Below are 115,343 nucleotides of genomic sequence, written 5' to 3' on the forward strand. Positions count from 1 at the left end.
CATGTTTTCCAAGCAAAACAAAAGGGAGATACTTCAAAGAGCCAGAAGATGAGAATCGCAGCTGCTTTCAGCGTGATAGGGACCGTATCATTCACTCTAATGCGTTTAGAAAATTGGAGTACAAAACACAAGTTTTTATCAATTATGAGCACGACTACTATCGCACTCGGCTTACTCATAGCCTTGAAGTTGCACAAATTGCAAGGTCCATTGCGCGTAGACTTGGCTTAAATGAGGATATCACTGAATGCATAGCGCTCGCACATGATCTTGGTCATCCTCCATTTGGTCATGCAGGTGAAGATGCTCTAAAGAAATCAGTTCAAGATTTGAATCTTGATAACGAGAAGTATGAGTTTGATCATAATGTTCAAGCTATAAGGATTTTAACTTACCTCGAACAAAAACATGCTGATTTTGATGGTATGAATCTAAGTTGGGAGGTGATTGAAGGAGTTGCAAAACATAACGGTCCCTTGCTTGGTCAAAACGCGGAGTCTTCTACAAGTAATCAGCTGTTATTAGAATACAACAAAAAATATGATCTAAAACTTGAAGAATTTTCAAGCATTGAAGCGCAAGTTGCTTCAATTGCCGATGATATTGCTTACAGTGTTCACGATCTTGATGATGCACTCAGGGCGAATTTAGTAACCATCGAAGATTTGCTGAATGTTTCTTTAATTGAAAAAATGTTTAAAGACATAAGGAGCAGATATTCAGAATTGCCTCAGAGCAAACTCATACATGAATCACTGAGTGGAACTATAGGAACTATGATAAGTGATGTTGTTTCTCAGACTGAAAGAAATATTGAAGATCACAAAATAAAAAGCGTAGAAGACGTAAGAAGTCTAAATAAAATGCTAGTCACATTTTCACCAGAAGTTGCGAATGCTACAAAAGAAATGAAAAGATTCAACATGGAGAAAATATACAGAAGCTATAAACTGAGTAGAACGATGAACAAAGCAAAACGCATAATACAGGAACTCTTTCAATGTTTTTATGAAAACCCAGGATTACTTCCCACAGAGTGGAGCAAACTCGCTTGTGAATCTCAGCGTTCAGTAATAATATGTGACTATATCTCAGGTATGACAGATAGATTTGCTATACACGAGCACAGAAGAATTTTTGATACCTCATACGAAATGACTTCTTTCTAATGACTGATGATCATTTCATGTCAATTGCATTAAGGCTTGCAGAAAAAAATCTTGGAAATGTTGCACCAAATCCTGCTGTCGGGTGTGTTATTGTAAAAGATGGTACAATTGTTAGTGAGGGATATACAGGGATTGGTGGGCGTCCGCATGCGGAGGTAGTCGCTTTGCAAAACGCTAAAGATTCAACTCATGGCGCAACTATATATATCACTCTTGAGCCATGTTGTCATCACAGAGTCACGGGGCCTTGCACTGCAAAAATCATAAAAGCTGGCATAAAAAGAGTAGTAATTGCAACTATTGACCCAGATAGTAGAGTTTCAGGTGGAGGCATTAAAGCTCTGAAAGAAGCAGGAATTGAAGTTGAGCAAGGTATTATGCAAAAAGAAGCAGAAGAACTGAATGTCGGTTTTTTCACCACTAAAGAATTACATAGACCATTTATAGCTTGCAAAATCGCAACAACTCTTGACGGAAAAATCGCAACATTTACAGGCGATAGCAAATGGATAACAAGTGAAAATACGAGAAACTGGGTGCATGAGCTCAGAACAAAATATGATGCAATTATGATTGGCAGCAATACTCTTATTAATGATGATCCACTCTTAACTTGCAGATTACCAGGACTCGGAAGTAGATCGCCAATAAGGCTAATTATAGATAGTCAAGAGAGATTAAAGGAAGAGCATAACATTGCAAAGACTGCAGACAAAGTAATAACTTGGGTCATCACAAATAAAGAAGTAAAAGAAAAAAGAAAAAATATTAACCACTTGAAAGTCAATTCAAACGATGCAGGCAAAGCCTGCCTAAAGGACATGGCATCAAAACTTGTTTCAGAAATTGGTATAACAAGATTATTAGTTGAAGGTGGAGGAGTGTTAATCACAGAACTATTAAAGTGTAATTTAATCAACAGGTTGATAATATGCCGCAGTGGTAAAATTTTAGGCAATGATGCCACTCCTTTTGTAGGAGATTTAGGGATTCAATTCATTAACAACTGTTATCAGTTTAAAAAAACAAAGATAATAGAGTTTAGTGAGGATATAGTTGAGGTTTGGGATAGGTCGTCATAATCCTTACATACTCAAACAGTAAAAAAAAGGTATCCGTTCAGCGGAGCGGTAAAATAAAAAGTAGACAAGGAGTGCTAAAAACATAATATCACAAGTAGTATGTGTGGTAAATATGTCTAATCTACTAGCTAGTCTTCTCAAGCTCTGTGAAAGCTTTAAAATAGAGATAGAGCAACTAAAAGCAGAGATAAAGAGGTTAGAGATAGAAAACGAAAATTTTAGATCTGAGAATAAGGCGCTAAGAATCGAAAATGCTGAATTGAAAGAAAGACTAGGTCTGAATTCACAAAATTCATCGATACCGAGCTCAAAAGAGTTATACAAGCTAAAGAAGAAAAAGAAAAAAAGTGACAGGAAAATAGGGGCACAGATTGGGCATGAAGGAAAGTATCGCCCTAAAATGGAAGCAGATGAAGTGGTGAAAATAGAGTTCTTGCGAGTGCGGAGGAGAAATTGCGATATCGAAAGAGCCATACATTCATCAAAAAGTTGATTTGCCAGAAATTAAGCCTTATGTTGTGGAATACCAATGGCCGCTGTTGCAAGTGTGGAAAAAGAAAAAGTAGCAGGCTACCAGAAGGTGTTACTGCGGATACATTTGGTCCAAAAGTTAAGTCAACAATTGCGGCGCTGAGCGGATTTTACAAGAACTCGAAAAGAGAAGTAGCAAATATTATAAAAAATATTTTCAACCTGGACATCAGTGTTGGTAGCGTGTCAAATAGCGAGGCTAGAGTTGCAGAAAAATGCCAAGAAGCATATGAGCAAATCGAGCAAGAAGTAAGTAAAAGTGAAGTTCTGCATATCGATGAAACGAGCCATTATAACAAAGGTAAACTTGGTTGGTGCTGGATGTTTGCCAGTAATACAGCAAGTTTTATAAAATTGACAGAGTCAAGAGGAATGAAGGTTTTACAAAATAGTAAGTTCTGCAATCGCAATAGCTTACGACAGGTACGCAGCATACAACTACTTTGCCGATAAGAACAGGCAAATCTGTTGGGCACATTTATCAAGAGATTTTGAAAGATTAGCACATAGTTGAAGTTAAAGTTCTGGGCTGTTATAGCTCTTTTCATAGAAGTCCGGATGTGATAAGGATAGATAATGATAAGGAGGTTGAATGCCAGCAGCATATAGTTATGATTTAAGAAAAAAAGCAATGGAGGCGCTAGACGAAGGAGAAAGCAGAGAAGCAGTGGCAGCAAGATTTAAGATTGGACGAACTACTTTATGGGAGTGGCAGCACTGTAGGCTTGACCATAAATTATGTTAAGATAGAAAATGACTATTTTAGATAGAGCTTGATGTAATGCAGTGCGATACAAAATAACGGTAGAATATAATGGTAGTAATTTCTCTGGTTGGCAAAAACAGCAACACTCTGCTAACTCAATCCAGGAGAAGATAGAAAATGCTATATTTAATTTTAGTGGTGAGAAAGTTATAGCTCTTTCGATAAAAGTCCGGATGTGATAGGATAAGGATAGATGATGATAAGGAGGTTGAATGCCAGCAGCATATAGTTATGATTTAAGAAAAAAAGCAATGGAAGCGCTAGACGAAGGAGAAAGCAGAGAAACAGTGGCAGCAAGATTTAAGATTGGACGAACTACTTTATGGGAGTGGCAGCAAAGAAGAAAAGAAACAGGAGACTTTCAATCAAAAAAACTTGGAAATGGGGGTTACAATCACAAAATTACCGACTGGGATACCTTTGCCAAATTTGCCAGAGAACACGGAGGAAAGACTCTATCGGAAATGGCTAAACTTTGGAACAACGTTAGTATCCAAACGATCTATCGAGCCCTTAAAAAAATTGGATTTACGCGCAAAAAAAGACATATGGATACAAGGAAAGAAACGAAGAAAAACGTGCTGAATTTTTGAAAATTATAGCGACAAAAGAACCTAAAAACTTAGTGTATATAGATGAGTCTGGCATTGATAACACCGAAGACTACCCCTACGGATATTGCCAGAAAGGACGGCGGTTTTATGCCTTAAAATCTGGAAAGAAAACTCAACGAATCAGTATGGTTGCAGCCTTAAGTGGAAGAAAGATAGTTGTTCCGTTAACCTTTGAAGGCCACTGTAATATGGATGTTTTTAATGGATGGTTTGAGCAATTTTTGACACCGATCTTGGAACCTGGACAGACTGTCATTCTTGACAATGCTACTTTTCATAAGTCTGATAAGATTATCGAGCTTGCTAAAGGGGTTGGTGCAGAAATTTTGTATCTGCCGCCTTATTCTCCAGATTTCAACAAAATTGAGCATCATTGGTTTGCTATAAAAAACAGAGCCAGGAAAAACATTCCTCTATTCGAATCCTTTCTTCGTGCTGTTGATTCTGCCTTCCTATGACCTGTTTGGACTATTATGAGAAATGCTATACTTAAGAAACGTAGCCACTGAATTATTTGCACTAAAAAAGGCCTTGCTAAAAAATGAGATAGATGTTTTTAGATTTACCAGACGTGCCAGAAAATTGCGAAAACGTACAAGGTATTACTTGAAGCCGTTTACCTGAAGCAATTGGAGCTTCTCGAGTTGCAAAAAATATTTTGAAATCTGAAAGAATAATGTGGAATTTTTTAGATGACCCAGAAAACATTCCGCTGACAAACAAACATGCTGAACAGCAGATACGGCATTATGTCGTTTATCGCAAAAATTCATATTTTACCCAATCGAAGCGGGGAAATGCATTCCTTGAACGGATAATTTCATTATACTTGACATGGAAACAAAGGGGTCTCAATCCTTTCCAAAACCTCTTATCTATCATCTCTCACACCGCTTAGCTGAACGGATACAACCCAAGAAAGGTTTTTCTACGTCATACCGCCGCGGTATCTCAGCATAGATTCCGCTAACGAGTAGCGGAATGACGAATTTGTTGTTTTTCAAATTGTAGGTAAACCTAAGCCACTTTAGCTATATAGGGTCACAACAATGGATTTTTAAGATCGTTTACTGCCTTCTTAATATCTTCAGCCTTGAATATCGCCGATCCCGCAACTAAAATATCTGCACCTGCTTTTATTATATCAGCTGCGTTAAAAAAGTTAATTCCACCATCCACTGAAATTTGTGTTTTAAGATTACGCTCCTGTATCATTTTTTTTATAGTAGATATCTTGTTCAACTGTGAATGAATAAATTCCTGCCCTCCAAAGCCAGGGTTGACTGTCATAATCAGCACAATATCTAGCTCATGTATTATATATTCAAGCACACTTGGGGAAGTTGAAGGAACAATTGAGACTCCAGTTTGAATCGGTTTTTTTGCATCGTTTACATTTTTGTATGACTTTATCTTTCTTATCAACCTCTCAAGGTGTATCTCTGCTTCTGCATGTACAGTGATAATATCAGCACCAGCATTTATAAAGCTTTCAATGTGGTTACCAGGAGATTTGACCATTAAATGCACATCAAAAGGAAGATTGCTATATTTACGTATTGCAGAAACAACGCTAGGACCAATTGTAATATTTGGAACGAAATTCCCATCCATAACGTCTATGTGTATGTAATCCACACCTAAATCGCTAATTTTTCTTACTTCTTCCCCTAATTTTGCAAAATCTGCTGAAAGTATAGAAGGTGCAATTTTAATACTCATGAGCTGCCTTTTTTGCTAAAAAATAACTTATTTTCAAAACTCTGTCACCCTAAGCACCATCTGAGTAGCTAGAGACCGATATCGGTATGCCTATTTAACTAGATCTTAAATTAGATAAAAAAAGGTAGTCTTGATAAAACTTATTTACAGCAAGTTTTTTTACATTTGGACTTTCTGTTTGTTCTTTTTTGTACCCTAATTTATAGCTTATTGAATCCTTGTATAAACTGATCGTTTTGTATGCTTTGTTCATCTCTCTAGGAAAGATGCCGTTAGCAATTACGACGCATAACCCTGTAGCTGTTGCAAAAGCTAGAGTGGTAAATGCTAGATTTTGTAAAAAATTCCTTCCACTAACTTTTTTTTCCTGTATATTAGCAGAGTGCGATTTGTTTGACACTTCTTCTAGATATTCATGCCATATGTGATTGCAGTTCGTACATTTTACCTTTCTTCCAGACGCGCCAATTTGCTTAGGAGATACTAAGTAAGTTTTAGTACAACTATTACATTGTATTTTCATAGCACTTACATATAAAGTAGTAACAAGCTCAAGTGATACAGAGCTACAAATTTAATATCAATATATATATAACAAATGGAAGGTTTGCAACTAAAAAAAACACAGAGTGAGATAGAAAATATTTGGAAAAATAGAGAAAAATTTAATGACTGTAATCTAAAGAAAACAGCAAGAATAGCAATTAAAGAGGTAATTGAGCTCCTTGATAGTGGCAAAATTAGAGTAGCAGAAAAGCTATCAAGTGGAGAATGGGTAGTACATAAGTGGATAAAGCAAGCAATATTATTACATTTTCTCACTGAAGAAAGCAAAATAATAGACAATACCAATTGCTGGTTTGATAAGATCGGTAACAAGTTTAGTGAATGGAATGAGGAGAAATTTCGCCGGTTAAAAATTAGAGCAGTTCCTGGGTGTTTTGTTCGCCGATCTGCTTATATAGGTACAAATGTTGTTCTAATGCCAAGTTTTATCAACGTTGGTGCATATGTTGATTCAGGAACAATGATAGATACCTGGTCAACGATTGGTAGCTGTGCGCAAATAGGAAAAAACTGTCATATTTCCGGTGGAGTGGGAATAGGTGGAGTTCTTGAGCCTATTCAAGCTTCACCTGTCATTATAGAAGATAATTGCTTTATTGGAGCACGTAGCGAAGTGGCCGAGGGTGTGGTAGTGAGAGAAGGATCAGTCCTTGGCATAGGCGTGTTTATTGGGGCATCAACAAAGATTATTGATAGAGAAACTAGCAAGGTATTTTACGGCGAAGTGCCACCTTATTCTGTAGTGGTACCAGGGTCTATTCCATCTAAAAATAATATTTCAACCTATTGTGCAGTCATAGTAAAAAAAGTGGATGAAAAGACGAGATCGAAAATCTCTATAAATGAAATATTGAGGGATTAAACTATCTTACTCCTTGTCGTCACTTTTTTTATCATTATTACTAACCACAGTAATGGCATACGCGCATAACTCTGAGAAAGAGACTCCATTTTCTTGAGATAGTTTATATAATTTTTGTAGACTTTCTTTTACTTTATTAGGAATATTCCCTCCACGTTCTTTTACAAGCCAGGAATCTTGATGATGAATTGGATGAGCATCACTTTTTGGATTTCCTATGTATATTGCAAAAGGTGAACTTTGTCCTTTGAAGTCACATTGTACAGTAAATTTTTTTATAGATTCAGCCATCTAAAGACCTCTACTTTTCTTTTTGGTCGATTTTATAGCAGGTGGAAGAGGTGGTTTCTTTATAAAATCTTGTCTATTGACAACACTTTCTCTACCTTCCAAAGCTCGGCGAACATCAGCTCTGCTTAATTGCGACTCTTTTGCTACCTTCATTCCATGCTTTGCCATAATATTAGCACATGCTAGTACTTTTTTTACCAATTCTAGATCACCATTTAGCATTTGAACTAGCACTTGAAACACTTCCGCTAAAGTTAGCCCATCAGCATTTATAACCTTGTTTTCTATAAAATTGACAGCTTCTTCAAATTTGTATTCAATACTATCATCTTGAGGTATAAGGGCAACATAATCGGTGTTTTTGTCGTCCATAACTGAAGCACTATTACTCACAAACTTAAGTTTATACTATATATATAAATACTCTACTATTTTATATTATGGCACGCTATAGTTAAACATTTATTAATAACATGCTCACTTATATACACGAATTAATTGACAAAAGTCAAGGATCAATATCCATCAGTGATTTCATGAATGCCGTTTTGTACCATGAAAAATACGGCTATTATACAAGTAAATTACCGCTTGGTAAGGATGGTGATTTTACTACCGCACCTGAGATCAGCCAATTATTTGGTGAAGTAATTGCAGTTTGGATAATGCATACATGGGAAAAATTAGGAAAGCCATCAAAATTTTCTCTAGTTGAACTTGGGCCAGGCAAAGGAACACTCATTCACGATATAATAAGAGTCACTAAAAAGTACAGCAGCTTTTTTAATTCAATGTTGATCCACTTAGTTGAAATAAGCCCTACTTTACGGAAGATACAAAAGGAAAAATTAAAAAGCTTAGATGTTAATTGGCACAAAAATATTGACAACCTACCAGAACAACCAACCATTTTTTTAGCAAATGAGTTCTTTGACGCTCTTCCGATAGATCAGTTTGTATATCATGATGAGGGGTGGTATGAAAATATGGTGACAAAACAAGATGATGGCAGTCTCTTGGTGTCATGCCAGTGCGTGACACTGGAATCCAGAAAAAAAGAATCATGGATTCCAGTGTCAGCTACTCAGATGACAAATGGAAAATTTTTTAATGGTGCAGTGGTGGAAATATGTTCAGTTGGGGTTGAAATATTAAAAAAACTTGAGAAGAAGATATATAATAATAAAGGAGCTGCTTTGATTGTAGATTACGGTTATGTATACCCCGCATATAAGAGCACTTTGCAATCGATAAAACAACATAAGTATGCTAATTTTCTTGAGAATGTTGGTAATAGTGATATTACCGCACTTGTAAACTTTCAAGCATTAAAAGATTCATTAAAACACGTAGATTGCGAGATTTTAACTCAAAGAGAATTTTTATATCTTTTTGGCATAAAAGAAAGAACCCTGGCTTTAATGAAAAGCGCAAGTGATGAACAAAAGAATAGGATCTTTAGTGAATTCTTAAGGTTGACTGAAAATATGGGCACTCTTTTTAAAGCAATGCTATTGATATAGCTAACCCAAGAAAGGTTTCCCTACATCATACCGCCGCAGCGCTAACGAGTAGCGGAATGACGAATTTGTTGTTTTTCAAATTGTAAGTAAACCTAAGCCACTTTAGCTATAGCATAGCTAAAGTAATTTATGTTATTGGGTAAGTTAAAAATATGATATAAATAAGATAGGAGGGAGCTACTCACTATAGGAATAGAGTTGTGCACGACCCACAACTGTACGAACATTTGTTTGCGAAGAAATGTTATAGCTGGTTTTGCCTCAAACACAAAGATGTCATACGAGTAGCTGACTACTTGGATCCAGCCTTTCCATCCAAGACGGCAGTGCCCAGACACTGGAATAACAGCAGTCCTACGTCATACCGCGATTCATTCGCGGTATCTCTAGATCCCGCTAATACCAATTCCCGCTATACAAAGAACAGATAGAGAATAATGGGAAAAAAAGTCATACTAAAGTAAGTGAAATAGCGAGGTATGAATGGCATTAAGGTCAAAACTATTAGACGAAAGAGTTGTAAATTTAGCGAAAGAAATGTTAAAAAAGGTAAGAAATAACGCATATGTTTCAAAAAAGTTACAAGCGGTGATAGCAGGAAAAGAAAGTAGTATAAGCGCTGTGGCAAGAATATGTAAAATTTCAAGGACTGCTTTGACTGAATGGATAAAGCATCTAAAATTTGGTAGAGTAGAAAAATTATTTGCCCCGTTTCAGCGGCGAAGAAAAAGCAAATTAAACAAAAATCAACGTGAGCAAATTGAAATATGGGTAGAAAGAAATCCAAATATTACTATTAAGGAAGTACAAATAAAAATCTCAGAGGAATTTGGCCTAAACATCAGCAAATCAACAGTGCACCGTGAGATACAAAGGATGAAATTTTCTTACATAACACCGAGGCCAATGCACCATAAACAAGATAAAAACAAGCAAGAAGAGTTTAAAAGATACTTCAATAAAATAGTCAATTTCCACCCTAAAAGGGAGGTGTTTTTTTTGATGAATCACGATTTGGGACTCATTCAAAAATCGGACACGGATGGTTTAAAAAAGGGGTCAGAACGCAGGTTAAAATGAAAATTGGTAGACAGAATTTCTATATCTACAGTGCGGTAAATCCAAGAAGTGGTAGGAAAATTAGCCTACTTGCTCCATATGTAAACACTGATTGTATGAATATATTTCTGGAGCAGATGTCGAAAGATTTAGGCACGAAAGAAGCCTTTCTTGTAATGGATTGTGCAAGTTGGCATAGATCAAAAAGTTTGAAAATTCAGGAAAACATTACCATCATATACTTGCCTCCTTATTCACCGGAACTGAATCCTGTTGAAAGGTTGTGGCAATATATCAAATACAATACTTTACGCAATAGTATCTACGATACTATTGGTTTACTTGAAGATGTTTTGTGTAATTTTATTGTCAATATTTCCAGCACTACTATTAAACGAGTTTGTAATGTTTCTTATTTGTTCGGTCAGTAATGGATTTTGGTATAACAAGCAGCGGGATGACGGTTGTCTCCTAGCTGTCATCCCAGTACTGGTAGACTCAAATCACAATGCTCGTATAGCTGCAACCCTGGAGGTACTGTTTCTCACCCACTGGAGATATTGCACGGTACTATCTACTTGATCATCGTGTCGAGTTTCAGGAAACATTAAAATCTCATACTCAAAATCGTTCAGCCATACTGCTTGATGTGGCAGAAAAACCTTGCCAGACTCTATAATCGGAACAATTTGATGAAATCGAGTGAGCTTACCATCATGTGGCACTATTTCAATAATCGGTAAATCACTGTTTGTCTTTAGCTCTTGCACCAATTGTTGACCACTTGTTTTTGCTTCGATTAAAATTGCGTGTGGCGTCCATCTTGCAGCTAGTGACAAAACCTGTTCTTTAAGCTTTGGATACTCAAGCTTTGCGCGATATACGTCGAGTAAATAGAATTTATTATCTATTTTTGCCCAGGTGGTGCAGACACTAAAGTTGCTCATGTTACTTGTTGAAACCGCAGTATCCCAACTTTGTGTTATATGCGAGAGATTATCAGGAAATTTTTTATAGCGTTTCAACCACTCTGGTTTAATTATACCACTTGAAAGCGGCAGAGGGTTTTGTTGATATTGAGCAGCAAAAGCGTAACTCCCAAGTTCAGCTTTTATAGCTCTTTCGATAAAAGTCCGGATGTGATAGGATAAGGATAGATGATGATAAGGAGGTTGAATGCCAGCAGCATATAGTTATGATTTAAGAAAAAAAGCAATGGAAGCGCTAGACGAAGGAGAAAGCAGAGAAACAGTGGCAGCAAGATTTAAGATTGGACGAACTACTTTATGGGAGTGGCAGCAAAGAAGAAAAGAAACAGGAGACTTTCAATCAAAAAAACTTGGAAATGGGGGTTACAATCACAAAATTACCGACTGGGATACCTTTGCCAAATTTGCCAGAGAACACGGAGGAAAGACTCTATCGGAAATGGCTAAACTTTGGAACAACGTTAGTATCCAAACGATCTATCGAGCCCTTAAAAAAATTGGATTTACGCGCAAAAAAAGACATATGGATACAAGGAAAGAAACGAAGAAAAACGTGCTGAATTTTTGAAAATTATAGCGACAAAAGAACCTAAAAACTTAGTGTATATAGATGAGTCTGGCATTGATAACACCGAAGACTACCCCTACGGATATTGCCAGAAAGGACAGCGGTTTTATGCCTTAAAATCTGGAAAGAAAACTCAACGAATCAGTATGGTTGCAGCCTTAAGTGGAAGAAAGATAGTTGTTCCGTTAACCTTTGAAGGCCACTGTAATATGGATGTTTTTAATGGATGGTTTGAGCAATTTTTGACACCGATCTTGGAACCTGGACAGACTGTCATTCTTGACAATGCTACTTTTCATAAGTCTGATAAGATTATCGAGCTTGCTAAAGGGGTTGGTGCAGAAATTTTGTATCTGCCGCCTTATTCTCCAGATTTCAACAAAATTGAGCATCATTGGTTTGCTATAAAAAACAGAGCCAGGAAAAACATTCCTCTATTCGAATCCTTTCTTCGTGCTGTTGATTCTGCCTTCCTATGACCTGTTTGGACTATTATGAGAAATGCTATATTATCTCAACTTCTTCTTTTCCTCCATCGAGGGGATATAACAACTGACCTTCTTCTCTTGAATATAATATCCTTACAGGTGACGCTGGTTTATTATATAATCGCCTGGTCGCACAGTGCTGAGCTACTCGGATGATAGGAACGGGAGGTATTGGCTTTTTGATTGAATAAATAACCTGCTTATTTTCAGAAATCATTGGCAAACAAATATGATGCCATATGTTTTTTGGCTTGGAGAGAAGGTGTCCAGTTAAGTCCTCCTGGTGTAGCCTGTGCATTACAAGAACGATGACTCCTTTTTTTCTATCGTTCAGCCTGGTTACTAAAGTCTGATCAAACCAGTTTGTGGCACGCTTTCTAAGCGTTTCACTCAAAGCTTGAGCAGAACTGAGCGGATCGTCCACAATGATAAAATCACCACCTTCACCAGTTAGTGTTCCACCAACTGATGTTGCGATTCTGTATCCTCTCTGCACTGTTTGAAATTTATATTTGGTATTCTGGTCTTTGGATAGTTCTATCTCTGGAAATAGCGCTCTATACCAACTAGACTGCATCACGCACCTGGTGTCGAGCGAGTGCTTTTCGCTGAGCCGCTGAGAATAACTTGCAACTATTATTCTCGCAGTTGGTTGGTTTCCCAGTATCCATGCGGGCCACGCAACGCTTATGCACATGGACTTCATCGAGCGCGGAGGCATATTGAATATTATTCGTTTCACTTCACCAGCGCTCGCTGCTTCCAGCCTGTCTGCTATGACTTTTATATACTGATAATCGTTATACTCACACCCCGGCACTACCGTTTGAAAGCACAGTTCAATGAATTTTAGAAAGTTCATGATATAATGTTGAAACCAACGCGTGACGCTGGGATGACAAAAAAAGGAGCACTGGAATGACACCCTACTTAACCGTCATACCGCGATTCATTCGCGGTATCTCTTAACATAGATCCCGCTAACACGTAGCGGGATGACGGTTGTTGTTTAGCTATAAATATTAAGAAATTTACCAAATGAAAAAAAAGGCAAAAGAAACCCTGGGGTTATTATCCGCTTTAAAATATTGGCGTTTTTTATGTTTTAAACGCTTGACAAGCGAGATTCAGCCGCTTTTAATTGCAACTAACCTACGCTGCAAATGTTTAAGAAATTTACTAAGCAGAAAAAAAGACAAAGAATCCCCGAGTTAGCTAGTCTTTTACTATCTCTGTCGAGTATTGGCATTTTTTGATGTCTTGTAACGCTTTATAAGCGCGTTCAGCTTATTTAGATAAAAATCTAGATGTAGATGAAGTTTTGTAAAGACATACAGTATCTATATACTGCAAAAAATTGAACATAAGACGCCGATACATTAAGTAATCCTTACCTTTTAATCTGCAGATTGGCGAAAGCAAATACAATAGCTTCACTATCATGATAAGGGCGCTGGCGAAGGGTGTCAAGTAAGTTTTTTCGTTTCTATTCCCAATAAAAGTTTGTTATATGGTTATGCAAGAAGTTTAATACTCATAGTTTCAAGCATATACTGAAATATTTCATTAGCTATAGCAACATCTTGGCGTGGGGCTTTGCCGTGTTCTATAAACACAGAGATTGCATAGCGCGGGTTATGGTAAGGGCCATAGGCGATAAATAACTTATGACTTTCGCCCTTAGAGTTTATTTCTGGTGTACCGGTTTTGCCAGCAATTTGTATACCGCTTAGCCCTTTCTTATAGGTTCCAGTTTTAGAATTCACCACATCAAACATAGCTTTTCGAACTATGCTAAGATGCTCACAATCCACATCAATATCGGGAAAATCTTGTATCGTTTCATTCATCTTAATGCGGGGAATTACCTCTTTTCCTGTTGCAATCCTCGCTGCAAGAACTGCAAGCTGTAGTGGTGTTGTAAGCATATACCCTTGTCCTATAACTAAGTTGATAGTGTCACCTAAATACCACTGCGAATATAGCTTTCGTGTACGCCAATCTCTATCTGGCAACAACCCTGGAGCTTCTTCTTTAAACGTTCCAATCAGTGGCCCACTTCCAATACCAAATTTTCTGGCCATTTCTACCAGAGAGTCTACACTTATTTTTTTCCCTATATTATAAAAGTAAGTGTTGCATGATAATGCCATTGCCTCATTTAAAGATACATACCCATGGACTTTGCTTTTCAGACAACGAAATTTCCGCTCACCTATTTTCATATAGCCCTTGCACGAGAATTTCTCTTCTGGTGTTATTATCCCGTCTTTTAAACCCGCAAGCGCAACTATTACTTTAAATATTGAACCAGGTGGAATTTGATATGATAACGCACGATTCACGAGCGGCAATGAAGGAGCATTCAAGCTCTCCCAAGTCTCATTTGATAGCCTGCTAGCAAAAAGATTATTATCGTAAGAAGGTGAATTATATAATGCTAAAATTTCTCCATTATTTACATCAATTACCACTGCGGAGCCTTGGTGATATTTAAATACCTCTGCGGTTTTCTCTTGCAGATTAATATCAATTGTCAGTTGTACATCTTGTCCGTCTTGTTGTGGTATGCTTGATAATTCTTTTATGACGCGTTTTTTAGAATTTATTTCCTGCTCAGATTTTCCTGACTTGCCTTTCAATATATGATCATATGTATATTCAATACCGCTGATTCCTACTTCGCTTATGCCTTGCTGTCTTTTTGTATATCCGATTACATGAGAACACATTGAACCAAACGGGTAATAACGTTTATAAAGAGCAGTTATTTTTTCTGACGATTTTGCTATTTTAGACTCGACTTCTGATAATGTCTGCAAATCAACTTCCTTACAAGAACCATCAAACAAAACAACATACGAAATTTTGTTTACCGCAAGTTCAATGCTATTCCTATCTAAAATTTTGCCCCGCTTAGGCATAATAGTAGCAACTCTTATTCTATTACTATTAGATAGTGCTTCGTACTTTTGTCTGTTTCGTATTTGTAAATTATATAACCTGCAACTAAAAACCGCAGAAATGGTAAGCTGAATACCACCTAATATGAATGCTCTGCGGTTAAAGACTTTGTTTTTTGTCCACATAACATTCCTTCAAAACGCACTTTTTTCCCCTCTTTTATTGTTACACTTCTGGCTTTTACCGTATTACAAACCCTTTTTTCCCACTCACTTAAGGTCACAAACTTATAACCTGATTTTTTTAGTATTTTAATAATATGAGGTAAAGCTTCAATTGTGTTTGACCTGTTATTGTGATCATGAAACAGTATAACTGCTCCATTATGTACATTACTTAAAACTCTTTCAACTAAAGTTTCTGGCTTATCACCTTGCCAATCTAGCGAATCAACTGTCCATAATATTGAATACATATTTAATTGATCAGTATTTTCAATCAGATTATCGTCATAACATCCATATGGCAGACGAAACCATTTTACATCTTGTTTTATTGCATTTTTAATTGCTGTATTTGTCTTTTCCAATTCTTGCAATTGTTCCTCACTTGAAAGTGATGTCAACTTCCTATGCGACCAAGAGTGATTGCCTAACTCATGACCTGATTCATGAATTTTCTTTACTATTTCAGACGTTTTTTCATTTATACGTTCACCAAGCACAAAAAATGTTGCTTTTGCTTCATAGCTTTCCAGAACATTAATAATATCGTTTATTCTATTGTTGGAAGGTCCATCATCAAACGTAAGCGCAACAAACTTATCGTCGTTATTCAATAATTTTTTTATATTACTTAAATTTCTATATGATAGATCTAGATTACAACTGAGCCCACAGTATGGTAAATTAAAATTACAATCACTACAAAAAGCCGTACTTGAATATAGTAAGAAAAAAGTGATTATCCTTATAAACATTTGTAATCAGCAAAGTGATAGAATACTACACTTTTTTGCTAAGTTAAGCCATCTTTAATTGCTGTAGCCTTTACTTCATCGCTTCTTTAATATATTGTATTAACAATTTTATATAATATATTATGATTGCAAATATAAATACCGTTGCGCTTCAGGGAATTAGCACAGTAAATGTCAATGCACAAATTCATATGGCAAATGGTATTCCAGCTTTTAAAGCAACAAGGACAACATTGCAAATTTAGAGTTCAAAAGGGTTATTCCTCGAGAACTACTGCGTCAGAAAGCTGGCGCTGAATTTGTATATAATGTTGATCTTGGAGGTTTTTATGAATAATAGTGAGAGAAAAGAGAAATTAGAAACTCGTATTCTATCAAGTAGAGGTAGGTCTTTACTTGACCATGAGCTACTGGAACGTAATCTATCCGCGTGTACAGAAGGAAGAGAAGTCGCCAAAAGGCTAATGGAGCTTTTTAGTAGTTTAGGAAGGGTAATTAATGCTGATTTTCATGAGCTAAAAAATGTTACAGGAATGAACGATGGAGCAATAGCAAGTATCTTTTGCCTGAAAGAGATTTTCGATAGGATATTGAAAGGTAAGTTAAAAAAGCTGTCGATTCTTGATAATAGAGAAGAGCTATTAAAATACTTTAAAGCAGCAATAGGGCAGTCACGAAAGGAAAGCTTACGAGTGGTATACTTAGATCGAAGTGGTCATTTAATATATGAGTATATTCAAGATTGTGGAACTATAGACAGAGTACCTCTATATGTGAGGGAAATAATAAAACAGGGATTACTGATTGACGCAGCATCTGTTGCAATTTCACATAATCATCCAAGTGGAGATATAGAACCGTCAAAGGAGGATGAGGATAACACACTTACATTAGCTGCAACCTGTGAAAATGTAGGAATGAAATTGATAGATCATATAATTGTAACACAGAAGAGCCACTTTAGTTTTTATGACAGTGGTTTATTGTAACCTATAGACCGGAGGGAGAGTTCTCTAGCTCTCCTTCTTTTTTTTCTACTTCATAAATTACAAAATTCAATGTAAGCTTGAACAGCTAAAATTAGTAATGAAAGGTGGAATTAGGCAAAAAAATAAAGGAACTTAGGTTATACTGTGGTTTGACACAAACTGAATTAGGAAAAAGAATAGGCGTTTCATATAGACAGATACAAAGGTACGAAAATGGTTCAAATTGCATTTTAGCCAGTAGGCTATATGACTTAGCAAAAGCCCTATCAATTGATGTTGCTGATTTCTTTACTGGTATGCATACTGACTCACATGAAGCTTATGATGAAGAAATACTAAAACTAGTCAAAGGATATAACGAAATTAAGAGCAAAAGGTTACGTAGTGTAGTTTATATATTGGTAAAATCTTTTTCTCAAAGTATATTATCTGATACGTAAAATGACCATACAACATCCTATCGATAAGCAAATAGGTGAAAAAATAAGGAAAAGAAGGCTAATGTGTGGTTTTAGCCAAAGGGACTTAGGAAAAAAGCTTGGAATTTCATTTCAGCATATACAAGGATATGAAACTGGAGAGGTAAGGCTTATAGTTGATAGGCTGTACAATTTGGCAGAAGCTTTGTCCGTTGATATGTCATATTTTTTTACCAAAGCCTCTGAAGACTTGCATGATAATGCCTTCCGTAGCGATGTGGGCAGCAAAGAAATATCAAGATTAGTAAGAGAATATAGAAAAATTAAAGATGAAATATTGTGTAATATAGTTCATTCAGTAATAAAAGCGCTTGCCAATAAGTAATAATAAGTAATAATGCCTAAATGTATTTCCAACTCACCTTTACAAGAAAATTATTGGTTAAAGTAAATTATTTATGGTAAACTTGATTGAATGTTAAAAACTACTTTACTTCGCAATAGCTAAGGCTATGTAAAAACATAGCCTCCGATCAAGAACGCCCTACGGATGTCGTTTTGTTGTCTTTTAATTTATTCACCCAAGAAAAAGTCTCACTACTTTTAGAATTTTGGTCTCCCCACCTTTCACATCTAGTAAAGCTGCCTTTTTCTACTGTTTCTTTAACAGACATTCCACCAAATAAACAACCCTTTCCTACGATTTCTCCTATTTCTTGCAACTCGTTCCACATTTCTTCATCTTCTACCTCAATTTGTACTTGATGATAGTCTGCTGTGTCATGATATACCATTAAATTTAGCTCTCCTAGGCTAGTATAAAATGTGACTGCAAAAGCACTGTTATCCGATATATCCACGTAGTCTCTTTCACCGCCTTTCCCAGTTTTGACTTCAACTTCACCATCACCTATTTTTATAATATTGCCACCAAGGTTTAAGTCTCCTTTACTTAAGCCCAAATTTTTTGCACCTTCTACAACTTTGGCAACATCAACTATGCAGCTATGTGAAAATTCCATATAGAAGGTCTTATTATCGATTTCTACATTTTCAACAGTTCCTTCTATAGTAGCGTTCTCTCCAACTTCCCTGAGTTTTGTGAGCCTACTATATATTTGTGGCTCAATTTCTTTTTGCACCTTTTGATGAATTTCAGTTATTTTCTTATCAACTTGTACATTAAAATCTGCTCCATTTAATGCTAACTTCCTGATTATATCCTCTTGTTTATTCCCTTTGAATTCATCACGATACATCTTAAACATTGTAACGTTAGCGAAGCCAAAGCCATCTTCATTGGCAGCATTTATTCTTATTCCTAAGTCCAAAGCTTCATCGATAACTTTACTTAACTCGTTTATATTTTTAGCTGCAATAGCTTTTTCCAGGAATTCATTTAGTTTCATATTTTCATACTCACTTAGTCTTGTCCTGCATAAAGCTGATCGAAATGGATTGAGCTCCTCAGGATATGTTAAGACAGGTAATTTACTAATCTTTTTATTCGCTGTTGGAGCAGCTTTTATAAAATTAGGTAATAACCCTTCTTTTGCTATTCGCTCTACCGCTTTTAACATTTTACTAGGCAATTTTTTACCATTTATTTTTTTCATTGTAACCCTCACTTAATTTCATTACTATTCGATCATATCGTGATAAATATTATTTAATTGTTAATATTGTACGACTTATTAATTTACTGTATATTATAATAACAAGTTTTACGGGCATTTACACTAGAAAAACACATCTTGTAAAAATTATTTCAATTTCAATCAAAGTTGGGTATTGTGATTGTAAAACTGAAAGAAATGGATCTCTTGTCTTACTCCACTGAAAAGTTGAAGAAGCATTGTCAGCTACTTGATAATGAAGAAAAAATAATTCTATATGAGCAGCTGCTAGACAAAGCTAAAAACATACTTGAAAATTCAAGAGATAATGTTTCTGAACTGAAAAAGATCAGTAAAGCTGCTGTAGCAATAGAGGAAACTACCGATAAAGAGTTGTTAGAAAAGTTTAATGATGATCACCCGCTAAGAGAAATAGACATTTTAATCTATTGTTCTAAAGGAAACACTGAATATCTATTCAGCATAGATAACTCATCAGAGCTTTATGATTTAAAAGAAGATAAGGGAAAAGCTCTTTATAATGCAGTTAAGTCAAATGATGTTGAACTCGTAAAAAAGCTACTAATGATCCTTTTACCTAAAGAAGTAGGTAATTTTGACCTAGAATACTTGGAAGAATTGGAAATATTGCTGTCAGGAATTCACAAAGAATTACAATTATCACAAGATATGAAAAATTATCTTGAGAAGACGATAAAGTTCTATAGTTTTTTATGTAGTAATTTTAGCTTATTAGTTGCAAATCCTACTGATGTAAAAGCTATGATCAATCTATTTGCTACTCAACCAAATATTGATTACCAAATAGATAAGCTTCTGCTTTCTTTTATTGTGAGAGATGTTGAGGAAAAAAAGCTAAATTCTGAAATCAAACACATGATAGAGCTTCTTGAGCAGCATGAAAGATTTGCTGAGCTCGAATATAAGGTTAGAAGATTAAGATCAGAGTTTGCATGTGGCAAAAGCAGATACTCGGCTGAAGTAATACGAAATAGCATTGCAGAACGAGAAAAAGAGATGAGGGAAATTGAGAAAAAATACGTAAGGCCAAACGATTTAATTAGCGAGAGGCAGAAATTATTAAAGCAATTACTTTGCTAGCTTTTTTTCCACTTCATAAAATTTGTTGTAAATTTGAATAAGAGGTGAAAAGTGCAATTAGGTAAAAAAATAAAACAACTTAGGTTAGATCGTGCTTTGACACAGACCGAATTGGGAAAGAGAATAGGTGTTTCGTATAGACAGATACAAAAGTACGAAAATGGTTCAAATTGTGTTTTGGCCAGTAGATTATATGATTTAGCAAAAGCACTATCGATAGATGTTGCTAACTTTTTTACTGATATGCACACTGACTCACATGAAGCTTATGATGAAGAAATACTAAAGTTAGTCAAAGGATATAACGAAATTAAGAGCAAAAGGTTACGTAGTGCAGTTTATATATTGGTAAAATCTTTTTCTCAAAGTGACAATACATAGTTAATATTACCTGATACGTAAAATGACTATACAACATCCTATCGATAAACAAATAGGGGAAAGAATAAGGAAAAGAAGGCTAATGTGTGGTTTTAGTCAAAGAGACTTAGGAAAAAAGCTTGAAATTTCATTTCAGCATGTACAAGGATATGAAAGCGGAGAGATTAGGCTTGTAGTTGATAGGTTATATAAATTAGCAGAAGTACTATCGGTTGATATGTCGTATTTTTTTACCAAAGCCTCTGAAGACTTACATGATAAGGCCTTCCATAGCGATGTAGGCAGCGAAGAAATATCAAAGCTAGTGAGGGAATATAGAAAAATTGAGGATGAAACTCTGCGTGACATTGTTCATTTAGTGATTAAGGCTCTTGCTAATACAGGCTTTAAAGCATAAATTCTCTCCTTGAGTCGTTGAAGAAAACTTAAACTTTCATTTTCTTCATCATTTTGCTTTTCTTTCACTTTGATGCGTGTAGTTATACCCTACACAAAGTATAATGTTTTAAAAATCAAAACCTGCACCATAAAATATTGAGATTTAGAATATTATAGCTCTTTCGATAAAAGTCCGGATGTGATAGGATAAGGATAGATGATGATAAGGAGGTTGAATGCCAGCAGCATATAGTTATGATTTAAGAAAAAAAGCAATGGAAGCGCTAGACGAAGGAGAAAGCAGAGAAACAGTGGCAGCAAGATTTAAGATTGGACGAACTACTTTATGGGAGTGGCAGCAAAGAAGAAAAGAAACAGGAGACTTTCAATCAAAAAAACTTGGAAATGGGGGTTACAATCACAAAATTACCGACTGGGATACCTTTGCCAAATTTGCCAGAGAACACGGAGGAAAGACTCTATCGGAAATGGCTAAACTTTGGAACAACGTTAGTATCCAAACGATCTATCGAGCCCTTAAAAAAATTGGATTTACGCGCAAAAAAAGACATATGGATACAAGGAAAGAAACGAAGAAAAACGTGCTGAATTTTTGAAAATTATAGCGACAAAAGAACCTAAAAACTTAGTGTATATAGATGAGTCTGGCATTGATAACACCGAAGACTACCCCTACGGATATTGCCAGAAAGGACGGCGGTTTTATGCCTTAAAATCTGGAAAGAAAACTCAACGAATCAGTATGGTTGCAGCCTTAAGTGGAAGAAAGATAGTTGTTCCGTTAACCTTTGAAGGCCACTGTAATATGGATGTTTTTAATGGATGGTTTGAGCAATTTTTGACACCGATCTTGGAACCTGGACAGACTGTCATTCTTGACAATGCTACTTTTCATAAGTCTGATAAGATTATCGAGCTTGCTAAAGGGGTTGGTGCAGAAATTTTGTATCTGCCGCCTTATTCTCCAGATTTCAACAAAATTGAGCATCATTGGTTTGCTATAAAAAACAGAGCCAGGAAAAACATTCCTCTATTCGAATCCTTTCTTCGTGCTGTTGATTCTGCCTTCCTATGACCTGTTTGGACTATTATGAGAAATGCTATAAATGCAGGAAATGTTGATTGGTCATTACCTGGCAAAGAACCAGCTCCTGGAAGTAGTTATCAAATCACTTACCGCTGTCGCACTCATGTAAGCCCTGAAGATATAAGTGAAGAGGGATGTAAAGTAAGAGGTGCCGTTGATAACAGCTTGGTTCTGATTGATTACACCTGGAAAATGCCCCGCTTTGATTTAATTACTATAGATGCAAAAGGCGCAATAAGAAGGATAAAAGGCATAGCTCACCCTTGGCGACCATCGATGCCTAAAGCACCTTCTGGACAACTTTTGCTCTGCTACATTCATCAGACGTGGAAAAAAGGTGAAGGGGTAAAAATAGTGAATAATGCTATTCATGCTGTACCGATGAATGAGCTTGAAGCAATGAAAAAAGGAATAAATGATCTTTATGCACTTGTTGCACAGGAGCGTTTACGCAATGATGCAAATTCAAGAGAACCTACTACCAAAAAAGGAGTATTTGTTGATTCATTCTTTGATGATGATATGCGTGATCAAGGAATTTCGCAGTCTGCAGCGATAGTAAACAAGGAATTAATTTTACCTATAGATGTGGAAATTATTGATGTTGAAAGAGGTAAAGAACCTCATTTGTTACCGTATGAACTTGAGCCGGTACTAGAACAGCTCTTACAGACTAAAGGAGAAAGAATTAATCCGTATCAAGCTTTTGATCCAGTTCCGGCACAAATTACTCTCAATAAAAATATAGACCACTGGACGGAGGTTACCACGAATTGGAAAAGTCCAATAACCAGAGCATTTAATGTTAAAGAAACAACAGAGCTGATGTCAAGTACTTCATATGAAGCTGAATTTATGAGAGAAGCAGTACAGAATTTTGAAATTGAAGGTTTTGAGCCAGGTGAAAGGCTTAAGGAGGTAAAGTTTGATGGTGTTGTCATTCAGCCTACTGCATAAGAGGTAAAAAAATATGCTCACAACTAACAACCAGGGAAAATTAAAGGGAAAGATAAAAATCCCAGCAAATATTCCAGCAGGTACTAAATTAGTACAGTTTTACGGGGATAAAGGAAGCTATGGAGAAGCAACGTATACTGGTAAAAAGACAATTACCATAGAGGAAAGAAGAAGAGTTATCGCAGCAAGAAGAGTTGATCCTTTAGCGCAAACATTTACTCTAAATGAAAGTAGGCACATAGGAGGCGTGGAGCTATGGTTTGTAAATAAAGGCAAAAAACGTGTTGTTGTGCAGATTAGAGAAACAGCAGTGGGAATGCCCTCGCAGACTGTCATTGCTGAAAGTTATATTGAGCCGAAAGATATAAAAGTAGATGGCACAGCAACACGTATAGAATGGCCACCAGTGTTTTGCCATGCAGGACAAGAGTATGCAATAGTACTGCTTACTGATGATCCTTGTACTGAAATAAAGGTAGCAGAGCTTGGCAAATATGATGCAGTAAATAGCCGTTGGGTAACAAGTCAGCCATATCAAGTAGGAGTATTACTTTCATCTAGCAATGCAAGCACCTGGACTCCACATCAAAATTTAGATTTAACGTTTCGACTACTAGCTGCAAAATTTAGCGAAAATTCTCACGTTATTGATCTTGGCAAAGTTACAGCAACCAATACTTCAGATTTAATTGTTTTGACAAACGTCGAAAAAGTAGCATTTGATACCAATGTAGAATTTATCTTAATAGATGAAGAGGGAAAAGAAAATTTTCTATCTGATAACTTGCCGCTCGCGCTGCGTGAAAGACTATCTGGAGAGTTAACAGTAAAGGCAAATTTAAAAGGGTCAAAAGAAAGAAGTCCTGTTCTCTATCCTGGGTTACAGCTAGTTCTAGGTAATCTTTCAGAGTCTGGAGATTATGTTACAAGAAGCATTACAGCAGGAGCTAACACTAAAATTACCATAACGTATGATGCGCTAATACCTGGCACTGCAGATGTAAAAGCATATGTAGAACAAAGCGCCAAAGGATGGCAATTAGTAAATTTAACATCAGGAAAACCAATAGGGGAAAATTGGGTAGAGAGAACTCATGTGCTATCAAACTTTAACGCCAATGAGACAAGGATAAAATTGGTTTTAAGTGGAACAGTTGTCTATCGGCCAAAAGTCAAAAATCTACGAATCATTGTCGCGTAGCAGAATGTCAGATGATAAAACAAGCAGAGGATATCCTTTGCCACACCCAGAGAATATTGCAGTGGAAGATGTAGTACGTATTCGCAAAGCGATAGAAAAAATAGATGAAGATATGAGTGAGAGAGAAAATGAACTTAAGAGTAATTTTGAGCGGTTTAACTTTGAAACTTTTTTAAATTTTTGGGAATGAAAGAAGCAATAGAAGTATTACACCAAAGGATAAAGGATTTAGCAGTAAGTAGCACACCTGATCAACTGGCGTATCTTGCAAAATCACTGGAATTGATAGCAGATAAAAAAGCTATTTCTGACATTGTGCAAATGACTGAAGTAAAAGGAATAATTGATGCACTACAAAAAAGACTTAAGGATTTAGCAGCAAATAGTACACCAGATCAGCTTGCATATCTTGCTAAAGCATTGGAATCAATAGTCGACAAAAGTGCGGTTTCTGAAATTGTGCAGATGACTGATGGTAAGCTAAAAGAACTTCTTGATAGTGCAAAAAAACACCTAAATGATATAAACAGCAATAAAACAAACTCAATATCAGCAATAACTGCAGTAAAAACAGAGTCTGTTAATGAAATCAACAAGCTTAGGGATAATTCCTTAAATACTTTAAAAGCATCATCAGATTCACATATATCGCTACTTGATACGAGAAAGAATGCCAATATTGCAGCAATAAATAGCATTAGTAATAGTCATAAAGATGGTCTTAAAGGTTTAGTAGAAGATTTTCGTGCTGTTACCACTGGCTCATCAATTATTAGGGAAATAGAAACTCGTGATAACCAATTAAAAACATCCCTTATAAACGAGATAAAAACTAGAGATGATGAGCTGAAAGTGTCGCTTACACAAGAAATAAGAAAGCGCAATATGGTTGAACCAGGGTCATTACCTTTCTTATTTGGTGTACTTGGAAGAAAAAATAATTACTTTGGCCACGGAACTTTTACAACAGAGCTTGGAAGGTGGAGTAGTGATATAACAAAAACCGACTATATGTTGCAATTACTAGCAGGTAGCCATACATACGATACAGATTACGTTAGTTTTTATCGGCCAAGACAACTAAGTTTTATAGAGGGAAGTAAAGGAACATTTATTTACGGAGAGTTATGCACAAAAAGTTTTTCTGGTAGTTATGATGAGATATACTATTACCCATATGCTGCACTTGGAGTAGTATTTATAAAAAATACAACGAATGTGAACATAAATAAAACAATAGAATTTGTTGGATCATCATACTCTAGTACGGAGTATGGGGGTGCAGGACTATTTGTGGGGACACCAGATAATACCAATTCTAATAAATCAAGAATTTCAAGAATAATATGGAAAAATGTTTACCAATACACGAGTTCTGATAGCAAGTTAGCTGGATCTGGTAATGTGGAAATTCCAGCAGGAAAAACAGTTGCAACATTACTTTACACATCATCTTACCTATGTTCCAGAACACAAGTCAGTCAAGGTATGCTTGCATCAAATTATGTATACAACTATGGTCAATTTATCCAGTGGGGGATTTATAACATACGTAGCAATTTTCTCACCACAGGGCTTGAGGTAGATGTGGAAAGGACGCTCAGGGCTTGGCAATGTCCAGGGTTAGAACGAACTGATCAAATATGGCAATGAGGAGGAATTTGTGACTATTTATATACGTTTTGAAAACCACAAGCAGATTGAAACAACAACACTTGAAAACAAGCCAACTGGAAATGATTGGTATGAAGCACCAAAGAATTTTGACTGGCAAAAAAGTTATTGTTTAACAGAAGGAGGAGAAATTGCTCAGTGTACTAGAGAAGATATACAAAAGGAGTTGCTGGATAATGCGAAGCTTTGTGCATTTGATAGTATGCGTTTTTATTATGATAGCTATATTAACCAATATGCAGGGAATTCTCACCAAAAAGCTAAATCTTATGAGATTCAAGCAGAAGCCGCAAAAAACATTCTAGCAGCACCAGAATCTATAAATAAAAAAGATGCAGCAATTATAGAGCCTTTAGCAAGAGTGAGAGGAATTTCAGTAGTAGAGATGGCAAAAATAATTCAAGAGAAGGCAAAAAAAGCAGTAAAAGAAATAATGAAATGTGAAGAATTGGAAGACATCGCCAAGAAGAAAATTAAAGAAGTCAAAAGTGAAGAAGAGCTACAGACTTTGCTCGATGATTTCAGGAAAAAAATGCAAGAAAGTTAAAAAGGGAAGAAATGCCAGAAGAATTTTTACACGGAGTAAAGGTTATTGAGGTAACCTCAGGAGCAAGATCAGTACGTACAGCTAAATCATCAGTGATAGGTGTAATTGGTACTGCCCCTGAAGCTGATGAGCAAAAATTTCCACTCAATAGTCCAGTATTAATAGCAGGAAGCTTAAAGGAAGCAGCAAAGCTTGGGAAAAGTGGAACACTACCTTCTGCAATAAACGGAATATTTTCCCAAATTGGTGCAACAGTAGTAGTTATTCGAGTTGAAGAAAGTGAAGCTATTCAAAATATAATTGGTGGAGTGGATGAAGAGACTGGAAAATATCAGGGAATTCAAGCATTCCTCAGCAGTGAAAGCATAATACATGTTGCCCCAAGAATACTAATTGCACCTCAGTTTACTCATCAATTGCCTGAATCTGAAAATCCTAAAAACCCAGTAGTAGCAGCTTTGATAGGAGTAGCAGAAAAGCTAAGGGCAATAATAGTTGCAGATGGACCAAATACCAATGATGAAGAAGCCATAAAATGGAGAAAAAGTGTAGGTAGCTCAAGAATTTACGTTGTTGACCCATGGGTTAAGGTGTTTATTGAAGGAAAAGAAGAAATTTTCCCGTCTAGCCCATTTGTAGCAGGTTTAATAGCCAAAGTAGATAGTGAGCAAGGATTTTGGCATTCGCCTTCAAATAAAGAAATAAACGGTATTGTTGGAACAAGCAGGCCTATTGATTTTACGCTCGGTAATACAAATTGTAGAGCAAACCATTTAAATGAAAATGAAGTAACAACGATAATTCATCAAAATGGCTATAGGCTTTGGGGAAATAGAACATGTTCAAATGACTCAAAATGGGCTTTTCTGTCAGTGAGAAGGACTGCAGATTTAATCAACGATAGTCTACTTCGAGCTCATTTATGGGCAGTTGATCGCAATATCACCAAAACTTATATAGATGATGTGATTGAGGGGGTGAATTCTTATTTGGCCAATTTAAAAGCGCAAGGAGCTATTATCAGTGGAAAATGTTATGCAACACCAGAACTCAATACACCGGCAAATATTGCAAACGGGAAAGTGTATTTTGACTTTGAGTTTACACCACCATATCCAGCAGAACAGATTACTTTCAGGTCACACCTTGTGAGTGGCGCAGTATTGTAAAAGGAGAAAGAGAGATGTTACCAAAGATCTTAAAGAATTTTACTGCCTTTGTTGATGGTCGAGGCTATGCAGGGCGTATCGATGAAATTAGCTTGCCAAAACTTACCATAAAAACAGAAGAATACAGAGCTGGTGGTATGGATGTTCCAATAAATATTGACATGGGAATGGAGAAACTTGAAGCAGAGCTCACTTTTGCTGAATATGACTCTGAGCTCTTTAGACTTTTCGGATTGATAAACAATAATGCAGTCTCTCTTACTTTAAGAGGAGGTTTGCAGGGAAGTAGTGATGCCGAATCAGTAGTAATTAACTTAAGAGGGCTCTTTAAAGAACTTGATTTTGGTAGCTGGAAGGCTGCTGAAAAAGCAATACTAAAATGCACTGTAGCTGCCAACTATTATAAGCTTACCATTGATGGCAGAGAATTGATTGAAATTGATGCTGAGAATATGATTCGCAAGATCGATGGTGTTGATCAAATGACTTCTATGCGAGCAGCTTTAGGTATTTAAATAAGGAGATAAAACAATGCAAACAATTAAGTTAACTGAACCAATAAAAATCGATGGAATTTTAATTTCAGAGCTAACTCTACGCCGTCCAAAAGTTCGAGATCGTTTAGCTATTGAACGTATGGGTAATAGCGATGCAGAGAAAGAAGTAGCACTGATTGCAAATCTTGCAAGTATTTCAAGAGAAGCAGTAGAAGAGCTTGATTTGGCAGACTACAGTAAGATTCAAGAAGTGTTACAAGGTTTTTTGTCTCAGCAGAAGAATTGAGGCTGAGCATATTATCACTTAGCTCAATGGTTGGTGGTGGAATCAATCAGTGGCTTGATATGGATATTGAAGAATTTATTACTTGGTTTGAAAGTAGCGGAAAATTATACAAATGAAGGCAATTTCTATAGTAATTGGAGCAACACTGCAAAGCAGTTTTAATAGTACGATAGCAGGTAGCACGAAGCAGCTTTCCCGTATTGGTAGTACGATAAAACAACTTGAATCATCAAGTAAATCAGTATCCAAGTTTAAACAATTAAGCCACGATGCTCTGCTTGCTAGGCGTTCTTGGAATGAACTAGAAATAAAGACAAAATCTCTTGCTCAGCAGATAAAAAACGCAGAAGAACCAAGTAAGAGTCTGCAAAATGAGTTTACAAGGTCTAAAACTGCAGCACTGAAAGCTAAAACAGCTTATTTACAAAAAAGAAGTGCTCTCCACCATTTACGCACGGAGTTCAGTAAAAGTGGTAGAGATATAAAATCTCTTACTGGAGATCAAGCTAAACTTGGCTCTTCTATTGAAAAGCTTAAAAATAACTATACAGCTTTAAATTCCGTAATGCAAAAACGTAAGGGAGTTTTAGCGCAAAGAGCAAATTTTAGAGCTCAAATCATGGATAGCGTGGCACTTGGCCTCACCCTTGCAGCACCACTTAAGGCTGCAATTAGTTTTGAGAGTGCCATGGCTGATGTAAAGAAAGTTGTAAAGTTTGAAGATACAGATGTAAATGGCTTAACAAAGCTTGGGGAAACATTAAAGGAAATGTCGCGTACAATTCCGCTATCTGCGGCAGAACTTGCGCAAATTACTGCAAGTGGTGGTCAACTTGGTATTAAAGCTAAAGATCTTACGACTTTTACAGACACTGTGGCCAAAATGGCAACTGCATTTGATATGTCAGCAGAAGAAGCAGGAGACGCTATTGCTAAACTTTCTAATATTTATCAAATTGAAATTGGTGAAATGAAAGGTATTGGTGATGCAATAAACCATATCTCTGATAACACTGCAGCAAAAGCTAAAGACATTGTTCCTGCATTAAACAGAATCGGTGGTACAGCAAGGCAATTTGGCTTAACTGCAGTAGAAGCGGGAGCTTTAGCAAGTAGCTTCATTAGTCTTGGTAAGACCCCCGAAAAAGCAGGTACAGCAATTAATGCGATGCTCAGTAAGTTGCAAACAGCAAGTAAGCAAGGTGGCAATTTTCAAAAAGCTTTTCAGCAGCTAAAAATAAATGCCAAGGAATTTGAAAAAGCAATTGGCAAGAATGCACAAGGCACATTAGTTAAGTTTTTAGAAATAATTGCAAAACTAGATAAGCAAGAACGTTCTAGTGTTCTTTTTGATCTCTTTGGCCTTGAATATCAAGATGATATAGCACTACTCATTGGTAGTCTTGATGAGTACAAAAAATCTTTACGATTAATAAACGAGGAATATAAGGGCTCAATGCAAAGGGAGTTTGAAAACAGAGCAAATACTACAGCAAATAACCTTCAGTTACTTAAAAACTCAATAGCAGAAGTGGGAATGAATCTTGGTTCTGTATTATTACCACCTTTAAATTTTACTGTTAATCTTCTAAAGTCAGCAACTACACAAGTAGCACTTTATGCCAAGGAGTATAGAGTACTGACTACAGTAGTCATAAGTACGATTGCAGCGTTGATTAGCATTAAAATAGCAGCCATATCTCTTGGATATGCTTGGACTTTTGTAAAAGGTTCCTTATTGGCTCTTTTATCTACTTGGAAAGTGTTTGGATCTGTTATTACTTTGGTAAAAATAGGTCTTTATTCTACTTCTGCAGTTTTTCCAGCAATAATTGCTGGATTTAAAGCATTGACAATTGCCGTAATGAGCAACCCTATGGGGCTAATTATTGGTGGTCTTGCTGTTGCTGCAACTTTGATAATTACCAAATGGCAAGCAGTAAAGAACTTTTTTGTTACTATCTGGGAATCAGTGAAAATTGTATGGAAGTCTTTTTCTGATTGGGTAGGAAAATTTTGGAATAATATTATTCAGCCCTTTAGAACAATCAGTAATCTGTGGAATAAAAGAAATGAGTCTAAACTAGAAGTTAAGTCTGTAAATAACGTTATAAGTGATTCTCTTAAGTACCCCATTGCGGCACACAGTAAAGCTATAGAGAATAAAACTCAAAATAATCACTTCAGTATTAATATTCATTCAACCCCTGGGCAAGATACACGTAGCATTGCTGATGAAGTAATGGAGCGAATTAGAGAGCAATTTAGTGGCGCACTTTACGATATAAATTAAATTATGTTATCTCTTGGTCCATATAGATTTTCATTAATTGAGCAAGGCTTTACACGCAGAAGTGAATATCGCTGGCCTGCACTTGAGCGTATTGGGGAAAAGCCATTGCTTCAAAGTATTGGTCCTGGAGAGGACATTGTTGAGCTTGCAGGAGTAATCTATTCAGGAGGGCTGAAGCAAATAAATAATATGCGAAATTCATCGAAACCTCTTTTACTTATTGATGGCCAAGGTAACATTTTAGGCCATTTTGTTATTGTGAAAATAGAAGAAACGCAGAAATATTTTTTTCCAAATGGTGAACCAAGAAAGATTGAGTTTCATTTAAGTTTAAAACATTATAGCAATTTATCATCACAAAATAACACTACTGACTTTACTGCAGCTGACAATGATGTACTACAAAACTAAGGAAAATGATATGTTAGATTTAATCTGCTGGAACTACTATGGATTCAGCTCAGAAGCAGTTGAGATTGTGTTAAGAGCTAATCCTGGACTTGCAGAGTATAAAAGTCTTCCTGCAGGATTAATCATTAAACTTCCTGTTATTCAAAAAGAGACACAAAAGCAAGTAGTAAAACTATGGGATTAAAATGACACCAGACTTTAGTATTTCAGTAGAGGGCATTTCCATCACTGAATTGGTGAAAAGTCGATTGGTATCAATGCATATTACTGATGAAGCAGAAGTAATAAGTGATACTGCTGTAATTCATCTTGATGACCGTGATTCATTATTTGAGATTCCTAGAACTGGGGCAAAGCTAAATATTTTACTTGGGTATAAGGAAACTGGCATTGTGCCAATGGGAGATTATATAGTAAATGAAATTACGCTACAAGGCCCGCCACAATCACTAAAGATTAAAAGTCATGCAGCGGATCTAAAAGAGTCATTAAAGGAACAAGTGTTTAATGAGTGGCATCAAATCACCTTAAATGATTTGGTAAAAAAGATTGCAGACAAACATGGCTATCAAGCTAAAGTTGCTGCAGAGTTTGTAAATATCATGATATCACATATTGATCAAACTGCAGAGAGCGATATGCATTTTTTAACCAGGCTTGCTCAAATTTATGGAGCAATAGCAAAACCTGCAGGAGGATATTTACTGTTTGTTTCAAAAGGAAAAGCAAAATCAGTTACCGGAAAAACTTTAAGCACTATTACTTTAACACCTAGAGATATTACAAATTGGAAAGTAAAATTTAATGAGCGTAATCAATATGGCTCGGTTATTGCTTACTGGTATGATTATGAAAAAGCAGAGACAATAACGGAAAAAGTAGGTGATCAAGAACCAAGCTATATTTTGCGAGATATTTATGCAAGTAGTGATTTGGCACAAAGTGCAGCATCTGCGAAGTTGAATCAGCTGATGAGTAATGCAGCAACACTCAATGTCACAATGCCAGGAAATCCTGAATTATTTGCTGAAGCAAAGATTAATCTTTCTGGATTTCGCAAAGGAGTTTATGGTAAATGGATAATAAATAGGGCTGAGCATGTAATTGATAACCTTGGCTATCGTACTATTGTTACGGGAATAATTGATAGTTGGAAAGTAAATTGATAATTTCCTCATAGATATCTTCTTTATTATTGTTTAATTCCTCTACAGCAAGATCTAAAGGAGTTTTTTTATCTTTGTTTTTAGCAGAAGGATTTGCTCCATTTTTCAGTAGAAATTTAGCAATTTCCAGATGTCCTTTTCGTGCAGCATAGTGCAGAGCTGTCCAGCTAAAAGCATCAGTAGTATTTACATCAATGTCTTCTTCAATTAGAAATTTTACGACTTCTAAACAGCCTCCGCTTGTAGCATAGTGTAATGATGTTGCACCAAAATGATGAGTAGCATTGATATCTACTACATTTTTTATTAAGGATCTTACAGTATCTAAATTACATTTTTCAGCCGCAGTAGATAATGTTTCCAGATCATTGCCACTTGCCTTACTTTTTATTGGCACATCTTTTGATAATTGGTCTGTACTAAAGTGCTGATACAGAACAATAACGCATATTATTGGTATTATTGAACTTGTTAACAATTTCCAAAAAAGGCTAGATTTCATGTTGATTATATTATTTACATCGCTTGTTTAGTGCAACTAATTAACTTTATTTTAGAAAGGATTTTTTGGACGTATTTTTGATGAATCTTGTATATGTATATATACAACTTTTCCTTTAAAAAAGATGACAAACACAGGAAAGATCCCTGTAGCAGTAATTGCTACTATGGTGATACAAACAATAGCATTGATCTGGTGGCTAGCTAAGCTCGACTTAAGAGTTCATATGCATGATAAATTTATAGAGCAAAATCAAAGGACTACAGAAATCATCTATCGTCTTGAAGAAAGGGTCAAAAACCTTGCTGAAGAAGTTAACGAGCTTGAGCAGAGACAAAAATAACTATAACAAATGACAAAGTACATTTTATCTGTAGATGGAGGAGGAATTAGAGGAATAATTCCTGCCATTATTCTAGCAGAAATTGAATCTAGGACAAAAAAGCCAATTTCCCAGATCTTTGACTTAATGGCAGGAACCTCAACCGGTGGAATTGTTGTTGCTGGACTTTGTAAAAGCAATAAACTTCAATACTCTGCCAATGATTTGGTTGAACTTTACCAAGAGTATGGACCATATATCTTTCAAGCATCACTTTGGAGAAAATCAATCGCTTCTTGGCTGAGTGGTTCTCAGTACTCATATAAAAATATGGAATTTATTCTCAACAAATACTTCGGCGAAAGCACTATGGCCGATGTTGCGAGTAATCTACTGCTCACCAGTTATGACATTCACAATAGTTGTGAATTTTTCTTCAAAAGTTGGAAAGAAGAAAACATTAAGTTAAAAGATGCACTCAGAGCTACAACAGCTGCTCCAACGTACTTCACACCAAAACGTCTAAAAATTAGCCAAACAGAGAGAGTGTTGATAGATGGCGGAGTGTTTGCCAATAATCCAGCGGCTTGTGCATATGCAAGTGGTAAAAGGTTATTTCCAAATGATGAGATTATACTGCTATCAATAGGCACTGGTGGAACAAATAGAAGTATAAAGTATGCTAACTCAAGGAGATTTGGCAAAATAGGGTGGATCAAGCCACTACTGAATGTGATGTTTGCTTCTGGATTGGATTGCGTTGATTATCAACTAGAACAAGTAATAGATGATAAATACATAAGAATACAATCGCAATTGAAAGTAGCATCGACTGAGATGGACAATATTACACTCAAAAATATCAAATTTCTTCAGCAAGAGGCAAGTAAAATGATAGAGGATAACCAGAAAGTGATAGACAAATTCTGCAAGCAAAATCCAAAACTATAACTGAGCTAGAAAAACGAAATAAGCGAGTTTCTAATATCTACTTTAATAAATTTACTAAAATATTTTTTTAATATTATATATTGAATACAGAAGCACAAGAATTTCATTCAGCAACGCAGATAATTAATTATGTAATCACCTTTGTTGATATTTTAATATATTGTATAGAAATCAGTAAACTAATGTTGCTTTTAATTCAGGTTAAGTTTTGGAAGCGTGATTTTCAAGTTCCTCAATAGATAAATCTGTTATTTTAGAAATAGCATCAACAGAAATGTCCAACATACGTAGATTATTTGCAACCTTTATTGACTCTGCTTTGTAAATCGGGAATGTTGCTACCAAATGTTGACATTAAACTTTATGATATGAGGTATCTTTGATGTTTTTACGCTACTAAATTCATGATATCCATCTCTTGGCGATTTAAGCCTATTTTTAGAGTATTTATAAAAAGACGATAAGACCCCTTCTACATCTAAAGCCTAAAATGCAATTCTCAGATGATCTCTGACAGACGTTTTTTTCATCAACACATTCAAAACAATAAAAAGATTGAATATTTCTTCACAATTGTGTATAATTATTAATGCTTTGGTGCACGTAACGATTATTCTTTAAAAAGAATATTGGCTACTGAGAAGAATGAAGACATCTTCATCAGAAAAAAAAGGGGCAAAAACAGAGAAAATTGATGTAACTACTTAAGGAAGGTGTCTCTATTGCAGATGAGACACCTAATCTATCCATGATCAAATAAAAAAGTTATAAGCATACAGGTTGGATTACAGTATCTTTTTTAAGAAGAAGATTTATCTTGCTTAAAAACTTGTAGATACTATATTTTACATAAATTCTTCATGCGAGGCCTTTATGTTTACTAATAGAATATCTAATAATCTGGATCAGCTGCAATTTTTTGTAGAGTTTTTAAATGAAAATTATGAAACTCAGAAACATCTTAGTCTTACGCCGCTACATTTAGCAGCAGGAAATGGTCAGTTGGATTTAGTCAACACTTTATTAGGAGAGGGTTTAGATATTAACTCAGAGATTAAGTACGATGCCTTTACGCCACTGTATTTTTCAATTGCAAAAAATCGCTTAGAGATGGTTAACTTTCTTATTGCTCATGGAGCAGATGTAAACCATAAGACCATTCTAGGCTTTACACCTTTAAGTTTTGCATCCCAGCAAGGATATTTAGATATAGTCAACACCTTGATTGCAAATGGAGCAGATCTTAGTACTAAAACAGATAAACTTAATACACCTTTACACCTAGCAGCAGAGAATGGTCATCTAGATATAGTAAATGTTTTTATTGAAAAGGGATTAGATGTTAATGCTGTAAATAATGATCGAGCAAGACCTTTGCATTCTGCAGTACAAAATGGTAACCTCGAAGTAGTTAAAGCTCTTATTTCACAAGGGTCTAATATTAACGCTGGATCTTCAGGCATAGGTAATCATAAAGTTGATGCAAACATTACACCCTTACATCTGGGAACACAAACTGGTAGGTTAGATATAGTTAAAGTTCTGCTTGAAGCGGGAGCAAACGTTAATGCAAAAACAGATGATAAGATTACACCTCTACATTTAGCGTCTCAAAATGGCTTTTTAGAGTTAGTAGACATTTTACTAAAAGCAAAATCTAATGTTAATGCTAAGGATTATGAGAATCTTACACCTCTACATTTAGCAGCAGAACGTAATCACTTTGGAGTAGTTAAGTCTCTTCTTCTCGTAAGGGGAATTGATGTTAATGCTAAGGACCACGATAATTCCACAGCTTTACATATAGGATCTCAGAATGGTCACTTAGAAGTAGTGAAGCTACTAATAGAGAAAAAAGCCAATGTTAATGCTAAAAAAAACGAAGGTTTTACACCTTTGCATCTAGCAATTCAGCAAAGTCATTTCGAGGTGAGTGATTTTTTAATTAAAAATGGAGCAAACATTAAAACCGTGGATGATCAGAATTGGACTCCTTTACATAATGCAGCATATAATGGTTTTTCTTTAAAAATAGTAGAGAGCTTAATTGCAAAAGGAGCAAATATAAATGCAAAGATGGATGATGGTAGAAGAGCTCTACATTTGGCAGCAGAACATAATCACTTGGAAATAATGAATTTCTTGATTGAAAATGGAGCAGATATTAATGCTCTAGATAACAGAAGTTGGACTCCTCTACATTGTGCAGCATATGATGGTAGTTTAGAAGTTGCTAAATCTTTGCTTGATAAAGGAGCAGACATTAATGCTAAAACAGTTAAAAGTACTACACCTCTACACTTTGCAGTAGACCATGATCACTTAGAGGTGGTTGAATTGCTCTTAGAAAAGGAAGCAGATATTAATGCTTTAGATCACACAAATTGGACTCCTTTACATTTTGCAGCAGAAAAAGGTTATGATCAGATAGCAACCGTTCTATTGAAACATGGTGCTGATGTAAATGTAAAAGAAAATCAAAATAAAGGCACAGCCCTACATCTTGCAGCTCAATATGGTCATCCTAAGGTAGTTAAAACTCTTATTATAAATGGAGCGGATGTTAATGCAAAAATGGATAAAAATGCTACGCCTTTACACTTAGGGGCACAAATTGGTAATTTAGATATAGTTAGGTCTCTACTTATGAGCGGAGCATACTTTAATGCTAGAGCTGAAGGAGGTAGATATGTTTTACCATTACACTTTGCAGAAAGAAGAGGAAACCCAGAAGTTATAAAATTACTAAAATTGACTGAGAAGTTATTTAAGGCTATAGAAGATAATAATTATTTAGGAATTGAGAGTTCCATTAGAGATGGAGCAATCATTGATTCGAAAAACGTGGATGGAAGAACGCCATTACATTATGCTGTTAATAATGGGCACATAAAAGTTGTAAATATCTTGCTAGCAAATGGAGCTGATGCTACTAAAGTTACTAACAAAGGTAATACACCATTACACACTGCTGCTTCCAAAGGTCATAAAGAAATTATTGAAGCTTTGTTACAACGTGTAAGCCACAATAAATTGAGTGATTTTATTAATGCTAAAACAATAGTTAAAGGCACTACATCGTTGCATGTTGCTACTGAAAATAGCTTTTTCGAAGCTGTAAAATCTTTGTTGAAACATGGTGCAATTTATAACATCAAGAATAAAGAAGGTAAAGCACCACTTGATCTTTCTCGAGACCAAAATATTACTAACCTATTGAAATTACTAGAAGAGCTGTTTGAGAATGCAAAAAATGGTAATGTTGAAATTATCAGTAAGCTGAAAGCAATAAAACCTGATGAGCGCGTAGCTGTAACAAATGCTCGTAATGATCAAGACAAGTCATTAGTCCAGGTTGCAGTAATCAATAAACACTCAAACCTTGCAAGTAGATTATTAGAAATATTAAAAAGTCCAGATCAGAGTTTACAAGATGTCAGCGTAGAAAATAGAGTAAAGAGTTTAAAGTTATAGCTCTCTTAAATGAAACTCTAATGAGGGTGCCAAGATCTAGAAAATATACAAAAATTTTGTTACAAAATAGTGAAATTTAGGAGGATTTTAAAAATATGCTAAATAATAATATTAACAAAGAATTAGAAAAAGCAGTCTATGAACGAAACTTAGAAAAAGTTAAAGCTCTTTTGTCTGCAGGTGCTAATGCTAACCTTAGAGTAGAAAGGAATAGAGATACGTTACTTCATACTACTAGTAGTGTAGAAATTACTAAAGAGCTTTTGTTAGGTGGTGCCGAAGTCAATTCAAGAAACATGTATAGTGAAACTCCACTACATTCTGCTATAACACTGGGGAAGGAATTAGAATTAGTTAGAGAACTTCTGAAACATGGTGCTGATGTAAATGCAACAAACCGTAAAGGCAATACTGCACTGAACCATGCTGTAAAAAAAAGTGGTAAAAATCTGGAAGTAGTTAAAGAACTATTAGAATATGGAGCTGATATTAATATAAGAAATCGTGAACGACGGCTTTATGATAATTGTTCCACATCTTTAGATAACGCTGTAAGTGATCTAGCATGCGCTAAATTGTTGATTAAATTTACTTTAGTAAGGAACTTCAATAAGGATTACGGAAAAATTATTGACTTATCTCCTTATAAAGGATGCAGTAATTACAGTAAATTATCAAGTTATCTAGATGACTGTGTTTGTGAAATTCTTCAAATGAAAACAGATGAAATAAAAGATAGCCTTCCACTATATGAATTTGTTACAAATAACTTCAACATACATGTACTATATAATAATCAATTATCTGTAAGACTAGCAAAAATTGATTATTCCATACGCTATCCTATATATCATGATATCATATTAGATAAGGTAAAACCTTTTTTAGAAAGAGCAGATTTGTTAAATAAGTTAAGTAAGATACAATTTTATACTAAATTAGATGTGGCAGATCAAGATGCCAAAGAAAAGAAAATTATTCTGGACCATGATTCTACATATAATATAACTGAATATCTATCTAATGATAACTTGTTAAACTTTATAGTAGCGTTTGATGATTCCAATAAACGTACTTTTCAATCTTTAAGTTCCTTAAATAATCTCGTAGAGCCTGGTACAAGACTTTATGAAACTTCTATAAGTAATGATACCAAACGTGCAAGATTAGAATAAATACATTTTTTGTCAGTACTAGAGTTTTTTATGAACAACAATTAGTCGTATGGTTCCAGAGAGGTGATACATAAGAGATTGCTATAATGCCAAAACACTAAACTTAGTGCTTTTTTATGTAAGTTGATCATCATTTCTCTTTGTTGTTTTCAAACGGGTTATTATTAGTAGGTGTTACATACTGTAATTGCTATTGAATGATGGAGAGACATACTCCATTATTTTAGCACGAAGTAACAAATTCAATAGAATTAGTTCTTCAAAAGTAATTTAAACTTTTACAGTAGGAGTAGTCTCATGAAATATTATAGCGGGTTAGATATCTCATTAAAAGAAACTTTTATAAGTATTGTTGATGAGAAAGGAAAAATTGTTAAAGAAGAAGTTGTTACAAGTGAAAGCAGTGTGATAGCTAAGTTTCTGCTTAGTCAAAGCAAAGAATACGAATCCATAGGGATAGAAAGTGGACAACTGTCAATATCAATGTGCAAAGGGTTGAGGGGCTTTGGATTGCCAGTAATTTGTGTAGATGCAAGGCATATGGCAGCAGCATTATCTGCAAGGATCAATAAGAACGATAAAAATGACGCAAGGGGTATAGCTCAAATGATGAGAGCTGGATTATATAAAGAAGTATTAGTAAAATCAGATGAGTCTTGTCAAATTAAAATAGCACTTGGAAGCAGAAGACAGTTAAAACGCAGCAGAGAGCAAATTGCTGGGACAATAAGAGGGTTATTAAAAATACATGGGATAAAAGTTAGTCAAAGTTCTAGTTCTGTAAGCTTCTCTTTAAAAGTGCAAGAAATAATCAACAACCTAGATGAGATTAGCAAAAACTCAATTGAATTATTGGTAAATAGCTTAGAAGCAATAGAAGAATCAATGAGAAAGCTTAACAAAATAATTTTAGAGCAAGGCAAAAAAGATGAGGATTGTAAATTATTAACTACTGTTCCAGGAGTTGGTATTATAGTAGCAATGACATACAAAGCTGCAATAGATAATCCATATAGGTTTGAAACATCTTATGCAGTTGGAGCCTATTTAGGGTTAAGCCCAAGACAGTATGCTTCTGGTGAGATTGATAGGCATGGAAGTATATCAAAATGGGACCAGTAGAATGTAGGAATATGTTGTACGAAGCTGCGCAAGTCTTACTGACAATATGTAAAAGGACATTTAAATTGAGAAGCTGGGGGTTAAAGCTTCTAAAAAAGAAGGGTACGAAGAAAGCAATTATTGCTGTAGCACGAAAGTTGTCTGTAATTATGCATAGAATGTTGGTAAGCAAAACAGAGTTTTGTTGTAAATAAATGCAAGAAAGTATATAATTTTATGTGGAGTAAAGATAGCAATGCCGATGGAAGGGATAAGCAAGATTTTTGGTTGAAGCATAGACTTCGTGTGTTACATTTTGCCGTCCGCTTCCGCCTAACAAGTATAGTGCGGCTTGGCTAAAATTAAACTAGCCATATCAGACCGCGGAGAGAACCATGGAAGCAAGCTGTTTTAACTTATGTAAAATCATTAAGATTATGGAGGGAAAGAATGATACCTTAGTTTTTATAAGCTTAATGAATATGTGGATAAATACTTTAAGTGTGTGTGGACGTATTTATCCACATATTCATTAGCTGTATCAATTTAAAGATAGAATATCAGTATTGTAACTGTCAGCCTTTGACTGAATAGGATGAAGTAACGGTATCCGATTTGGGATGGTTAATAAAAATATTTTATATTTTAGAGTATAGAAAGATGTTGCCAAAAATTTTAAAGAACTTTAACATATTTGTTGATGGTAGAGGTTATGCTGGGAAAATCGATGAAATAACTCTGCCGAAGCTCACTATCAAAACAGAAGAATACCGTGCAGGGGGTATGGACATACCAATTAGCATTGATATGGGCATGGAAAAGCTTGAAGCTGATTTTACTTTTGCAGAGTATGATTCAGAGCTATTTAGGCTTTTCGGTTTGATAGATGGGAATTCAGTAGCTTTGACACTCAGAGGTGGAATGCAAGGGAGTGGTAGTAACGATATTGAAGCTGTAGTAATCAATCTCAGGGGAATATTCAGAGAATTTGATTTTGGTAGCTGGAAACCTGCTGAGAAAGCAACCCTTAAATGCACAGTTGCAGCTCACTATTATAAACTCACCATATCTGGTTATGAGCTTATTGAAATCGATGCTGAGAATATGATTCGTAAAATTAACGGTGTTGATCAAATGGCCTTACTGCAGACAGTTTTAGGTATTTAAGTTTTTATTTCTTATAGAAGGAAACTCATGCAAGCAATAACACTACACAGCCTAATCACAGAAGTCTTGAATGAAAAATTGTATTAGAGTTGAATTTTACATCAAAAAATATTTTCAATGATATAAAAAATTATTATTGACTTTCATGCAATTAGAGAACTAAAAATTTAAACAACCAACACATTTCCCACACCCAAAATCAAATGTTGTGAAGGCTTTTCGTCCTGAAATTGCAGGATTAGTAGATATTCTCTCAAAAATATTTTATTAACAAAAGATGCTATTTTAAATTTTGCCATATTAAGTAAACTTTGCTATTCTAATACTGGTGTAAATATATCTCAGAGAGGGTTTATGCATGTACCTAAACAACAAACCAGTTTTTATCAAGAAGATAAACAGTTTTTATCACGTTCTTACACATCAAAAGAGGAGTTTATTAGAGAATATAAAAAGCTCTACCGCAGAAAAGCAAAAGCTGAAGAACTTTATCTCCTGGTTTTAACTGAACTCGAAGAGGCAATATCAGATGGTAATGTCGACAGCTTAAAAAAATTAAGCAATTTTATTGATTACATAAGTGATGCAGAAGATCAAGTAACTTTGAGAGACTATTATGATAATGCTAACAATCCTGTTAAGAGTACTAACTTAGTTATCTTAGCTTGTAAACACAATAAGGTAAAGATTTTAGAATACCTACTTGGCAATAATAGTAAAATTCTCAGTAATTTATCTGTTGGCATCAGAGAAACTACTATATTACCAGATGATGAGGATGAAACATGCCATAATGCGTTTTATTATGCTATACGTTCAGGTAATGTTGAACTTCTTGATACACTCATTAATAAATGGCCAGGCAATTATTTTGCTGTTCATTTCAGGGAATTAGATGAAATTCTTTCACGAGCTTATGAGGAATTAAAACTAAAGAACGTATTCTTGTCAGAAGAGATAGAAATTTTTGTTGAAAATAAGTTGATAAACCTCCGTTTTTTCTCTAGTGCTTCTGGACAAGATCAGAATGTGAAGAGTTATCTTAATAACATAAGAGAGCGGATTGAGTTAGTACTTCAAAATATTAGCCTGTTAAAGGCAGAGTATTCAAACACAGAAAAAGTAGATGAAAAGTTTTTATTCATAACAAAATTTATTGCACAAAATATTCATATATTAAAGCGGCAGTTGAAATCAACCTACGATAGACTACCTTGGGAAGAAATGGAATTTTGTTTGATTAGTTTTGTTTCTTCTCACATAAAACGACAGGAAATGAATCTATTCTATAATGCCACATTGAATAAAAGTAAAATACTAGACCACTTGGAAAATTTTGCAAAGAAACTTAAAGAAGAAAAAGATATTATAGAAGGTGTAGACATTGGTAAATTTGCTGATCTCCCGAAGTTAAAACGTGAGAGGGTTGTTGCAGAGATCGTTAGCAATTATCCTCAATTTGGAGAGTTGTATAGCGATTATCAACAAATTAGGGATATTCATTCTTTAGAGAAAATAAGTGATTATATAAAGTTGGCATTATCAGCTAATCCTAAAGAAAGGGAAGGACAGTTAATTATTACGAGGGTTTTACAGGTTATTGGTGAATATTTAAAAAACACTCTAGAATCTCCCAAGTTATCTAGCACTACAAGCGAGCTTCTTCTACTATCATTACCAAAGAACACAAGAGAAGTCATTATAGATTTACGTAATTCACTATCACATGCTTACTCGCTCTCTAAAAGAACAGAGATTGAGGAAAATACAGATGTTAACTTTTTTATTGGTGTTCAAAATGATACTAAAAGAATCGATAATGTAATTACTGATATTCTTTACAATAACAAGATTAAAATAGTCATAATGTTGCTAAAGAAAATTACCAGTAGTGAAAACTTAGACGAGATAAAAGAAGTTGCTGGAATATTTAGTAACGTTGAATTAGATGAAATGATTACAGAGAGTTTTAAAGTGATGGAACATGATAAGCTTGAAAAACTCATAAAAGAATTAAGCAATAATATAACTGAAAAGACGAATTATGAAAAGGAGCTGTTTAATAAAATTGATAACATAATCAATTTTGCAAAAACTAAATCAAAAAATATCAGAACTGATTATGTTACGGCGTTTATATCATTAAAGAGCTTAGATGTTGGTTTGAATGACAATAAGATTGACCATAATGGTATTAGAGGAATAAAATTCTTTGCTAATAAAACACTAGAGAATATTCCTTCCCAAATAGAGTCTCACAATCTTAAAGAAATAGCCGAACTATCAATGAAAATTTCTCATAGTGTTAGGTCAAGAATACAGGATGACAACCTTGATAAAGTAAATAGATTAACTTGTGAGATTTTTTACATTGCTGAACTTGGAACAGGTGACCTTAAATGGATTGAGGAATTAAGAAACAAGTTGAATGAGAAAGGTTCGTTTATTCCTATACATAAACAAAGGAAGGCTTACAACATAACAGAAGAAAAATACAATAACCAGCTTGAACTGAAGTTATCTGAACTGAAAAGTATTTTGAGGAATAACGCATTAAGTGGCAAGTTAACTGAAAAGCTTCCTTCCTACAAGAGGAATAAAAAGTTGCAAGCAGTAGTAGAAATGCTTGTTCTGGATATAATGTCAATTTTAGGTAGATCAGAGAAGCATCTAGAAAACAATCTACTTTTTTTAGATGATAACACTCCTTTATTAACTGGAAAATGTTTGCGTAATCATTTAGCACACGATAATACCTTAGTTGATGTATTGTTATCTGATCCCTCAATAGCAGTTATCTTGAACGCTAAAAAACTTATTTCAGAAAATGTAATAAAAAGTAAGAAGAAAATTGGCAAGTCAGTAAGAGATGATCCTTCCAAGCTGAAAGATAAATACGATCAAAACCTTATCACTATTACTAATCAGGAAAAAATGTTTGCTGCGTTGGAAGAAGGAAATCTTGAAGACTTAAAGAGTTATCTCAAAAAAGGAGCAGACATCAATTCTAGAAGTATTAACTCATGGACTACATTACATTTTGCTGCTAAGGGACCTAGTCTTGAAATTATAAAATTTGTTCTTAATCAAAATTTAGACGTTAATGTTAAAGATATTAATGGTCAAAGCCCACTACATATTGCTGCTGCATATGGAAGGAAAAATATTGTGGAATTTTTTATAGGAAAAACAGGTGTATATGTTGATGATCTAGATAATAGTGGCAAAACATCACTACATATTGCAGCTAAAAATGGTCACAAAGATGCTGTTGAAATTCTACTAAAAAATAATGCTAATACTAATACCAAAGATATAGCTGGTTTTTCACCTTTACACTATGCAATAAAAAACAATCATATTGATGTTGCTAAGATTATGCTGGAAAAAGAAGCGAATGTTGACATCAACGAAACTATGGGTGGCTTTACTTCACTACATATAGCTGCAGAAAGTGGTTATCTAGGGCTAGTTAATTTTTTACTGAAAAATGAGGCAAATGTTAATGCAAGAAACGATAAGGAGGGAATACCATTACATACAGCAGCACTAAATGGCCACCTAGAAGTAGTGAATGCTTTAATTCTCAAAGGAGCCGATGTTAACTCCAGAGTTATAGATGGTTGTACACCATTACACTATGCAATAGAAAACGGTCATGAAAAGATAGCTAATATTTTATTGAAGCATGGAGCTAATGTTAATGTTGTTGACAAAACCTATAATAACACACCTTTGCACTACGCAGCAAAAGATGGACATGAGAAAATTGTTAAGGCTTTACTGACAAATAAGGCAAATGCTAGTATTGCCACTGTGGAAGGTATAACCCCACTACATTTTGCAGTGCAGAGTGGCCACTTGAAGATAGTTGTTGCTCTTCTCGAGCATGGGGTTAACATTCGCGCTAAAGATAAAAATAATGCTACGCCATTACACTATGCAGCAGAGAGTGGTCATAAGGCAATTGCTGAGCTTTTAATAAAAAATGGAGTAGAAGTCAATGATAAAGCCAATAATAATCTAACACCATTACATGTAGCTGCTCTGAAAGGTCACAAAGATATTATTGAACTCCTAATAAGAAATAAAGCTGAAGTTAGAGCTCAAGACATTAAGGGTAGTACACCATTACATGCAGCTGCAATGAATGGTAGCAAAGATATTATTGATCTTCTAATAAAAAATAAAGCTGAAGTTGATGCTAGAACTAATGATGGCATGACGCCATTGCATGTAGCTGCTCTAAGTGGACATAAAGGCGCTATTGCTTTTCTAATCAAAAGTAAAGCTGAAGTCAATACTAGTGCTAATTATGGTCTTACACCTTTACATGCAGCTATTGTAGGGGGTCACAAAGATATTGTGAACCTTTTAATAAAAAATGAAGCCAAAGTTAATATGGAAGGTATTGCAGGTAGTACACCATTACATGTAGCTGTGGAGGAAGGTTATAAAGAAATCGTTGGAATTTTGGTAGCAAATAGAGCCAATGTTAATGTTAAGAGTAACAACCTAACACCATTGCTTTCTGCTATTAAACATAATCATAAGGAAATCGTTGAAGTTCTTGTAGAAAATGGAGCTAGTGTTAATGCAGAAGGTGGTGAACCTTTATCATTAGCAGTGCTCGCTGGTTATAGGGATATTGTAGAGATTTTGCTAAAAAACAAGGCCCGTACTAATATGAAAGGTCCTGAAGATGCTACACTATTACATTTGGCTGCTAAAAGAGGCCACAAGGAAATAGTAAATGCTCTGATAGCAAGGGGAGCCAATGTTGATGCTATGACTATTAATAGTACAACACCATTATATCTTGCGGCACAAGAAGGCCATGAAGAAGTTGCTGAAATTTTGATAGCAAACAAGGCTAACGTTAACTTTGTAAATGTTGAAGGTGCTCCACTACATATAGCTGCAGGACACGGCCATGTTAATGTTATTGAAGTCCTATTAAGTAATGGAGCAAAAGTTAATGTTAAGGACAATAAGAGCAGAACACCTTTAGAATTAGCAGTTGCACATGGTCATTTGCAAGTGGTTAAAATGTTACTGCAGTATAAAAAAGTAGATATGAATGCTAAAGGCAATGATGATTGGACTATACTGCACATTGCTTCACAGGAAAGTAACTTGGAAATGGTAAAATGTCTAGTAGATGAAGGGTCTAATATTAATGCTAAAAATGCCTCTGGATCAAAGCCTATACACATTGCAGCTAGAGAAGGTTATAAAGATACCGTAGAGTTTTTCCTTAGCAAGGGGTTGAGTATTAATGAGCTTGGTACAGCTAACCAGACATTACTACACTATGCTGCAATGAAAGGTCGGTTAGAAGTTGTAAAGTATTTGATAGCACAAGGTGCTGACGTTAATGCTAAAGATACTAATGGCTTAACCCCTATGCATATTGCTGCTAATTTTGGTTATAAAGACGTTATTGAAGTTTTATTAAAAAATGGTGCAGTTTATAACGCTGTTGACAAGCTTTGTAGAAGACCATTAGAAATGACTAACGATAAAGACGTTATCAATCTATTAGCATCAACTGAGAAATTATTTGAGGCTGTAAAACGTAATAGCTCTTCAGAGGTTGAGAATTACATTCAAGCAGGAGCGTTTGTTAATGCCAAAAATGCTGATAGTGTAACACCATTATATTATGCTGCATGGAAGGGCTATGATGGAGTTGTCAATATTCTATTACAAAATAAAGCTAATCCTAATGTGGTTGGTAACAAGGGGTTTACTCCTCTGCATTATGCTGCTAAGTTCTCTCACTTAAAAGTTGTAAAGGCCCTATTATCTAATGGTGCAGTATACAATGCTGTCTCTGACAGTGGGAAAACACCATCAGATTTTACTGTGGATAAAAGTATAACTAGCTTATTTAAACTAGTCAGTGAATCATTTAAAAAGGTTAAAGATGGTAATCCTCAAGTTATTAATGACCTAAATAAGATAAAGGATATTGATACAGTAAAAGCAGTGATGAGTGCTCGTAATAGAGAGAACAAAACGTTAGTAGTTGCTGCAATACATAGTAACTTTTCAAAAGTCGAGCAGTTGAAGCAGATATCGCAAAGTGACGTATCCGCTCAGATTGATACAGCTTTAGTGCTCTTGAATCAAGGCAATTACCAAAAACCCTTAAGTATTTTCAGAAGCGCATTTGAAAGAAGAAAAGAAATACTAGGACCAGACAATCCTGGTACTTTAGATATTCAGACATATATAGCCAAAGTGCTATATAAGCAAGGAATTTACCAAGAAGCTTTAAATATGCTTAAAGAGATTTTTCAGAAACAAAAAGAAATGCTGGGTTTAAACGATAAGGATACTTTAAGTACAAGAAGTACAATCGCTTTAGTGCTGCATAGACAGGGGAAAGATGAAGAAGCTTTTAATATTTATCAAGAAGTCTATCAGAGACAAAAGGAAATACTAGGGTCAAATCATTCAGATACCTTAAATACTCAGTTTCACATGGCATTAGTATTAGATAAACAGGGAAAATATGAAGAAGCGTTAAATATCAATAGGGCAGTTTTTGAAAAGAGGAAAGAAACACTAGGTACACATGATCTAGCCACTGTGAGTGCCAAAAATAATATAGCAATGGTACTAGCTAACCAAGGTAAATACGAAGAGTCCTTAAAAATCTATAAAGAGGTTTTTGAAAAGAAGAAAATAATTTTAGGTATTAATCATGCTGATACCTTGAGAACGTTGCATAACATTGCTGGGGTACTCTTCAATCAAAATAAATATCATGAAGCCTTGAAAGCTTTTCAAGAGGTTTTAAATATACAGAAAAAAACTTTACAACAAAATCACCCAGAAACCTTGAATACTCAATACAACATAGCAAATGTACTTTTTGCTCAAGGGAAATGGATCAGCGCACTTAAAGTCTACAGAGAAAGTTTTGATCAAAGAAAAGCTGTTTTTGGACCAAGTCATCCGAGTGTTTTAGATATTTTAAAAAAGATAGAGATGATTAATTTTAGATTTAAGCTTGAGGGTAGCGAAGCATCAGAGGTTCTCCAGCATCTGCAGAAAGATATCAACATTGCTGCTAGTAAAGGTGATATACGAACTGTTCAGCGTCTGTTAAAAGATGGAGCTGATGCCAACGATAAAGATATTGATGGAAGAACACCGTTGCATTACGCTGTTAGCAATGGACACATAGATATTGTAAACATCTTACTAACAAATGGAGCTAATGTTAGTCAAGTTACTAATAAAGGTAATACACCATTACACACTGCTACTTCCAAATGTTACAAAGAAATTGTTGAGGTTCTGTTACAACATATCAGTCGTGATAAATTAAATGACTTTGTTAATGCTAAAACTACTTCTAGTGGTACTACATCACTTCATGTTGCAGCTAAAGGTGGCTCCTTCGAAGTTGTAAAATCTTTATTAAAACATGGTGCAATTTATAACATTGAGAACAAAGAAGGTAAAATACCTATTGATCTTTCTAAGAACCAAAAAGTTACTAACCTACTGAAATTAATTGAAGAATTGTTTAGAGATATAAAAAATGGTAATGTTGAATCTATCAGCAAGCTAAGAACAGTAAAACCTGATGAGTTCTTAGCTATAACAAATGCTCGTAATAATCAAGGGAATACATTATTACAAGTTGCTATAGCCAATAAACATAAGAATATCGCAAGTAAATTGTTAAACATGCTGAAAGAGCCAGATCAAGTTCAATCACAGTTTAGCCCTGAATGTGAGTTGGATCAACTTGAGAAGCTTAAAAGTGCTACAGAGGTGCATATCCGTTTTTCTGAGCTTTACCTTCCTATGTTGCGTAGCATGTCGCAACCATATAGTTCAGAAAAAAATACTTCTCCTTGGAAAACTCTTAAGGAAGGTTCTTATTACCTAGGAAATGCATATCGCTTAGTTGAGGTATACAAAGATTGTGTACCTGGTTCAATAGATAATAAAAGCATACAGTCAGTAAATGATATGCTAGTAGCACTAGAATTTGATCCAAAACACATAACGTCAGGGTATACAGATGAAGCTTACGGTGGAAAGGCTAAATGCTTTGTTTCCAAAGGGCAAGGTACAAAATATTATAAGTTATTGCATAGTGAGTTAAAGAAAGATGTAAGATCGTTTATAGAAATGGTTGAACTTAATATTGACATCCCTGTAAAAAGGTTTTTAGAGTCAATCAAGCAGAGATTACAGTCTGCTTTTTCTGAAAAGTTACTTCAGGCCATAGAAAATGACAATCCTTTAGCGGTTGAGAATTGCATCAAAAGGGGAGTAGTTGTTAACTTCAAAGATATCGATGGAAGAACACCATTACACCATGCTGTTAACAACGGCAACATAGATGTTGTAAGTACCTTATTAAAAAATGGAGCTGAAGTTGCTCAAATTACTAACAAGGGCAATACGCCATTACATATAGCTTCTTCCAAAGGGTACAGAGAAGTTGTTGAAGTTTTATTACAATATGTAAGTCGTGATGAATTAAATGACTTTATTAATGCTAGAACAACTTCTGGTGGTACTACATCACTTCATGTTGCTGCTAAAAATGGCTTCTTAGAAGTTGTAAAATCTTTATTAAAACATGGTGCAACTTACAACATTGAGAATAAAGAAGGCAAAACACCTATTAATCTTTCCAAAGATCAGAAAATTGCTAACTTCCTGAAATTAGTTGAAGAATTGTTTGAAGATACAAAAAGAGGTAATGTTGGAATTATCAACAAGTTAAGGGTAGTAAAGCAAGATGAATTTTTAGCTGTAACGAGCGCCCGTAATAATCAAGGGAATACATTATTGCAAGTTGCTATAGCTAATGGACATAAGAATGTTGCGAGTAAATTGTTAGAAATGCTAAAAAAGCCAGATCAAAATTTACAAGACGTCAATATAGAAAGTGGAGTTAAAAGTTTGAAACTTTGAATAATACTATTGAAATATTTATATATAACCTAAGTTAATGTTATATTATACTTAGATCAGTTACAATATCTGAGTTTCAGCAAGCCATAGAGTCAAATTAAGAGAAAGTAGATTGTAGAAAAAAGTACAAGTTTTTGGTACATGGGCTACTTTATACTCCGCATCACAGCTACAAGTTTACCATTTGATTCTATTAGACATATTTATTGCGTTAAAGGAGTGTATGTAAACACCTGAATTCATTACAGAAACTAAAACATTGCAAGATAGTAAAAATATTATGTTTAAACTAGTTTGACTTATATTATATACTGTGGATAATATATCATCTATAGCATTTCTCATAATAGTCCAAACAGGTCATAGGAAGGCAGAATCAACAGCACGAAGAAAGGATTCGAATAGAGGAATGTTTTTCCTGGCTCTGTTTTTTATAGCAAACCAATGATGCTCAATTTTGTTGAAATCTGGAGAATAAGGCGGCAGATACAAAATTTCTGCACCAACCCCTTTAGCAAGCTCGATAATCTTATCAGACTTATGAAAAGTAGCATTGTCAAGAATGACAGTCTGTCCAGGTTCCAAGATCGGTGTCAAAAATTGCTCAAACCATCCATTAAAAACATCCATATTACAGTGGCCTTCAAAGGTTAACGGAACAACTATCTTTCTTCCACTTAAGGCTGCAACCATACTGATTCGTTGAGTTTTCTTTCCAGATTTTAAGGCATAAAACCGCTGTCCTTTCTGGCAATATCCGTAGGGGTAGTCTTCGGTGTTATCAATGCCAGACTCATCTATATACACTAAGTTTTTAGGTTCTTTTGTCGCTATAATTTTCAAAAATTCAGCACGTTTTTCTTCGTTTCTTTCCTTGTATCCATATGTCTTTTTTTGCGCGTAAATCCAATTTTTTTAAGGGCTCGATAGATCGTTTGGATACTAACGTTGTTCCAAAGTTTAGCCATTTCCGATAGAGTCTTTCCTCCGTGTTCTCTGGCAAATTTGGCAAAGGTATCCCAGTCGGTAATTTTGTGATTGTAACCCCCATTTCCAAGTTTTTTTGATTGAAAGTCTCCTGTTTCTTTTCTTCTTTGCTGCCACTCCCATAAAGTAGTTCGTCCAATCTTAAATCTTGCTGCCACTGTTTCTCTGCTTTCTCCTTCGTCTAGCGCTTCCATTGCTTTTTTTCTTAAATCATAACTATATGCTGCTGGCATTCAACCTCCTTATCATCATCTATCCTTATCCTATCACATCCGGACTTTTATCGAAAGAGCTATACATCTGGTTTTTCACTCCACTTCTTAAAATAGTCGTAACAATTGCGCCATTTTGGGAACTCTTTTGATACCATTCTCCACTGGCAACCACTTTTTAACACGTATAACACTCCACAAAATATATCATGTAAATCAAGTGTTCTTGGTTTTGTCTTCTTTCTGCAAGATTCCAGATCTGCTACAATAATCTCAAACTTTTCTCGACTTATGTCACTTGGTTATAAACTTCGCATATCCTACTTTATATACTTTATCCTCTCACTTTATCTCTTTTTTGAGATTACGTACAGGCTCTAAGATACAAAGACGTTTTCAGAAATCTTTAAGCTTAATAACATCCTCTCTCTTTGGACTAGTTGAGATTAGATGAATTGGTACACCTATTAATTTTTCTAACCCTTCTATATATTTTATTAAATTGATAGGCAATGTTTCAATCGACCTTTTACCTTGAGTGTTTTCTTTCCAGCCAGGAAACTCTTCATATATTGGCTCTAATTCCCCTTGTATTGAATGCGATGCGGGTAAATAATCATACATTTTTCCGCTATACTTGTAACCAGTGCATATTTTAATTGTATCAAAAGAATTAAGCACATCTAATTTGGTTAATACAATGCTTGAAACTCCAGAGAGTTGTACGGCCTGGCGCACTAAAACTGCATCGAACCATCCGCAACGCCTTCTTCTATTGCTCACTGTTCCAAGTTCCTTACCTATAGTAAACAAGCTATCTCCTACTTCATTTTTCTGCTCAGTAGGAAATGGGCCATTGCCCACTCTTGTTGTATAAGCTTTTACCACACCAATAATGTAAGCATTGGAGGATAACCCTGAGCCTGTTATTGCTTGCGATGCTACAGTATTACTTGAAGTAACAAAAGGGTAAGTTCCGTGGTCGATATCTAAAAATGCGCCTTGGGCACCTTCAAATATTATTTTCTTACCTTCTTTCATCAAGTCATTTAATATCTTCCACACAGGTTTTTTATATGAAAGAATTTTTTCTGAAATCTCTTGAATTTCCTTTAATATTTCTTCTTTTTTAACTACCTGGTAGTTAAGGCCTTTCCTGATAGCATTGTGGTAATTCAAAAGAGTATCCAATCTTTTATTGAGCTCATCTGCGTTTTCTAAGTCACAAAGGCGTATAGCTCTCCTCCCAACTTTATCTTCATAACATGGTCCTATCCCTTTATTTGTTGTACCAATTTTGTGATTTCCATTTAAATCTTCAAATAGCTTTTCCTTGTCCTTATGTACGCTAAGTATTAATGGACAGCTCTCAGATACCATCAAGTTGTTATAGTTTACGTCTACTCCTTTAACTTTCAATGACTCTATTTCTGAGATTAGAGCGTGTGAATCAAGAGCAACGCCATTTCCTATGATAGATATTTTGCCTGGCCTCAAAACAGCAGAGGGCAGTAAATTTAATTTATAAACCTCATCATCTACTACTATAGTGTGCCCTGCATTATTTCCTCCCTGAAATCTCACAACTACATCTGCATTCTCAGAAAGATAATCTACTATTTTACCCTTGCCTTCGTCACCCCATTGCAGACCAACAATTACAATATTATTCATCATTATTTTCTAGATTAATACATAAATATTAATGCAGTACGCTACAAATGGAAAGAGAAATCTACGCCTTTCCTACACCCCTTAAATAAAGAAATATACTGTCGATTTTCTTAATATATTACCAAATTATTCATCATTATATGATATAACTTACAGCATATTTACAGTAAGGTGTTATTTATGAAAGAGACAAAAGGAAAAAATAATAAGAGTCCAGTAGTTAGATTAAAGGCCACAGCTAAAGAGTTCAATTTTAGTAAATTAAGAGCAGATCAAGATAATAAATTAGCGAATTCCGGTGAAACAATGTTCTTAGATTTTCAAAGGATGAATTTTATTATTAACGGAAAAGAAATAGATAAAAATCTTATTATTGCATTTAAGGAAGGAGCTAAGCACCGCAAAAGCGAACTTTTTAATAGTGATGATATATATAATGACGAAATATTTAACAAAAAAGGAACAAGAGAAATAGATACGGATCATGGCAAAGCTTTTGTTGCTTCAGTACTCGAAGATATTGAGAAAGAGCTTGTAAGTAATGCATTGGGTGAGCTATGGAAAAATCACTGTGAAAATTCCAAAACTGCCAATCATCAAAAAACCGATTCATATAAGAAAGAATTTGAAGAATTTTACAATGCTGGCCAAAGGTATATCCATCTATTACCAACAGAGAAAGATGAAAACAAGGATTACCGTTCCTTTGCAAAAGAAGTTTTCAAAAAAATGTTCAGATACGCTGGGGCAGAAGTTCCAAGTGATGCTATTTTAGAAGAGCTAGTTACCAATTGTAATCAAGCAGGGTATGAGGCTGCTCCATTTATACAAACCCAACTTGCACTTGGACAGTCGTTCATAGTAGAAAATCCTAAAAAAGTAATAAACATTGATTGTGCTAACCAAAATAATGTGAGAATTAGATCTGATATGAGGCTACCAATACTCTCTGTTAAAAATCAAGTTATGCATGGCGATAAGATATGTAATCTGTCTAGTTCATTGGAATTTACAATTGAATCTCACAATGGTGAAGACTTTGTAACATACAGAGATGGTAAATTGTCACTTACTATTCCTAAAGAGTTAAAAAATTATAAAGATAATGGCAAGAGCTTGTTTGACATTATTAAAGAATATTTTCAGAAATTCTGTGCAAAATTAGGATTTAAACCTGAGACAAAAATACAAATAGAGCATGGCTTCGGTGCTCAAAGTATAGCTCTTTCGATAAAAGTCCGGATGTGATAGGATAAGGATAGATGATGATAAGGAGGTTGAATGCCAGCAGCATATAGTTATGATTTAAGAAAAAAAGCAATGGAAGCGCTAGACGAAGGAGAAAGCAGAGAAACAGTGGCAGCAAGATTTAAGATTGGACGAACTACTTTATGGGAGTGGCAGCAAAGAAGAAAAGAAACAGGAGACTTTCAATCAAAAAAACTTGGAAATGGGGGTTACAATCACAAAATTACCGACTGGGATACCTTTGCCAAATTTGCCAGAGAACACGGAGGAAAGACTCTATCGGAAATGGCTAAACTTTGGAACAACGTTAGTATCCAAACGATCTATCGAGCCCTTAAAAAAATTGGATTTACGCGCAAAAAAAGACATATGGATACAAGGAAAGAAACGAAGAAAAACGTGCTGAATTTTTGAAAATTATAGCGACAAAAGAACCTAAAAACTTAGTGTATATAGATGAGTCTGGCATTGATAACACCGAAGACTACCCCTACGGATATTGCCAGAAAGGACGGCGGTTTTATGCCTTAAAATCTGGAAAGAAAACTCAACGAATCAGTATGGTTGCAGCCTTAAGTGGAAGAAAGATAGTTGTTCCGTTAACCTTTGAAGGCCACTGTAATATGGATGTTTTTAATGGATGGTTTGAGCAATTTTTGACACCGATCTTGGAACCTGGACAGACTGTCATTCTTGACAATGCTACTTTTCATAAGTCTGATAAGATTATCGAGCTTGCTAAAGGGGTTGGTGCAGAAATTTTGTATCTGCCGCCTTATTCTCCAGATTTCAACAAAATTGAGCATCATTGGTTTGCTATAAAAAACAGAGCCAGGAAAAACATTCCTCTATTCGAATCCTTTCTTCGTGCTGTTGATTCTGCCTTCCTATGACCTGTTTGGACTATTATGAGAAATGCTATAACTTGCTAGAGAATTTGGTAAACAGGCTGTTATAAATTGTGCAGGAGGCTCTTGCACAAATGCCGCTGATTATTCTGGACTGCGTTCATAAATGTCCTTTCGATGTCCCATTGCAGTAATAGTTACTGTGCGTTTTGAGTAATTTATCCTGTAAATCACGCGGTAATCACTTACTCGTATCCTAAAATACCCCTTGAATTCATGAGATAATGCTTTGCCTATAGCTTTAGGGTTGGTTGCAAGACGGCTATCTACAGCTCTCCTAACTCTAGACCTTACTGTCGGTGGTAACGCAAGAAAATCCCTCTCAAGAACTTTTTTTGAGTAGATAATATCGTATCTCAGCTTATATCCTCACCTTTGATCGTTTTTGCGGATAATATTCTGTCCCAGTCCACATCCTCACTTCTAATTTCTTCGTCGCCTCTAGCATCACGCTCAAGAGAAAGCTTAGCTAACTCTGTATCTACTTCATCTATTTCATCATCATCTTCAGATAGTTTGCTTGCTTCAACCTCTTCTTCTACTAGATCCTTCACAACTTCTTCGATAGTTTTATTTTGAATTTTCGCCACTTTTGTAAGATACTGAGCAAACTCACCCTCGAAACTTACATTAACATTGAGCCTTTCTTGACCGTGAATCATACATTAACCACAAAACATCAACCTTAAACTATAACATTTTTACTCAATTTTGTCAATTACCCTATTCATCTAAAAAATAATACTTAGCTCGGATACGACACTCACTTACAGCTTTTTTAACTCTCAACGTCATCCCCCCAGTCTACATCCTCATGAGCAACTGTTTTTGCACCTGGAACATCACGTTCCTTAATAATTTCAGCCATCTCTTTCTCTGCCTCAAATTCTTCCTTTACAAGATACACCAAAACTTCTGGTATAGTCTTATTCCACGCTTCCGCCACTTCTGTAAGATACTGAGCCAATTCACCCTCGAAACTTACATTAACATTTAGCTTTTTTTGACTTTGAGTCATACATTAACCAGAAAATACCAACTTTTAACTATAACATTTTCACTTAATTTTGACAACTCCCTTATCCATTGCAATAGCAACATTTAAAGTAAGCTTGATCGTCCCATAAGAGGCTGTACAGTAACGTCTGTTAAAAACGTACTCACTTGCTCATTAAAGCTTTCTCGATCATAAGGAATATCTTGTCTTCTACCCAATTCTTCTGATGTTCTTCCTCCAGCACTCCTAATAGCACTTTCTAATTCTCTAAATGCATTGTTATTTATTCTCGGCCTTTCATTTATTCTTGGATTATTACCTTGACTGTCAAACATAATTGCACAATCTAAAGCTGTAAACTGCCTGCCATCAAGAGTCATAATAGTATCATTAATGCGATCTTCTCCTAATTGATTGACAATCTCTAATGCCCTTGTATTACTACTCCCCAAAGGAATAGACCCCATTTCTTCAAGTAGTTCTCTTTGCAATCTTTCTACATTTCCTATCATGTTACCCCTATATTTATAAATTATCTAACATACAGTATTACATTTTCACTTGTCAATTCCTTTATTCGTTGAAATAACAATCTTTCTCTTCGCTGCGATTTTCAATTCAGATTTAATGCGTTGTCTTAAGCTCAAGAGGTCACTTATCTGAATTTCTGCGTACCTAACCACGTGATCACCGTACGCAATTGATACTACTCTTTCCCCGCTCTGTAGCTTCTTTATCGCTTCTTCTACTTGAGTTAAATATTCTTGGTTGTACATCAACTTTTCTCATTCAACCATTGACTTCTTCTCACTCTTTTTGACTTTTTAGTTTTTTCACCTACTAAACTTTCCCACTTACTCTCTGGCCATCTATCTATTCCCAGTGCTATCGATGCTGCTCTTGCATAAACTCTGCAATCTAGTACTTCATTTCGATCCCTTATCTTTTGCCACTCTTGTTTGGTATACCCTTTTACTACCTTGGTAATTAGTTGCTCTGCGGTTAGCTGCTTAAAATATTCAGGTGGATACTCTGGAAAATGACAATACCCCGGCGCCCCTTCTATTAAAACATTAAGTAATTGGAAAAGCTCGGACTTCAATATCGATACCCCAACTGGCCACAGCTTCATTCCTCTCTTTAGCTTTTGTCCGCTAACTGTTACATCTACTCTACTTGGGCTGCTCAGTGGCACTAGCGCTTTGTTTGCCCCTTTTACTGCCATTACTCTTCCAGAGCCTTGGTGACCTCTTACCCAGTTATAAACCTCTTGCGTTGCATACCCTGCATCTACCGCCATCATACTTATCATATATTCAAGCCCATTTTCACCGATAAAATGATGATTCAAAAGCTCTGAAAGTTTTTCCCATACTTCTCCACTTCCAGTATCACCTTCTAATACCTGGTAGTCTATTGACCAACTCTCACGACCCATACCCCATGCTACTACTTCTACTTCTAACCGATCTTTTTGTACATCAACCCCTGCCGTTAACACTATTTTTCCACCTTTTGGCACCGTACCTATCGGAAAATTTTCTCGACGCTCAAATAGTTGCTTCCAGTCTGGTACTTCTCCTTTGTCTACCCAGGTCTCTCCCAGCGTGGTATTTATCCAAACTTTCAGTAATTGTTCATTTTCCTTTGCATGCAGATAATCTTCTACTACTTGTTTCCAGCTATACCAACCAACTGGGCTATACAAGCTTGAAAGGTGGAATCCTTTTTTTTCACCTTTTATTGGATTAGTAGGCCTCCATTCACCTCTAGCTAACATCTCTGTTTTCTGATGATTTTTTATTTCTCCCCTACACTCTATGCAAACGTAGTGCGCTGTATTTGGGTTTTTATCTTTCCACTTTATCTGTGGCCATTTCAGCACCTGATAGTGATCACAATGTGGACAAGGTACAAAAAAGTATCGTTTGTCTGAACTCTCAAATTCTTTTTCTATTCTGCTTATTCCGTGAACCGTTGGTGTTGAAACTAAAAAGATTTTTCGCCGCGTAAATGTATTAGTTCGCGCGATACTGAGAAGAACTGGATCTCCTTCTCCTCCTGAATCTCCTGGATATGCATCTACTTCATCTAAAAAAAGATATTTTACTGGCATTGAACGTAAACCCACTGGACTATTGGCACCTGTTACTACTACCGTTCCTCCCGGAAATTCCTTACTTTGTACAGTGTTGCCTGAATCTCTCGACCTTGGATCTTTTATTTTACTCCTTAAACATGGCGTATCTTCAATGAGCGGCGCAAATCTTCCCTTTGACCAACGCTTGCCCATTTCTACTGTTGGCTGTACTACTAGCATTGGCTCTGGTGTTTGGTCGATTATATATCCTATCCAGTTATTCCCAGCTTCTGTTCCGCCAATTTGTGCTCCTTTCATGAATACCACTTTTTCAGCCGGTGAAGACGAAGATAGTGAATCCATTATTTCTCTGAGGTATGGTGTTCTCTCTGTCCTCCATTTTCCTGGTTCTGATGATGCTATCGTTGAAAGCTGACGGTTCTTATCTGCCCACTCTGATACTTTAAGTGGTGGATCTGGCTTTAACCCTGTATAAAAGCTACTGCTATAGATCACACCATTACCTGCCAAAGTTTTGCTACATTTTCTACTTCCATATCGGTAAAAGTAGAACTTGGTTGTTTACAGTGGACATCTGTTGATTCTTTAGCAAAACAACTTAGAATAATGACTGCAATTATTCCAGCATATGCCGTAGAAATAGAGATGCTTATAGCTATTGAGCCTATTATTATAAGGCGTCTACTAATTTTCTTTAATAATTTTAAATTATTTGAATATAAATTAACAGTAGTCATTAAAATGTATTTTTCGATAATTCTTCGAGTGCATTGGTAATCTCTTCTGTTAACGTTCCATGGATCTTTTCTGTGTCGTTCATCGATGCCAGTAATGCTGATACTCTGTCTGGAATATTGAGGAGATTATTTCTTACCACTCTTGCCACATTAAATGCTTCAGTCTTTACTTCTTCTACTGAGATAAGTTCACCAATTTCAGCTTTTGCTTTTGCCTCGAGCAGTTTTCCCCGCTCCATCTCGTTTTTAATTCGGGTTTTAAGCAACATCGTTGAAAGATCATTATTTCCTCTTTTTTCCCCTTCTTCTCCACCTTTTCTTCTCAGTGGTTGACTTGGATCTCTAATTGCTGCCACCGCTTCATTTGCTTGTTCTCGGTCAATCAAACCATCCTCCAGCTCAACTATTCCTTTCTTTACTAAATAACAGACATATTGCTTGGCAAACCCTTGTTCCCTTGCCCATTCTGTTTGTGTGATTTTTCCTCCTTCCACTTTTTTCTCCCTTCTTTTACCGTTTTTCTTCTTGAATTTGGGCAAAGGTTTTGCCAGTATTGGAAAGTATCGCTTCTCTTCCCGTGTATACTTACCAACGTTTTATGGTCACATCTAGAAACGTAGGATCTAGCTCTATGGTCCTGCATATTCTTCCTGTCCTCTCACAGGCAATCAATGTACTCCCAGAACCGCTAAATGGATCAAGAACTATATCCCCTGGTCTACTGCTGTTTACTATCGCTCTCTCCATTAACTCCACTGGTTTCATCGTTGGGTGCAGTGAGTTGTACGTTGGCTTATCGTAAAACCAGAGATCACTTTGATTACGTCCCCCATGCCACTCACGTTTATTGCCATTTTTCCAACCGTAGAGTATTGTTTCGTATTGTCTTTGATAATCAGATCTTCCTAGCGTAAAATGATTCTTTGCCCAAATTATAAATGTTGACCAACGACCACCTGCTTCTTCAAATACTTTTTGCAGCGTTGCCAGCTCAGATGATGATGCACAGATGTAAATTGCACCTTTGGTGTACGCTAAAACGTGAGAACAAATGTCATACAGGAAAAGTTCGTATTTTTCACCTTGATCATCGTTTAGTATTTTTTTGTCTTCTCTTTCCTGACTGTCACCATATGCTACGTTATACGGAGGGTCACAAACGGTAATATCTGCCATTTTATCGTCCAGTACCGCTTTAAATGATTCAACCAGACAACTATCACCACAGTAGATTCGATGACCACCTAAAATCCATAGATCCCCTGGTTTCGACACTACTGACTTTTTATCAACCAATTCCACCCCCTCTTTTTCTCCTCTTTCTACTTCTTCTTTTCCATCAATGTCGTCGAGAAAGCGTTGGACTTTTTCTAGCTCAAATCCGGTCATTTTAAGGTCAAACTGCAAATCTTCTAACTCTTGAATTTCCACTTTTAAAAGCTCATCGTCCCACTTTGCCCAGTTAGCTGATTGATTTGCTAGTAACCGAAAAGCTTTGGTTTGGGCTTCACTTAAGTTATCACTGAGCACCACTGGAATACTCTCCATACCCAGTTTTCTTGCTGCTTTAAGCCTTAAATGACCATCAACCACAGTGCCATCGCTTTTTGCAACTATTGGAATACGAAAACCAAATTCCCGAATAGAAGCGCACATTCTGTTTACTACATCGTCATTCTTACGAGGGTTACGATCGTATTCGACAAGATTTTCAATAGGATAGTAGTGTGTTGCTAAGTTCATATTAGTGTATTAAATTGCTATGTTTAAATTCTTAACAAAAAGTTAATAATCAAAATACGTCTGACGCTAGAGAGGGTCCGGGGTTTCGCTCCCAAGTCCGCCATTCTGGCCGAAAGGACCCACTTCCTATGTGTTATCTAGCATATTAAAATCTTTACTAAAATTATTAACGTAAAACATCAACGCCAAAGCATCTGCTTCATTATCGTCTTGAGGGAAAAAACCTTTGCCTTTCACAGCTTCAATAACTTCACTTTTATTTGCATTACCCTTACCGGTGATAAAGCGTTTTATCGTCTTGACAGGTACACCTTGATAAGGTATATTGCTTTCCTCGCACCAAGCTGTTAAATGAGCTAAAAAGCCTCCGTAGCAATGTGCAGCATCAGTTTCAAGGTGCCTTCTTACTTCTTCAAAATACACTGCTTCAATATCTGAAAATCTTTCCCTCATCTCATTGAGCCACCTACGAAAATTTAAGAAGTGCATTCCACCTCCGCTAAAACGATTACCATGAAAACTTTCGCTCCCACTTTGAATTACCCCATCTATCAAAATTGCCCAGCCTGTTTGTTTGCCGAGGTCTAGTGTTAGCATTTGCTATTATTTAAAACTATGAGTAGCACTGATTCCTAAATATCGTTTGGTTCTGTCAAAATGTACTATCAAAAAGCGGTTTATAGTTTTTTTATTGGCCAACAACGGAAATCCAAGAATCATGTGCTACCCCTAAGAAGTATGTGGGTCGAGGTTGTCTACGCTATAGTAGCTCTTTCAACCACCTCTTAACAGATATATACTAGAAATGAGGTCAGAAATTTGATTTGCACTAAAATTTTTTTGTTTTAGTTGATCTTAAGTTATTTCTTCCAAAAAGTTGATATGAGCTAGATTTGAAAAAACAATAAGTCGTTTGAAAGAATTGAAAATAACTTAACTTCTCAATTACGCAACTCACCAGAAGCCCACCTCAGATTACACTTCTTTCTTTTGCTATCAGATACCAAGAGGCTATTGAGTATTCCGCGGAGACCTGACCAAACTCAGTAGACCAGCGTTTATTTGAGTTTTATCAGCATAAAAAAAAGATGAGAGTAAGAGCCTCTGAAGCCTGTTAAACTTATGAAAGCTATTGCAAAAATATCAAGTGAGTTTTCTCAATAAGGCCTTCATACAAATTTTTTCTTTACAATGAATGAAAATGACGTTAAACTTACATGTAAGTTTATTTGCACCAGTAGAATCATTAGGAATGCCTTTCATTTGCCTTTTAAAGGGTGTTACAAGCGTTAGTTAGGTCAGAGTGGTATAATTCTATCCTAAGATCATAGAATCGCTTTAAAACGCAATTACGTGCCATTTGTTTTTTCTGAGCATTGTCTTTCATTTCTTTTATCAGATAACTTTGAAAGAGAGCTTTCCATAGCTTATTATTATTGTAAGTAAAAGGGAAACGAACAGAGTAGTATGTTTTAAAGTCATACTACTTATTATTATTATATAATAATAGGGGTTATTTTGAAAACTGAAAATCGAACAAAGTTCTCTATATTCCTACCATCTTGCCCTCTTGTTCAGACTGCAGTCTCAAAATCTAAAGATGCTCTTAAGCTATTGAAAATCTAGTATTTTTTTAATTATTAACAAATTCTGACTTCGTAGACTGAGCAAAATCTGAACAAAATTGGCCAAGACTGAAAACTGAAATATTTAAGTAGTAAAGGATTTTGGTAAAAAAGTTTAGATGTCTAAAATTTGATCATTATAAACCCAAACATTTGGATTTTCTTCTGGAACAATATCCCCATACTCCGGTGATTTATAATCAGTAGGTAAAATTTTCTCATAAACTGTAACATTCTTGTTTAGTTGGCTGTCAAATTTTGTAGTTCTTTTTTCCATACCTGCAACACAAAGTATTCCGTATTTGGTTCTTGCAGCATTTTTACCTTCTCTGTTGAATTTAATGTAACCTTTTGCAGCAAGTACATCGATGCGGTTACGGATAGAATGCTGACTACCAAGACCTGCCTTATTTTCAAATACCTGACAGAATGAGTTAATTGTATATACCTTTCCTCTTTTACGTGCTTCCTCATAAATCAATTGCAAAATAGTATCGTGTCTACGAGAACGTTCTGCATCTAACTTCTGACCATAATCTTTGTTTACAAGCCTCTGTGATTCGTAATCAGTCATATGCCAGCAGTTATCGATTTTATCGACACATTTTGACGGAATAGCGTGACCATTACGTAATTCAAACATCAGTTGACGACTACTTTGCCGTTCATCTGGCTTAAACATTATCATTCCTGTAGTATAAAAGCTTCTTAACGAACCAGCACCACTGAAACTCTGAAATGGATCTTCTTCTAATGATTTCTTTTGTATCTTTTTCGTGTGATGCACTAGAATAACTCCTGCATCTGGATTGACTAATGTCCTTAGCTTTTCAACTCTCTCCTGTAAGAAGAAGAGCATTGCATTATTGTCATTTTCACTACCATTATCACCAGCATCAAAAATATTACGCAGTGGATCAATAGCAATAACATCAACTGTGTTTGAACCAAATGACCTTTCTATTTCAGCAACAACCTCGTCTATACTATCGCCGTTTAAAAGCAGCTTTATTTGTGGCGTAATTACCAAATTATCTGCAGCAAGCTCTATCAATTCCTCACTAAGTTTTAGTTGTTGTACCCGTTCACGCATATAATGGTAACCAATTTCAGTCTGAAGATAGAAGATTCTTAAAGGTCTCTTAGGCACCATATCAAGGAATGAAACTCCAGATGCCATATGAAATAGCCAAGAAATAAGAAAGTCACTTTTTCCAACTTTAGGTGCACCAGCAAAGACTAAAAGCCCTCTTGGAGTTAAGATTCTTGGGGCAATTGTATCCTCCGGCATTGGTGATTTGTCACTCAAATATTGTCTTGCAGGAAATGAAACAAATCTCTTCGTCTTTAGAATATCAGTAGTTGGAGTATTAGTAGCAGGTAAATTTATACATGTGGTTGAAGCTAAAAATTTTTCGACTTTTATGCCTTCTTGTACACAATCAGCAGCATCCCAACCTTTTGGTTTATTTTGTGGAATCTTAAGAGTAACAAGTGATGCAACACCAAGATCTGACAGCTTTTTGGCAGCATTTTCAGCATATCGTTTGCCTGCTTCATCATTATCTGGCCAAATAATAATATTTTTACCCTTAAGCGGTGTCCAATCTGTTTTATCAATAGGTGCATTTGCTCCAAACATTGCTGTTGTTGCAGTAATTCCTTTCTCTATGAGCGCTTCTGCACATTTTTCTCCTTCAACCAGAATAATCTTATCAGATTTTAGAATACCTGGAATGTTGTAGAGTGGCCTTATATCTGGTTCACCAAAACTCAGCTTCTTAACATCAAATGGACGATATTCTTTTCCTTCAGGTGGATCATATCGGTAAACTATAACAATAACTTGGTTGTTTTTATCGTAATAATTCCAGCTACAAGTCAGGTGCTGTTCTAGATCTTTGATACTCTTTTTTTCTCTAGTGTATTGTTTGCCAAGCCATTCACTTATAGAAGCCATTACTTCAGAAAACTCTGTCCTCGCATTCTTCCTATGTACAACTGCCCAAAGATCGATAATGTCACCACCGTCCCCGGTTGCGAAATCATTCCATAATCCAGCTTTACTGCCACTTAGCTCTACTCTTAAACTTTTTCCTCTATTACCCCAGATATCCCCTACTTGAAATTCATTTCTGCAAAAAGTGCCATTAGGTAGTAAGTACGAAAGACATGATCTTATCTGCAACAATAGTTCTGCTTTTAATCTTTCACTGTTTAAACCGAAATTCATAGTTCAAAACCTTCAATCATTTCTTATATGATTTATACTGTAATTGCTGCTTGTTGTGCGCCATCACCATTATTTAAATTGCTATCACCATTATTCTCAGAAAAAAAGCATAGAATATCAGCAAGTTAAAAATCGCATCGCAATTATTTAATTTTGCTCCGCAATTACAATTAGTCTCCGAAAACAACCATTCTTGAAGAAGTTATAGCTCTTTCGATAAAAGTCCGGATGTGATAGGATAAGGATAGATGATGATAAGGAGGTTGAATGCCAGCAGCATATAGTTATGATTTAAGAAAAAAAGCAATGGAAGCGCTAGACGAAGGAGAAAGCAGAGAAACAGTGGCAGCAAGATTTAAGATTGGACGAACTACTTTATGGGAGTGGCAGCAAAGAAGAAAAGAAACAGGAGACTTTCAATCAAAAAAACTTGGAAATGGGGGTTACAATCACAAAATTACCGACTGGGATACCTTTGCCAAATTTGCCAGAGAACACGGAGGAAAGACTCTATCGGAAATGGCTAAACTTTGGAACAACGTTAGTATCCAAACGATCTATCGAGCCCTTAAAAAAATTGGATTTACGCGCAAAAAAAGACATATGGATACAAGGAAAGAAACGAAGAAAAACGTGCTGAATTTTTGAAAATTATAGCGACAAAAGAACCTAAAAACTTAGTGTATATAGATGAGTCTGGCATTGATAACACCGAAGACTACCCCTACGGATATTGCCAGAAAGGACGGCGGTTTTATGCCTTAAAATCTGGAAAGAAAACTCAACGAATCAGTATGGTTGCAGCCTTAAGTGGAAGAAAGATAGTTGTTCCGTTAACCTTTGAAGGCCACTGTAATATGGATGTTTTTAATGGATGGTTTGAGCAATTTTTGACACCGATCTTGGAACCTGGACAGACTGTCATTCTTGACAATGCTACTTTTCATAAGTCTGATAAGATTATCGAGCTTGCTAAAGGGGTTGGTGCAGAAATTTTGTATCTGCCGCCTTATTCTCCAGATTTCAACAAAATTGAGCATCATTGGTTTGCTATAAAAAACAGAGCCAGGAAAAACATTCCTCTATTCGAATCCTTTCTTCGTGCTGTTGATTCTGCCTTCCTATGACCTGTTTGGACTATTATGAGAAATGCTATACTATTCAAGACCCTGATATCGCCGCTAAAAAGCAAAGTATTGTTGACGTTCTCTGTAGAGATGAAGATGGGGTGCAAGTGATCGTCGAGATGGTGCGACCTGAAAGTCTTCGGTCATATTGTTTAAAAGGAGAGGAATTCCTTCAGAAAGAAACTGAAAGAATCCTAAAACTTATTAAACCAGATGTTTTGCCATCTGAGTCTACGCATCAGTGCGAATCGGGTAACCGGTTGGTGCCGAGCGATGCGGACAATGAACCTCCTCTTGATAAAGAAGATGCTCAATCGTGAGAGAAAGCATAAACTACAAGCATCATGTGGTTGGAGCGCTAGGCTTAGTGGTATGGTGAACGTAAGTGAAGCTTCATAAGTATCGTAACGATTAAAGAGCTAAAGATGCTGATAAGCTCCGACCAAAAGGTAATGTGGATGAGTTACATTTTTCATTTCTGGATGTACGCAAATAATAATTCCACCGGTATAGAGAAGCCACCTAACCCACTGTTGTATGATAGAAGGAACAGGGTAAGCCTGTATTTTCGCCTATATGGCAGGCAACCCGCAAGGAATGCTGATGGATGTGCAGGTAAAGGATAATGGAGAAAGCGAATGCCATTTTGTAACGAAATGGATAGAATTTGTAACATTAATTCGCGTGAAAACGAGCAGACTTCCATTTGGTCCCTCATGACAAGAAACTTTGTTAACCACTTAAGGTAGGAAAGCAGATGATTACAAGTACAACTGTAAGTGCACCTACCAACAACTCCGAAGCATGGAACCAGTTACTCCGGAAGAGAAATGCCAAAAAGTTGTTATGAGGCTACAAAGACGTATTGTTAAGGCTGTCCAACAAGGAAGATGGGGTAAGGTGAAAGCTTTACAACATCTTCTCACACGCTCCTTTAGTAGCAAAGCTTTAGCTGTTAAAAGAGTAACTGAAAACCACGGAAAAACACGGCAGGTGTAGATCGTCAACTGTGGTTAACTTGCAATGCTAAAATTCAAGGAATAAAGCAGTTAAAGCAAAGAGGATATAAACCTTCCCCGCTAAAACGAATTTATATCAATAAATCTAATGGCAAAAGAAGACCTCTTGGAATACCCACGATAAAAGATAGAGCTATGCAAGCATTGTATTTGTTTGCTCTGGAACCGATATCTGAAACAATCAGTGATCGTCACTCCTACGGCTTTAGGCCCAAAAGATCCTGCGCAGATGCTATTAAGGCTTGTCACTTATTATTGGCAAGGCGCAATCGACCACAATGGATATTAGAAGGCGATATCAAAGGGTGCTTTGACAACATTAACCATGAATGGCTTATGAAGCATATTCCTATGGAGAAAAAAATTCTCCACAGTTGGTTAAAGGCTGGTTTCCTAGAGTCAAAAACCTTGTATCCCACAACTGCTGGCACTCCGCAAGGAGGTATAATTTCTCCAATACTAGCTAATTTTACCTTAGATGGTCTTGAACGGTTATTAGAAAGTCGCTTTGGTAAATTAGGTAGCAAAAGAAGAGACAAAATCAGAAGTGGAGTAAATTTAATCAGGTACGCAGACGACTTTATTATTTCAGGTTTCACACATGAGTTACTGGAAGATGAAGTCAAGCCTATGGTATCATCCTTTCTTCGTGAAAGAGGTCTAGCTCTGTCAGAAGAAAAGACAAAGATTACATTTATTACAAAAGGGTTCGACTTTCTTGGCTGTAATGTGCGTAGATATAGTAAGAAATTATTTATTACGCCTTCGAAGGAAAGTATTAAGAGATTTCTTAAAAAAGTGCGTGCATTAATAAAAGCAAATATAGGCAGTTCACAAGCTGTAGTAATTAAATCACTCAACCCTTTATTAAGAGGATGGGGAAACTACTACCGTCATGTGTGTGCTAAAAAAGCGTTCAGCAAGATAGACAATGAAATTTGGCATAGTTTATGGAAATGGGCAAAGACAAGACATCCCCGTAAAGGATTACGTTGGATAAAAAATCGTTACTTTAAAGTAATGAATCATCGTCAATGGGTCTTTGCTACTTCTGTATGCAAGAACAAACCAAAGGAAATAAGGTTTATGAGCTTACTCAAACTAAGCGACATTCCTATTAGACGTCATGTTAAAATCAGGGCGGATGCAAATCCACTTGACTTAAAATGGAAAAAGTATTTTGATGAGAGAGTGAAACGAACAAGAATGTTAGCAAGCTCCTTTTCAAGAGAAGGTTCTCTACTGTTAGTGTCACCACTAAAGTTGATGTATTCTGAGGATTTATGAAAGACAAGCCGGTTCGAGAAAAGAAGAACTTAGATAAGGGGCTCAAGCGTAGTGTGGGGAAACCTGCATGCTGCGTTTCTAAGGGAGGGAGTAGTAGTAATACTGCTTCCTTACCTGACCAAGTTGCCAAAACTAAAGGCTTTGAAAAACGCGCTCAATATTACGCTGCTAAAGCTTATTCAAGGCAAGCTGATAAAGGTGATCAATATCAGGATCTTAAAGAAATCATTTTTATAGCTATTGCTGATTGTATTCTCTTTCCTAATAAATCTGAGTATAAGTCAGATCATGTAATGTTAGACAAAGATAGCTATGAACATGATTTAAAAGATTTTTATTTTACATTTATTGAGTTACCAAAATTTCCTAAAACTAAAGAAGACCAATTGGAGAGTATAGTTGAAAAATGGATCTATTATTTTAAATATGCAGATGAAACTAGCGAAGAAGAATTGGAAAAGATAATAGGTAGTGATGTAATAATTAAAAAGGCATATGAAGAACTAAATAGATTCAACTGGTCAGAAAAAGAATTTATTGCCTATGAACAGGAAATAAAACGTATTCTTGATGAACAGGCTGTCCTCGCTCAAAAACTTGATGATGCTACTGAAAAAGGTAGAGAAGAAGGCAGGGCAGAGGGCAAAAAACAGGCTAAAATAGCTGTGGCTAAAAATTCACTCAAGGCGGGTGTTTCTATTGATGTTATTGCTGAAATAACAGGGTTTTCTGTTGATTATATTGAGAAAATTCAAGAAAAGAAGTTTTAGCCATAACGTTTTTTTTATTAAACCCTCTATTCTAGTAATTTTAATATTGCAATCCATTCTAATGTCTGTACAATGCCTTTTTTATATAAATACTTAATAGGAGGGGTTAATGCCAACACAGAAAGAGCTTCGGGCTACGATGTCCAAAAAATTACAGGAAGCTATTAAACATCCAGATCCAACAGTTGCTGCCGGGAGGAAGTCAGCTATCAAGAGATGGGTGGGAGTCCTTCAAGATAACTTTATGGAGCACATAAAATACTTTAAGGGTGATAAGTTGAAGTTTTTGCACAATGTATTCCAAGATGAAGGTTGCTGGTCAGGTGTAAGGTTGGATAATGCTGCTTTAGGTCAAAGGTTTACTGAAGAGAAAATAGGTGGAATAGATAATCCACTTCGCAAATATGAGATGGCTTGTAGTTACTGTGTAGTAGATAAAATTCATCCACTCTTTCAAAAAAGATTTGAATCTTATAGGAACAATTTTCCTCCTGGTGCATTTGATGGTAAAACTGAAACTGAAATTGGCAAATACGTACGAAACTCGTTACTAGATAGCATAAAGAGGAAAGGTCCTGTGTTTGATTTCTGGATCGATAGAGAATCTGGGGGATTAAAGCAACCAAGTAACGCGTCAGAAGGTTTTGATAGTGCTGTAAAACTTAAGTGGAGTGAAGGGGTAGAGTATTTTTATAATCATTTAAAAGAAGAAGATAAGGAAAAGAAGCTCACAGAAGCTATTCTTGCTCTTTCTCGTCCTCAATCTGTTGAGAAAGACGCCCCTATTTTAGATTTTTGTGTAAATAAGATAGTCGATAAAGATACTCTTTTACAGAAATTATCGCAGAAAGATAAGGGAGTATATGCTCTTCTTGCTGAATTAATAGAGTCATGTTTTTTTGATACGGTTCATGATTTAGTACAGTGCTGGTGTTATAAAGGAGTTTCAGAACGTGGAGATCATTCAGAGAAAATATTCTCATATGAAGAATATAAACTTCTTCTTTCCTCACTTTCAAATGTGATGTTAGACAATCCTGAGTTAAATGCTCAAGCAAGATCTCTTATTATGGAAATGTGGAGATGTGGTCGCTTTTATAAACACAAGGAGGCTGCTGTCGATACTTCTAACTTCCAAGTTCCTATAGAAAATGCACTTGCAGGGTTAGTGGTTAATTGGGAACGATCTGGTCGTAAGTCTGATGAAAAAAAAGAAATATTAGAGATAATGTTATTTGCTAAGGATCGCTTTCCTGAAAAGTTTGAGTCCTTCAAAGAAGTGATGATAGAAGACCTTAGATTATGTGGTAGAGAAGGTAAAAGAGTAAATGTAGATTACGGTCTGTTTGCGGAAGAATTATTCTCTGAGTTAGAGAAAACAATTTTACCACCTGTAGGTGATGGTCCTTGGAATAATTTACGGTCACGATCTAAAGCTCATGGTAGTAAGGAAACAACTTTGCCAGTTGATGATGGTCCACAGTCTGAGCTTGGAACTCCTAGTGTAAGTGGTGTTTCTTCTTATAAGAAAAAAAGCGTCTTTACGCTTAGTCGTAATAAGTAATCCACTTATGAACTCTTGGTGTTTCTGGTCGTAGTAAATAAGGGGTATTTTGTATGAGTAATGGTGATGGATTTATTAGGAGTTTGGTGGATGGAGATCTTGAAGGATTCAGACAAGGATTTGAATCTTTTTTAGATCAATGTCCATCTTTTTTGTATCATGTAAGTGCAGGTCGTTTCCTTCCTGTATTCTTTCTTAGTATGTTTGCTACTGCACATGATGCTAATATCTTAAAAGCAAATGAGAGAGTCTATTTTCGTTTTGATAATCATGGTATTGATACAGGTGGTAGAAATAGAAATACAGGGAACCTAAAAGTCGCTGTTTATCGTGACGGACAGCAAGTTGTCAGATGTTACAGTATTTCTGATCGTCCTAATAGTGATGGGTTAAGGTTCAGTACAAGGGAGAGAAATGCTCTAGTGCAAGAGATTAGACGGCAAAATCCAAATTTAAGGGAAGAAGACCTAAATTTTGAGCAATACAAAGTATGCATGCATGGAAAGGGCAAGAGTCAGGGAGAGGCAATTGCAACAGTATTCGAGGTGATTCGTGAAAAGGATTTTAGGGGTAGAGATAAATTTGCCAGATATTCAGCATCTGAGATTCATTTCTTAAGGCAACTCTTCAGAAATCACGGATTATTAACAATTAAGGAAATAGAGAGAAGACAACTTAGCCAATACCGGCAAGACGAACTTGATAGGCTTGTCAATTTTGTGCAAGTTGTACCAGGTCAACAAAGAATTGATAACTTTGCGGAAATGTTAAGAAGTGGAGTTGTACGAACTTTACGAGACAATAGCACAGTAATTTTTAGATATATAACTCGCATCTATAATAATTACAGACAAGTGCTGGGAGATAATATTGAAAATCGCTATCAAAAGTTTGAGAGTCACGGGTTTTTACTAGGGTTTTTAGCAAATTTTAGTCATCGCTACACAATAGGCATCGATCTTGACTTATCTCCTAGAAACTCACATGTTGCATTTCTTGTACGTCATCAAGCAGAAAGAGAAAATGTTCCTATTGTTGTCAATCTTGCTACAAGGGCACCGTCCAATATCGCATTAAACCGCGCCAGAAGTCACGCTGAAAGATTGCATGTTTTTTCATTTATACCTATCCATACTGAATCAAGAAATACTGTCTGTGTTGGATTAAATTTTAATTTAAATCTAGATCCTTTTAGTGTTGATACAGTAGGGCTTCAACAGGATAGATTTCCTTTAGTACAAAGATTGTTTGAGTATATAGAAGATGAAGAGGTTGGAGAGAATATTAGAGATTTCTTGCTTCAACATCTTCCTGGTGAAATACCAAGAAATGCAGATAATTATAACAGAGTATTTGATTGTATAACTGGTTTTACTTTTGGAAGTAGTGCTTTTGATAGGCACCCTTTAGAACTAGAAGAAGAAGACGAAGCACCTATAACAAAATACATATTTAGACATGGTGATGAGGGTTTAAGATGTTTAACTATGGTCTTTCATGCTGAAGGTTCTGATATAGTTATACTTCATATTAGAGCTCACGATGCACAACAACAAGGAGCAATCAATTTAGAAAATCTTAATATTAATGGAAATAATGTTCATGTATGGGAAGTTTCATGCACACTTAATGACCAATTTGAGCTAGATATTGATCAACCAAATGACCTTGGTTTATATCACGATTACCAAAATAATAATGCAAATAATTTTCTTGATGGTGATCTTGTACAAGTACCTAATGCTGAAAATGTACATGGTATTTCAGAAAGGGTTATGAATGATGGCTGGAAAAATGTAGGTCAGCATAGAGAACTATTTCAAGAGATCTCTGGAGCATTGATGCCACTTAGGGACGCAATAAATGTTAATAATGAGGATAAGTTTCGTTCTATACTACATGGTACATTTTATGCTAGTGATAATCCTTATAAAGTGCTTGCTATGTATAAAGTTGGTCAAACATATAGTTTGAAAAGGGGTCAGGAAGAAGAAGGAGAAAGGGCAATACTCACAAGAATTACAGAACAGAGATTAGACCTTTTATTATTAAGACAATCTACGGAGAATGCTCCAGATACTCATCCGATTGTATATGTATTAGGATTTGCTAATAATGCAGAAGAAGTAGCACAAAAGGAGAATAACGCAAAAGATCGAATAAAAGAACTTATGAACAAGCAAAGAGGATATTTGCTTATTACTTCTGGAAATGAGGTGGTTTTATTTCCTCTTATATTTAATGCAGGTGCAGGGAGAGTAGAAGGTCTTATATCTATTCCAGAAGGAATAGGAAGAGAAGAATATGTACATAGACTTGATCGTGGTGGTCGTGACTCAAGACCAGGAGTATTAGTGGGACCTGAAAGTGTTATTGATGAAAATCCACCAGAGGGTCTATTATCAGATCAGACTCGTGAAAATTTCAGGCGCTTTTACACGGAAAGAAAACCAGGACAGAACTCGATTTTTTTGCTTGATATAGATGATAATCTGCACGTTCCATTTAGTTACTTGCAAGGTACTAGAGCACAGGTAATAGAAACATTAAAGTCAAGAATAAGGAGAGGTGATAATTCCATTCCTACAGCACAAGAGATAAGAAGACAAATAAGAGATATTCTTAGAAATCAAGGGATAGAAGTAAATGATCTACTTACGCTAGAATTTGCGACGAGAAATGGACATTATGATTACTGGCTTCAACAAATTGATATAGCTCACGCTGGAAGATTGCGATATCAGCTTCGTACTGAAGGTAATCACACTTTTGAAGTAGCTAATTTGGCAAGGAATGACGGTAACGAGCACATTGTTAGAGTATTAAATCAATTTAAGAAAAATGAAGAACAACAGCGTTTAACTTTAATCATTACTTTAAATAATACTCATTGGGTTACACTAGTGATTGAACGTCAAAATGGGAACTATGTTGGGTACTATGCTGATTCAACTGCTACTGCTGTTCCAGGTGGTATTACTGATATCATTCAAAATAACTTAGGAAATAATATCAGGATTAATAATGTTTCTGTTAGTCAGCAAACAGATGGTTGGAATTGTGGTTTATGGGCATTAGAAAATGCTAGTGATATTAATCGAGTTCTAAACGAAAATCCTGGAGAACAAGTTCAGAATGTTGTAAATATTATGCGTGATTTTCTTGGAAGAGGCCACCCAAACAGAGATAGAAATTACTTTCAGAACATAAGAGTGGGCATTTCACAATTATTCAGGAATGATCCGGGATTTCAAGATGTGCAATTGCAAGCATACATTCAAAATAGAGAACAAATTAATCCATTACTACGTACTTATCTAGAATTAGGATATCACAGAGTAGGAGGAGGGTATGGATTAGTAGAAGCACCTATATCGCTTGGTGTTAGTGATTCCAGTAATTTTGGTGACCTGCCACAGTCGAGTTTAGAAGGTCCTGAAGCTAGTCGTGTTTCTGACCTTAGCAAAGGTAAAGGCGGTAGGTAGAGGTAATCGGTAGATGAAAGGAGTGTAGGACATCTAAAGCAAAGAATGCCATTCTAAGCCCACCTCTGAAGGTCATTTTTTTCTCGAAGCTTAAAAAAACAAAACCCAATATAAAAACGTTGAATATTTCTTCAGAATTGTGTATAATTATTAATGCTTTTTAGGTTGATTTCTTATGACTTTTTCTAAGTTTCTTGATCCCAAAAATGATGTATCGTTTGTGCGACGTGAAAAGTCGCTTATTAAATTGTTTAGCAGGTCACCCTGACTAAACCGAGTGTTTTGCCGCTCGTACCCTACTAGACTGTACAAAAGCAGTAATGCTTTGTGCAAAGCGTTTAGGACAATGAACCTGCCTGAAAAGGAGAAGTTCGGTCTGCGAAGAAAGAACAATGCTATAAGTGTCGAGTTGGCACGGGGGCTAGGGTTAATGGTATGGATAGCGCAAGCAAATGATCCTAAGCATCGTTACGTCGAACAAGCCAAAGACACTGATAGGCTTGAACCAAAAGGTAAGTAGACTGGTTATCAAACTGAACGCATTTGATACGCAAACATCAAGGTCACCGGTGTAGAGATCAATCCTAACCCGTTGTTGTTTAATAGGTGGAACACGGAAACCCCATATATCTCTGGGTACCAATATTGGATATTCAGTAAGGTCGATCGTGAGAAAGGCTTATGGGTATGTGGGATTGGGAGTGTGGAAAAAGTGAACGCTCATCTGTAATGGATGTGATACAGGTTTAACGTTACCTGGCTCGAAAGAGAACTGACGTCCACAATGGTCATCTTGGACAAGATTGTTTGTAAAACTTTTAAAGAGAGGAAAGCAGATGGTTACAGGTAAAATTGTAAGTGCACCTTTCGGTACTGCCGAGCACTGGAACCAAATTAATTGGTCTCAATGTAAGAAAAAAACCAGGAAGCTACAAGCTCGTATTGTTCAGGCAACAAAAGATGGGAGATGGAATAAAGTGAAAACTTTACAACATCTTCTCACACGTAGTTTTAGTGCTAAAGCATTAGCAGTGAAACGCGTAACTTCGAACAAAGGAAAATACACGGCTGGTGTTGATAATCAGTTGTGGCAAAGTCCTTCAGCTAAATCTCAAGGAATTGCTAGCCTAAAGCGACGTGGATATCGCTCTCAACCTATGAGACGCATTTATCTAATCAAGCCTGAGGGCGGCAAGCGGCCGATTAGTATTCCAACTATAAAAGATCGTGCGATACAAGCCTTATACCTTATGGGCTTGGACCCTGTTGCAGAAACAATAGGAGACACTCACTCATATGGATTCAGGGTGCATCGTTCAGCAGCAGATGCAGTAAGTCAAATTTTCATAACATTGGCAAGACGTGATGCTCCGCAATGGATTTTAGAGGGGGATATTAAGAAGTGTCTCGATGAAATAGACCACCACTGGTTGAAAAACTCAATTCCAATGGAAAAGAGTATCCTAAATAAATGGTTAAGGTCTGGATTCGTAGAAAGACGAATGCTACATCCCACAATAGCAGGAACTCCACAAGGTGGAATTATATCTCCTGTACTTGCTAATTTAACTCTCGACGGTCTTGATGATGTTTTCAATAAACATTTCGGAAAAAAGGGAACCAAAAAACGCAAGAAATATGGTGTACACATGATCCGCTATGCGGATGATTTTATAGTAACTGGAAAATCGAAAGAAATTCTAGAGACTAAAGTCAAACGGCTTGTAGAGGATTTCCTGAGCCAAAGAGGGCTATCTTTATCGGCAGGAAAGACAAAGATCACACACATAGAACAGGGATTCGATTTTCTCGGTCAGACAGTACGCAAGTACAAAACAAAACTAATCATCAAACCTTCAGAAAAAAGTGTAAACAGACTTCTGAAGCGCATCCGGTACCTAATTCGCAAGAAGAACGCAGAAACCCAAGAAAAAGTAATTGATATGCTTACACCTCAAATTCGAGGATGGGCCAATTACCATCGAGGAATATGTGCGAGAAAAGCTTACGAAAAAGTGGACCATGAGATCTTCAAAGCCTTATGGCACTGGTCAAAACGCAGACATCCTAATAAAGGATTACGTTGGATTAAAGGTAAATACTTTAAAGTCAAGGAGTCTCGAAAATGGTGTTTTGCAGTACTGGCTAAGAATAAAAACATAATTGAATGGAAAGAACTCTTCCAAGCGACAAGTGTACCAATTCGCCGCCATAAGAAAATTAGAGCAGTAGCTAACCCCTATGATAAAGAGTGGTATGCTTACTTTAAAGAACGTCAATCAAAAAACTCTTCTCTTTGCAAAAATGGTAAGGTATGATTAATGTTAGTTCTAAGAAGGAATTTGATATGTCCAAATATTCGATAAAAACTGTTGCCGGTTCTAAAGAAAAGGACTTAAGGTGGCTCGAGCCGTATGAAGGGAAACTTTCACGTACGGTTCCTAGAGGAGGGTTCGATGGGTAAATATCTTAGTCCATTGAACTCTTACTCTTTCAAAAGAATATTTGGCACCGAGAAGAATAAAGATATTCTCATTCATTTCTTGAACGATATTTTAGGTTTTACTGGCTTAGCTGCTATTCACGATGTTGAATTCTTAGCTACCATTTTGGATCCTGAAATTGCCGCTAAAAAGCAGAGTATTGTCGATGTTCTTTGTAAAGACTTCCAAGGTTCAAGATATATTATAGAAATGCAGTTCACTAAAACTAAAGGCTTCGAAAAGCGTGCTCAATATTATGCTGCTAAAGCCTATTCAAGTCAAGCTGATCAAGGTGATGAGTATCATAACCTCAAGGAAATTATCTTTATTGCTGTTGCTGATTGTATTATTTTTCCAGATAAGATTGAGTACAAATCTAATCATACTATTCGCGATGAGCATACCAATGAACATGACTTAAAAGACTTCTATTTCGTATTCATTGAGTTACCAAAATTTACAAAAACCAAAGAAGACCAACTAGAAAATATAGTAGAAAAATGGTGTTATTTTTTTCGTTACGCAGCAGAAACAAACGAAGAGGATCTAGATAAGATAGTAGGTAGTGACGTAATAATAAAACGAGCTTATGAAGAGATGAATAAGTTTAATTGGTCAGAAGAGGAGTTACTGGCATATGAGCAAAGGAAAAAACGTATAATGGATGAGATTGCTGCTTTTGCTGAAAAATTTGATGAGGGTCTTAGATTAGGTCAAGAAAAAGGTAGACTAGAAGGCATCCAAATCGGCCATGAAAAAGGTAAAATTGAAGGCAAAATTGAAGTTGCAAAAAATTTACTTCAAGCTGGCATCTCTATTGACATCGTATCGCAAACTACGGGCCTTTCCTCTAGTGAGATCAAACAGCTACAGTCAGAAAAGACCAGATAGTTTCATCGATTTATCGCTCTGCTTATTCCTTTAACCACTGATGTTCCGTTTAAGAAAGTATCAGGCTTCTTAGATGACTCTACTTTTCCTGAAACCTGCTGATCTAAGATCTTATAAGGCTTTTCTACCTTCTGTTGTAGCAGTGCAGTTTCTTTTTCCTCTTTTAAATTGCTTCTCAAACGATCTAGAAACTTATCAGTTTGTTTAAATTCTGGACATGCTCCTTTTGCAAATGAATATAGAGTTTTTGATATCTCAGAAAATTTTCCATTTCTTATTTTTCCAACTATAGCTGATTGTACTGCCAGAGGATCAAGGTTTAGGTTTGTTACTGATATACCTGATTTAATGGCTGTTTCATTCAATACTTTCTCAAATCTCTTTGTAATACCCCATGCATAGCCCTGTGCTTCCAATAAAGAAATAGAGTTTTCTAATGAAGATATATATTTTTGACCCGTAACTCTTCTAATCAATAAATCAAGTAACATTATTGTACCATTTACATCTATTGGTGCATTAATTTGTGAAGTTGAACTTGCAGTATTTAATGTTTCTTCAGGTAAAGCAGCCCTAGAGTAAAATAACCCACCTACAGAGCTTTTCACCCAACTAAACAAATCATTTATCCATGAAGATGGTCTTGTTGTACTGCTTACTGCTATCTTAGGTTGATCTATAGCAAGAGGTTTACGTGATAAGTGATTCTGATGACGATTGTGATCTCCATGGTGATGACGGCGTCTGCGTTGTACAGGCTTTTCTCTTTCTTGATTAAGTTTTTCTAAGCACTGCACAACATCACTACATTCTTCATTTTTACCATTTACTCTGAATTTTTCTCTAACAATATCTAGTGGTGTTCTACCGTCAGCAGTTAAGGCATCAATATCAGCACCTTTTTCAGCAAGATACTTAACCATATTTAATAAATCCAATTGAACAGCCCAATGAAGAGGTGTCCAACCTTCATTATCTTTGACCTTAATATCAGCACTGTTATCTAAAAGAAGTTCAACTATATTAAAATTATTCTTTTGAATTGCCCAGAACACAGGAGTCCAACCCTGCCTACCCTGAACATTAACGTTAGCACCTTGTCTGATACTGTCTCTGATTTTCTCAAGATCTCCTTCTTCTGCAGAAATTAATAATTCTTTATCTAGATCCAATTGTTTTCGTTTCAAAACTTCTACTATATCTTCGTAACCCTTTTGAATAGCTAGGTCTAAAGGTGTCTTGCCGTACATGTCTGTAGCCTTTAAATTAGCACCCCTGTCAAGAAGTAGATTTACTACATTCAACCTGTTTGCGTCAACAGCAATATGCAAAGGTTTCCTATTGTATGCATCTTGAGCCTCAACACTAGCACCTTTATCAAGAAGAAATCGAACCATACCCAAATTGCCTTCTTGAACAGCAAAATGTAAAGGTGTTCCTTCATACGTTGTTTCATTATTAAACTTAGCACCTTTGATGATAAAAAACCTAACTGCATCTAACTCGCCTAATTGAGCAGCAAGTAGCACAGGCGTTCTACCATAAATATCTTTACTCTCAATTCCAATCCCTCTATCAAGAAAAACTTTAATTATTTCAGGTTTATTACTTTTAGCTGCTGCATGTAAAAGTGTTTCTCCGGAGACTATGTTTTTGTTGGTACTAGCACCTCTATCAAGAAGAAGATTGACTGCATCTAAATTACCTGACTGAGCAGCAAAGTATAGAGGCGTTCTCTGAGCTTGATCTTTGACATTAACTCCAGTACTCTTGCCCCTCATATCAAGAAGAAGTTTTATTATATCAGTATTACCACCTTGAGCAGCAAAGTGTAAAATTGTTTTAACATGAATACCTTTAGCTTTGATGCTAGCATGTTTATCAAGTAGAAGCTTGAATATGTCTAATTTGCCTTCTTGGGCAGCAAGCTGCAAAGGTGTTATACTACCACATTTAGCCTCAATATTAGCACCTCTATTAAGAAGAAGTCTTACCACGTTCAAATTGCCTATTTCAATAGCTAAATGTAAAGGTGTTTTATCACCATTACCTCGAACCTCTATGTTAGCATTTTTATCAAGAAGAAATTGAACCATATCAAAATTGCCTTCTTGAACAGCAAAATGTAAAGGTGTTCCTTGGAACGTCGTTTCATTATTAAATTTAGCACCATTATCAATAAAAAGTTTGACCACACCCCATTTACCTGACTGAGCAGCATAGAGTATAGGTGTGTAACCAGACTTGTCTTGAACCTCAATTCTTGCACCTCTATCAAGAAGAAATTGAACCATATCTAAATTATTTCCTGATACAGCAAAGCATAAAAGTGTTTGACCTTCCTTATCTTGAGCATCAACATTAGCACCATAATTAAGAAGAAGTTCTACCACACTCCATTTACCTGACTGAGTAGCAAGAAATATTGGTGTGTAACCAAACTCATCTTGAACTTCGATATTAGCACCTCTATCGAGAAGAAGCCTGACCCTATCCCACTCACCAGCTTCAGAAGCAAAATGTAAAGGTGTTCTCTTAAATTTCCCTTGAGCCTTGATATCGCTACTGCTTGAAACTTCTAAAGGTAAAGAACTTTCCTGTAAATCGAGAATAGAGCTAACATAATTTAATTTATCTATACTATCTGCATTGTATATTTTATCTATTTCATCACTTAATGGTATTTCTTTATCAATGAATCTTATAGAGAATGTCTTCATTTTAGGCTCTTTATAGAAATCTTTAAAATATATGATAAATAACTCGCCAACTTCGATACTGCTATCCAAGTTATTTGTCATAATATTTGCATTAAAAGCATTGGTAACTATCAAGTCATATTTATCGTGAAGATAACTATATTGACCTGCTTTTTTAGATATAAACAGCTTATTCTTTTCTTCTACTTCCTGAGGCGTTACCACAATGATTCTTTTATCAGAGATTAAAAGTGAAGGCTTTAAATATAGACTATTGTCTATTTCCATCGGTGCATTATCAAAAATAATTTGTAGTTTTTTATACCACTTATTTATAAATGCATCTTCTAGTCTGACTGTTATTACATCCTGCTGCAAGCCGGTAGCTGATATAGACAACTTAATTAATAGATCACTTGCATCTTTAATAACCGTTGATATCGGTTTCATACCCAAATCCTTATTTATTTGTTGTACCAACTTACGCAAATCTAATGTACTCCTTAAACTTCTTTTTCTGTTGATATTATCATTAATTACTACTTCTCGAATAGGTAAGTTTTCTATATCAAGTATTTCATGGTCTGAAGTAATTACACGTGTACTGTTTTCTCCTACAACAATATTTTTCCTCTCACTTTCTTCTCTATTAAGTTCATTGTGTATACCTTCCAAAAAAACTGGACAAAAATCAGAGCTTCTTTTCCTCCTTTCACTTAAACATCCACCTAAATCTAACTTATTTTCTGATTGGCTGAGGGAAGCAAACTCTTGCATATTTTTGACTATGGCAGATATTTTACTCACCCAATACTGACCTACTATACTTTGATTATAACCATTAAGCAAAAGGGTGCTTTGCAACTTGCTTGATGATTCTGAAATCCGAGTACCATTAGACTCGTCTCTAGTTATCATTAATTCAGAGCACTGATCTATTACATTTTGATCATAACCATTTAACGAAAGATTATTTTGTAACTTTCTTGATAACGCTGAAATTTGAGTGCTATTCGATTTATCTCTAAATTCGGTAAGTTGCTCTAAACTACAGAAATTTTCAGTAAAGCTAATTTGATCTTGCAGTGAAGAAAAACCTAAACATTGATATGTTGAATTCTTATTTTCACTTTCAAAACTATCAATTGATACTAAACATTTAAAGTCATTTTCTATTTTAGGAGTATATTTACCTTTATTTTTGTAATTCTCTGAAGCTTTTTCAATTAGGTCTTGTATTTTTCTTACCTCAGACAAATTAAACCTATCTAATTTACGAATTATTATTGATTCTAAGTCTAAATCAAATTCCAATGTAGAAATTCTATAAGATTTAACATTATTCCAACTTTTTATGTTGACTGTATGATTGGACCTCTTATCGCAAAATATCAGATCTGCACCATTACTAGAAATCTCAACCCGATCCGGAGTAATATTCTTTAATATTACTACCCCTATACGCTCCTCATCTTGTCCTACAAAAGTAGAGATATCTCTTTCTAATTTTTGATTATGCTTAATAGTACCAGTAGAGTTACTAAAATCTATAACGTATTCTTTTACAATTCTTTCATAATCAGTTCTAAGTTTATCCTTGTAGTCCATTACATCATCAACATTCTCTAATAACCCGGAAGATGGAAAGAGATCGTTGTTATTCCATAGAGAATAAGAAATATTTTCCCATTTACTTCGATCATTATAAAACCCTTCCATTCTAATAATAAAAGGTATTTCACTTTCTCTTATTAATAAAAGATCATCTTTATCTTTATATTTCTCAATATCTTCAAGGTGGGAATCAATTACTATATGATCATCTTGAAAATCTTTAGATAACAAAAACATATTCTGAGTTTGTGTGGCTTGTAAAAAAGGAACTAATTTACCCTTCTCTGAAGAAGATGGAGAACATGACATCGACTGTATATTAGGGATAAAGGCTTCTCCTTTGTCATTCATAACTATAAGATGCCTATAATTATGACCTTGCAGGTAGTTTTTTACTTGAATACTAGTGTTATTATAATTTAAATGTAAGTCACATTGCTGGATTGAAAAATCTCTTTTAACTACCGGCATAAGTAGCATATCTAATTTTTCATCATCTGAATTATTATCAATCTTAACTTCCTTATTACCTATACTATCACCAACAACATATACATCATTTCCTTTTCCTCCTCTAGCAAACACAGTTCCTTGATCGAAGTTTATTATATCATCTCCCAGAGAACCAAAAACCATGTGTGGAACTACACTATCACTCTGATTTTGCACTTTACCTCTAATAACACTCAAAACTTTATAGCTCTTGTCATTATTTAGAATCTTTTTGTAATGATTTTCAACATCATCAAAATTATCTAGAGAATGTTCTGAATGTAATTCAAATGATTTAATTTCCATAGTTGGTGAGTCTGATCTTTCAATTTTAGGAACGATATTACTACCATTTTTGTCTATTAGCACGAAGTGAGGTTTATTACTGCTTTGATTAACATAATTTTTTATATCAAGAGTAAATTGATTGTTTTGACCAAAATTTATTTTCAAAGATAAAGTATTACTTTCTGTAGAGTAAGTTATTTGATCACAATCACTCAATAAATCAAATTCAGGAAAGACTATAGTTCCTGTTCCATCCACATCAATCTCTGAATATAAACCCTTACCTTTGTAGTCCGCAGCTTTTACGTAAAAAGTGTAATTGCTCTTTCCACCCTTGACTGTAGTATACGGCGAAATAATTACTTTTTTGCAATTTTCAACTATATCTTTCTCATTGTTGTTAGAACTACCACCACTATCTATGATAACGTCACGATCATCGGTTCCTGTAAAGTGTTCAGAGTAACCCATGCACAAAACCTCATCCACCTTATTCTTTCTTCCAACATAGTAATAATTAAAGATGCCATTATTATCAATTTGATCATTGATTAACCAACGACCATTTACTCTTGCCCTTAATGACCCGGAGGAACTAGGCTTAAAACGATAGTTAACATTCACTCCTATAACTGTATCTTTCAATTGGCTTAAATCAAGTATATTAACAGAGTTACTTCCACCAATAATTTTACCTGAGAAGTCAACGTTATTTACAACAAACCTATTTACTACCTTATTACTACCACCAGTTATTTCTGCCGTACCTGAGTAAATTAGAAAATTATTGTTCCACACATTACTTCCAACAATAGTACCTCCGTTCACATTTTGTAGATCGTAAACAATTGTCTTATCTTCTTGCTTCATTTTTACTCTATTATTATGGCTAATAACCATTGCGTTTTCACAGTAGTATACAGCCAACTTAACTGAGCTTTTAATACCTTTTTCATAATCTTGATTAGTAATCTGTGGTAAACAAATCCTGCTAGCACCTTTAATATGACTAGGTATAACACGCGAAAGATTTTTTGCATTGGCATCTGTTCTATTCATCATAATCGTTGCGTAGTTCGGGCGAAGAGTATTACCGCTTACTTTTCCAAGACCAATACCGTAAGCAACAACACTATTAGGACCATTATTTAAAGCTTGCCACACTCCTTTAGCTAGACTATCAACTGTGTTTTTTCTATCTGCAAGGTGTTGCACATCAGATGCCATATCTTGAGATAGAATCGTTCTCCAAAATATGCTCCAGTTTTCTCCATGGGTTGTATCGTACTTTTTCTTGTACTCCACGATATCGCTAACACCACTATAAATTCCGTAACCTACCATGAGCCCAAATCCAACTGCAATACCAACTACCGGCATGCCAGCGGCTGTAAGAGCGACACCAGAAACAAATGATACACCAGAAAAAGATATAGATGCTACATTATCTCTTATTTCTTTCTCTCCACATGGATTATCACTACTCTCTCTATTTTTACAGTCTATAAGATTATTTGCTGATATGCCTATGTCGATAATATCAAACACACCAGTTAAAGCTCCTGCTGTACCTCTTGCTATCGCACTTCCAAATTTTACTCCTGCAACTCGAACAGCAAATTTTGTCTGTTTACCTAAAACACCTGGTATCTTTCCTACAATTTTTTCAGCTGATGCTACAACTTTGGGAGTAATTTTAACCATTACATTCTCAATTGGTTGAGATGCAAAAGACCATCCTATTCCACCCAGATTTAATCCACAATCTGTTGCTGTTCCATCCTTACAAGACACAATGGCACCATGGATTCCTCTTATTAATTGTATTCCACCTGCAGCATTCATTAATCTGCCTTTTAATTTTGAGCTTTTTGTTGCACTACTAGTTTTTTGTGAAATGTCACCGTGCAAATCCTTGATACGTTCATTCTGAACATAGCGCTCATATCCTTGATCTGCAACAACCTTATCAAGTAAGTACTTGCGATCACCTTCAATACTTTTATCTCCAACGAACTCTACTAGCTGAGCATTTTTCGCTTCATCTCGACTATTCTTAACATAAGTCAGGAATTTTTCGCTATCAATTATAATCTTATCTACATTATTTTCATCTACCTTTCCTTTACTGAACTTTTCCACATCACCCTTTGAAAATAAACAAGGATTAACACTTCTCTTGCTTCTACTACTTTGCTTTACACAAAGATTTGGGTCAAATTTATTCTTAGGCTGCTGCTGACTAAAACTAAAGATAGAGCTATGAACTACTTTAACAGAAGAAAACTCATCTTTGCTCATTAAGATAAGAGAATCTGCGTTACTCGCACCTTTATCAAACACAACGCCTACAAAATCTACTTCCTTCCCATCAGTAAGTGTTTTGTAAGTTACACCTTTCGTATACTCATCACTTATTTGTTTATTTGCCTCATCTTTTAACGCATTAGCCGTTTTACCTTCCCTTGGTCCTTTAAGTTCTAATCCTACTGGATCGTATTCTTTAGCACTACTAGCTTGATTTGCAAACTTAATACCATGAACTAGCATATCAATACGTTTTCCCCTTCCGGTTTGAAACTCTGTTAATACCAAAGCTCTGTTTTCTTGTGATTCCACTAGCTTTATATCACTATAGTGGCTAAATGCTCCGTGAAATACAGCTTGAGTATGCGCTTCTTTTTCTATTAGACCTTTAAAAGGTAGCACTGCCTCACCTAATTTTCCAAATAACTCCTTATACTTGCCTATTGATTGAGATTGATCTTGTGAAGAAGCAAGCTGAGACTCTAGTACTGCATCAAATGTTTCTTTTAACCCAGCAGGATAAGGAATGTTTTTCCACTCTCCATTAAAAGACTCTTTTCCCTCTTTATACTCACCTATAGAATTAGATCTATCAACTCTCTCTATAGCAAAAAAATCTGATTTTCTTTCTTCTTGTAAACTTATACATACTTCTGTTATTTTACCAACTTTTGGTAGATTAATTGGCATTTTCTTCTTACTAAACTCTCCTTTTCCTCCCTCTCTAATGTGAAAAATAAATACCTCTTTGTCTTGCCCATAATTTCCCTTAGTCAGCATGAATGTTGTCACAGGTCTCGCAGTTGATTGTGCACCTAACCTTGTAGAAGAAGCAAGTGGGTACTCATTATATAAAAATACGGATTTCTCTAAATCAATATCTATAAACTTATCAGCGAGAAGAAGTTGCCCTAATAGAAATCTACTAAAGTAATTACCTCCTTTCTCTGGCGTACCAGGAAATGTGTGATAAATACGTTCTAGTGGCTGTTTTATTTTTTCTTTAACGTTAGTGATTGTACTTTTCTCACCATTCCAACTTGAAGTTACTTCTAGGAGTTTTTGTACCGTAGGAGGAGCAGGCTTCCTATCAGCAGGTGGAGATATATAAATTGAAGACTTTTCACCTTCAGTTAAATCCAAATTTAACCCTACACATAACACATTGTCTGAAACGGTTAAAACACGCATTGTATTTGGCTGAAAGCCTTTTGCATAATCTTTTGCTTGCTCTAATGCACTACCTGGTGTTGTACCAGTAGCTGTTCCTGCCTTTAATTCAATAATAATGGGAACAGCATTTAATGATCTATCCTTACCACGAGGCACTAGAACGATATCAGCATAACCTCTCCCTGCAAATTGCTCTAGGTAAACTCTGAGATTATGCCTATAGCGGAAATTTACTAAAGCACCTGCTACAAATCCATGATGTGCTGCTTCTCTTGCTTGATTAGCGTAAACAAGTGAATCCTTATATTTAGAGTGAATTTTACCAACTTTTTTAAGAACTTCTTCAACAGATTCCTTTACTTTTCCTGCATTCGAATTAGTCAGCTTTTCTATGTCATTCTCTGGATTACTCCACAACCCTTTTTTTATTTCCTTAAATTCATGCGTTGCAGAAGCATTCTTATCCAACTTGTCATCTTTTACTCCAACAGATATTTCCCCTGTGGTTTTAACAACTTTTACTAATTTAACTCTAAGATCATCCCTAGCACTTCTTATATGTTGATTCTGTGCAGGTAAATTTGATTGACCCAGTATCTCTTCTAGCTCACCATAAGTAAACTTTTTACTCTCACTATCAGACTCTGAAATCACAAAAAGATTTACCTTCTCAATCGCGCTTTTCTGATTTGTAATATCACCTTTTCTTATGACAGCCACTTTTAAAGTTTTTGAATCATCAAATTTAAAATAAATTTTTTTAATATCTAACTTTTTTGCAATTTCCGTATCTACAAAAGTAGAAAAGCTCCCTAAAAAGAAATGAGGAAAAAAACCTTCTTTACCTACCGAATGTAAATATGATGGAATCTGATCAATGTATGACTGAAATCTTGCTTTGAAAGATTCAAAATCACTTCCTTGTTGAGTTGAAGTACTTGCTACTACTTCTCGAATTAATAATTCTATTAACTCAAAATCTTGTGATTTCTCTTGATTTGGCATAAGATCCTTCAATAATATGTAACGTTTTTTACTTGCCCAGCCTTACATTAGACTTACCATGTGTTTTTCTAACTTCTACTTCAGCTAAATCACCACTTGGACCAGGTTTGTTCTTTTTATCAAGCCCTTTATCAGCAGACTTACCATAGGCTAAAAACTTATTTAATGATTCATTATCTCCTTGCTCTAATATAGAACGTATATAATTTGCTTTTTCAGAAGACATGAACTCCTTGATTTGTCTAGAATTAGCCCCATTTAACATTGCCCATACTGGCCCCATAAAACCTTTTTCAATCAGAGGTGCTAAAAACCTCCCTTGAAAAACAGAATCATTCGTCATTTCCTTATTCAGTGCCCAAATACGATGATTATCAAATCCTTCTTTTTTCCACATATGCATAAAAACCTCCACACCCGCACCTAAATAATGCTCTGGACATTCCTTCACCATTAATTTTAACCAGAGATAGTAATCATCTTCTGGAACGTTACATGGTTTCAAAAAATCAAATAACTTCTGAAATTGATCAAAGTTAAACACTTCTATCATTCTATATAAAGAAGCATATTCAGTATTTCTCTCCAAATCTCTTTTCAAAAGCTCTGGATATTTATCAGGACTTATTCGGCTTAAACAAAATTCAAACACATCAGGATAGCCATTATCAACTGCTGCATGCACTGCAATTTTCATAAAAACTTCATCCTTTTCCTGATCACTTAACTCACTCTCAGGCAACGATTTAATCTTATCCCAAAAGAATTCTACTGCTTCTACACGTCTTCTATTTGAACTTATTGCTGCACGATGTAAACCAAAGACATAAGGATGCTGACCTTTTAGATCTAACTCTGAAATGTATCCACTAATGAAATGCGACCAAAATTGCATCATTGGATCTGTATACCAACTTCCACTTATTCTTTTTGCTAGCTTCTTTAATGCGTCTGGGTCACCGTCTTTCACTTTATGCTTCTGTCTAAAATGTTCAAATAGAGAGATTATGTCTTCTTCTAAGCAACACCAACATGCAATTTGGTAAAGATAAAAGTCCTCTAATGGATTGCTTGTGCCTTTCCAACTCTGTGGCTCAGTCATCTTCTTAGCCGCTACCCTTCTATTAAGCTTGATACCATGTATTGTATCAGTTTTTTCCCAACATTCTCCATTTGATAATACATCTAAAAAGAATGGAAGTTTTGTTTCACCCCAGTTATCAAATAAAAGCAAAAATGCACCGCACCAATGTTTGACTTGAAGTTGTTTAGATTCTTTATAAGGATCGTCATCCTTAATAATAGAGAAAGCTGCCTTGGTTAGGTCATCTAAGTCCATAATTCTTACCTCCATAAATAAAAGCGTATTAAGATATAGAACTATGATAATTTATAAATTCCACATCAATTACGACATCGTATCCAACCCTTAAAATTTGTCAATTAATATTGTAGGAATTTTTTCTAACCCAAAGTAATATTTCGATAAAAGCGTTTTAATAGGCTGAATATATAATCTTTTGTTTATTTTTAATTTTGTTTTTGTCATAAGCTTGCCTTAATTCTTCTGCAAGTAAATTAATATTAATTTAGCAAGATATATTATTAAGATCTCAAGTAAAATAACCCTTTCCAGCACTAAAAACCAAGGACCGTGAGAACGAGTTTCTTTGGGATCAATTGGTCTACCAAACGACACGTGCGAACTTTTATTTATAATAATTTTACTATGCGCCAAAACCAGCTATATTGGCTCACTTTCGCTAAGTTTACATATGAACTGGTTTGCCTAACTTTGTTGCAAAGATTTAAAGCTTCTCTTTTCACAACCCTATTTTTACGCGGCTTGTTCTCACGAGTATATGTACTTTTTTGCGATTTTGGAGAGAGTAAATAATCAAATCTTTTGTGACTCTAAAATTAGGCATTTCTTCTCAACTTATTTTATTCACAGAAAAGATATTCTATTCTCATTTTTTTCATCTACCTTAATGTATAAAAGACCATACAAATAAGTATAAAACTCATACCTTATTGGTTGATTCGAATTTTAGTGATATCTTTTATAATTAAAATCATTACATCCAATTGAATCATTCTCTTCTTTAGCACTATAGTAGTTTCTAATCCCATGACTTAATTGCTTGGAATAATCAAAGTTAAATGCTCCTTCATCAAATGATTCTTCCTTTAAATTCCTAAACCAGTACTTTATTTCTCTTCCTGTTGATTGTTCGGATGTTACTGATGGAGATTTTTCGGGATACTGTGCTGTACTATGGCATGACAAACACGAAGATTTTTTGTTATCTATTGGACCATTAAGCCTACCTAAATATCCTAAAGAACCTTTCATTACATCGGGATTTATCCAACATTCCAACAACCTCTTTCCAATTATGTAATCTGCCCTAAAATAATTAGGGTCATTACCCCAAGCAACACCCACTAACTTCATATTAAACCACGGATTCTTATTATTTATAGTACAATCATAAATAAATGTACCTGCAACCCACCCTGTTTCTTCTGATCTCTTATCTTTGACTAAAAAATCAATTTGAAATAATCTCAGCTGCTTAAATACCTTTGGAGTCCCTTTCTCAGACTGATTTACGTAACCAGTCCAAGTAATGCTGTTTTTAAGAGTTGGTATATCATCCTCCGTTGCTTCTGTAAATACTAATTTTGCATTTACTGTACCATCTAAGAATTCCCCTTTGGTAATATCAGGATTGTTTATATCTTTCCAGACTTGCCCATATGTATAGCTACCTTGCTCATTAACAATAGAAATTGCCCAATTTTGTAGCATGGATTTTTGATCATTATGCAATTCACCAGGCTTAAAGGATCGTTCTCTTGTTAAACCATTAACAAATTCTCTACCATTTATCCCGTAGTGCATCCATGGCGCATGATACCAATTAGCAACCTTATTGCAATGTAAATCAAAATCGCAGTCTATATTCCCATCATATATATACTTTAAAATTGTATAGGCGTATTTTTGTGGTTCCTCTTTAAATGATATGCATTCCCATGGTCTTTCTTTATTACTCGTTTCAGCTAGGTAATCAGTCTTAATTTTAAAAACCTTGCCTCTATAACCTGAAGGTATTTTATCGCATGAAGATACTAATGCTCCACTAGCATGTACAAAACTACTACTTAACATCAAAAACGATAAGCTTAATACTTCCCAAGTCCGCATTTTAAATTCCTCATAATATCTCTAATTTTTGCTAAACTATACCTTCATATGCTGGTATCCTTTTACCGCATAAACATCCTGTACCTCGATAAATGGCTGCACAAACCTATGATGATAACACGTTGGTTTTAGTATATATATACTAACTTGATCTAATGCATCAAGTGGTTTGTTTTCTTTAGGTTGAGTATAACAATATAGAACTAGGGCAATAGAACCTAAAATGGCAAAAGCAGCACCCAAAATTGCCAATAACATGAGATTACTTTTCTGATCAGAGATAAGAGGCTTTCCTAAAAATGAAGAAGTTAGTGATCCAAAAAAAAGAGTACATGACAATACTGTAAGACACAAAAAGATCTTCTTTCCTTTAGAATTTTTCTGCGATGGATTATAGCTTGAAGTTTTGTAAATTAATTCTTCACCTTTACTTGTATCTCTAGCGCTGAAACAGATTGCTTGAGGAATTCTTGGCGAATTGCCTGGAGTTCTACTTCCTGAAATCAGTGATTCACTGTGCTGTGGATCATCGTGTGTATAAATACCATCTTTACTTACATCAAATTTAGTACTATTTAAATACATAAAAATGCTATTATTAGGGCTTTCATATGGTTCACTTTCATTTTCATCAGTAAAAAAACTTTCTTCACTGAAAATAGGACTTGATACATTTTCAGTCGATGTCTCTTGCACTATGCCCGAGTCAGTACTCTCATTAGTATAGCTCGGAAGGTAACCATCCCAAGAAAGTCCCTGTGCCTCTAATTCATCAAGTGTACCAGTTGAAATACAGAAACTATTAAGACTACCAAACGTGTCACCCAATGTATGAAAACCAATCATATTAGAAACATCACTTTCCTGTTCTAAATTCTTGTTCTCACTCTCATCTTTTCTCTCTCTCCAATCAGAGTCACACACACCGCTCAACTCTTCAGGATTAGGTTGCAACTTGTTCTCCAAAGGTGATGATTTTAGACTTTTCCTTTGCAAAATGTTTCTATTCATACCGCCTGTTCCAATACAAATTTTTATTGACTACCTTAAACTTTGGCTTGAGCTAATTATTTAATCAACTTAGAATAACTAAGCGTCAATAATACTTCAAGCAATTATAACTATTGACTTTTACCTGTGAAAGCTAAAAAAGATAGTAAAATTCTTTTAGCAGTGCTTGAAGGCTGAAAGTAGAAAATGTACAGTGAGTTTGGGTTTATGTTAATTTTTTATAACTTGCTTCCTTCTAATAATGTAATTATCGCAATGAGAAATCTATCCAATGAAACATACATCTTATATCATAGCTAGTGCTTTTGCCACCTTTATATTGCTTGCATCTGTAGCACTGTCTGAATCCTCTTATTTCGATTTTTTGTCTTCAGTTGAATTTTTAAGCTCAACTTTTACCGTCGTAACTGTTTTATCTATACTATCTGTTTTAGTAGTTGTGCTTTCATATAAAATAATTAGTAATAACAAGGAAATCGAGGCTAGGAAAAATAAATTTGCTCAAAAAGGGCTAGAGCTAGAAAAAGAGCTCATTCTGGAGCAAAAAGCTAAAGAAACTGCAAACAATCAAGTGGAAGAATTAAACAATCAATTACAGCAGAAAAATAAAGAGATAATTGATACAAAACAACAATTGGATGATAAATGTAAGAACATTTCTGAATTAACAACAGAAAAGGAAAAATTAGAAGTAGAGTTAAAAAGCCAAGAAGAAAAAATACAAAAATTGAGCACATTAAAAAACAAAGAGTGAAATGATAAAGACAGTGAAATCAGGGAATTAAAGAATCAGTTAGGTTATCTTAATGATAAAATGAAGGTTAGTGAACACAATAATCCTAAGATTAAGATATTGAAAGCGAAAAGAAACAATTTTAAAAATCAATTAGATTTTCTTATGGAAAAATGCCGAATTATGAAACAGAAAATTGCAGAGAAAGATGCTTGCCCTGCAAAACTAGATTATAATTTAAATAAAATAAAATGTAAGGAAGAACATTCTCTTAGCTCACCTTATGTTAAACAATTACAAAAGAAAATGCTAAATCAAATTGAAGAATCGTTTAAAAAACAAAAAGTTATAGAAGAAATGAATAATCAAATTGAAGAATTAATGGAAAAAGTTAACTTGCTTACTCAAACAAACAATACTCTTTCTGATAAAATGACCACTTATTTCAGTAAAAATGAAGAGCTGGTCACCTTCATAAATGAAACATTATCCAATATAGAACGAGAGAAAGAAGATTTGGAATTGCTTTATTCCAGTGAAAGAAAACAGAAAGGGTTTTTGGCTTTAAAAACAATTGAAGATTGCTTAGAAAACTTCAAAGAACTTTATTCAAAAACAAAAGATAGAGCAGAAAAATTGAGTATTCTAGTGCAGAGAAAAGGTGAGTTAAGTAATCCTCTTGTCTCTCCCGCTTGCAGGAGTTTTATTCAAGGACATTAAAATTATGTTTAATTGGCTTGACTTATATGATATAAATCATATATAACGTGTTGTCTGTTCAAGTTAGGAGGTGTTATCATGGTTGAAAAGTCAAGAGAACCTAGCATAGTGACTGCCGAAGTAGATAGTTATTATGAATTCATTAAGGAAGGTTTACTTTGGGCTGATAGAAGTTTGATTGATGATAAAAAGTATCTGGAGGATCTAGTAGACGAGTGGTTTATTCATTCACCTAACTTAAAACTGAAAGAGAGTCAAAAAAAGCTAAATCAAGCACTACTAAATAGTATTATAAAAGATTTCAATCTGAAGGATTATTACTCATTTTCAAATCTTAAGCACTTTTTAAAAAGTAATGAGAAAAATGAAGACCTTAGGCACGTTCTTAATCTAAAAAGAGGACATCTAGGGACAACAATATTGAACGTGTTTCTCGAACACGACGAGGTTATTCCTTCTCTTCTAAAAGCTGGTGCTGATCTAAATATGCAGGATAGTAAAGGTAAAACACTTTTGCATGATACTGCTATTTATTCCGGTGGACATGAAGATCTTGGGTATCTCTTAGATGCAAAAGCTGATCCAAATATACAAGATGAAAAAGGTAACACACCTTTACACTATTATGCTGCTAAGTGTAGTGGTTATAGCAGAAAAACTATGGATTTGCTCATAAGCAAAGGAGCTGATTTAAGCATAAAAAATAACGATGGAAAAACTCCACTACAAGTTGCAATTGATAATGGCAATATTATAGAATGTTTATTAACTAATAGTCAAAAAAAATTAAGAAAGCAACTAGGTAAAATGCTTCTCGCTACAATTTCTGATGAAGATTGGGATAGTGCTTATGATCCAGAGGTTGAAAATCTAAGGAAGTTTTTAAATCAATATGAAAATGACAACGACTTAAAGATAGTTTTAAATGTTAAGGATGATAGTTCAGTACTTCTTGATTGGCCATCTCGTCAATTTCCTAATGTAAAAGACTTGCTCTTAAAAGCAGGAGAAGCTGATTTTATAGGTAACAAACAAGACAATTATGAAAAATGCGGTAGTTTCTTATCAGAGATTTATCAAATAAATTACCTTGCTAAATGCAATGAGTTTTTAAGTAAGGTAGTAAAAGCTAAAAGCATGATTGAATTACAAGAAGTTGTAAATGAAATCATATCTTCTGGAATAAGACTAAATTTGGCCAAGGGTGAAGAGTGTTATTGCACAGATGAAATACTAGAAAAAATTGTTCAACTAGGAGAAAATTATGAAATTGCTAGTAATATAGTATGTACATTAATATCAAGAGGGGCAAAGTTAAAAAGGTCAGAAAGTTTAAAAGTCATTGATACAATAGAATTAAAGTTCAAAGCTCATAAAGCTAATATGATCAGTGCTCATTTAGAGTATGTTAGTAATACTGAAGAATTTTTTAGAATTGCAAAGGATGCTACTAGCGGTCAACTATATGATGGAAAAATTGATAATAATGTATCTTACTTAGAATACTCAGAGGATAGTATAATAGATGTCGCAAGAATCACAGATAGAACAAGAAATCTGGAACTAATCCAGGAATCATATAGAAGGGATATAATAAAAATTGGCAAAAGTGAGGTGGAAATTATAACCCAAAACAGCATAAGGAATTACACAGGTCTTACAAAAGGTAGCAGTATAGTATTAACTTTCTATACCAGTTTAGGAAATGTAGACGTTAGACTGTATCCTGACGTACAAGATAAAAGCAAAATTATAGTAGAAGTGAGTAATAGAGAGGAAATATTAGAAAAATTCAAAGGTTATGAAGAAGAATTAGGTAATGACTGTGCACTTGGTGAAGATAAGGTTTATGATGCTATTAAAAATGGGTACTTTGAAAGATCTGGTGGATTAATGCGTCCTGAAGTAATAAGCGAGTCTAACAACAAATGGACAGAACGTGAAGAGTTAAGAAGGACTTCTGATCCTAGGAGAGAAGTTTCTAGGTAGATTAATTTGCTAAAAAAGTTAAAGATTATTATTTAAATATAAACTGCTATAATTTATAGATTAAGGAATTCGTACCAATGTCTATGATCTTTTAAGAACACTCTTTTATATTGTTTTTAAGCTGGCTACAAAATGAAGATATGGAACATACAATTGGCTGAGCTGCCTTTTACACTCCAGATCTACTATTAAAATATGCAGCTAAAATTGGATCATTTTCTACCATTGTTGCACCTAATATGCTAAAATCTTCATCACTTGTATTGATATTTTTACATAATTGATTTTGTAACATTTATTTGCTCTTCTATATCAATTTCAACATCTTTTTGTGTGGCCCTTTGTAGTAGCTCCTTTTGCAATAACCTTTTTTAATTTTCTGGCACATACTTTTTTCGATGTTTTTTCATATTGTTGTTTTTATAAACATTACGACGCTGAGCCATAAAATTTCTCCATTTGCTCGCTCCACAGCATCGGTATTTCCTTTAAATCAGCTAGCCTCAAATTACTTGGTTGCCTCCCATTTATTACATCTTCCTTAATCTTTGGTGCTAAATAATTCAACCTTAAAATTTGCTGTATACGTCTTGTACATATATTAATTTTGGCACTCAGCTCTTTCACACTTCTATATTTTCCCTCTTCTAGTTGCCGTTTCCACAGATGGGCTCTTACCACTGCTTTGAGTAACGCATTATTTGTTTTTCCTTCTGGCTCTACCACTGTGCATTTATTTCCCTTCTTCTTTGTTGGTATAAATTTTTCCTCTGATTCAGAATGCACCTCTATTCCATCTTCTCCCACCAATACTGCTTTTATTAACTTTTTCACTACTTCTTTTTGCTTTCCAAAACTTAAATTTTTCCACTCTTCCGCTTTTTCTTCCCATTTTTCATATAAATCTTCTGCTCTCTTCATTACTTCTTTTTCTACTTCTCCTGCTATTACATTTCGGTTTTCTGACCCACAACCTTTTCCCCTTAAATGATTGTTGCATACGTAATATCGGTACCTTTTATTTTCTTTTTTTGAGTATGTCAGCGTCATATTTACACTACAGCTCTTACACTTAATTATTCCCCTAAGCAGCGCTTCCTCATATTTTGCTTTTCTATATGGCTGATTCTTTATCAATTCCTGTGCTTTTTGCCATTTTTCCTCTTTTATTATTGCTTCATGCTTTCCCTCATACTGTTTGTCATAATGTCTTATCTTTCCCACATATATTGGATTTGTTACTATTCTTCTCACTGTCGCTTTTTTAAAGATATCTGATTTTGTTCGGTAACCTTCTCTATTTAACTCTCTTGCCAGTTCTGCCATTGATTTTAGCTCCATATACCTCTCAAATATATGTTTTACTATTTTCGCTTCTTTTTCATTTATTATTAATTCTTTATCTTTTACATCATACCCCAGTGGCAAAGTTCCACCCATCCACAACCCTTGCTCTTTTGATGTTGCTATTTTATTTTTTACCCTCTCTACTATCATTTCTCTTTCTAGCTGTGCTGCTCCTGACAATACCGTTTGTACAAATTTTCCCATTGGCGTATTATTGTCAAATATCTGCGTTACTGCTACAAAATTTACTCTATGCCTTCTAAAAAATGACGTTACTTCGATGCTGTCTTTTGTTTCTCTTGATAGCCTATCCAGCGTATATACTACTACACAATCTACTTCTCCTCCTTTAACATCCTCAAATAATTCCTTTATCGCTGGTCTTTCTAAATTTTTCCCTGAATATCCACCATCATCGTACTTTTTGGCCAATGCTACCCAGCCTTCTCTGCTCTTTATGTATTTTTCACATGCTACTCGTTGCGCATCAAGGCTATTAAACTTTTGCTCTAGACCGTCTTCATTTGATTTTCTTGTATATATTGCGCATCTCACCTCTTTTAGCATTCTCAATTTCCACTTTTATCACGCATCCCGAATAATAAAGGTCTGTTGTAGCTCATTCCCATTATTTTTCCTGCCACTGCTGACAATGATGTATAAAGCTCTTCTTTGTAGATTAAACCCTTATCTGTTACCATTACCGCGTGAGTCTCTTCTCCTCTCTCTAGTATTAATTCTGTCCCTTCTACTGGTAATTTATCGCTACTTATTCTTTTTCCCTTCTCTAGCCGATCTGCCAGATACTCTAGTCTTTTTCTCCCCTTTCTTGACATTTCTCCATATACTTTTTCCTGCATTCTATAAGCTAATCTTGATATCAGATATTTCTTTGAGTATCTAGGCGCTTCTTCTCCATATGCCTTCTTCCACATTTTTCTCAGCTCATCCAAAGGTTTTCTCTCTAAATTCATTACTTTCTTTTCTATTTCTTTCTCCATATTTTTAGCCCTTCATAAATAGCTTTTCAATTCTGTCTGTTTCTTTCTTTAATACCTCGGTTATCTTTTTGCTATTTTTAGCATAATCCATCGCTGTCATTCCAAATTTATCCGCTTGCTCTATTTCTCCTCCAGCTTTCACTAACTCTTTTACTATTTCCACTTTCCCCACCATACATGCAAGGTGCAATGGAGTGCATTTATTGCCATACTCTTCAGCATTTACATTTGCTCCTGACTTTATCAATTCTCTCACGGTTTCTAGGCGTTTCTCGGTTACCGCTAGATGCAGTGCTGTATATCCTCTTGCATCTGCTGCATTCACATTCGCTCCTTTTTCGACTAATAACTCCACTGTTTTTACCTCTACTGCATAATGTAGAGCTGTTCTTCCTTTTTCGTCTCTTGCATAAATATTTTTAAACGAGTTCTCTAATAGTGACTCCTCTTTTTTACCCAGCTTTACCATAACTTACCCCACCTTTTCTTTAAACCTAAGCCTTCCTTTTTACCACCTCATCTATCATTGCATTCACTTGGCTGATTATCTTGCTTGCTAAATTTTGACATTCTTTCTTTATTAGCGATTTGTCTCTCTTCCTTATTTCTCCTATCTCTATTATTTTTAGCTCCGGCATGTAGCTTCCATTCAACATGTCTGCTATTTCTCCCACTAGCCCCTCTATTCCATAGCACGTCAGTTCTCTACTTTTTGTTATTCCTCCTTTTTCTCTCAAAAATTTACTCGCCTTTTCACTCTCTTTGCTATCACATAGACGATACTTTTCACTTTCCCAGATGTAATACATTGGCGTTGCGCCGTACTTATTCAGTTGATTAACTTCAGCTCCAGCCTTTACCAGCTCTTTTATTATTTCAACTCCTGCTCCTCCCATCTTGCACGCAGAGTGCAGTGGCGTACATCCACTGACATATTGAGTGGCATTTACTTCTGCTCCCGACCTTAGCAGCACTTTTACATTTTCTAAACTCTTTGCGAATACTGCACAGTGTAGAGGTGTATAACCATTTTTATCTCTTGCATTTACCTCTGCTCCTTTTTTTATTAATAATCTCACTGTTTTGTAATCAGAGATTTCTACTGCTTGATGCAAGATCGTCTCTCCTTTTTCATTTCTTTTATTAATGTCTTTAAATCCGTTACTTGATACTTCTTTAAAAAACTTACTCTTGCTAAAACTCATTTCATACCTCACAAAATTAGCTTTTCTAGCGCCAGACAAATTTCTTATATTTACCTGCTGCTATTCAAGTCATGTCCTTTTTAGCATGAGAAAGCAAGTCTTTTTCTTTTTATTTCATACATTTTTACCTATTATTAATATAATATATGAGTATCTAAATATAAGTACTTAACTTATTAGAGATATTATTCGACTATCTTTCCAACTTCTGTGCAAATGTCGATGTTCATGCCACTTCAGTACTCCCGGGTAGAATACTAAAATGTGCTTTTCTAATTCGTGTATTGAGTCTTTTTGCTCTGAATCCAAATCATTTTTATAGTAAACGTTGTGTTCTGCTAAAACATATTTTCTGACCTTCTGATCTGTATAATTTTCTACTTTATAGTTGTGAGTAACGCTAAATCTTTCTAAAATTGGCTTGTGTTTTAAATTCCAATATTGCCCTGAAAGTTTATCGCTTCCCAATACAAATTTATTTCCTCTTTCTTCTACGCTACTAACTGGAAAGCACGTATTTATGTCTCCTAAATCCCAACTGTCTGATAATACTATCTGCGCTTTTGCAAATTTAATCGATGGTAATAAACTCTGTGGTAATGGATATAGTGCTTTTAAGTTGTACCACAAATGATTTCTTTCATAAATACCGTTATAATTCTTTGTGTGAGGCTCGGTTTCTCCAAGGATTGCTACATCTAGGCGATATATATCATTGCTTAAAGCTCGTTCATAATGATCGCGTAGATAGTTTTCTATAATCCTAATAACTGGACCACTAGACCTGAAAAAATTTACTCTTCCAAATGATAACACTGGTCCATCTTTTTCTATTTTTACCCCTGAATAATCAGAAAGAAGATCTCCAAATAAACTCTCATCCAATATAAATCTCTGCGCATTATAATAATCGTTAAAAATCCTCATCAATCTGGATCTTACAGGCAGTGATAGTTTTGCCAGCTCTACTACTGCATCTACGAAGAAGTCATTTGGTACCTCTTTTATCCCTACTTGCAACTCAAAAAAATGTTTACCAGGTGGTTCTTCGATAATTTTAATATCTTCTATATTTGCCCATTTTAGTGCTATTTTTAGTGATGCTGGAGTTCCTCTCAGTCTTTGAAATTTTACTCCTTCTATTACGGCTTTTCTTCTATCTTTTACCCAACGCAGTATCTCTTCTAAACCATATTCCTCAATCAACCACGGCAATGTTTCTCCTTTTAGGTTGAACTTAAATCCTCTGATACAGTTTGGATCAACCCTATAATCTATTGAATCAACTAGTGCTTGCTCTTGTTTTGTTGCATTTGGCGGTAATAGCATTACTCAACCTTTAAATTTCGCAAATTTGCACATTCATTTCCCAGAACCACAACATCCTCTTTTGGCTCAATTAATTCTACGTTTTCTACACCCTCTACAAATAGATTCGCTATTATCCATGATCTTGTAACACTCCATCCTAGCCTTCTACTTGCTTCAAACTTCTTGATGAACTGCTTCTGGATTTCTTCCTCTGATGTTATGTAATTCGTGCTGATTCTGCTGTGAATATCTATTTCCATAATATTGCAACCAATTACTGTTACTGTATCTGTTAAAACCCTTATATCATCTCTAGTAACCTGCTTTTTTACAATTTCTAGTAGCTCTTCTGACGCTGTGGATAACTCTGTGGATAAAATTGAGATTTCTAAACTTCCTGGCACTTTTGACTCAACCAGCGCATCCTTTACTCTTCTATCTGCTGACAGTGCATGATACCTATAATACTCCTTGCTCCCACATGTGCTCCAGCCTTTTATTTTTGCTTTTACCCTCTTTCTAAATCTTTCATCCTCTTCTTCTTTTTCTCTCTCTACTCCATAAAATTCAGCTAAATTATCAAGATCTTCTCCCGTTGCAAATTTTAGTAAATTGCTCTTTACTGATTCATTTATTCTTTGTCTTAGTAATAATTCCCTCCATGCTGCTACTTCTAATACCTTCATCGCTGGGTCACTTTCTACTAATGCTGTAAAACTTTTCACTAACTCTTCCTTCATCCGAGAAAAAATCTCTTCAAAGTTCAGTGGTTCGATAATATTTAGCTGCTGCATTTTTAAACAACTACTCCATTAATATTTATGAACTTACCTTCTGAAAGATAGACACCTTCTAAATTCAATGTTACTCTCCCTTCTTTTACTCCTTCAACTTTTACTTTTTCTAACTTAAATCTCTTTTCCCATTTTTCCAAAGCTTCTGCAGTTGGCGCATATATCTCAAGTGTTAAATCTCTATTTATTGGCTTATCCACTAACTCAAATAATCTTGACCCATAATCCCTTCCCATGATTCTACTGTTAATAGGAGTGGTTAATATATCAATTATTGATTGTTTTAAGTGTTCCAAACCTTCTAACACTTTTCCTGTTTTAGCATCCATCCCTTTCATTTTTAGCCTGCAAACACGTCTTCACTGCCTTTTATTACTTTAAACCCACATGAAACTATATCTCCTACTCTTCCTACACTAAGACCATTTGCAAACACTGTTTTTGATCCTTGAATCATTACTTTTCCTTCACTAAAACTGTCTCCTTGTCTACATATTGACTTACCGTTTACAAAAACATTATTACTTCCCCTAATGCAGAAATGTGGTATAGCTTCTCCACAATAGTCTCCTAACCTTACTATTCCTTTGTTCAATTTAAGTCGATCCTTTCTGCTTTCAGTTTTATTCCACTTTTTGTCATTTCTATACTTGATTTTCCAGCCTTCAGTGTTATTTTGTCCACTACTTCAATCTCTAAATGATGCTTCCCTTTATCATATAACAATCTTGTTCCATCTTGAAATTTTATACTATTTATTTCTTTTTTATTCTCTGGTGCAGGGTATTTTTCCTGATATATTCCAGCTAGTACTACTCCTAATGATAACTCTCCCAATGGTGACAATATTACTACCTGTTCATTTATGCTTGGTGGTAACCAGCTTCTTTCCTCTCCTGCTCTAGAAGTTATCCATGGAAGAAAATCTGTTAAAAGTTCTCCTATCTTCACTCTTACTTTTGCTTTCTCATAATCTATTTCTTTTACAACTCCTATACGAACAATGTTGGCCATTTTCCTCTGTAGTTCCGAAATTGCAAAATTATTTTCTAACATTTATTTCACCGATTTCTATTTTGTGTGGCATAAATTTTCCTTCTTTCCAAATAGATCGCCCTACGTGTATTGTATGCACCCATTCAACCATCCACACTAAATATGCATCGAGCTCTGGTCTAAAGTCATCTCCTCCTCCTGATATAAATTCTCCTGGCGAAACATTTTCCACATTCCAAGTATTTTTATTTACTACTTTTGCAACTTCGCTAGCTAAAGATCTGACAATAATAGCTGCATTTTCTATTGTGCTATCAATCACAATTCGTGCCTCAAATCTTGCTTTCAGCGCTAATTCTTCTGTTCCTGGATCATGTCCTTTTTCAAAGCCACTAAGTTCCACAAATACCGCTGGCGCTAATAATTCTTTTCTTATTGCTGGATAAATTTCACATGTCTGTATAGCCGGTATTTCTTCCTTCAGTGTGCTGCAAATTGCTTGATGTAAATCTTTCCAGAACTTTGTCATGCATATAATTTAACTCATGTAATGTATAAAATATTTTTCAAATACCTTTTCAACTTCATAATTAACAAGATTCCCTATTATCCTTGAAGCCTCAGGTTCTAGTGGCAACTTAACTTCCTTTATTGGCAATGCTGCTCTTCCTTCACGTTTAAAAATACCGCTATTTCCTTTTGGCATAACTGCTGCAAATCCTCCTATAAACTCATGCTTTCCTACTTTCGATCCTCTTCTTGTTTTTTGTATTTTGCCAATTGTCGATGCTCTAATGTCATAGAGATTTGCTCTAATTAACACTTCTAATCTGCTTGTTTTCGCCTTAAAAATTCTTAATCTCTTTCTTATCAAACTTAATTTTATCTTCTTTTCCTCACTGATTTCCTTAGCTGCTTGCGCTTTTAACCATAGTGCCGTTTTGTTTAATGCCTTTACCGTTGCTAATTCTACTTTTCTTCTTTTAGCATTTACACTTTCTATTACCTCAACTTCTATATGAACAGACATTTTACACCCCAGATGCTTCGATTCTCCAGATCATTCCAGACTTATCCCTAAGTGGTGGCGTGTGTATTTTGTATCTTCGATCACCTATAACAAAAACATCTCCTACTATTGGCTTTAACACATCAAACGCACTTACTTCTAACGCTAAAGTTTCTCCTACAAATTGTCCTTCACCAATCTCGTATAATTTATCTGGCTGTTGCTTTAATACCTGTACCATATATGACTTATCCTTTGATTTATACAAAGCCACTTCTCCTAAATGGGCAAAACAATCTTTAAATAATCTCTTAATATTCTCTTGCACATTTCTCCGCTATATACTAACATTTATATGCTAAGAAGAGGTAAAGCATTCTTCTGCCTCACACCGCTTTATATTTGCTCTACCTATGTTGCAACGATCTTGACTAGTACTGCTGGACGGTGGCACATTGGCAGAGGGTTTGACTGCGTATGCAAATCAGTCCCTCTATCAAATCTTCTTGGCTCTTGTTTTGCATATAGTGGCTGTCCTAGTGTATTTACTGTTTCATTAAAGTCTGCTGGTGCAAAATATGTTGTAAATGTGCTTGCTGTTCCTAGTGGAAAACAGTGCCCTGTATCTCTTTCTATAAATCTTCTCACCGTTCCTTCAGGGTCAGTTGCTTGCCCTCTATACTCCTCAAATGTTATGCCACAGAACGTAAATCCTGATCTCATATCGTTTCTTAGCGCTGCTCCTTCTTGCCATCTTTCATATGCTTCTTTTACTTTTGCATGAGAAGTTAGTGCATCAAAAAACTCAGGACTTACCAAGGCATGAATTCCTGTCATATATTCACCACTTAGATTATCTTCTATATGCCGGAGTACTTCCAGACACTTACGTTTTACATCTGTTGTTGCTGTTCCAAGGGCAAAATTTACTACTTTTGGCATGATTTCAAATTCGTTGTACAGATTTAATAATTCTGACCCGTCAGCATCTAAAATTATTCCTTTCAGCGCTCCCATTCGCAAATGCTCTAATGTTATTGCATGTTTGTTTCTCATCAATTGCAAATGATCGGTTATTACATCTGCCAGCGCTTTAAGTTCACTCTCTGATCCAAATGCCCTTATTCCCTGTACTTCCTCTGGTAACACTACATCATCATGTGGAATATGTGGAATCGTAAATGTTCTTACCTTTCTTTTTCCTCTTTTTCCTACTGTTGCTGGCGCCCCTGGTACTTGCGTTGGTAATAAACTTAATACTCCGTTGTGTTCTTCTATGGTAATATGTCTAAATCTTACTGACCTACTTGGAAACAAATTTAGATTTTCAACTCGTCCATAATTTATCGGCAATATATTCATCGCATTTGTTAGTGCCGTCATGCTAAATGCTGTATTTGTAAATGGATTTTGCATTTTTTCTCTCCCTTTTTTCCTATTATAGCATTTCTCATAATAGTCCAAACAGGTCATAGGAAGGCAGAATCAACAGCACGAAGAAAGGATTCGAATAGAGGAATGTTTTTCCTGGCTCTGTTTTTTATAGCAAACCAATGATGCTCAATTTTGTTGAAATCTGGAGAATAAGGCGGCAGATACAAAATTTCTGCACCAACCCCTTTAGCAAGCTCGATAATCTTATCAGACTTATGAAAAGTAGCATTGTCAAGAATGACAGTCTGTCCAGGTTCCAAGATCGGTGTCAAAAATTGCTCAAACCATCCATTAAAAACATCCATATTACAGTGGCCTTCAAAGGTTAACGGAACAACTATCTTTCTTCCACTTAAGGCTGCAACCATACTGATTCGTTGAGTTTTCTTTCCAGATTTTAAGGCATAAAACCGCCGTCCTTTCTGGCAATATCCGTAGGGGTAGTCTTCGGTGTTATCAATGCCAGACTCATCTATATACACTAAGTTTTTAGGTTCTTTTGTCGCTATAATTTTCAAAAATTCAGCACGTTTTTCTTCGTTTCTTTCCTTGTATCCATATGTCTTTTTTTGCGCGTAAATCCAATTTTTTTAAGGGCTCGATAGATCGTTTGGATACTAACGTTGTTCCAAAGTTTAGCCATTTCCGATAGAGTCTTTCCTCCGTGTTCTCTGGCAAATTTGGCAAAGGTATCCCAGTCGGTAATTTTGTGATTGTAACCCCCATTTCCAAGTTTTTTTGATTGAAAGTCTCCTGTTTCTTTTCTTCTTTGCTGCCACTCCCATAAAGTAGTTCGTCCAATCTTAAATCTTGCTGCCACTGTTTCTCTGCTTTCTCCTTCGTCTAGCGCTTCCATTGCTTTTTTTCTTAAATCATAACTATATGCTGCTGGCATTCAACCTCCTTATCATCATCTATCCTTATCCTATCACATCCGGACTTTTATCGAAAGAGCTATAATTTTAGTTAAACTCCCTTGCGAATGATGATCCCTCGTGCTTCAAGTTGCTTTATTGCTGCAGCTTTCTGCTCTTCAGTAATATTTGTTGGCCATACAACTGCATGATCTGCTAGCATTGCACTGCGAGTAATAATTACTCCTTTAATATCAGAATCTTTGCTATGTATATCGGTTGTAATTACTCCTACTGCTGTTTGTGTGCCGTCTGTTCCAGTGGGGTTCAGCACTCTAATAAAACCATCATCTGTCTTCTTGGCAACTACTGTACCAAGTTTAATATTTTGACCTTTCGCTACAGTTATTTGGTCTCTTGAATATAGACTTGATGCCTCATACTTTAATAAGTCGCCTAGATTATTTTGTTCGATTATACAACTCATAAATTTCTCTCCTTAACTGCTTACCGCCGCTTTTATCAATGCTATATACGGCGGTTATAAAAATACTTTAACTCCTACGACTGCTTGCTACCTGTATCATTAAATCTTCTCCTGAATTCTGTGGTATTGCACTCAGTATTTCTGTCTTCTTCGTTCGCTCTGCTAGCAGTTCCATTAAAACTTCCCTTGCTTGCTCAACACTTACGCTTTGCTCAATAAATTCTCCTATCTTTTCCGGCATCTTTGATATATTACATAATCTTATTATCTCTAAAATTTCTCTACGACAGTTCTCGTAGCCTTCCTCAGTTAACTCATTAGTTGTCATACTAACACTCCTACTTTTATGATTATTGATAAATTCAAAAAATGTTGTAACTCCATCTGCAAGACCTATTTCTATTGCTTTCTCACCAAAATATAGCCCTGCCTCTGTTGATCGAATCTTTTCAATTGAAAGACCTCTGTTCCTTGCTATCAGCTGCACAAACATTTCATATAGTCGGTCTACTTCTTTTTGTAATTCCCAGACTTTCAGACGTCATTGGCTCATGCGGGTTTAAATCATTCTTTCGACTACCAGCAAAGATTGTGGTGTACTTAATACCTTGCCTTTCATCAAACCTACTTTGATCTATGTGACTTGCTATTACTCCAATACTTCCTACTCCTGAAGTTCTACTCACAAATACCTTTTCAGCGCTAGAGGCTATAGCGTACGCAGCAGAATATGCATCATCATTTGCTATTGCAATAATTCTCTTTTTTGCTCTTGATTCATAAATAAAATCAGCTAGGTCAAAGACACCGTTTACTTCCCCTCCTGGACTGTCTATGTCAAATAGAATCGTCTCTATGCTTTTATCTTCTAAAGCACTCTCTATCTCTTCATGAATATTTTCATACGAAGTCATGTCCAAAATATGATCAAAAGCTTCTGTTTTTTTAGTCAAAACTCCATAAATACGTATTATTGCTATTCCTTTTGGGTTTATATGAAAATGCTTTATGTTCTTAAAGATAGGTTGTTTGCTGTTATATAATGATAATAGTTCAAAGCTTCTTCTCTCTACCATTACTGGTTTATTTATCCACACCACTTCCTCCCCTTTTATGATTAACATCAGAATCGAAACAAAGTCCAAAAGAATTAGCACGCTTTTGATCTTCTGCTATTTCTTGGTCAATTTCTTCTACATCGTAACCCATTTCTGATACTACTTCCGATCGACTCTTAAATCCATTTCTTACTGCCATTTGCTGTGCTTGCTGGTCTTTCAGTGGATCTACCCAATCAAATCCCTGTGGTATCCATTTTACTTCTTCTTTCGCTGCTTTTACTACTTTTTCATCTATACTCAATTCTCCAGAAAGTACTGCTAACTCTAGCCATCTATTCCATATTGGTCTGCAAAATTGAAATACCATAATGTTGTGTTGCAGCATAGCACATCGACGACGAAACTCTATTAATCCTGCTCTGATTGATGAATAATTAACACCGGTTAAATCTCCTGTTAGTTGCTCATATGTTATTCCTGTACCTATTGCTATTGCCCTCAGTTGCTGTCTCATGAATGCTTCATAACTTCCTCCAACATCTGATGGCTCTGAAAATTTTATGTCCTCTCCTGGGTCTAAAAGCTGCATTGTTCCAGGTTCCAGGCCAGATAGTGCTACTCCTTGCTCACTTGCTTCACCTTCTCCCATGATATTTGCTTCTGGATCGAGTCTCGTAATAAATCCAGCAAACATTGCTGCAGTTTTCTTTCTCACCAGCTCTGCATCATCATATTGATCAAGCTCATAAAGCTTCAGCAGTATATTAGAAAGCCAAGGCTCCCCTCTGATTTGCCCAGGTCTTAATGGTCTATAAATATGTAAAACATCATTTGCTGGCACTCTCACTGATTCACCAAACGAGCCTTCACCAGGGTGTTCTTTAAATAGGTAGTATGCTTCTCTTTGCCCAAGTCTATTGAACTCAATCCCGTTTCTTATTACATTACCATTTCCTAAAGTTTGATTTGTTTTATTATCTAAATGTTCAGACTCAAGTACTTGCAGTTGTAATGGTACAGAAAATCCATCTTCGAGTTTACGATTTCGGAGGCGTACAAAACATTCTCCTCCCTCTATCATACTTCTGCATACTAGAGCTTGTAATCCATAAAAATCACTTACTCCGTTACTATCTGCTTCATCTGTTCATCTTAGCCATAATTCTTGCACCTTCTTTCGAAATTCTCCATCCCTTGCTTTTGATTGCGGTTTTATTCCTGTTCCAATAGAGTTACTTACTATTGTATCAATAATATTTGCTGCATATGGATTTTTTCTTACCATATCACGAGAGCGGCTACGCAAGTGCTCAAGGCTTTGAGAAAGCAAATTATTTATGCTTCCCGCTTCTCCTTGCCAATACATTACCCTTCTTCCTGAGCCTGCTGCATCCCATGCTGAACTTTTTATCTTTGGTTTGCTAAATAATTGCTTGAACGATTTTAATAGCATTACTTTTCCTGATCTGAAACTTTGGATAACTCAGCCTCTAGCTCTTCTACTGTTGGTAAAGCTGCCTTTATATTCTTTGGTAGATTTTCAGTAATTTTATATTCTGCCAACCCTATCGGTTTATTTATGTCTTTCAGTGTATACTTAGCTAGTACGTTATCCTTTGACTTGCATAAAATTAATCCTATAGATGGTTGATCTGTCTCATGCTTTAGTAAATCATCAACGGCTGAAAGATAAAAATTCATTTTACCTGCATATTCTGGCTTGAAATCTTTGTCTTTTAGCTCAATTACTACAAAGCAACGTAACTTTAAATGGTAAAACAATAAATCAATATAGAAGTCTTTATTTCCAACATCTAAGTGAAATTGCCTACCTACAAATGCAAATCCTTCCCCTAGCTCTAGCAGAAATTTTTCCACATGGCCTACAAGACCTTTTTCTACTTCTCTTTCATAAGCATCATCTCCTATACTCAAAAAATCAAAAATATAAGGATCTTTTAATGTATAATGTGCTAAATCTGACTGCGGAGAAGGTAACTTATCTTTGAAGTTAGTAACAGCTTTTCCTTGACGTTTATGCAATTCACGTTCGATTTGCATCACCATTATACTACGTGACCAACCGTGCTCTATAGCTTTTTGAAAATAAAATAGTCTTTCTTTTGGATCTTTTACTTTATCTAAAATAACTACAATATGAAACCAAGGCAATTGTGCAGCAACCTGCTGCGTAAATTCAGTATCTTGATATTCTGCAGCAAATTGGCGCATATAAGTAAGATTCCTAGCGCTAAATCCCTTCATTTCTGGAAATGCGCTTCTTAAATCTTTACTTAGCTGATCTATGATTTTAGCACCCCAACCATGTTCTTTTTGGCGCCTTAAGATCTCTGTACCAATATAGTGATAAAGCACAATGAGTTTGCTATTTACTGCTAATGCTGCTTTATAACGACTAGTAGCAATCTGTTCTTTCAACTGCTCTAAAAATTCTGTATATTCTTTTGCTATAATTTTTGTCATATGGTTCCTTTCAACGATTTTTATCATTATATGATCCCCTTACTCGTTGAAAAAACAATTTTCCTCTTTGGCTTCATACCTGCAATTTTCAATTCAGCCTTAATACGTTGTCTTAAGCTTAGTAAATCATTTATATCTACTTCTGCATAACGGACAACATGGTCACCATAAGCAATTGATACTACTCTCTCTCCATTTTGTAGTTTCTTTATCGCTTCTTCGACTTGAATTAAATAATCTTCGTTATACATTTACTACTTGCTGATCCATTTACTTTTCACTATTTTCTTTGATTTTTTACTTTCTGGTTTTTCACTTAAACTATTCCATTTACTCTCTGGCCAACGATCAATTCCAAGCGCAATAGATGCTGCTCTCGCATAAATTCGGCAATCCAGTACTTCATTTCTTTCTCTTACCTTTTGCCATTCTTGTTTGGTGTATCCTTTTACTACCTTGCTGACTAATTGCTCTGCCGTTAGCTGCTTAAAATATTCAGGTGCATACTCCGGAAAATGACAGTATCCAGGTAGAGCTTTTCCCTCTTCTTCTTTTAAAACATTAAGTAATTGAAAAAGCTCTGACTTTAATATCGATACTCCCACTGGCCAAAGCTTTATTCCTCTTTTTAGCTTTTGACCACCAACTGTTATATCAACTCTACTTGGGCTGCTAAGTGGTACTAGTGCTTTATTTACACCTTTTACTGCCATTACTCTTCCAGAGCCTTGATGACCTCTTACCCAATTATACACTTCCTGCGTTGCATACCCGGCATCAACTGCCATCATGCTTATCATGTATTCAAGCCCATTTTCACCGATAAAATGATGATTTAAGAGCTCAGAGAGTTTTCCCCATACTTCTCCACTTCCTGTATCTCCTTCAAATACTCGATAGTCTATTGACCAACTTTCACGACTTTTTCCCCATGCTACAACTTCTACCTCTAGACGATCTTTTTGGACATCTACTCCTGCAGTAAGTACCACTTCTCTCCTAGGTACTGTGCCTACGGGAAAAAATTCTCTCCTGTTAAATAATTGTTTCCAGTCTGGTACTTCTCCTTTATCTACCCAGGTTTCTCCAAGCGTAGTATTTATCCAAACTTTCAGTAATTGTTCACTTTCTTTTGCATGAAGAAAATCTTCTACTGCTTGTTGCCAACTATACCAACCAACTGGGCTATAAAGACTTGAAAGATGAAATCCTTTTTTCTCACCTTTTACTCTATTAGTAGGCCTCCATTCTCCACGTTCAAGCATCTCTGTCTTTTGATGATTTTCTATCTTTTTACCACATTCTATACATACATAGTGTGCTGTATTTGGATTTTTATCTTCCCATTTTATTTGTGACCATTTTAGAACTTGATAGTAATTACAATACGGACATGGTACAAAAAAGTATCTCTTATCTGTTGCTTCAAATTCCTTCTCAATTCTGCTTATTCCATGAATCGTTGGTGTTGATACTAAAAAAATCTTTCGCCGTGCAAATGTATTAGTACGGGCTATGCTGAGTAAAACTGGATCTCCTTCACCTCCTGAATCTCCTGGGTAGGCATCTATTTCATCAAGAAAGAGATATTTTACTGGCATAGATCTCAGTGCTACACTGCTATTTGCTCCGGTTATTACTACTATTCCACCTGGAAATTCCTTACTTTGTACAGTATTGCCTGAGTCTCTTGACCTTGGGTCTTTTACTTTACTCTTTAAACATGGCGTACTCTCTATTAACGGCGCAAATCTTCCCTTTGACCAACGTTTTCCCATTTCAACTGTTGGCTGTACTACCAGCATTGGACCAGGAGTCTGATCTATGATGTAACCAATCCAATTGTTACCAGCTTCTGTTCCCCCAATCTGCGCTCCTTTCATGAATACTACTTTTTCTGCTGGTGAGGACGGAGAAAGTGAATCCATGATTTCTTTTAAATAAGGAGTTCTTTCCGTTCTCCATTTTCCTGGTTCTGATGCTGCAGTTGGCGCTAAAACTCGATACTCATTCGCCCACTCTGATACTTTAAGCTGCGGATCTGGTCTTAAACCTTCAGAAAAAGATGTTGCGTATATCATACCTCTAGCTCTTCACCATCACTAGATGATATTTCCACATCACTTAAATTAGGACTACTTGTTTTCTCACTTTCGAGTTCAATAAACATTTTCTTTTCAAGCGCTTCTTCTATATATAGCATTTCTCATAATAGTCCAAACAGGTCATAGGAAGGCAGAATCAACAGCACGAAGAAAGGATTCGAATAGAGGAATGTTTTTCCTGGCTCTGTTTTTTATAGCAAACCAATGATGCTCAATTTTGTTGAAATCTGGAGAATAAGGCGGCAGATACAAAATTTCTGCACCAACCCCTTTAGCAAGCTCGATAATCTTATCAGACTTATGAAAAGTAGCATTGTCAAGAATGACAGTCTGTCCAGGTTCCAAGATCGGTGTCAAAAATTGCTCAAACCATCCATTAAAAACATCCATATTACAGTGGCCTTCAAAGGTTAACGGAACAACTATCTTTCTTCCACTTAAGGCTGCAACCATACTGATTCGTTGAGTTTTCTTTCCAGATTTTAAGGCATAAAACCGCCGTCCTTTCTGGCAATATCCGTAGGGGTAGTCTTCGGTGTTATCAATGCCAGACTCATCTATATACACTAAGTTTTTAGGTTCTTTTGTCGCTATAATTTTCAAAAATTCAGCACGTTTTTCTTCGTTTCTTTCCTTGTATCCATATGTCTTTTTTTGCGCGTAAATCCAATTTTTTTAAGGGCTCGATAGATCGTTTGGATACTAACGTTGTTCCAAAGTTTAGCCATTTCCGATAGAGTCTTTCCTCCGTGTTCTCTGGCAAATTTGGCAAAGGTATCCCAGTCGGTAATTTTGTGATTGTAACCCCCATTTCCAAGTTTTTTTGATTGAAAGTCTCCTGTTTCTTTTCTTCTTTGCTGCCACTCCCATAAAGTAGTTCGTCCAATCTTAAATCTTGCTGCCACTGTTTCTCTGCTTTCTCCTTCGTCTAGCGCTTCCATTGCTTTTTTTCTTAAATCATAACTATATGCTGCTGGCATTCAACCTCCTTATCATCATCTATCCTTATCCTATCACATCCGGACTTTTATCGAAAGAGCTATAATTTGTGAAAACTGCAACCATGATATTTTACCTAATACCTACAAGAAGCAAAGATTTAACCGCTTATCTGCATATTTAAACCCAGAGAAATTTATGAATTGGTTTGAAGGTCAGCTAAGTGATACAAATTTTATGTGGCAAAAAGTGGAAAGTGGAGTTTATCATGTTGGTGGACAAGGTAAGATTGTAAGTTTAATCATACTTGATTTTTGCACCAATCCAATATTCTTAACGATAGATAAGCTTAAAGCTAATCCAACTGTATTAATAATACTAAGAAAAAATCCATCAAACATACCTCTTGATTTGCCCACAGTAAAAATGGTTGACCTTTTCTTTCAGCATAAGACTTTAATTGAAGTATTCCAAGAAGCAGCACAAAGAGGAGTACTAGAGTTTATACCAAATACTTCAATGCAAATCTTACATACTGCACTTAATCTAATTGAACCTCCTAAAGAGAAGGAATTGCTAAAGTTGCAATTGATAGAGGGCTCACTTTATGTAAATAATATAGAGATTCTAAATAAGAAAGCTGTAGCATGTATGAAAGTTTTGCGCGTATTATTTGAACAATTTTTGAATGATTGTAAAAAAGAATTGCCTCCTGAAAAACACATGTTGCTTAGCATAACTGAAATAGAAAAACGCCTAAATCTTGATCCAGAAGCAGACCCAGAACATCACATCAGAAAACCACTAAACACAATCCAAAGAACAATAAAAACCACCTTAGCTAAAAAGTTAGGATTAAACATCGAACGTAATGATGTGATTCAAACAGTTGGTTGGCCTGGATCATCGCGTAAAGATTATGGCTACCGTATTAACCCTTTCACTGTGCTGATAAAAGTAGTTCGTTAAGTTTTTAGTAGATTAAAGTCTCTCCGGTTCAAATCACCTATAAATAGTTTCCCAGTTCCCATTTTACAGTTGGAGCAGGGCTAGTAGCTTTTGGTTTTATATCACCTGCAGCATAGGTGCTTTAACTGCTCTTCATATTGCCTTGCATTGACAAATTTTTTCCTTCAAAGAAGATTCACTTGTTGAGATTTCCAAAATGGCACCATGCAAGCCTGCTAAAAACAGTATTCACCTATTGTAGATAAGGTATGTTTTTTGTCTCTTTCAGGCTTTTGTTTTTTCTTAAGTCTTTACAGCTAAAATAAAACGTGATATAGCTGCACAAGGTTTTCTATTGAGTTAAGCTACACATGCCCCTCATTGGGTTTTTAATGTAGTTTACAAGAGTTCTTTGGGTTAAACCTATAAATTTTCCACCAAGTGGTATAATTACTCTAAAAAGCATTAAAAATAGGAATTAAAAAAATAGACTGTTATCAAGATGAATTTTTCTTCAACTGCTTCTGTGCTAAGTGACATCTAATCACAATAGATATATTACATACTACTAATATGTAATATATTATATATATAAAGGAATCTGCCATTCTGCCAACTTGCTCAAATCAGCCATAGAAGGGAACTTTGGAACATATTTCAAGTTGGCAACTTTCTGCCATTCTACCAACTTATTACTTTTTCTAAGCTACTGATTTTCTTATATTTTTATCAATTTTAAGTTGGTAGAATGGCAGATTCTTCAGTTTGCCAACTTGCCATCTTGCCAACTTAATATATAATTCTACTATCTCCTTTTGCAATGTTATACATTTCTTGGTTTTTAGCTGTTAACTGCATCTGGTAAAAGATAATAATTTGGAAATTTTTGGTATAATCTGTGCTCCTAGGTCCTGATTTTTCTCAAGCAGCTCATTGAAATAGTATTTTCTCTCCTCTCTTTAATTCCTTAGTCCTACTATATTCAAATTTTCAGATATTTTTAAAAGGCTTGCCAGACATGTTTATATCTGTTCTATAATTATCTTTTTAGCATTTGTATTTACTTTGCTATTTTGTTGAATGGGTATTTACTTCCAAAAAATTTTTGTTTCAGACCCCTAATTCGTTTGCTATCTATAAAGAGGCTATTTGCTTCTTTAGCTTTCCTATAGATGTTATCTATAATGAAGATTGAGTAACATTATATTTTCATTATACTAATAATAACTAACATTGTATATTATCTTTCCCATATTATTTCTCAGAGTTATGTAAGACCCATACATCCCTATTTTCCACAGGTAGAGTCGCTCCATTGTTTGGTACAAGATAGTAATCTGGTTTTACCAATACATACTGATTTTCAGCAATTTTTAGCTCCATGTCTTTTACACATAGGTAACCATGCTTCGATCTTGTGTTTGATAATCCATATTCATCACACTTCTTGAAAAATTTTATATGACCTATCATTGCAAGATTACTAATTCTTTCACGAATGCTACGATCACTACCAAGTCCGAACTTTCCTTCAAAACACTTTGCAAAGCTAGCTGCAGTATATACTTCTCCTCTATACGCTTCATTAGAGATTAACTCTAAAATTATATCACATCTTCTTAGACGTTCTAAATCCAATTTAGTATTATAGCTAGACCTTACTATTCTTTCTGAATTTAATGTATCATCAGATTGTATAAACGCACCGTTATGCCAATAAAATGAAATCTTTTCTTCGTTAGATGCAGAATAATTTGACTTCTTACGGCAAAGTACTCGTTCATTACCAGAAGCATCAGCTTTATCTGGCTTTGACAAGTACCAACGAGATCTTACTGTATTATTCCACGCAGTTGAACCACCTGTACCTGTTTTACGTATTATTCCTGAATCAGAAGGATGAGCACATAATAATACAGCTCCTTTTATTACTTTTACTATTTTTCCACAACAACTTTGAATAAATTGTCTCACATGAGAGCGATTGTTTTCATTGCCACCAAATAAGTCTGCTGCTGTATCTAAAACTACTAGCTTTGGTTGAAACAATTTAATATCTTCAAGTAATTCTTCAAAGCAATGAGTTAATTTACCTATATCTTTGTTATCAAATACCATGAGTAGATTATCTTTCCACACTCTCGATAAAAAGCCAATATTATCATGAAAGTCACAGGATTCCATATCTAACTGATATAATCTATTTATAGCACACTGTCTTCGCCACAGCTCTTCTGTATCATCTTCACAAAATACACCATATGTCTTCATCTGCTCAATTTCCATTCCCAACCAAGATTTACCTGTGCTCGCTGCTGTCATTAGTTGTTGAGCAAGTAGAGACTGATACCTGGCACTGCAGATGTTAAAGCGTATGTGCAAAAAAACGTGGATTGGCAGTTAGTGAATTTAACATCAGGAAAACCAATAGGGGAAAATTGGGTGGAGAGAACTCACGTACTGACAAACTTTAATGGCAATGAGACAAGAATAAAATTGGTTTTAAGTGGAACGGTTGTCTATCGTCCTAAAGTCAAAAATCTACGAATCATTATCACTTAGCAGAATGTCAGATGATAAAACAAGCAGAGGATATTCACTACCTCATCCAGAAAACATTGCAGTGGAAGATGTAGTACGTATTCGCAGAGCTATAGAAAAAATAGATGAAGATATTACCGAAAGAGAAGATGAGCATAATCAACTAAAAAATAATTTTAAACGATTTAGATTTGAAACTTTTTTGAATTTTTGGGAATGAAAGAAGCAATAGAAGCGTTACACCAAAGGATAAAGGATTTAGCAGCAAACAGCACACCTGATCAACTGGCATATCTTGCAAAATCGCTGGAGTTGATAGCAGATAAAAAAGCTATTTCCAACATTGTGCAGATGACTGAGGTAAAAAGGATAGTTGATGCACTACAAAAGAGGCTTAAGGATTTAGCAGAAAACAGTACACCAGATCAATTAGCATATCTTGCTAAAGCATTGGAATCAATAGTCGACAAAAGTGCAGTTTCTGAAATTGTACAGATGACTGATGGTAAGCTAAAAGAA

The 115,343-nt window shown here is 35.4% G+C and carries 97 protein-coding genes and 13 pseudogenes (2 of these 110 running past the window's edge); 58 read left to right on the forward strand and 52 right to left on the reverse strand.

Annotation, left to right across the window (positions count from 1 at the left end; all coding sequences use genetic code 11):
* The 7 genes and pseudogenes from OOL03_RS04585 to OOL03_RS04615 form a co-directional block, all read left to right on the forward strand.
* A protein-coding gene (locus tag OOL03_RS04585) for a deoxyguanosinetriphosphate triphosphohydrolase (protein ID WP_264707115.1) crosses the window boundary here: on the forward strand, positions 1 to 1,169 show its 3' portion. Its footprint begins 31 nt before the window's first position; the window shows 1,169 of its 1,200 coding nt (coding positions 32–1,200); its start codon lies off the left edge, out of view; it ends in the stop codon at positions 1,167 to 1,169.
* Positions 1,169 to 2,251: a bifunctional diaminohydroxyphosphoribosylaminopyrimidine deaminase/5-amino-6-(5-phosphoribosylamino)uracil reductase RibD gene (gene ribD, locus OOL03_RS04590; protein ID WP_264707116.1), complete on the forward strand. Its 1,083-nt coding sequence runs from the start codon at positions 1,169 to 1,171 to the stop codon at positions 2,249 to 2,251. Before OOL03_RS04585 ends, ribD begins: the two co-directional genes overlap by 1 nt.
* A 112-nt stretch (positions 2,252 to 2,363) precedes the next feature.
* Positions 2,364 to 3,318, forward strand: a pseudogene (locus tag OOL03_RS04595) (IS66 family transposase); the annotation flags it as partial.
* A gap of 56 nt (positions 3,319 to 3,374) precedes the next feature.
* A pseudogene (locus OOL03_RS04600) lies at positions 3,375 to 3,497 on the forward strand (IS630 transposase-related protein); the annotation flags it as partial.
* A gap of 71 nt (positions 3,498 to 3,568) precedes the next feature.
* Positions 3,569 to 3,685, forward strand: a pseudogene (locus OOL03_RS04605) (tRNA pseudouridine(38-40) synthase TruA); the annotation flags it as partial.
* A gap of 75 nt (positions 3,686 to 3,760) precedes the next feature.
* Positions 3,761 to 4,620 (forward strand): IS630 family transposase gene (locus tag OOL03_RS04610; RefSeq protein ID WP_264707019.1). Its coding sequence is split into 2 segments (ribosomal slippage): positions 3,761 to 4,085 and positions 4,085 to 4,620, totalling 861 coding nucleotides; the frame shifts between segments, so codons are not numbered across the junction.
* A gap of 28 nt (positions 4,621 to 4,648) precedes the next feature.
* A pseudogene (locus tag OOL03_RS04615) lies at positions 4,649 to 5,060 on the forward strand (IS66 family transposase); the annotation flags it as partial.
* 143 nt (positions 5,061 to 5,203) lie between these two features.
* Here the strand turns inward: OOL03_RS04615 and rpe are convergent.
* Together rpe and OOL03_RS04625 are read right to left on the reverse strand one after the other, a co-directional pair.
* Positions 5,204 to 5,884 (reverse strand): ribulose-phosphate 3-epimerase, encoded by a 681-nt coding sequence (rpe, locus tag OOL03_RS04620; RefSeq protein WP_264707117.1) that lies wholly within the window; start codon positions 5,882 to 5,884, stop codon positions 5,204 to 5,206.
* Positions 5,885 to 5,978: 94 nt separating this feature from the next.
* A complete protein-coding gene (locus OOL03_RS04625) occupies positions 5,979 to 6,407 on the reverse strand; it encodes a zinc-ribbon domain-containing protein (RefSeq protein ID WP_010962781.1) in 429 nt (142 codons plus the stop codon).
* A 75-nt stretch (positions 6,408 to 6,482) separates the two neighbouring features.
* Here OOL03_RS04625 and dapD point away from each other — a divergent pair, with 75 nt between their 5' ends.
* Positions 6,483 to 7,313 carry a 2,3,4,5-tetrahydropyridine-2,6-dicarboxylate N-succinyltransferase gene (dapD, locus tag OOL03_RS04630; RefSeq protein ID WP_264373994.1) on the forward strand — a complete coding sequence of 277 codons (831 nt, stop codon included), beginning with the start codon at positions 6,483 to 6,485 and terminating at the stop codon, positions 7,311 to 7,313.
* 6 nt (positions 7,314 to 7,319) lie between these two features.
* Here dapD and OOL03_RS04635 read toward each other — a convergent pair whose 3' ends face one another.
* Entirely contained in the window at positions 7,320 to 7,604 is a 285-nt protein-coding gene (locus OOL03_RS04635) for a DUF2610 domain-containing protein (protein WP_010962783.1), read from the reverse strand.
* Entirely contained in the window at positions 7,605 to 7,976 is a 372-nt protein-coding gene (locus tag OOL03_RS04640; RefSeq protein WP_022626336.1) for a hypothetical protein, read from the reverse strand. It lies immediately after the preceding gene.
* Positions 7,977 to 8,077: 101 nt separating this feature from the next.
* Between OOL03_RS04640 and OOL03_RS04645 the strand changes: the two genes are divergently transcribed.
* Positions 8,078 to 9,127: a class I SAM-dependent methyltransferase gene (locus OOL03_RS04645; RefSeq protein ID WP_182320464.1), complete on the forward strand. Its 1,050-nt coding sequence runs from the start codon at positions 8,078 to 8,080 to the stop codon at positions 9,125 to 9,127.
* Positions 9,128 to 9,610: 483 nt separating this feature from the next.
* A protein-coding gene (locus OOL03_RS04650; RefSeq protein ID WP_264707118.1) for an IS630 family transposase occupies positions 9,611 to 10,617 on the forward strand; the annotation gives its coding sequence in 2 pieces (ribosomal slippage) (positions 9,611 to 10,117 and positions 10,120 to 10,617; 1,005 coding nt in all).
* Positions 10,618 to 10,689: 72 nt separating this feature from the next.
* Here OOL03_RS04650 and terL read toward each other — a convergent pair.
* Positions 10,690 to 11,301 (reverse strand): annotated as a pseudogene (terL, locus tag OOL03_RS04655) (phage terminase large subunit); the annotation flags it as partial.
* Between the two features lie 61 nt (positions 11,302 to 11,362).
* Between terL and OOL03_RS04660 the strand changes: the two are divergent.
* A protein-coding gene (locus tag OOL03_RS04660) for an IS630 family transposase (RefSeq protein ID WP_264707034.1) occupies positions 11,363 to 12,222 on the forward strand; the annotation gives its coding sequence in 2 pieces (ribosomal slippage) (positions 11,363 to 11,687 and positions 11,687 to 12,222; 861 coding nt in all).
* A gap of 28 nt (positions 12,223 to 12,250) precedes the next feature.
* On the opposite strand, the pseudogene OOL03_RS04665 reads toward OOL03_RS04660, so the two are convergent.
* The 3 genes and pseudogenes from OOL03_RS04665 to OOL03_RS04675 all read right to left on the reverse strand — a co-directional run.
* A pseudogene (locus tag OOL03_RS04665) lies at positions 12,251 to 13,093 on the reverse strand (phage terminase large subunit); the annotation flags it as partial.
* Positions 13,094 to 13,745: 652 nt separating this feature from the next.
* The gene (locus OOL03_RS04670) at positions 13,746 to 15,320 is read right to left on the reverse strand and encodes a penicillin-binding transpeptidase domain-containing protein (protein ID WP_264707120.1); all 1,575 of its coding nucleotides are present in this window, start codon (positions 15,318 to 15,320) and stop codon (positions 13,746 to 13,748) included.
* Positions 15,275 to 16,114 carry a polysaccharide deacetylase family protein gene (locus OOL03_RS04675; RefSeq protein ID WP_264707122.1) on the reverse strand — a complete coding sequence of 280 codons (840 nt, stop codon included), beginning with the start codon at positions 16,112 to 16,114 and terminating at the stop codon, positions 15,275 to 15,277. The genes OOL03_RS04670 and OOL03_RS04675 overlap by 46 nt, the downstream gene beginning before the upstream one ends.
* A 122-nt stretch (positions 16,115 to 16,236) precedes the next feature.
* Between OOL03_RS04675 and OOL03_RS04680 the strand changes: the two genes are divergently transcribed.
* The 4 genes from OOL03_RS04680 to OOL03_RS04695 all read left to right on the forward strand — a co-directional run bounded on the left by OOL03_RS04680 (position 16,237) and on the right by OOL03_RS04695 (position 17,907).
* Entirely contained in the window at positions 16,237 to 16,359 is a 123-nt protein-coding gene (locus OOL03_RS04680; RefSeq protein WP_255317433.1) for a hypothetical protein, read from the forward strand.
* An 84-nt stretch (positions 16,360 to 16,443) separates the two neighbouring features.
* Positions 16,444 to 17,103, forward strand: a complete 660-nt coding sequence (locus OOL03_RS04685) for a JAB domain-containing protein (RefSeq protein ID WP_143689033.1) — start codon at positions 16,444 to 16,446, stop codon at positions 17,101 to 17,103.
* A gap of 104 nt (positions 17,104 to 17,207) precedes the next feature.
* Positions 17,208 to 17,543 carry a helix-turn-helix domain-containing protein gene (locus OOL03_RS04690; RefSeq protein ID WP_143689034.1) on the forward strand — a complete coding sequence of 112 codons (336 nt, stop codon included), beginning with the start codon at positions 17,208 to 17,210 and terminating at the stop codon, positions 17,541 to 17,543.
* A gap of 1 nt (position 17,544) precedes the next feature.
* Positions 17,545 to 17,907, forward strand: a complete 363-nt coding sequence (locus tag OOL03_RS04695; RefSeq protein ID WP_264707124.1) for a helix-turn-helix domain-containing protein — start codon at positions 17,545 to 17,547, stop codon at positions 17,905 to 17,907.
* Positions 17,908 to 18,055: 148 nt separating this feature from the next.
* Here OOL03_RS04695 and OOL03_RS04700 read toward each other — a convergent pair whose 3' ends face one another.
* Positions 18,056 to 19,138 carry a hypothetical protein gene (locus OOL03_RS04700; protein WP_264707125.1) on the reverse strand — a complete coding sequence of 361 codons (1,083 nt, stop codon included), beginning with the start codon at positions 19,136 to 19,138 and terminating at the stop codon, positions 18,056 to 18,058.
* A gap of 177 nt (positions 19,139 to 19,315) precedes the next feature.
* Here OOL03_RS04700 and OOL03_RS04705 point away from each other — a divergent pair, with 177 nt between their 5' ends.
* The 16 genes and pseudogenes from OOL03_RS04705 (at position 19,316) to OOL03_RS04780 (ending at position 32,328) form a co-directional block, all read left to right on the forward strand.
* The gene (locus OOL03_RS04705; RefSeq protein WP_264707126.1) at positions 19,316 to 20,260 is read left to right on the forward strand and encodes a hypothetical protein; all 945 of its coding nucleotides are present in this window, start codon (positions 19,316 to 19,318) and stop codon (positions 20,258 to 20,260) included.
* A gap of 51 nt (positions 20,261 to 20,311) precedes the next feature.
* The gene (locus OOL03_RS04710; RefSeq protein WP_007549995.1) at positions 20,312 to 20,641 is read left to right on the forward strand and encodes a helix-turn-helix domain-containing protein; all 330 of its coding nucleotides are present in this window, start codon (positions 20,312 to 20,314) and stop codon (positions 20,639 to 20,641) included.
* Between the two features lie 22 nt (positions 20,642 to 20,663).
* Positions 20,664 to 21,038, forward strand: coding sequence for a helix-turn-helix domain-containing protein (locus tag OOL03_RS04715; protein ID WP_264375450.1), 375 nt, complete (start codon positions 20,664 to 20,666; stop codon positions 21,036 to 21,038).
* Between the two features lie 217 nt (positions 21,039 to 21,255).
* A protein-coding gene (locus OOL03_RS04720) for an IS630 family transposase (RefSeq protein WP_264707019.1) occupies positions 21,256 to 22,115 on the forward strand; the annotation gives its coding sequence in 2 pieces (ribosomal slippage) (positions 21,256 to 21,580 and positions 21,580 to 22,115; 861 coding nt in all).
* 27 nt (positions 22,116 to 22,142) lie between these two features.
* Positions 22,143 to 23,084: pseudogene (locus tag OOL03_RS04725) on the forward strand (DUF4815 domain-containing protein); the annotation flags it as partial.
* 13 nt (positions 23,085 to 23,097) lie between these two features.
* A complete protein-coding gene (locus OOL03_RS04730) occupies positions 23,098 to 24,285 on the forward strand; it encodes a hypothetical protein (RefSeq protein ID WP_264707127.1) in 1,188 nt (395 codons plus the stop codon).
* 4 nt (positions 24,286 to 24,289) lie between these two features.
* Positions 24,290 to 24,475: a hypothetical protein gene (locus tag OOL03_RS04735; RefSeq protein WP_015588504.1), complete on the forward strand. Its 186-nt coding sequence runs from the start codon at positions 24,290 to 24,292 to the stop codon at positions 24,473 to 24,475.
* Positions 24,472 to 25,938 (forward strand): hypothetical protein, encoded by a 1,467-nt coding sequence (locus tag OOL03_RS04740; RefSeq protein WP_264707128.1) that lies wholly within the window; start codon positions 24,472 to 24,474, stop codon positions 25,936 to 25,938. The genes OOL03_RS04735 and OOL03_RS04740 overlap by 4 nt, the downstream gene beginning before the upstream one ends.
* 10 nt (positions 25,939 to 25,948) lie before the next feature.
* Positions 25,949 to 26,506: a hypothetical protein gene (locus OOL03_RS04745; RefSeq protein WP_264707129.1), complete on the forward strand. Its 558-nt coding sequence runs from the start codon at positions 25,949 to 25,951 to the stop codon at positions 26,504 to 26,506.
* A gap of 11 nt (positions 26,507 to 26,517) precedes the next feature.
* Complete coding sequence (locus tag OOL03_RS04750) at positions 26,518 to 27,675, forward strand: phage tail sheath subtilisin-like domain-containing protein (protein WP_264707131.1); 1,158 nt, start codon at positions 26,518 to 26,520, stop codon at positions 27,673 to 27,675.
* A 14-nt stretch (positions 27,676 to 27,689) separates the two neighbouring features.
* Positions 27,690 to 28,190 (forward strand): phage major tail tube protein, encoded by a 501-nt coding sequence (locus OOL03_RS04755; protein WP_264707132.1) that lies wholly within the window; start codon positions 27,690 to 27,692, stop codon positions 28,188 to 28,190.
* A gap of 16 nt (positions 28,191 to 28,206) precedes the next feature.
* Entirely contained in the window at positions 28,207 to 28,458 is a 252-nt protein-coding gene (locus OOL03_RS04760; protein WP_264707134.1) for a phage tail assembly protein, read from the forward strand.
* Between the two features lie 112 nt (positions 28,459 to 28,570).
* Positions 28,571 to 30,751, forward strand: a complete 2,181-nt coding sequence (locus OOL03_RS04765) for a phage tail tape measure protein (RefSeq protein ID WP_264707135.1) — start codon at positions 28,571 to 28,573, stop codon at positions 30,749 to 30,751.
* Between the two features lie 3 nt (positions 30,752 to 30,754).
* Positions 30,755 to 31,162 (forward strand): phage tail protein, encoded by a 408-nt coding sequence (locus tag OOL03_RS04770; RefSeq protein ID WP_208571643.1) that lies wholly within the window; start codon positions 30,755 to 30,757, stop codon positions 31,160 to 31,162.
* Positions 31,143 to 31,346, forward strand: a complete 204-nt coding sequence (locus tag OOL03_RS04775; RefSeq protein WP_208571644.1) for a tail protein X — start codon at positions 31,143 to 31,145, stop codon at positions 31,344 to 31,346. The genes OOL03_RS04770 and OOL03_RS04775 overlap by 20 nt, the downstream gene beginning before the upstream one ends.
* Position 31,347: 1 nt before the next feature.
* Positions 31,348 to 32,328, forward strand: coding sequence for a phage late control D family protein (locus tag OOL03_RS04780; RefSeq protein WP_264707136.1), 981 nt, complete (start codon positions 31,348 to 31,350; stop codon positions 32,326 to 32,328).
* On the opposite strand, the gene OOL03_RS04785 is transcribed toward OOL03_RS04780, so the two are convergent.
* Positions 32,294 to 32,830: an ankyrin repeat domain-containing protein gene (locus OOL03_RS04785; protein ID WP_264707137.1), complete on the reverse strand. Its 537-nt coding sequence runs from the start codon at positions 32,828 to 32,830 to the stop codon at positions 32,294 to 32,296. The genes OOL03_RS04780 and OOL03_RS04785 overlap by 35 nt on opposite strands.
* 124 nt (positions 32,831 to 32,954) lie before the next feature.
* On the opposite strand from OOL03_RS04785, the gene OOL03_RS04790 reads away from it, so the two are divergent.
* The 7 genes from OOL03_RS04790 (at position 32,955) to OOL03_RS04820 (ending at position 49,972) form a co-directional block, all read left to right on the forward strand.
* Positions 32,955 to 33,173: a hypothetical protein gene (locus OOL03_RS04790; protein ID WP_012673232.1), complete on the forward strand. Its 219-nt coding sequence runs from the start codon at positions 32,955 to 32,957 to the stop codon at positions 33,171 to 33,173.
* A 9-nt stretch (positions 33,174 to 33,182) separates the two neighbouring features.
* Positions 33,183 to 34,103: a patatin-like phospholipase family protein gene (locus OOL03_RS04795; RefSeq protein ID WP_264707138.1), complete on the forward strand. Its 921-nt coding sequence runs from the start codon at positions 33,183 to 33,185 to the stop codon at positions 34,101 to 34,103.
* A gap of 873 nt (positions 34,104 to 34,976) precedes the next feature.
* Positions 34,977 to 37,577, forward strand: coding sequence for an ankyrin repeat domain-containing protein (locus OOL03_RS04800; RefSeq protein ID WP_264707139.1), 2,601 nt, complete (start codon positions 34,977 to 34,979; stop codon positions 37,575 to 37,577).
* Between the two features lie 95 nt (positions 37,578 to 37,672).
* Positions 37,673 to 38,752, forward strand: coding sequence for an ankyrin repeat domain-containing protein (locus OOL03_RS04805; protein ID WP_264707140.1), 1,080 nt, complete (start codon positions 37,673 to 37,675; stop codon positions 38,750 to 38,752).
* 297 nt (positions 38,753 to 39,049) lie between these two features.
* A complete protein-coding gene (locus OOL03_RS04810; protein WP_264707142.1) occupies positions 39,050 to 39,874 on the forward strand; it encodes an IS110 family RNA-guided transposase in 825 nt (274 codons plus the stop codon).
* 639 nt (positions 39,875 to 40,513) lie between these two features.
* Positions 40,514 to 41,020, forward strand: a complete 507-nt coding sequence (locus OOL03_RS04815) for a phage major tail tube protein (protein ID WP_319803723.1) — start codon at positions 40,514 to 40,516, stop codon at positions 41,018 to 41,020.
* 354 nt (positions 41,021 to 41,374) lie between these two features.
* A complete protein-coding gene (locus OOL03_RS04820) occupies positions 41,375 to 49,972 on the forward strand; it encodes an ankyrin repeat domain-containing protein (RefSeq protein WP_264707144.1) in 8,598 nt (2,865 codons plus the stop codon).
* A gap of 360 nt (positions 49,973 to 50,332) precedes the next feature.
* Here the strand turns inward: OOL03_RS04820 and OOL03_RS04825 are convergent.
* The 3 genes and pseudogenes from OOL03_RS04825 to OOL03_RS04835 all read right to left on the reverse strand — a co-directional run bounded on the left by OOL03_RS04825 (position 50,333) and on the right by OOL03_RS04835 (position 52,845).
* Positions 50,333 to 51,192, reverse strand: a protein-coding gene (locus OOL03_RS04825) for an IS630 family transposase (RefSeq protein WP_264707034.1) whose coding sequence is annotated in 2 segments (ribosomal slippage) — positions 50,333 to 50,868 and positions 50,868 to 51,192 — 861 coding nt in all. Because the reading frame shifts where the segments join, the coding sequence is not laid out codon by codon here.
* A gap of 74 nt (positions 51,193 to 51,266) precedes the next feature.
* Positions 51,267 to 51,464, reverse strand: a pseudogene (locus tag OOL03_RS04830) (transposase); the annotation flags it as partial.
* 103 nt (positions 51,465 to 51,567) lie between these two features.
* Positions 51,568 to 52,845, reverse strand: coding sequence for an adenylosuccinate synthase (locus OOL03_RS04835; protein ID WP_006280265.1), 1,278 nt, complete (start codon positions 52,843 to 52,845; stop codon positions 51,568 to 51,570).
* Between the two features lie 180 nt (positions 52,846 to 53,025).
* Here OOL03_RS04835 and OOL03_RS04840 point away from each other — a divergent pair, with 180 nt between their 5' ends.
* Positions 53,026 to 54,093, forward strand: coding sequence for a hypothetical protein (locus tag OOL03_RS04840; protein ID WP_264707145.1), 1,068 nt, complete (start codon positions 53,026 to 53,028; stop codon positions 54,091 to 54,093).
* Positions 54,094 to 54,126: 33 nt separating this feature from the next.
* Positions 54,127 to 54,986, forward strand: a protein-coding gene (locus OOL03_RS04845) for an IS630 family transposase (RefSeq protein WP_264707019.1) whose coding sequence is annotated in 2 segments (ribosomal slippage) — positions 54,127 to 54,451 and positions 54,451 to 54,986 — 861 coding nt in all. Because the reading frame shifts where the segments join, the coding sequence is not laid out codon by codon here.
* A gap of 99 nt (positions 54,987 to 55,085) precedes the next feature.
* Here the strand turns inward: OOL03_RS04845 and OOL03_RS06850 are convergent.
* The 11 genes and pseudogenes from OOL03_RS06850 to OOL03_RS04900 all read right to left on the reverse strand — a co-directional run bounded on the left by OOL03_RS06850 (position 55,086) and on the right by OOL03_RS04900 (position 64,437).
* A complete protein-coding gene (locus tag OOL03_RS06850; protein WP_319803728.1) occupies positions 55,086 to 55,361 on the reverse strand; it encodes a type II toxin-antitoxin system RelE family toxin in 276 nt (91 codons plus the stop codon).
* Positions 55,358 to 55,663, reverse strand: coding sequence for a hypothetical protein (locus OOL03_RS04855; RefSeq protein ID WP_264707147.1), 306 nt, complete (start codon positions 55,661 to 55,663; stop codon positions 55,358 to 55,360). Before OOL03_RS04855 ends, OOL03_RS06850 begins: the two co-directional genes overlap by 4 nt.
* 116 nt (positions 55,664 to 55,779) lie before the next feature.
* The gene (locus OOL03_RS04860) at positions 55,780 to 56,019 is read right to left on the reverse strand and encodes a hypothetical protein (RefSeq protein WP_264707148.1); all 240 of its coding nucleotides are present in this window, start codon (positions 56,017 to 56,019) and stop codon (positions 55,780 to 55,782) included.
* An 83-nt stretch (positions 56,020 to 56,102) separates the two neighbouring features.
* Positions 56,103 to 56,510, reverse strand: coding sequence for a hypothetical protein (locus OOL03_RS04865; RefSeq protein ID WP_264707149.1), 408 nt, complete (start codon positions 56,508 to 56,510; stop codon positions 56,103 to 56,105).
* Positions 56,511 to 56,555: 45 nt separating this feature from the next.
* Positions 56,556 to 56,774 carry a gpW family protein gene (locus OOL03_RS04870; RefSeq protein ID WP_264707678.1) on the reverse strand — a complete coding sequence of 73 codons (219 nt, stop codon included), beginning with the start codon at positions 56,772 to 56,774 and terminating at the stop codon, positions 56,556 to 56,558.
* Entirely contained in the window at positions 56,774 to 58,594 is a 1,821-nt protein-coding gene (locus OOL03_RS04875) for a phage terminase large subunit family protein (RefSeq protein ID WP_264707679.1), read from the reverse strand. Before OOL03_RS04875 ends, OOL03_RS04870 begins: the two co-directional genes overlap by 1 nt.
* A complete protein-coding gene (locus OOL03_RS04880; protein ID WP_264707150.1) occupies positions 58,591 to 58,836 on the reverse strand; it encodes a hypothetical protein in 246 nt (81 codons plus the stop codon). Before OOL03_RS04880 ends, OOL03_RS04875 begins: the two co-directional genes overlap by 4 nt.
* Entirely contained in the window at positions 58,836 to 59,330 is a 495-nt protein-coding gene (locus OOL03_RS04885; RefSeq protein ID WP_264707680.1) for a hypothetical protein, read from the reverse strand. The genes OOL03_RS04880 and OOL03_RS04885 overlap by 1 nt, the downstream gene beginning before the upstream one ends.
* Positions 59,331 to 59,346: 16 nt before the next feature.
* A pseudogene (locus OOL03_RS04890) lies at positions 59,347 to 60,579 on the reverse strand (DNA modification methylase).
* Between the two features lie 126 nt (positions 60,580 to 60,705).
* Positions 60,706 to 61,176, reverse strand: a complete 471-nt coding sequence (locus OOL03_RS04895; protein WP_264707151.1) for a crossover junction endodeoxyribonuclease RuvC — start codon at positions 61,174 to 61,176, stop codon at positions 60,706 to 60,708.
* 1,143 nt (positions 61,177 to 62,319) lie between these two features.
* Positions 62,320 to 64,437 carry an AAA family ATPase gene (locus OOL03_RS04900; RefSeq protein ID WP_264707152.1) on the reverse strand — a complete coding sequence of 706 codons (2,118 nt, stop codon included), beginning with the start codon at positions 64,435 to 64,437 and terminating at the stop codon, positions 62,320 to 62,322.
* 267 nt (positions 64,438 to 64,704) lie between these two features.
* Here OOL03_RS04900 and OOL03_RS04905 point away from each other — a divergent pair.
* The 11 genes and pseudogenes from OOL03_RS04905 to OOL03_RS04955 all read left to right on the forward strand — a co-directional run bounded on the left by OOL03_RS04905 (position 64,705) and on the right by OOL03_RS04955 (position 77,063).
* Positions 64,705 to 65,564 (forward strand): IS630 family transposase gene (locus tag OOL03_RS04905; protein ID WP_264707019.1). Its coding sequence is split into 2 segments (ribosomal slippage): positions 64,705 to 65,029 and positions 65,029 to 65,564, totalling 861 coding nucleotides; the frame shifts between segments, so codons are not numbered across the junction.
* A gap of 29 nt (positions 65,565 to 65,593) precedes the next feature.
* A pseudogene (locus tag OOL03_RS07025) lies at positions 65,594 to 65,686 on the forward strand (Rpn family recombination-promoting nuclease/putative transposase); the annotation flags it as partial.
* Between the two features lie 454 nt (positions 65,687 to 66,140).
* The gene (locus tag OOL03_RS04915; protein WP_173862902.1) at positions 66,141 to 66,284 is read left to right on the forward strand and encodes a hypothetical protein; all 144 of its coding nucleotides are present in this window, start codon (positions 66,141 to 66,143) and stop codon (positions 66,282 to 66,284) included.
* Positions 66,285 to 66,410: 126 nt separating this feature from the next.
* Positions 66,411 to 66,563 (forward strand): reverse transcriptase N-terminal domain-containing protein, encoded by a 153-nt coding sequence (locus OOL03_RS07190; RefSeq protein ID WP_264707681.1) that lies wholly within the window; start codon positions 66,411 to 66,413, stop codon positions 66,561 to 66,563.
* Between the two features lie 41 nt (positions 66,564 to 66,604).
* A complete protein-coding gene (gene ltrA / locus OOL03_RS04925; protein WP_264707682.1) occupies positions 66,605 to 67,870 on the forward strand; it encodes a group II intron reverse transcriptase/maturase in 1,266 nt (421 codons plus the stop codon).
* Positions 67,867 to 68,640, forward strand: a complete 774-nt coding sequence (locus tag OOL03_RS04930; RefSeq protein ID WP_264707154.1) for an Rpn family recombination-promoting nuclease/putative transposase — start codon at positions 67,867 to 67,869, stop codon at positions 68,638 to 68,640. The genes ltrA (OOL03_RS04925) and OOL03_RS04930 overlap by 4 nt, the downstream gene beginning before the upstream one ends.
* Before the next feature lie 139 nt (positions 68,641 to 68,779).
* Positions 68,780 to 70,204, forward strand: coding sequence for a cytoplasmic incompatibility factor CifA (locus OOL03_RS04935; RefSeq protein WP_319803713.1), 1,425 nt, complete (start codon positions 68,780 to 68,782; stop codon positions 70,202 to 70,204).
* A gap of 53 nt (positions 70,205 to 70,257) precedes the next feature.
* Positions 70,258 to 73,689 (forward strand): cytoplasmic incompatibility factor CifB, encoded by a 3,432-nt coding sequence (locus OOL03_RS04940; protein ID WP_319803714.1) that lies wholly within the window; start codon positions 70,258 to 70,260, stop codon positions 73,687 to 73,689.
* Positions 73,690 to 74,035: 346 nt separating this feature from the next.
* Positions 74,036 to 74,209: a hypothetical protein gene (locus tag OOL03_RS04945; protein ID WP_264707156.1), complete on the forward strand. Its 174-nt coding sequence runs from the start codon at positions 74,036 to 74,038 to the stop codon at positions 74,207 to 74,209.
* A gap of 316 nt (positions 74,210 to 74,525) precedes the next feature.
* Complete coding sequence (gene ltrA / locus OOL03_RS04950; RefSeq protein WP_264707157.1) at positions 74,526 to 76,007, forward strand: group II intron reverse transcriptase/maturase; 1,482 nt, start codon at positions 74,526 to 74,528, stop codon at positions 76,005 to 76,007.
* 138 nt (positions 76,008 to 76,145) lie between these two features.
* The gene (locus OOL03_RS04955) at positions 76,146 to 77,063 is read left to right on the forward strand and encodes an Rpn family recombination-promoting nuclease/putative transposase (RefSeq protein WP_264707158.1); all 918 of its coding nucleotides are present in this window, start codon (positions 76,146 to 76,148) and stop codon (positions 77,061 to 77,063) included.
* A gap of 2 nt (positions 77,064 to 77,065) precedes the next feature.
* Here OOL03_RS04955 and OOL03_RS04960 read toward each other — a convergent pair whose 3' ends face one another.
* The 4 genes from OOL03_RS04960 to OOL03_RS04975 all read right to left on the reverse strand — a co-directional run bounded on the left by OOL03_RS04960 (position 77,066) and on the right by OOL03_RS04975 (position 90,866).
* Entirely contained in the window at positions 77,066 to 86,641 is a 9,576-nt protein-coding gene (locus OOL03_RS04960) for an ankyrin repeat domain-containing protein (RefSeq protein ID WP_264707159.1), read from the reverse strand.
* Positions 86,642 to 86,669: 28 nt separating this feature from the next.
* Positions 86,670 to 87,980 (reverse strand): hypothetical protein, encoded by a 1,311-nt coding sequence (locus OOL03_RS04965; protein ID WP_264707160.1) that lies wholly within the window; start codon positions 87,978 to 87,980, stop codon positions 86,670 to 86,672.
* A 711-nt stretch (positions 87,981 to 88,691) separates the two neighbouring features.
* The gene (locus OOL03_RS04970) at positions 88,692 to 89,822 is read right to left on the reverse strand and encodes a hypothetical protein (protein WP_264707161.1); all 1,131 of its coding nucleotides are present in this window, start codon (positions 89,820 to 89,822) and stop codon (positions 88,692 to 88,694) included.
* Between the two features lie 69 nt (positions 89,823 to 89,891).
* On the reverse strand, positions 89,892 to 90,866 hold the full coding sequence (locus OOL03_RS04975) for a hypothetical protein (RefSeq protein ID WP_264707162.1): 975 nt from the start codon (positions 90,864 to 90,866) through the stop codon (positions 89,892 to 89,894).
* Between the two features lie 271 nt (positions 90,867 to 91,137).
* On the opposite strand from OOL03_RS04975, the gene OOL03_RS04980 reads away from it, so the two are divergent.
* From OOL03_RS04980 to OOL03_RS04990, 3 genes are all read left to right on the forward strand, one after another.
* Positions 91,138 to 91,620, forward strand: a complete 483-nt coding sequence (locus OOL03_RS04980) for a hypothetical protein (protein WP_264707163.1) — start codon at positions 91,138 to 91,140, stop codon at positions 91,618 to 91,620.
* A gap of 60 nt (positions 91,621 to 91,680) precedes the next feature.
* Positions 91,681 to 92,319 (forward strand): hypothetical protein, encoded by a 639-nt coding sequence (locus OOL03_RS04985; protein ID WP_264707164.1) that lies wholly within the window; start codon positions 91,681 to 91,683, stop codon positions 92,317 to 92,319.
* A gap of 78 nt (positions 92,320 to 92,397) precedes the next feature.
* Positions 92,398 to 94,308, forward strand: a complete 1,911-nt coding sequence (locus OOL03_RS04990; RefSeq protein WP_264707165.1) for an ankyrin repeat domain-containing protein — start codon at positions 92,398 to 92,400, stop codon at positions 94,306 to 94,308.
* A 169-nt stretch (positions 94,309 to 94,477) separates the two neighbouring features.
* Here OOL03_RS04990 and OOL03_RS04995 read toward each other — a convergent pair whose 3' ends face one another.
* The 23 genes and pseudogenes from OOL03_RS04995 to OOL03_RS05105 form a co-directional block, all read right to left on the reverse strand.
* On the reverse strand, positions 94,478 to 94,603 hold the full coding sequence (locus tag OOL03_RS04995; RefSeq protein ID WP_264376262.1) for a hypothetical protein: 126 nt from the start codon (positions 94,601 to 94,603) through the stop codon (positions 94,478 to 94,480).
* A 134-nt stretch (positions 94,604 to 94,737) separates the two neighbouring features.
* Positions 94,738 to 96,222, reverse strand: coding sequence for a recombinase family protein (locus OOL03_RS05000; protein WP_264707166.1), 1,485 nt, complete (start codon positions 96,220 to 96,222; stop codon positions 94,738 to 94,740).
* A 2-nt stretch (positions 96,223 to 96,224) separates the two neighbouring features.
* Complete coding sequence (locus tag OOL03_RS05005) at positions 96,225 to 96,656, reverse strand: DUF2924 domain-containing protein (protein ID WP_264707167.1); 432 nt, start codon at positions 96,654 to 96,656, stop codon at positions 96,225 to 96,227.
* 4 nt (positions 96,657 to 96,660) lie between these two features.
* Positions 96,661 to 97,125 carry an ankyrin repeat domain-containing protein gene (locus OOL03_RS05010; protein WP_264707168.1) on the reverse strand — a complete coding sequence of 155 codons (465 nt, stop codon included), beginning with the start codon at positions 97,123 to 97,125 and terminating at the stop codon, positions 96,661 to 96,663.
* A gap of 25 nt (positions 97,126 to 97,150) precedes the next feature.
* Complete coding sequence (locus OOL03_RS05015; RefSeq protein WP_264707169.1) at positions 97,151 to 97,861, reverse strand: ankyrin repeat domain-containing protein; 711 nt, start codon at positions 97,859 to 97,861, stop codon at positions 97,151 to 97,153.
* A gap of 168 nt (positions 97,862 to 98,029) precedes the next feature.
* Positions 98,030 to 99,190, reverse strand: a complete 1,161-nt coding sequence (locus OOL03_RS05020) for a phage tail protein (protein WP_264707170.1) — start codon at positions 99,188 to 99,190, stop codon at positions 98,030 to 98,032.
* Entirely contained in the window at positions 99,190 to 99,966 is a 777-nt protein-coding gene (locus OOL03_RS05025; RefSeq protein ID WP_264707171.1) for a baseplate assembly protein, read from the reverse strand. Before OOL03_RS05025 ends, OOL03_RS05020 begins: the two co-directional genes overlap by 1 nt.
* 2 nt (positions 99,967 to 99,968) lie before the next feature.
* Positions 99,969 to 100,304 carry a GPW/gp25 family protein gene (locus OOL03_RS05030; protein WP_264707172.1) on the reverse strand — a complete coding sequence of 112 codons (336 nt, stop codon included), beginning with the start codon at positions 100,302 to 100,304 and terminating at the stop codon, positions 99,969 to 99,971.
* 2 nt (positions 100,305 to 100,306) lie between these two features.
* Complete coding sequence (locus tag OOL03_RS05035) at positions 100,307 to 100,561, reverse strand: PAAR domain-containing protein (protein ID WP_264707173.1); 255 nt, start codon at positions 100,559 to 100,561, stop codon at positions 100,307 to 100,309.
* Positions 100,558 to 101,022 carry a phage baseplate assembly protein V gene (locus OOL03_RS05040; protein ID WP_264707174.1) on the reverse strand — a complete coding sequence of 155 codons (465 nt, stop codon included), beginning with the start codon at positions 101,020 to 101,022 and terminating at the stop codon, positions 100,558 to 100,560. The genes OOL03_RS05035 and OOL03_RS05040 overlap by 4 nt, the downstream gene beginning before the upstream one ends.
* Positions 101,009 to 101,491: a hypothetical protein gene (locus tag OOL03_RS05045; protein WP_264707175.1), complete on the reverse strand. Its 483-nt coding sequence runs from the start codon at positions 101,489 to 101,491 to the stop codon at positions 101,009 to 101,011. The genes OOL03_RS05040 and OOL03_RS05045 overlap by 14 nt, the downstream gene beginning before the upstream one ends.
* A 9-nt stretch (positions 101,492 to 101,500) precedes the next feature.
* Positions 101,501 to 101,992: a phage tail protein gene (locus OOL03_RS05050; protein WP_264707176.1), complete on the reverse strand. Its 492-nt coding sequence runs from the start codon at positions 101,990 to 101,992 to the stop codon at positions 101,501 to 101,503.
* 1 nt (position 101,993) lies between these two features.
* Positions 101,994 to 102,299: a head-tail joining protein gene (locus OOL03_RS05055; protein ID WP_264707177.1), complete on the reverse strand. Its 306-nt coding sequence runs from the start codon at positions 102,297 to 102,299 to the stop codon at positions 101,994 to 101,996.
* A gap of 83 nt (positions 102,300 to 102,382) precedes the next feature.
* The gene (locus OOL03_RS05060; RefSeq protein ID WP_264707684.1) at positions 102,383 to 103,387 is read right to left on the reverse strand and encodes a major capsid protein; all 1,005 of its coding nucleotides are present in this window, start codon (positions 103,385 to 103,387) and stop codon (positions 102,383 to 102,385) included.
* A gap of 53 nt (positions 103,388 to 103,440) precedes the next feature.
* Positions 103,441 to 104,300 (reverse strand): IS630 family transposase gene (locus OOL03_RS05065; RefSeq protein ID WP_264707019.1). Its coding sequence is split into 2 segments (ribosomal slippage): positions 103,441 to 103,976 and positions 103,976 to 104,300, totalling 861 coding nucleotides; the frame shifts between segments, so codons are not numbered across the junction.
* 71 nt (positions 104,301 to 104,371) lie between these two features.
* Positions 104,372 to 104,746, reverse strand: coding sequence for a head decoration protein (locus OOL03_RS05070; RefSeq protein WP_264707178.1), 375 nt, complete (start codon positions 104,744 to 104,746; stop codon positions 104,372 to 104,374).
* A gap of 67 nt (positions 104,747 to 104,813) precedes the next feature.
* Positions 104,814 to 105,870, reverse strand: a pseudogene (locus tag OOL03_RS05075) (S49 family peptidase).
* Positions 105,830 to 107,260 (reverse strand): annotated as a pseudogene (locus OOL03_RS05080) (phage portal protein). Before OOL03_RS05080 ends, OOL03_RS05075 begins: the two co-directional pseudogenes overlap by 41 nt.
* Positions 107,260 to 108,291 carry a PDDEXK nuclease domain-containing protein gene (locus OOL03_RS05085; protein WP_264707179.1) on the reverse strand — a complete coding sequence of 344 codons (1,032 nt, stop codon included), beginning with the start codon at positions 108,289 to 108,291 and terminating at the stop codon, positions 107,260 to 107,262. The pseudogene OOL03_RS05080 and the gene OOL03_RS05085 overlap by 1 nt, the downstream one beginning before the upstream one ends.
* A gap of 26 nt (positions 108,292 to 108,317) precedes the next feature.
* Positions 108,318 to 108,542 (reverse strand): gpW family protein, encoded by a 225-nt coding sequence (locus tag OOL03_RS05090; protein ID WP_264707181.1) that lies wholly within the window; start codon positions 108,540 to 108,542, stop codon positions 108,318 to 108,320.
* 3 nt (positions 108,543 to 108,545) lie between these two features.
* Positions 108,546 to 110,372 carry a phage terminase large subunit family protein gene (locus OOL03_RS05095; protein ID WP_264707182.1) on the reverse strand — a complete coding sequence of 609 codons (1,827 nt, stop codon included), beginning with the start codon at positions 110,370 to 110,372 and terminating at the stop codon, positions 108,546 to 108,548.
* A complete protein-coding gene (locus tag OOL03_RS05100) occupies positions 110,369 to 110,494 on the reverse strand; it encodes a hypothetical protein (protein ID WP_264707183.1) in 126 nt (41 codons plus the stop codon). Before OOL03_RS05100 ends, OOL03_RS05095 begins: the two co-directional genes overlap by 4 nt.
* Before the next feature lie 22 nt (positions 110,495 to 110,516).
* Positions 110,517 to 111,376, reverse strand: a protein-coding gene (locus tag OOL03_RS05105) for an IS630 family transposase (RefSeq protein ID WP_264707019.1) whose coding sequence is annotated in 2 segments (ribosomal slippage) — positions 110,517 to 111,052 and positions 111,052 to 111,376 — 861 coding nt in all. Because the reading frame shifts where the segments join, the coding sequence is not laid out codon by codon here.
* Positions 111,377 to 111,533: 157 nt separating this feature from the next.
* Between OOL03_RS05105 and OOL03_RS05110 the strand changes: the two genes are divergently transcribed.
* Entirely contained in the window at positions 111,534 to 112,304 is a 771-nt protein-coding gene (locus OOL03_RS05110) for a hypothetical protein (RefSeq protein WP_264707184.1), read from the forward strand.
* Between the two features lie 1,233 nt (positions 112,305 to 113,537).
* On the opposite strand, the gene OOL03_RS05115 is transcribed toward OOL03_RS05110, so the two are convergent.
* Positions 113,538 to 114,605 carry an AAA family ATPase gene (locus tag OOL03_RS05115; RefSeq protein ID WP_264707185.1) on the reverse strand — a complete coding sequence of 356 codons (1,068 nt, stop codon included), beginning with the start codon at positions 114,603 to 114,605 and terminating at the stop codon, positions 113,538 to 113,540.
* Positions 114,606 to 114,626: 21 nt separating this feature from the next.
* Here OOL03_RS05115 and OOL03_RS05120 point away from each other — a divergent pair.
* From OOL03_RS05120 to OOL03_RS05130, 3 genes and pseudogenes are all read left to right on the forward strand, one after another.
* Positions 114,627 to 114,845, forward strand: a pseudogene (locus OOL03_RS05120) (hypothetical protein); the annotation flags it as partial.
* A gap of 4 nt (positions 114,846 to 114,849) precedes the next feature.
* Positions 114,850 to 115,044, forward strand: coding sequence for a hypothetical protein (locus OOL03_RS05125; protein WP_264707186.1), 195 nt, complete (start codon positions 114,850 to 114,852; stop codon positions 115,042 to 115,044).
* On the forward strand, positions 115,041 to 115,343 hold the beginning of the coding sequence (locus tag OOL03_RS05130; RefSeq protein ID WP_264707188.1) for a hypothetical protein. 1,131 nt of this gene lie beyond the right edge of the window; only the first 303 of its 1,434 coding nucleotides appear in the window; it begins with the start codon at positions 115,041 to 115,043; its stop codon lies beyond the right edge, outside the window. Before OOL03_RS05125 ends, OOL03_RS05130 begins: the two co-directional genes overlap by 4 nt.

The sequence above is a fragment of the Wolbachia endosymbiont (group A) of Acrocera orbiculus genome, assembly GCF_947250015.1.
GTDB lineage: Bacteria > Pseudomonadota > Alphaproteobacteria > Rickettsiales > Anaplasmataceae > Wolbachia > Wolbachia pipientis.

Excerpts from the sequence above, each read along its gene's own strand:
- ribD (WP_264707116.1), top strand. The coding sequence starts at position 1,169 with ATGACTGATGATCATTTCATGTCAATTGCATTAAGGCTTGCAGAAAAA.
- rpe (WP_264707117.1), bottom strand. The coding sequence starts at position 5,884 with ATGAGTATTAAAATTGCACCTTCTATACTTTCAGCAGATTTTGCAAAA.
- OOL03_RS04625 (WP_010962781.1), bottom strand. The coding sequence starts at position 6,407 with ATGAAAATACAATGTAATAGTTGTACTAAAACTTACTTAGTATCTCCT.
- dapD (WP_264373994.1), top strand. The coding sequence starts at position 6,483 with ATGGAAGGTTTGCAACTAAAAAAAACACAGAGTGAGATAGAAAATATT.
- OOL03_RS04635 (WP_010962783.1), bottom strand. The coding sequence starts at position 7,604 with ATGGCTGAATCTATAAAAAAATTTACTGTACAATGTGACTTCAAAGGA.
- OOL03_RS04640 (WP_022626336.1), bottom strand. The coding sequence starts at position 7,976 with ATGGACGACAAAAACACCGATTATGTTGCCCTTATACCTCAAGATGAT.
- OOL03_RS04645 (WP_182320464.1), top strand. The coding sequence starts at position 8,078 with ATGCTCACTTATATACACGAATTAATTGACAAAAGTCAAGGATCAATA.
- OOL03_RS04670 (WP_264707120.1), bottom strand. The coding sequence starts at position 15,320 with ATGTGGACAAAAAACAAAGTCTTTAACCGCAGAGCATTCATATTAGGT.
- OOL03_RS04675 (WP_264707122.1), bottom strand. The coding sequence starts at position 16,114 with ATGTTTATAAGGATAATCACTTTTTTCTTACTATATTCAAGTACGGCT.
- OOL03_RS04680 (WP_255317433.1), top strand. The coding sequence starts at position 16,237 with ATGATTGCAAATATAAATACCGTTGCGCTTCAGGGAATTAGCACAGTA.
- OOL03_RS04685 (WP_143689033.1), top strand. The coding sequence starts at position 16,444 with ATGAATAATAGTGAGAGAAAAGAGAAATTAGAAACTCGTATTCTATCA.
- OOL03_RS04695 (WP_264707124.1), top strand. The coding sequence starts at position 17,545 with ATGACCATACAACATCCTATCGATAAGCAAATAGGTGAAAAAATAAGG.
- OOL03_RS04700 (WP_264707125.1), bottom strand. The coding sequence starts at position 19,138 with ATGAAAAAAATAAATGGTAAAAAATTGCCTAGTAAAATGTTAAAAGCG.
- OOL03_RS04715 (WP_264375450.1), top strand. The coding sequence starts at position 20,664 with ATGACTATACAACATCCTATCGATAAACAAATAGGGGAAAGAATAAGG.
- OOL03_RS04730 (WP_264707127.1), top strand. The coding sequence starts at position 23,098 with ATGCTCACAACTAACAACCAGGGAAAATTAAAGGGAAAGATAAAAATC.
- OOL03_RS04735 (WP_015588504.1), top strand. The coding sequence starts at position 24,290 with ATGTCAGATGATAAAACAAGCAGAGGATATCCTTTGCCACACCCAGAG.
- OOL03_RS04740 (WP_264707128.1), top strand. The coding sequence starts at position 24,472 with ATGAAAGAAGCAATAGAAGTATTACACCAAAGGATAAAGGATTTAGCA.
- OOL03_RS04750 (WP_264707131.1), top strand. The coding sequence starts at position 26,518 with ATGCCAGAAGAATTTTTACACGGAGTAAAGGTTATTGAGGTAACCTCA.
- OOL03_RS04755 (WP_264707132.1), top strand. The coding sequence starts at position 27,690 with ATGTTACCAAAGATCTTAAAGAATTTTACTGCCTTTGTTGATGGTCGA.
- OOL03_RS04760 (WP_264707134.1), top strand. The coding sequence starts at position 28,207 with ATGCAAACAATTAAGTTAACTGAACCAATAAAAATCGATGGAATTTTA.
- OOL03_RS04765 (WP_264707135.1), top strand. The coding sequence starts at position 28,571 with ATGAAGGCAATTTCTATAGTAATTGGAGCAACACTGCAAAGCAGTTTT.
- OOL03_RS04770 (WP_208571643.1), top strand. The coding sequence starts at position 30,755 with ATGTTATCTCTTGGTCCATATAGATTTTCATTAATTGAGCAAGGCTTT.
- OOL03_RS04775 (WP_208571644.1), top strand. The coding sequence starts at position 31,143 with ATGATGTACTACAAAACTAAGGAAAATGATATGTTAGATTTAATCTGC.
- OOL03_RS04780 (WP_264707136.1), top strand. The coding sequence starts at position 31,348 with ATGACACCAGACTTTAGTATTTCAGTAGAGGGCATTTCCATCACTGAA.
- OOL03_RS04785 (WP_264707137.1), bottom strand. The coding sequence starts at position 32,830 with ATGAAATCTAGCCTTTTTTGGAAATTGTTAACAAGTTCAATAATACCA.
- OOL03_RS04790 (WP_012673232.1), top strand. The coding sequence starts at position 32,955 with ATGACAAACACAGGAAAGATCCCTGTAGCAGTAATTGCTACTATGGTG.
- OOL03_RS04795 (WP_264707138.1), top strand. The coding sequence starts at position 33,183 with ATGACAAAGTACATTTTATCTGTAGATGGAGGAGGAATTAGAGGAATA.
- OOL03_RS04800 (WP_264707139.1), top strand. The coding sequence starts at position 34,977 with ATGTTTACTAATAGAATATCTAATAATCTGGATCAGCTGCAATTTTTT.
- OOL03_RS04805 (WP_264707140.1), top strand. The coding sequence starts at position 37,673 with ATGCTAAATAATAATATTAACAAAGAATTAGAAAAAGCAGTCTATGAA.
- OOL03_RS04810 (WP_264707142.1), top strand. The coding sequence starts at position 39,050 with ATGAAATATTATAGCGGGTTAGATATCTCATTAAAAGAAACTTTTATA.
- OOL03_RS04815 (WP_319803723.1), top strand. The coding sequence starts at position 40,514 with ATGTTGCCAAAAATTTTAAAGAACTTTAACATATTTGTTGATGGTAGA.
- OOL03_RS04820 (WP_264707144.1), top strand. The coding sequence starts at position 41,375 with ATGCATGTACCTAAACAACAAACCAGTTTTTATCAAGAAGATAAACAG.
- OOL03_RS04835 (WP_006280265.1), bottom strand. The coding sequence starts at position 52,845 with ATGAATAATATTGTAATTGTTGGTCTGCAATGGGGTGACGAAGGCAAG.
- OOL03_RS04840 (WP_264707145.1), top strand. The coding sequence starts at position 53,026 with ATGAAAGAGACAAAAGGAAAAAATAATAAGAGTCCAGTAGTTAGATTA.
- OOL03_RS04855 (WP_264707147.1), bottom strand. The coding sequence starts at position 55,663 with ATGATTCACGGTCAAGAAAGGCTCAATGTTAATGTAAGTTTCGAGGGT.
- OOL03_RS04860 (WP_264707148.1), bottom strand. The coding sequence starts at position 56,019 with ATGACTCAAAGTCAAAAAAAGCTAAATGTTAATGTAAGTTTCGAGGGT.
- OOL03_RS04865 (WP_264707149.1), bottom strand. The coding sequence starts at position 56,510 with ATGATAGGAAATGTAGAAAGATTGCAAAGAGAACTACTTGAAGAAATG.
- OOL03_RS04870 (WP_264707678.1), bottom strand. The coding sequence starts at position 56,774 with ATGTACAACCAAGAATATTTAACTCAAGTAGAAGAAGCGATAAAGAAG.
- OOL03_RS04880 (WP_264707150.1), bottom strand. The coding sequence starts at position 58,836 with ATGACTACTGTTAATTTATATTCAAATAATTTAAAATTATTAAAGAAA.
- OOL03_RS04895 (WP_264707151.1), bottom strand. The coding sequence starts at position 61,176 with ATGCTAACACTAGACCTCGGCAAACAAACAGGCTGGGCAATTTTGATA.
- OOL03_RS04900 (WP_264707152.1), bottom strand. The coding sequence starts at position 64,437 with ATGAATTTCGGTTTAAACAGTGAAAGATTAAAAGCAGAACTATTGTTG.
- OOL03_RS04915 (WP_173862902.1), top strand. The coding sequence starts at position 66,141 with ATGGCAGGCAACCCGCAAGGAATGCTGATGGATGTGCAGGTAAAGGAT.
- OOL03_RS07190 (WP_264707681.1), top strand. The coding sequence starts at position 66,411 with ATGAGGCTACAAAGACGTATTGTTAAGGCTGTCCAACAAGGAAGATGG.
- OOL03_RS04930 (WP_264707154.1), top strand. The coding sequence starts at position 67,867 with ATGAAAGACAAGCCGGTTCGAGAAAAGAAGAACTTAGATAAGGGGCTC.
- OOL03_RS04935 (WP_319803713.1), top strand. The coding sequence starts at position 68,780 with ATGTCCAAAAAATTACAGGAAGCTATTAAACATCCAGATCCAACAGTT.
- OOL03_RS04940 (WP_319803714.1), top strand. The coding sequence starts at position 70,258 with ATGAGTAATGGTGATGGATTTATTAGGAGTTTGGTGGATGGAGATCTT.
- OOL03_RS04945 (WP_264707156.1), top strand. The coding sequence starts at position 74,036 with ATGAACCTGCCTGAAAAGGAGAAGTTCGGTCTGCGAAGAAAGAACAAT.
- ltrA (WP_264707157.1), top strand. The coding sequence starts at position 74,526 with ATGGTTACAGGTAAAATTGTAAGTGCACCTTTCGGTACTGCCGAGCAC.
- OOL03_RS04955 (WP_264707158.1), top strand. The coding sequence starts at position 76,146 with ATGGGTAAATATCTTAGTCCATTGAACTCTTACTCTTTCAAAAGAATA.
- OOL03_RS04960 (WP_264707159.1), bottom strand. The coding sequence starts at position 86,641 with ATGCCAAATCAAGAGAAATCACAAGATTTTGAGTTAATAGAATTATTA.
- OOL03_RS04965 (WP_264707160.1), bottom strand. The coding sequence starts at position 87,980 with ATGGACTTAGATGACCTAACCAAGGCAGCTTTCTCTATTATTAAGGAT.
- OOL03_RS04975 (WP_264707162.1), bottom strand. The coding sequence starts at position 90,866 with ATGAATAGAAACATTTTGCAAAGGAAAAGTCTAAAATCATCACCTTTG.
- OOL03_RS04980 (WP_264707163.1), top strand. The coding sequence starts at position 91,138 with ATGAAACATACATCTTATATCATAGCTAGTGCTTTTGCCACCTTTATA.
- OOL03_RS04985 (WP_264707164.1), top strand. The coding sequence starts at position 91,681 with ATGAAGGTTAGTGAACACAATAATCCTAAGATTAAGATATTGAAAGCG.
- OOL03_RS04990 (WP_264707165.1), top strand. The coding sequence starts at position 92,398 with ATGGTTGAAAAGTCAAGAGAACCTAGCATAGTGACTGCCGAAGTAGAT.
- OOL03_RS04995 (WP_264376262.1), bottom strand. The coding sequence starts at position 94,603 with ATGTTACAAAATCAATTATGTAAAAATATCAATACAAGTGATGAAGAT.
- OOL03_RS05000 (WP_264707166.1), bottom strand. The coding sequence starts at position 96,222 with ATGCTAAAAGAGGTGAGATGCGCAATATATACAAGAAAATCAAATGAA.
- OOL03_RS05005 (WP_264707167.1), bottom strand. The coding sequence starts at position 96,656 with ATGGAGAAAGAAATAGAAAAGAAAGTAATGAATTTAGAGAGAAAACCT.
- OOL03_RS05010 (WP_264707168.1), bottom strand. The coding sequence starts at position 97,125 with ATGGTAAAGCTGGGTAAAAAAGAGGAGTCACTATTAGAGAACTCGTTT.
- OOL03_RS05015 (WP_264707169.1), bottom strand. The coding sequence starts at position 97,861 with ATGAGTTTTAGCAAGAGTAAGTTTTTTAAAGAAGTATCAAGTAACGGA.
- OOL03_RS05020 (WP_264707170.1), bottom strand. The coding sequence starts at position 99,190 with ATGCTATTACCGCCAAATGCAACAAAACAAGAGCAAGCACTAGTTGAT.
- OOL03_RS05025 (WP_264707171.1), bottom strand. The coding sequence starts at position 99,966 with ATGCAGCAGCTAAATATTATCGAACCACTGAACTTTGAAGAGATTTTT.
- OOL03_RS05030 (WP_264707172.1), bottom strand. The coding sequence starts at position 100,304 with ATGAAAGGGATGGATGCTAAAACAGGAAAAGTGTTAGAAGGTTTGGAA.
- OOL03_RS05040 (WP_264707174.1), bottom strand. The coding sequence starts at position 101,022 with ATGTTAGAAAATAATTTTGCAATTTCGGAACTACAGAGGAAAATGGCC.
- OOL03_RS05045 (WP_264707175.1), bottom strand. The coding sequence starts at position 101,491 with ATGACAAAGTTCTGGAAAGATTTACATCAAGCAATTTGCAGCACACTG.
- OOL03_RS05050 (WP_264707176.1), bottom strand. The coding sequence starts at position 101,992 with ATGTCTGTTCATATAGAAGTTGAGGTAATAGAAAGTGTAAATGCTAAA.
- OOL03_RS05060 (WP_264707684.1), bottom strand. The coding sequence starts at position 103,387 with ATGCAAAATCCATTTACAAATACAGCATTTAGCATGACGGCACTAACA.
- OOL03_RS05070 (WP_264707178.1), bottom strand. The coding sequence starts at position 104,746 with ATGAGTTGTATAATCGAACAAAATAATCTAGGCGACTTATTAAAGTAT.
- OOL03_RS05085 (WP_264707179.1), bottom strand. The coding sequence starts at position 108,291 with ATGACAAAAATTATAGCAAAAGAATATACAGAATTTTTAGAGCAGTTG.
- OOL03_RS05090 (WP_264707181.1), bottom strand. The coding sequence starts at position 108,542 with ATGTATAACGAAGATTATTTAATTCAAGTCGAAGAAGCGATAAAGAAA.
- OOL03_RS05095 (WP_264707182.1), bottom strand. The coding sequence starts at position 110,372 with ATGATATACGCAACATCTTTTTCTGAAGGTTTAAGACCAGATCCGCAG.
- OOL03_RS05100 (WP_264707183.1), bottom strand. The coding sequence starts at position 110,494 with ATGCTATATATAGAAGAAGCGCTTGAAAAGAAAATGTTTATTGAACTC.
- OOL03_RS05110 (WP_264707184.1), top strand. The coding sequence starts at position 111,534 with ATGAATTGGTTTGAAGGTCAGCTAAGTGATACAAATTTTATGTGGCAA.
- OOL03_RS05115 (WP_264707185.1), bottom strand. The coding sequence starts at position 114,605 with ATGACAGCAGCGAGCACAGGTAAATCTTGGTTGGGAATGGAAATTGAG.
- OOL03_RS05125 (WP_264707186.1), top strand. The coding sequence starts at position 114,850 with ATGTCAGATGATAAAACAAGCAGAGGATATTCACTACCTCATCCAGAA.